Genomic DNA, 115343 nt, shown 5'->3' with positions numbered 1-115343 from the left:
TTCCAAAAATGATAAAAAGCTATATGTCCTCACGAGGATATATAGCTTTTTTAATAGAATTTGAATGGAGTTCAATCAATAATGACCAGATAAACGACAATTTCAAAATGACGTTTCAAAAGGAATCAAACAGATAAACTTTTAATGAAGTAATTGAGAATGGGATAAACATTTGCCGTTATTTAGATTCGGTAAAAAAAGAAATTGAACGAGGAATCCTGTATACCGAGCACATGAATACTAGCAAAACTGCATTGGAATCCGTTGATGGACTATTATTGCATCTCTTGTCGGTGAACGAAAAAGATGATATACCCGCTGATGTTCGAAGGGAAACTTGAGTTAACGCGTCTTGAGGTGGCTGAAGTACTTATAAGAGGCATGAAGATACAAGGATCCGAGTAAGCTATTGTAAACGCGTTTAAAGAGATTATTCAAAATCGATTATAGGAGGGGATGCGGAATAATTAAAGAGTGCAATACTTAAATTCAAGCTAAACTCCTTAATATTCCATTTTCTGCTTACTTTCTGACGACACCCTCGGAGATCTTACTCACCCATGTCTCAACGGTTCATATTTATATGTATGCTGTTCGTAAGTTTCCTCCTTAAGATGAGTTTTGGCTTGTGTACTCTCATCATACTGAGGGGCTCTATTTTTTTAAAGCCGATATATAATCCTCTACAGGAATGCTAACGGAGCAAGATAGTTCAAGAACAGTTATTGAAGATTCGTAGATATTAAGTGGATTTAACGAATTGGAGGAGGATTAATGAAAGCAATTGTGTACACAAGGTACGGTCCCCCTGACGTTCTTCAACTGAAAGAGGTAGAAAAGCCTACTCCTAAGGAAAATGAAATACTGGTGAAAGTGAAAGCGACAACGGTAACAATGGGGGATATTCGGTCACGGAGCTTTACAGTTCCCCTCTCTGTTTGGCTGCCTGCTCGAATAATAATGGGATTAAGACGTCCCAAGAAATCCATTTTGGGCTTGGAGTTATCTGGGGAAGTTGAGTCAGTAGGTAAAGATGTCAAGTTGTTTAAAGCAGGTGACCAGGTTTTTGCAGCTTCCCAAGTGGGGTATGGTGCTTATGCCGAGTATAAGTGCCTGCCTGAAGACGGACCAATTTCGATTAAACCCAATAATTTATCTGTTGAGGAAGCCGCAGCCATTCCAATTGGGGCACGTACAGCATTGTTTTATCTTAGAAAAGCTAACATTCAGAGTGGTCAAAAGGTTCTTGTCTATGGTGCTTCAGGAAGTGTAGGAAGTTATGCAGTACAAATTGCCAAGTATTTCGGAGCAAAAGTTACCGGGGTTTGCAGTACTACGAATTTAGAATTGGTAAAATCTCTTGGAGCCGATAAGGTCATCGATTACACATCAGAGGATTTTTCCAGAGATGGTGAGACCTATGATGCTATCTTTGAAGCTGTAAACAAGAGTCCGTTTTCAGCTTGTATGAAATCGCTAAAGAAGGACGGAACCTATCTAAATGTCACCGTACCGTTACCTGGTGTTCGAATGCTATGGACTAAATTGACAACCAGCAAGAAGCTGATATTGAGTCAAAATTCACCTGAAACCCCCGAAGCTCTGAACTTCCTCAAAGAACTTGTTGAAGCGGGGAAGTTAAAAGTGGTCATTGACAGATATTATTCGTTTGAAGAAATAGTTCAAGCCCATAGATATGTCGAGAAAGGACACAAGAAGGGTAATGTCGTAATAAGTATGGAACCTAACAGCAAATCCTAATAAATGAAGCTCTATCCAATCACATCAGGGCAAGTAATTTGGAATCCATACATCATGAAATGTGTTTATAGGTTGGAAACCACGGAAAAACAAAAGTGAGTTTACAATCGAGCTCTCAAAAAGCTAAAGGTGCGTTCTTATTAAAAGGTTAGCCGGTTCATACTGGTTGACCTTTCTTAAAATTGGAAATCTAATACATCAGTAGCCAGGGTAGTATGTACGGGTGTTATTGAGGAGTGCCTCTGATCGAAATAGGCCATGAATTTTTTAGAGGAATCTAGTTTTAAGCAAAGGGAGTGGAAAAATGTTTCCTATACTAGAAACAAACAGGTTGGTCTTAAGAGAATTGGTCGAAGGTGATGCATTAGATATATTAAAATGTTTTTCCAATCCAGATGTATTACGATATTATGGGCAAACTCCGTTGACAAATACAGATCAAGTGAAGCAAATAATTAGAAATTTTTCTAAGAATTTCGATGAAAAACGTGGTATTAAATGGGGAATTGAATTGAAAGGGAAGGAAGGCATCATTGGAACAATAGGATTTCAAGAATGGTCTCATGAACATAAGAGAGCAGAACTGAGCTATGCACTTTTCCCAAATTATTGGGGTAACGGTTATGCAACAGAAGCTGTCAGCAAGGTGATTTCTTATGGTTTTGAAGAGCTTGACTTAACGCGTATTGGAGCGATTGTTTTTATTGAAAATAAAGCATCCGATAAGTTGTTGACAAATTTAGGTTTCATTAAAGAAGGGATATTGAAAAATTATATGTACCAAAATGATGTTTCATTTGATACTAATCTATATTCTTTATTAAAGTAAAAATCCTAATGCTATTAAACTAACGCATCCTTAGTTGTAGATCTGAGCTGTCTATAAGGCAGCTTTTTCTTTATGCATCGATCTGGGCTGGTTAGTTTAACAAGGATAATTCACGATTTGTATAGAAGGTAGAGTGAAGGCACATTTGCTGGAAATGAGGTGACGTCGACTATCATAAGGAAAATTCTTATTTTATTGTTTTTGTTTGTATTGTTTCTTGGTTTAGTTGCTTGCAACATAGATGTGGTCAATGAAAATGGTAAGGAAAAAGAAGAGAAACCAGATAAAGAAGAAAATGTGGTCAATGTAAAAGACGCAGAAAAATTATTTATAGATTATAGTACAGAACTTTATACCATTAAAGATCCATCCAATCCCCCAACTTTTGATGAAATCGCAGAAAGTATTAAAGTATATTTAACAGAAGAACAATATGATGCAGAAATCGCAAACCGTAAATTTCAAATACCAGAATTGGTATCCAAACAAATTAAAAAAAGTATTGAAGTGCAAGATATAAAACTTGAAGAACAAAGCAAAAATGATGATGGCACAATAGATTACTTATATATAATGAAATTTAAAGTTTATGACGAGAACTCATCTAAAATTTATGAGAAAGAAGGAGAACTAACCCTTTCCACCACAAAAAATAAATTAAAAATCGATCGTGATTGGAGTAGAGGAGTGAAGATTGACGGTTTAGATGGTGGACTTTAATACAATTTGATTTAGGGGTTTTAGAGCTTTGCGTTTGTTCTGTAATTATAGAAAGGCATATATTAGTTATGTCTAAATAGAGGTTCTTTTTGTTTTCAATTATTTTATTACCTAACCTATAATCTTTCAAATTGGAAATAGGAAGAATGACCCAGTGACATTAATTGCTTAACGATATATCTTAAAGCTGAGGTGTTCTAAATGACAAAACTAAATAAAATAACGAGATTGCTAGCTACCGGTTTTGCCTTCATTATTTTATGTTCAGGTTTAATCGGTTTTAACCATGCAATTATTAAGGGGTTAGAACCAAATGTAGCTAATGCAGCAACTGTAACCTATACAGCAACTGCTAACCTGAATGTCCGTACAGGTCCTTCTACAGCCAATAAAATTATAGCAACCGTTAAACCGGGCACAAAGCTAACGGTATCTGGAAAAGACGTGAATGGTTGGCTAAAGGTTAGCTTAAACGGTCAAACAGGTTATGTTAGTAGTAAATATGTAAAAATATCAAACTCTGGCTCTAGTACAGTTACTGTAATCTATACAGCAACTGCTAACCTGAATGTCCGTACAGGTCCTTCTACAACTAATAAAATTATAACAACCGTTAAACCGGGCACAAAGCTAATGGTAACTGGAAAAAATGCGAATGGTTGGCTAAAGGTTAGCATAAACGGTCAAACAGGATATGTTAGTAGCCAATATGTAAAGGTATCCCCTCCGTCTTCTGGCGCCATACAGGTTGTTGCAAAGCCTGAAAGTATTCCAGTTCTAGTCAATAAAAAAAATAAGCTACCAGAAAATTATGTACCAAAAGACTTAGTATATACGTCGATACCGTTTACTTTTAAAGAAAAGACAGAAAAGAGAAAAATGCGAAGTGAAGCAGCTGCTGCCATTAACAAATTATTTGCGGAATCCAAGAAGCAGGGAGTAAGTCTCCTCGGTGTATCTGCGTACAGATCACATGCTACACAAGTTGCTCTATTTGATTATTATGTAAAAAGGGATGGTTATGCAAAAGCTACCACATACAGTGCGATACCTGGAACAAGTGAACATGAAACAGGCCTCGCTATTGATGTGACAGGGGGAAATGGTAAATGCGCGGCACAGGATTGCTTTGGAGGTACTAAAGAAGCAAAATGGCTACAGGCACATGCAGATGATTATGGCTTTATTATCCGATACCCTAAAGGAAAAGAATCAGTTACTGGTTATAAATATGAACCATGGCACCTTCGATATGTAGGCAAATCTACAGCTCAAACTATTATGAGCCACGGAATTACTCTTGAAGAATATTATAATACTAGAGCCGTTCAAAACTAAAGGAATTACCCTGAAGATATATCGATTTTAGTGCTAAAACTTTAATGCCTATACGTAATGGCCAGCCTCATCAAAAACTTGATGAGGCTATTTATTATTAGGTAAACTACCAAGAATTATGTAAAAGAGATAGAGTTTATACACTTAAAAATCAAACTATTTCTATATATAAATCACAAGAAAAGAATCCATTTTGATTAATATCTCAGAAAAAGACCAGAATTTTAAACATGGTCTTTTTCAATCCTCTGAAATTTTGATAAGCTATCGGACGTTCGTTAGATATTTTGCATGTACATATTTTGTTTCCTTACGTTCTGAATTTTGAACCAAGGAACTGCTCTTGGAATTTTATTTTACTTTCGATACCATTTGATACATTCCATGATGTACTTTGAAAACCGGCATTTTTTGTTTACTTGAACGGTAACCTTGTATATATCATATTTTTAATAAACTTTACTCGTTTTTTGGGTATTTATATTCATAATGGAAGGTGCCTGTATCTAGTTTTGTTGAAGGAAATGGAAACGTTGCTGAGTTTTTATTTTGACAGCTGCCAATCGTGGCAAAATGCAAGAAATACATCGGTTAGTAAGCATCTTGAAAAACAGGCGGTAACCTTTTCTTACGGAACTATAGGGGAGTTATAGTTATTAAGAAATATTGGATGATTTATGAACTATACGATGATTATAATAGGAAGTATAAAAAAAAAATTTTTACCAAATAAATTTTGCTGGATACCACAGATCTTCTTTATTCTAAGGGCATTCTGTTTGAATCGATTAGGGTGAAAATCTTAAGGGTTTTTTCTATGTATTTTAGAAAGTTTTAAGATTTGTGTGATATGGTTCTTTTAGTTCTGGAAAATTATCGTGGGAAACAGCATATTGCCGACAAGAACATTAGATAAACGATGAACAATCTAAAAAGAGTAAACGTGAGATCGACACGGGGTGAATATATTTGTCAATTAAAATGAGGTTTCTGTTGTCCTACGTTGGAGTAATCCTTATTTCCATCACTTTATTTTTAGCAGCCGGATTTTTACTTATTTTTGCAATAACAGGTGATGTGAAATCGATAGAGCATTTATACAAAAAATCTTATCTCCAAAAACCTTTGACTGCAGTAGAGGAAAGTGTGTTTCTCGATTTAAAGCTTTTGGCAAAAAATAACCCTGAGCAGCTTCTAAACGAAAATCAGCTGAAGAAGATTGAACATAAGGATATTAAGATTGTCGTTAGAAAAGATAAAAACATTGAGTATGCTTCCCAAACACTAGATAAGCTAGGATTGGTTCCATCACTTCCCAAGTTCGAAGAAACGAACATCAATACGCGGGACACAATCAAAATGAAAGACTCTTTTTTCACATATGTGAAGTTTGATTTTTATTTTTCGGATAAAAGTGAAGGAAGTATTTTTGTATTGAGAAAGGCAAGTTCCTATGCCGAGTTGACCCGGGAATTGTTTCCCATTTTATTCGCTCTATTGCTATTATTGTTTGTAATGATTATAGGACTTCTAAATTATTTAGTTTCACGAAGCATCATTAAACCCATCTCAATACTAAAAGAAGGCGCAGAGCGGATAAAATCAGGAGATTTAAACTTTGAAATAAAAGCGTCTTCGAATGATGAAATCGGACAATTGAATAGAGCGTTTGAGGAAATGAGAAAAAAGTTAAAAGAGTCCGTAAACCTTCAGCTTCAGTATGAGGAAAATCGCAAAGAACTCCTTTCCAATATTTCTCATGATTTGAAGACACCGATCACTTCGATTATGGGATATGTTGAGGGGATAAAAGACGGGGTAGCAAACACCCCGCAGAAAATGGACAAGTATTTATCAACTGTATACCTTAAAGCAAGAGATATGGATACATTGATAGATGAATTGTTTTTATTTTCCAAGCTGGATTTAAAAAAAGAACCATTCACTTTTGAAACGGTCAGACTAGATAAATATTTGAAAGACTACGTAGAAGAACTTCAACTGGATTTACTTCAACAAGGAATTCATATTGAACTTCATTTGATGAATAAACCGATATATGTGACAGCGGATAGAGAGAAATTAAAACGCGTATTGGCCAACCTAATCAGCAATTGTATAAAGTATATGAATAAAGATGAAAAACACATTTCCATTTCTCTTCATGAAGGTCTATATGATGTAGTTGTACAAGTAACAGATAATGGCTATGGTATAGAATCTTCTGCTTTGCCTTATATTTTTAACCGCTTTTATCGTGCTGAGCAATCTAGAAATTCTCGGACAGGTGGAAGTGGTTTAGGACTTGCGATCGCAAAAAAAATTATCGGCGAGCATGGAGGAGATATTTGGGCTACTAGTGAAATAGGAAAGGGTACAAGTGTCTTCTTTTCCATAAAGAAAGGTGAGGAAATGTGAAAAAGATATTACTTATTGAAGACGAAGTCAGTATTGCAGAATTGCAAAGGGATTACTTGGAAATTAATGATTTCAGTGTCGATATTCAATATACAGGTGATGCAGGTCTCCAACAGGCCCTTCAGGGAAATTATCATTTAATCATTTTGGACATCATGCTTCCAGGGTTGAATGGATTTGAGATTTGCAAACAAATACGTGCTGTCAAAAATATCCCGATATTGCTTGTTTCCGCCAAAAAGGAAGATATCGATAAAATTCGGGGGCTTGGTCTAGGGGCAGATGATTATATTACAAAGCCCTTTAGTCCAAGTGAACTAGTTGCAAGAGTAAAGGCGCATTTAGCGCGTTATGAACGTTTATCAGGAAGTCACCCCAAATCCAATTCCATCTATGTTCATGGAATTTCTATAGATAAGTCAGCACGCAGAGTTCATATAAACGGAGAGGTGATCCCGTTTACAACAAAGGAATTCGATACGTTAGTGTTTTTTGTCATGCATCCGAATCAAGTATTAAGCAAAGAGCAGCTTTATGAAAATATTTGGGGATTGGAATCGGCTGCAGATGTTTCGACTGTCACCGTCCATATCAGGAAACTACGTGAAAAAATTGAAAGAGATCCTGCACATCCTAAATTTTTGGAAACTGTTTGGGGAGCAGGATATCGCTTTAATGTTTAAATAGTATGTTATATGACCCGTCACGAAGGTGGCGGGATTTTTTTATAAACATTAAGAAATTTTATTAATAAGTTAATCTTTTTTTAAGGAATTGTTTAGAGGGAGTTTAAGAATAAGCACTATCATAATGTAGACGGAATAACAAAGCGACTAAAAATTAAAAGGGAGAAAAAATCCTCATGGATAGAACAAACCATTTTATTGGCACATCAGTATAACTGAAAAAGGAGGAAGCGGCTAATTCATTGCTACCGATTCTATTGATTAATGGAACCAAATGACCCGAAAAAACACGTGGAATGACAGTAATTCAAGAAGTGTACCGTAAAATGGGAAGCCATTTCTCTGAGACAGTTAGACTTTAATCCAGGGGCGAACCTTGTCCTATGTGGCAAGGGCCATACGATGGCCGCCCGCAGTTTGCTGCTTCCCAAAAGAAAAGCTGCTTAATCCCAAATCGCATGTCATAGCAAAAGGCGATCAAAGCCTTTTGCTTTATGGTTCAAGCGCAAAAATAATAACAAATAATTACAGGATGGTGTGCTTCATGTGGAGACGGCTATCAATTTTCATTGGATGCTTTTTCATCCTTCAAGGATGTGTCTTAGATAATGAAAGAGAGCTAAATAAACAAGAAAAGGAGACAGGCAAAGGTATGAATGAAGAACTGATCCAAGCTGCAGAACGTAAAGACACGGAAACGGTAAGAAGGTTGATCGAGCAAGGTGCAGATATTAATACACAGGACACAGAAGGGCGAACTGCCACTATGATTGCGACTTATATCAATGATGTAGAGACTGCAAAAATACTAATTGAAGCGGGTGCCGACGTCAACATCCAGGATAACATGGAAAATAACCCTTTCTTGTATGCCGGTGCAGAAGGTTTTAAAGATATTCTAAAACTTACGATTGAAGCAGGTGCCGACCCGACAATTACTAACAGGTATGGTGGAACGGCTTTAATCCCAGCTTCGGAACATGGATACGTGGATATTATTAAAGAACTTGTTACTACTGATATGGATATCAATCATGTAAATGATCTCGGTTGGACAGCTTTGCTAGAAGCCATCATTTTGAATAATGGTGATGGGAGACAGCAACAAACAGTGCAATTGTTGATTGATCATGGGGCTGATGTCAACAATCCTGATAAAAATAATGTGACCCCTTTACAACATGCACGCAAGAAAGGATTTAAAGAGATTGAACAAATTTTACTAAAAGCAGGAGCAAAATAACCAGATCATAGATGAATCTATAAAGTCAATATTTGCACTACTAAATAATAAATACAACAATATACAATGAGGAGACAAAAAAATGAATAAAAAATCAAAAATTTCATCTTCTATACTACTGGGGTTAACATTGACCATAACGGGATGTAACACAAACGCACAAGACAATCAAAGTGCACAGAAACATGAACAAACTGCTAAAGAGAGTAAACAAGAAAATAAGTTAACCGAAGGACAGGAATTGACTAAAATCCTTAGTAGCACGAATTGGCAAGGTACAAAAGTTTATGATAAGAATAATAATGACTTAACAATGGAGAATGCTAACTTTATTGGTCTTGCGAAATATGACGATGAAGCATCCAGATATGAATTTTTTGATAAAAATACCAAAAAAAGTCGTGGTGATAAAGGAACATTCTTTATCACCAACGGGAAGATGCGAGTGTTAATTTCAGAATCAATGGGTTACCAAGCTGTTGTTGAAATAACAGAACTGAATAAGGATATGTTTACCTATAAAAGAATGGGTAAAGATGCTAATGGTAACGACGTAGAGGTGTTTGTTGATCATATTCCTTATAATGAAACAGAACTTACATTTACTGATCCAGATAAAACTTTGGAAACTTACACAGGGGAAGTAGATACAGACGTTGATGGAGACAAAATTTTATCTAGCACCCCATGGCAAGGAACAGTGGCCTTGGATGAAAAGGGAAATGATGTATCTAGCTATAATTCGAATTATTTAGGTCTAGCAAAATTTGATGATAAAACAAATAAGTATGAATTTTTTGATGCTAAAACCGGTGAAAGCCGAGGTGATTACGGCTATTACGATGTTGTACATGGAAATAAGATAAGAGCCCATGTTTCACAAGGGAAAAATAAGTATGGCGCAGTTCTTGAACTTACAGAACTTAATGAAAATAAATTCACTTATAAAAGAATCGGTAAAGATAAAGATGGAAAAGAAATAACGATAACAGTTGAACATATCCCTTATGAAGGTGATTTGAAACTAAAATCAACTAGGTAATATAAAAAAGGGATTTTGCATTAATAGCAAAATCCCTTTTTTTAGATAGTAATAGAATAGTGGTTCAAGTTTTTTACGCGTTAAACTGTTCAACAGATGTTTCTAGGTCATTAGCGAGTTTTACCATTGATGAGGTCGAGGAAGAGATGTCCTCCATGGATTTTGCTTGTTGATCGGTTGAATGTGCCACGTGCTTTGAAGCCTTGGCTGTTTCCTTCGTTAACCCAGCAAATTCTTCTATCGAAGCATTGATTTCCTGTGAACTTGCGGCCATTTGCTCGGTAATGGCGGATATTTCTTGAATTTGCTCACTAACATGCTCAAAAGATTTTATGGTCTGTTTAAAAGTTTTTTTTGTATTCAGGACAAATTTTGTCCCTTCCTCTACCTCTTTCGTTCCAGCTTCCATCATTTTCACTGATTTATTTATGATGGATTTAAAATTAAGCAGGGACTCTTGTATATTGATCGCAGATTCCTTGGTGCCCACTGCCAATTTCCGTACCTCGTTAGATACCACCGCAAAACCTTTACCCTGTTCACCGGCTCTAGCAGCTTCAATAGCAGCATTTAATGATAGCAGGTTTGTTTGCTCTGCAATTCCTGTAATTAAATGTACAATATTCACAATCTCATTTGCTTGTTCGTCCAATTTTTTTATTTCTGAACTTGTTTGCAGCATAACATCTTTTACTTGTAAAATTTGATTTGAGAGTTCATTAATATCTTTATTTCCAATGGACATTCTTGTTGAAACATGATTTGTTTGTTCACTGACTTCTGACGAAGCTTCGGCAATTCTTTGTATCCCTATGGTCATTTCCTCGATGACCCTAGATGATTCTTCACTTCTGTACAATTGCACTTCTGTAGCTCCTGCAACTTGTTGAATGCCTTTAACGATATATTGAGTGGAGATATCCATTTCTTTGATTTTGTGTTCGATATCACTTGATGAATCCAAAAGCAGTAAGGATGATTGTTTCATGGAGTTGACGATCATCATTGTGTTGGCAATCATTTCTTCAAAGGATTTCACTAAAACGTTGATTTCGTCGTTTCCGTTTACCCTCGTTTGGCCAATCAGCTCATTGGCTGTTAATAAATTTCCATTGGAGATTTCCTTTGCAGCCATGCTGACCTTGTGAAGGGGGCTTAACTTTCTAGTCAAGAACCATATTAGAGCACCCACTATGATTGCCATTAAGATTACATTGATTATTATTGTTAGGGGAAGGATCCCATTAAGAACCTTGCTGGCAGTAGCATCGACTTTGCTGGCATCAATATCTACCCCTAATATTCCAATGACCTCTTCGCCTTTCATTATTGGAACAAAAACGGATAAATAGTCACCATAATCAGGGTCATGAACAATGGAAGTGGTAGAAACCTTTCCCTTCATAACGCTTTCAACATCCTGATATGCAGTTACGGTTGTAGGGGTTAAAATTGGCGATGCTTTTTTATCTCCCTTACTCATTCCATCTATAAGAATATGAACTTTTTCGCTTTTTTCATTAATCCCCAATGTATATACATATAGTGCTCCAGTTTTTTGTTTAAAATCGTTTAACTGTTCGCGTATTTCCCAATAGGTTGGGGTTTCAGATTGATTACTTAAAAAATCAGCATAAGACGTTGGATTAATGCCTTGAGCAATGTTGCTTGCTAAGTCTAAGCTACTCGTGGCTATTGTTTTCTCTACCGTATCATTTGTACTCTTATACATTAAAAGTAAACTTCCGATTAATGCAACGATCATGCCTACTAAAAGAACAAAACCTATTTTCGTACTAAGTCTATTCATCTTTGTCTTTTCCTTCCCGTTTTATATATTAACCAGCATGTTCTATATATCGGTAATAAATAGATATCTTTAATGAGCCCCTGTTAAAAGCCTGGGGTAGAGTTTTTTAACCGGATGTAAGAGAGGTTCATAATGAATGGTCTCAATAAAAAAAATTTTATCAATGGCAAGGATGAAAAAGATGTATCTATTAAAATGAACTTTTGAAGGAAAAGGGCAGGTCAATATACTTAATAACAAGGGGAAAATTAAACAAGCGAATACCACTCTAATGAAGCGGAAGATCAAATATGAAAATCAAATATTGGCCGAAAGCATCATATCATTTGATATCCCGAAAAAATTTTAACAAGTAAAAAATTTATCTTATTTTCATTTAAAGGGTCTAACTTTTTCTAATAGGATAGAGTGGATTAAAAAAATAAACTTTAGCCGTGGTAATGATTGTTTAAATAATGTCGCCTTAACCAAATGGAAAGTAAAGTAATTCTTAAAGGGAAGGCTGATTATTCAGCTGGCAAAACGAAATTCCGACTCAAAGCTCTGTAAAAAGAAGTAGAAGAATGTACTTTAAATAGAACCTTTGGTTTTGTTTGGTTCCCTATCTTAGAAATATCTTAGTATAGAAAAAATCAACTTTCATCTTGCCTGTTTTGATTCTGCAATTGCCTGACTGGAAAGGGCGTTGGTTAAAAAGTTTTAATGATTGACATATTGATATGTGACAAAAGGAGTATTTTTTTAATTGTTATAAAATTCAAAAAATGGTTTGACTTTAGTAAAAATGGAAGCTTATAATCAACGTAAGATCCTGAATTTGAAAACAGGGTTTTACATTATAGAACAAATTCTTCGCCTTATAGAAAAGTAATAAATGCATATGTAAAACGTCATAAGCGGTAAAGTGTTTTCCTTACTCCGAGTAAAACAAAAACGGGGTTTTACATTATAAAACGATTTCACCTTTGGCTTATACAAGAGTATGGAGAAGTAATTAATTTCAGCTCGTTATGATAACGCTTACAAAAAACTTTGGGGAGGGTTTTATTTGAAAAAAAGAAAGCTTTTTGTATTCTCCACAGGCTTTACTTTTGCAGTGGCATTGCTTTTATCAGGATGTGGTGGTGGTGAAGGAGAAAAAACCAGCGGATCTGGAATTGAAAAGAAAACGATTAAAGTGGCACATTATTTTGCCGAAAATCATCCTCAGAACATTGCCTTAAAAGAAAAATTTAAAAAAATGGTTGAAAAAGAGAGTAATGGTGAACTTAAGGTTCAGATTTATGCAAACAGTACATTAGGTGCAGAGAAAGAATTCTATGACGGTGTCAGAAACGGAACAATCGAAATGGGTGTTCCCGGGCTAATCATGCAGTCGGACATTCCGAAAATGGGTGTTCCGGAATGGCCATTCCTATTTAGGGATTACGACCATGTAAAGAAGGTATTGAATGGACCTATTGGAGAGGAATTGACAGAAGAGCTTGATCCAAAACATGGAGTGACACCTCTTTCATGGAGTGCAAATGGATTTAGGATGTTTTCGAGCAATCGTCCAATCAAGAGTATGAAAGATTTTGATGGACTTCGACTTAGAATGCCGAACATCCCTAATTACATAAAATTAGGTGAATCATTAGGGGCAAACGTAAGCCCATTACCTATTTCAGAAGTTTTTACCGCACTTGAGCAAAAGGTGGTGGATGCTCAAGATAATCCCATTGCCACGCTGAGATCCTCGGGGTGGAATGAAGTTCAAAGTGATGTTCTAGAATCCAAGCATATGTTCAGCCCCAATATTTACATTATTAATAGCAAATTCTTTAACGGTCTTACAAAGGAACAACAAAAAATCATTCAAAAAGCAGCAAAAGAGTCGGCAGCATATGAGTTTGATTTGATGGAAAAAAGTTACGAAGATGACAAAGCATTTCTTAAGGATAATGGTATCAAGTTCACTAAGCCTGACGAAGATTTTTCACAAAAAATGTTAAAAGCATCTCAACCTGTTTATGATGAAGTCTTTGAGGAAAATGACTGGGCAGAAGAGCTTGTTGGAAAAATAAAAGCAGAATAATGCAGGCGCTCTAGATAGGAAGGGGGAGATGTATAGGTGAATAAAATTTCCAGAATCTTAGAAAATTCGTTGAACATTATTATGGCTGCTGCGTTAGCAATAATGGTCGTACTCGTGTTTGGTAATGTAGTTCTTCGTTATTTCTTTAATTCAGGGATTACTTGGTCAGAAGAAATGTCAAGATATCTCTTTATTTGGTTGACGTTCCTCGGCGCCATCGGAGCTTTCAAAAACAAAGAACACTTGGGTGTCGACATGGTCATCAAACGGCTCCCAATTAAGATGAAAAAAGTGGTACTCGTTATTAGTGATTTGTTGATGCTTTTCGTTCTTCTCCTGATCCTGGATGGCAGCTGGAAAATGACGTTGATAAACATTGACAGTACAGCACCAGCCACTGGCATGCCACTGGCATTTGTATATGGGACAGGTATTCTTGTGAGTGTTTCAATGGGCAGTATGATCATTTTCAACTTGTATCGGATTTTCTTCAATAAAATTAAAGACGAAGAATTAGTGATGATAAGTGAGTCAGAAGAGTTAATTTCTCTCCATGCTGATGAATTTGCTTCAGATATTAGGGTAGCTAAGGAGGAGAAACAGGGATGATAGGTGTATTTGTCGGATCTTTACTGGGAGCCATGGGACTTGGAATACCTATTGCCTTTGCCTTACTTGTGAGTAGCGTAGTGCTAATGTACTTCCTTGGTATTTTTGATAGTCAAATTATCGCGCAAAACCTTATCAGTGGTGCGGATAACTTTCCTCTAATGGCCATACCGTTTTTTATGCTGGCTGGAGAAGCGATGAATCGGGGCGGATTATCACGGCGTATCGTTGAGATGGCAATGAAGATGGTTGGCCATATCAAAGGAGGTCTTGGTTATGTAGCGATCATTGCAAGTGTGTTGTTTGCAAGTTTATCCGGATCTGCTGTTGCAGATACAGCAGCGCTTGGAGCTATATTGATTCCAATGATGGTGAAATCTGGTTATGATGTGAACCGGTCAAGTGGGTTAATTGCATCAGGTGGTATCATTGCTCCGATCATTCCACCAAGTATTGGCTTTATCATTTTTGGTGTCGCGAGTGGTGTGTCCATTACAAAGCTGTTTATGGCAGGAATCGTACCAGGTATTTTACTTGCGGTTGGACTTACGGTTACCTGGGCCATTGTTGCACGAAAAGATAAAGTCGCGATTAATCCTCGAGCATCAGCAAAAGAAATACTTATCTCACTCCGACAAGGCATTTGGGCTCTATTCCTGCCAGTCATTATCATTGGGGGGTTGAAATTCGGACTATTTACCCCGACTGAGGCTGCAGTGGTGGCTGCAGTTTACGCAATATTTGTCGGTCTTGTAATCTATCGTGAAATGAAAGTGAAAGATTTGTACGATGTCTTTGTTCATGCAGGAAAAATGACAAGTGTGGTCATGTTTCTGGTCGCCGCAGCACTAGTGTCATCCTGGCTGATAACTGTAGCCGATTTACCTGGCCAGGTAATTGGATTACTGGAACCATTCATGGATCATCCATTCCTTCTATTAATAATGATTAACTTACTGGTTATCGTAGTTGGAACTGCAATGGATATGACGCCGACAATCCTTATTCTTACACCTGTCTTGATGCCATTGGTGGTCGCTGCAGGAATCGACCCAGTTTACTTTGGTGTCCTGTTTATCCTGAATAATGCCATTGGTTTACTTACACCACCGGTCGGAACCGTATTAAATGTCATGTGTGGCATAAGTAAAATCAGTATGGAAGATATCATGAAGGGAATTTGGCCTTTCTTGCTCGTGGAAGTAATTGTATTGATCTTGTTAATTTTGTTTCCTTCCTTAGTAATGGTTCCTCTAGAATGGTTTACCTCCTAACGGAATTAAACAAGTAATTGGGTCTGTATGCTGATATTCATCTTATTTTATAGGAGGAAAAAGAAAATGAATATTTTGTTCAAACGTTTGGCGGTTGGAGTTTTACTGCCTTCAGTACTACTATTAGGTGCTTGCGGAAGCGGACAAAATGAAAGCGCTACAGCTGACGGAATAAAGGAAAGAACAATCAAAGCAGGAATTGGCAATAGTAAAATGCACCCACAAGGGCAGGGGATGGAAAAATTCAAAGAACTGGTTGAAGAAAAAAGCGGCGGGAAGATGAAAGTCCAAAACTTTTTTGATGCCACTCTTGGAGATGATCAGAAAATGACAGAAGCACTTCAAGGCGGTTTACAGGAAGTAACAGTTCCTTCAACCTCTCCGCTTGTGGGGATGATTAAGGAATTTGGAATATATGACTTCCCATTTGTCTTTAATAATGAAGAAGAGGCTTATACAGTACTTGATGGTGCAGTAGGCAAAAAGCTTTTGGATAAACTTCCGGAACATGATTTAGTAGGTCTGGGATATTGGGAAAATGGTTTCCGAAACGTAACCAACAGCAAACACCCTGTTAAAACGGCTGAAGATTTCAAAGGCCTTAAACTTCGTACGATGCAAAATGAAGTGCATTTAGATGCATTTTCCAAGTTGGGTGTTAATCCATCGCCGATGGCTTTCTCTGAAGTATTTACTGCGTTGGAAACAGGCACTGTGGATGGTCAAGAAAATCCGCTCGCAACAATTCAAACGCAAAAATATAATGAAGTGCAAGACTACTTAAGTTTAACAAATCATGTTTATACACCATTTGTATTCCTTGTAAGTAAAAAGTTTTGGGATGACCTATCAGAACAAGAGCAAAAAATCATGAGTGAGGCCGCACAAGAGGCTGGAAAGTATCAACGGGAAGTTAACCAAAAAGAAAATGAAAAAGCACTTAAGTATCTAAAAGAAGAAGGAATGAAAATCAATGAAGTAGAGCCGGAAGAAATGGAAAAAATGAAGAAAGTCATCCAACCAGTGACGGACGAATATGCTCAGAAATTTGGTCAGGATCTAGTAAAAGAAATGATGAGCGAAGTTGAAAAAGTACGCGGTAAATAATCCAGACTGTTTGGAGGATGGAAAATGAATATTATCACTGACCTTTTACGTGAAATCCCATTACCGAAAATGGTCAAAGTGAGGCAGAAATTTTGTACACCTCAAATCGCTGATGTAGCTGGTGAGGTGAAGAAGGCATTAAAAGAAGCAGGTGTCTTATCAAGAATAACTGAAGATGACAGGGTGGCAATTGCAGTAGGAAGCAGAGGGGTGGCGGACCTCCCTATACTAGTAAGGGAAACGGTAGCGGCTGTTTTGGATGCTGGCGGAAATCCTTTTATCGTACCAGCAATGGGAAGTCATGGGGGGGCTACAGCGGAAGGGCAAATAGATGTGTTGCTTCAGCTGGGTGTTACAGAAGAAGCGGTTGGAGCGCCAATCATGTCATCGATGGAAGTTGTTAAATTGGATGAATTGCCAAATGGGCTCCCTGTATATATAGATAAACTAGCATATGAATCGGATAAAATCATAGTCATTAATCGGATAAAACCGCACACGGCATTTCGTGGACCGGTTGAAAGCGGACTTATGAAAATGATTACAATCGGTTTGGGCAAGCAAAAGGGGGCCGAAGCTGCACATGCGTACAGCTTTAAGTATATGGCGGAACATGTCCCTGAGATGGCTAAGGTTTCCTTGAGAAAAGCCCCTATCATATTTGGGCTAGCGACTATTGAAAATGCCTATGATAAACCAGCGAAAATCGTCGCAGTCCCAGCAGAGGATCTGGAAGAAACGGAGCCGGGACTTTTGCTTGAAGCCAAATCATTGATGCCGAAAATACATTTCGATTCGATGGACGTACTAATTGTAAATGAACTCGGAAAGGACATCTCGGGGGATGGAATGGATCCGAACATAACGGGTAATTTCGCCACTCCATATGCTACCGGGGGGCCAGATGTTAGACGGACCGTTGTTCTTGGACTTACTGAAAAAACTCACGGTAATGCAAACGGCATCGGCATGGCTGATATGACGACGAAGGCGGTCATGAATGAAATCGAATGGGAAAAAGGGTATGCCAATGCACTCACCAGCACAGTGACAGATGTAGTAAAGCTCCCGATGTTTTTAGATACGAACGAATTGGCTGTTAAAGCCGCTATCAAAACGTGCAATGCCTTCGATTTGAATAAGGTAAGAGTCGTAAGAATAAAAAACACGCTTGATATCGGTGAAATTTGGATTTCTGAAAGCATGTTGGAAGAAGCTTTAAAAAACAAAAATATAGAGATCCTGTCAGAACCAGAAGAATTGGCACTAGACTAAAAACCTTTTTTAATATTTTTAGAGAATGGAAGAATTAATTTGAAATCTGAAAAGGAGTGCTGAAATGACACACCTATATCCACTAATTGATAACGAAATAAACCCTTACCGCGATAATGTACAAGGAAAAGCAAATGAACCCATTACGGTTGCGGGTCTGTTGGACCGTTCGAAGCTGACGCTTGGCACCACATATGAAGGGGGCAAGCCTGATTGGACGCTTGAAGAAATTTATATGCGGCTAGAGAGGAATGCCCCGCGTATTGCAATTATCGGTGGTTCGTCCGATCACCCGGCCCATATAATGGATTATCAAACGTCGGCACGGGCGGCAATCCGCATCTGGCAAAACGGCGGCGTGCCGTTTCATTTCTCGACACCGGTAATGTGTGATGGAACTGCGCAAAACAATCAAGGAATGAGTTACTCTCTTCAGAGCCGGAATGCGGTTGCACAAATGGTTGTCAACCAGCTGGAGGCACACAGTTATCATGGTGCATTCGTCATTCAAGGGTGTGATAAGCAGCCTCTTGGAGTGGTAAGTGCACTAGCACATGTTGATCGTGTGCGCCGCAACCGTGGTGAAGCACCCTTTTTCGCAACATTTGCACCTGCTCACGTATTAGAAGGAGGTTCGATTCCAGCTGACGTGATAGAAGAACTGGAAACACTTGCAAAAAAAGCGGAAAGTAAAGGCGCAGCCGATGTAGCCGTTGATTTACGAGATACGATGGCATATATATTGCAATGTTCTTCGAATACTGCATTCCAGGGCGTGTTTGAACGGGCATATGAACGAGGAATATTGACGAAGGAACAGCATAAGTATTTTGAAATGAGACTTGCTGTCGCAACATGTGACGGGCAGGGAGGTGTATGTGCCTTTAATGGAACGGGCAATAGTTCACGTCATTTAGTGGCAGGCATGGGTCTCGTTCATCCAGCCGTTGAGCTATTAACCGATCCACCAACACAACGCCAAATTAACTCGGTACTTGATAGCTTTGCCGGCATGATAAATGACGAGCGCTACGGCGTGGCCAACATTGTCGCTACGAACATAAAAAATGCAATACGTATTCACAGCGCTTCGGGTGGTTCTACAAACTTAATGATGCATATTGTCGCAGGCATGCTTTATGCAGGATACAAATTCAGTTTATGGGACATTGATCGCATCCAGCATTTACATCCAATTCCAGATTTATTTGACTACAGTTTGACAGAAGGAAGGGACATTTATTCACTTGCCATGCAGTGTTGCAGCGGGAAAAGCAGGGGTATGGAAACACTTTTTTATGAACTTATTGAGAATGGCGTACCAATGGACCAGGATGCGCCGACTGTCGCAGCAAAAACTTGGAAAGAACGTCTTTCGATTACAAGTAGCCTAAAAGCGGTTAACGTAAAGAAAGATCAGGTCATTTTGTCCAGTCCACGCCGTGGATTCAGCGGTGTTGATGTATTAAAAGGAAACTTCTTTGAAAGCGCGGTTGTAAAGATCAGCGGAATGCCGACACCACAGCTTGACCAATTCGATGATAAGCTGGCATTTGTCCTTTATTACGAAAATGAAGATGATGCAAATAAAAGCCTACTCGATTCAAATCTGCTTTCAAAAATAAAGGAGCAAAAGCTTTTCGAACATAATCTATTGCTCGAATCTCTTAAATACAACAAGGAGTCGGAATGGTCTATTTTTAAATCTGCTACCTATGAGGAGCTATTTGACAGGATGGTTGAAGAGGGCACTTTGAAAATTGCAATCATTATTTCAGGGCAGGGGCCAGTAGCATTTGGCATGCCGGAAATGTTTACACCAATGCAGCATATCAATGCAAACCGTATTATGAAAAAAATCGCAACGATCATTAGCGACGGCCGCTATTCAGGTGTCACGTATGGTGCTGCCATAGGACATATGACACCAGAATCGTATGAAGGTGGCGGCATTGGTTTACTTAAATCAGGTGATGTAATTCACCTTCAGCTTCGTGACCGACGCATCGATTTTGTCGATTCTACTCAACTTAGTTCGGGGAAGGTTGTTCATGAATTTGCGGAACTTTTAAAAGAAGAAAGACAATCATTGGTAGCGGAACGCAAGCTGCGGATGAAAGTTCGACAAAAAATGGTTGCGGCCAGCAACAGGATGTTTGGACATACAGATGCAGCTAATGGTGTGGTCCCGATCGCTGTCATTGAAGATGCAGTACTGGATTATGAACAGGATATTTTACTCCAGGAAAAAAAAGTAGTAATAAAGTGAGGAATGCTCGTCATAAATCCGATAAGATAAAGGTAGACAGAATAGAAGGAGTGAGGAACGATGCCTATCATCCAATCGGTGGAGCGTGCCTTGAAAATATTGGATTTATTTGATGAGCGTGAGCGGGAACTAACTATCACAGAGATAAGTAAACGAATGAATCTGCATAAAAGTACGGTTCATTCACTATTAAAAACCTTACAGGTGCATCACTATATTTCACAAGGCGAAGAAAATGGGAAATACTCGCTCGGATTAAAGTTATTGGAGAGGGGAAGCGTTGTTGTGACCCATCTCGATTTGCGAAAGGTAGCTAGAAAACATCTTGAATGGCTTTCAGCAACAACGAATTTAACACTTCACCTTGTCATATTAGACGGGCAGGAAGGTGTTTATATCGATAAAGTGGAGGGCACTGGAGTAACCGTTTTATATTCCCGTATTGGCCGGCGTGTTCCAATCCATACGAGTGCAGTTGGCAAATCTCTTGTGGCAACCAAAACGGATAGTGAACTGGATTTGCTCTTAGACGGTTATGATTACACGGGACCGACAGAAAGATCAATTAGAACCAAGGAGCAGTTTTTAACGGAAATAGAAAAAGCGCGAATTGATGGCTATTCAATGGATAATGAAGAAAACGAACCGGGAATTTACTGTCTGGCTGTACCGATAAAAGATTATTCAGGAAAGGTTATCGCTGCAATGAGTGTATCGATGCCTGCATCTAAAGTAAACGAAGAAACACATGAGTATTACGTACGTCTCTTAAAGGAATGCAGCAGTAAAATTTCGCAGGAACTCGGTTATGAATATCAAAAAATTTAAATAGAGGTCTGCCATTTAGGAGGAACTAGCAAATGAGAATTATTCGCTATGTAAAAGAAAACAAGAAACAACTTGCTGCAGTTACAAATGAAAACAATGTGGTGGACCTTCCATTTACAGATTTTATGTCGTTGATTACAACGGCACGGCACGAAAACAGAACAGCGTTTGATATTGTAAAACAACTTGCCGACAAAGGAGAAACACAGCCATTGGAAGGTCTTCAATTAACAACTCCCATCGACGCACCGGAAGTATGGGCATCCGGCGTTACGTATAAAAAAAGCAAGGAAGCACGTAACTACGAAGCGACGCAAGGAAAACTTGACCGCCAAACGTTCTATGACAAAGTTTATGATGCAGTGCGTCCTGAGATTTTCTTTAAATCGACTGCAGCAAGAACTGTGGGCCCGAATGATCCAGTTTACTTGCGTTCTGATTCCAATTGGCAAATTCCGGAGCCGGAGCTTGGTCTTGTCATCGATAAAGAGGGAACGGTACTCGGGTATATCGCAGGGAACGACATGAGCTGCCGTGACATTGAAGGTGAAAATCCGCTTTATCTTCCACAGGCAAAGGTATGGAAAAACTCTTGTTCCATTGGACCTGCCATCTTGTTAAAAGAGGCTGTCCCGGATCCATATGAGCTTAAAATCATGTGCCGTATTTATCGAAATGAAGAAAAAGTATTTGAAGGTGAAGCGAAAGTAAACCAACTGAAACGAAAATTGGAAGAGCTTGTCGACTATTTAGTCTTAGATAACACTGTTTTTGACGGATCCGTTTTACTAACAGGTACATGCGTGGTTCCGCCAAATGAATTTACATTGAAAGGCGATGACCGAATCGAAATTGAAATACCAGGGATTGGAGTGTTAAACAACCCGGTTATCCAAAGTAAAGCCGTTCAAACAATTTAAGGGGTGACAAAATGAGCGAGTATAAAACACTTTACTTAAGTACGAAAGATAGTGTAGCTGTCGCTTTATCCGAAATCCCCGCAAACACATCAGTAGTTGTGAAGGCAGACCTTGAAGAACTTGTCGTACCCATTCTTGAACCGATTCGTTTTGGACATAAGTTCGCAGTCAAAGCCATCGAACAAGGAGCAGACATAATTAAATATGGGGAAGTCATTGGTGCAGCCTCAGCTTTTATTCCCGCTGGTGCACATGTTCATGTCCACAATTTAGAAGGTAAAAGAGGAAGGGGTGACAAAATTGCTAAATGATAAAATGCAGTTTTGGGGCTACCGCCGTCCGGATGGCCGCGTCGGTATACGGAATCATGTACTGATTTTGCCAACGATAACATGCGCAACTCAAACAGCTCAGCGCGTCACAGAATTGGTGAGCGGAACAGTAACATTCATTCATCAGCATGGCTGTGCGCAAGTGGGCACTGATTATGATCAAACGGCCAGAACCTATGCGGGGATGGGCATGAATCCCAATGTATATGGTGTCATAGTACTCGGACTTGGCTGTGAAACACATCAGGCGCACCGTATTGGAGATGAAATTGCCAAATGCGGTAAACCAGTGGAAACTGTATCGATTCAGGATCATGGCGGCACTCTTCAAACCATTGCCGAAGTAGCTAAAATTGCGGTCAAAATGGTCCAGGATGCCTCGATGGTGCAACGGGAATTATGTGATTTTAGCGAGCTGATTGTCGGCACAGAATGCGGTGGGTCGGATGCATGCTCCGGCTTATCGGCGAATCCGGCAGTTGGGCGTACAAGCGATTTGGTCGTTCAGCAGGGGGGAACCGCAATATTAGCGGAAACGACTGAACTCATCGGTGCAGAGCATTTGATCGCTAACCGGGCGGCAAACGACCAGGTAGCCAAAAAAGCTTATGCCGTTATTAAAATGATGGAAGACCGCTCGATTCAAATGGGCGTAGACATCCGCACCGGAAATCCGAGTCCGGGAAACATTGAGGGAGGTCTTAGCTCACTCGAAGAAAAATCATTGGGGGCGGCTACAAAATCAGGCACAACCAGACTGGAAGAAGTCATTGATTATGCCCAGGTGCCCACAAAAAAAGGGCTGGTATGGATGGATACGCCTGGCCACGACATTGAGCAATTGACGGGAATGGTCGCAGGCGGTGCCCAAATTGTTCTCTTTACAAGTGGTAGAGGCACGCCAACGGGTTCTCCTATTTCACCCGTCATAAAAATCTCAACTAATACACCAATGTTTGACAGGATGAATGAAAATATGGATTTAAATGCTGGTACGATTGTAGATGGTTTAGAAACCGTTGATGAAGTGGGCAAGCGCATAATGGAAGAAATTCAACATGTTTCAAACGGAAAACTAACAAAAGCGGAGATATTAAAGCAGCATGACTTTGGTATTTGGAGAATTGGACCGACATTCTAAAACGAAAAAGGAGCTAAGGATTATGATATCAACTACATTTGCAACGAAAACATATAAAAATTTCATTAATAATGAGTGGGTGAATGCATCTTCTGGAAATACAATCGAAAGCATTAATCCAGCGGACAAAGAACCGGTAGGCTACGTTCAAAGCTCAACGGAAGATGACTTGAACAAAGCTGTAGCTTCTGCGCATAAGGCGAAGAGGGATTGGCGGAGGCTAGGGCAGTCTGCACGTGGACAAATCCTTTTCAAAGCGGCCAATATATTGGAAGGAAATCTAGATGAAATTGCCGAAACAATGACTCGCGAAATGGGTAAAACGTTACCGGAAGCAAAAGGGGAAACGGCACGAGGTGTTGCCATCCTGCGTTACTATGCTGGGGAAGGGATGCGGAAAGACGGCGATGTTATTCCATCATCCGATAAAGATGCCCTAATGTTTACGAAACGCACCCCACTTGGTGTTGTCGGGATAATCACGCCATGGAACTTCCCGGTTGCAATTCCTATCTGGAAAATGGCTCCTGCTCTTGTATATGGCAACTCAATCGTATGGAAACCTGCTACGGAGGGAGCCGTTACAGCAGCGAAAGTGATGGAATGCTTTACAAAAGCCGGCTTCCCTGAGGGCGTTGTGAACTTCATTACCGGTAAGGGATCGATCATCGGTCAAGGACTCATCGATCATCCGCTTTTAAATGCGATTACATTTACCGGTTCTGAAAGTGTTGGGCAGAGTGTCGCAAAATCAGCTTCCGCTCGCGGGATAAAATATCAGCTTGAAATGGGTGGCAAGAATCCAGTTATCGTCACGAAAGATGCGAACATCGACCAAGCAGTCGAGGCAGTCATCAGCGGCGGATTTCGATCTTCAGGCCAAAAATGTACAGCTTCAAGTCGTGTTGTTGTTGAATCGTCCGTCTATGATGAATTTAAACAAAAACTGGTAGATGCAGCAGCGAAAATTACAGTCGGCAACGGTCTTCAAGAGGGTATTTGGATGGGCCCATGTGCAAGTGAAAGCCAGTTCAATACGGTGACAGAGTACATTGAAAAAGGCAAGCAGGAGGGCGCGAAACTCATACATGGCGGGGAGATATTAACTGGCGGAGACTACGATAGAGGCTTTTTCATAACACCAGCGATTTTTGAAGAAGTGACGTCCGATATGGAGATTGCACAAGCAGAAATTTTTGGGCCAGTTATCGCGCTTATAAAAGCAACCGATCTTGTCGAAGCCATTGACTTGGCAAATAATACGAAATACGGATTGAGTGCCTCAATCTTCACATCAAATATTAGCTCAATTCTGGAATTCATCGATGAAATTGAAGCAGGGCTTGTCCGTATCAACGCAGAAAGCGCGGGCGTAGAGTTACAAGCACCATTTGGAGGGATGAAAGCATCGAGCACGGGTTCACGAGAGCAAGGTGAAGCGGCGAAGGAATTTTATACAGCAATAAAAACTGTTTTCATTAAAGGTTCTTAACAAGTATAACGACATAGAATTTCATTATTCCAGAACAAAGCCAGGGCAATATAGTACAACGAAAGCACGGACATCCTCGTAAATAATTCGGAATAATCAGACTACAGAATTGGTTATGTGAAAATTCCGGATAAACCGGGTCTTGGAGATTGATGAGGGAAAATTGAAGCAGTCAGCAGAAACCGGACATGATTGGACAAACCAAATTTGGCGTCATGAAGTCGGGAGCATCGCTGAATAGTAATAAAAGGAGGCAAAACAATGAACTTTCATGGCATCATTCCACCGGTAGTCACCCTATTTGATGAAACGGGGAACTTAGATATACCACTGAACAGAAGTTATATCGACTTATTAATTTCAAAGAATATTGACGGTATTTTGTTGATGGGAAGTTCAGGTGAGTTCTCATCACTTACAACGGAAGAAAGAAAATTATACGTACGTGAAATGATAAATCACATTAACGGACGGGTGCCTGTGATGGTTGGCGTCGGACATACCTCATTAAAAGAGGTACTTGAATTAACTTCTTATGCTGAAGAACATGGAGCGAACGGCGTTCTCGTAGTCAACCCATATTACTGGAAGCTATCTGACGAGCAACTATACCGACATTTTTCCAGTGTCGCGAATCATACGAATCTGCAAGTTTTCATTTATAACATTCCGCTCTTAACAGGACAAAATTTATCAATCGAATTGATTAAAAAATTAGCCGAAGATCATTCAAACATTACTGGGATTAAAGAGACGGTCAGTGATTTCGGCCACCTTCGTCAAGTGCTGGAGGAAGTGAAGAATGTTCGCAGTGATTTCCGCGTCTTCTCTGCGTTTGACGAGCATTTGCTTCCGGCTCAAATGATTGGTGCAGCGGGGAGCATCAATGGAAGCGCTGTTTTTATGCCGGAAATATCCGTTGATTTATATGAATCGTATCAAAAAGGTGATCTTGCTGAAGCACAGAAATATCATCAAGTGATTTCAAAACTGATGGATGTGTACAATTACGGTCCAACATTTTTTACAGCCATGAAAGAAGCCGTTCATCAGCGCTGGTTTGACGTGCCGGCTGGACACCGTTCTCCATGTGATGTATACCCTGCTGATTTGAGTGATAAAGTAGCTGCTCTTTTAAAAATTTTAGACATGAAGGAAGGCGTCCAATAATGAAAGAATCACGCGAATTGCTCGAACAATTAGGCTACCCATCAACTGATCTTAAAGAACTTCCGACCTCAACGAAAACATTTCCAGATGGCGCTCAATACCGCATTGAACTCCCAAGTGTAGAAGGACCAGCTGCTCTAAAAGAAACACTGAAAGAAATTGACCGACTCGGATTGACCATTCACCGAATATCACAAGGAAGCGGCATCATGCTTCAAACGGATGATGAAATTAAAGAAATGTGTGAATTGACAGCAGAGCGCGGTATGGAGCTGAGTTTGTTTGTCGGCCCCAGGGGTTCATGGGATGTAAGTGCGGGACCGCTTACGCCGGGAGGAAAATCACAGGGAATCCGCCATGAAGGCTCCGACCAGCTTGTTTATGCAATGGAAGACCTGAAAAGAGGAGCGGCGCTTGGTCTTCGCGGTGCGTTAGTTGCGGATGAAGGACTTCTTCTTATAACGAAGGAGATGAAAAAACACGGACAGCTCCCGGAAGATTTTGTTGTTAAAGTATCGGTTCAAATGGGACCAGCCAATCCAGTATCCGTTAAATTAATGGAAGACATCGGTGCGGATACCTACAACGTGCCACCTGCATTAACGCTGTCTAAACTTGCAGCGATCCGACAATCAATAGACATTCCAATTGATTTATACGTAGAAGTGCCGGATACCTTCGGCGGCTTTCTTCGCTATTATGAAATACCGGAAATCATCCGTACATTGGCGCCTGTATACATCAAGTTTGGCCTTCGGAATCACCCTGACGTATACCCATCAGGGAAACAATGGGAAAGTACGAACATCTCACTCGCCCAGGAACGTGTACGCCGTGCCGCAATTGGAATTCAAATGATTGAACGATATTATCCAGAAGCTAAAACATCGAAACTTGGCGCTGAAGGACTTGGTATTGCGAAAGTCGAAAAAGCAGCAGTGAAATAATTGATTTTTCACCTGAAACGGGAGGAATCCCCCTGCCTTTAAGGGGGTTATTACCATCTATAGGAGTGGAGTCTAATGGCCTTTAAAATATTATTAACTGATTATGAATTTGAACATTTGAAATATGAAGAAGACGTGTTTCGAGAAAGCGGATTGGACTTTGATTTTATTAAAGCACAATGCAAAACAGAAGAAGAAGTTATTGAGCTGGCAAAGGATGCGGACGCAATACTAAATCAATATGCCCCTGTTTCTCGTCGCGTAATTGCATCACTCGAAAACGCGAAAATCATATCCCGCTACGGTGTCGGGGTCAATACAATTGATCTCGATGCGGCAAAAGAAAAGGGGATTACGGTTGCCAATGTTCCGGATTATGGCATGGAAGAAGTTTCGAATCATGCATTGGCACTATTGCTTTCATGGTCACGTAAAGTGACGCTGTTAAACAATGAGGTGAAAAGAGGTAACTGGGACTTTAAAGTGGCTGTACCGATTCATCGTTTTAACGAACAAACGGTTGGAGTTCTCGGTTTTGGCCGCATTCCGCGCCGTTTCATTGAAAAGGTGAAACCGCTGGGCTTTAAAACTGCTGCTTATGATCCATTTGTATCGTCGGCAGAGATGGCTGCTGTCGGCGTTCAAAAAATGGATCTCGATGAAATTATTCGTGAAGCCGATTATTTGTCGGTCCATGTACCCTTAATCGATGATACGTTCCATCTGATTAACGAGGAGCGCCTTAAACAAATGAAGAGAAATGCGGTCATCATTAACACCGCACGTGGACCGATAATCGATGAAACAGCACTTTCTGATGCACTTGAAAGAGGGGTAATTGCAGGTGCAGCACTTGATGTGACAGAAAATGAGCCAGTCCGCATCGATAGCCCACTACTCACTATGGACAATGTCATTATTACACCGCACAGCGCCTGGTATTCTGAGGAAGCGATGGTTGAACTTCGTCAAAAAGCAGCAAGAAATATCGTTCAGGTCTTAAAAGGGGAAAAAACACCATACGCTTTGACGTAAGAAAGGGAGGAATTATGAAAATAGTCACTTTTTCCGTACAAGACGAACAGCACATTGGCCTAGTTCAAGATGATCGAATTATTAGTTTAACGGCTCTAGGTTCAGATGAATTTCCTGCTTGTATGAAAAAATTCATAGAACGAGGCAGCGAGTTGCGTACACGTGCTGAACAGTTAATCGAGCAACGGGTAAATGACGATGCGATATTCAGACTGTCAGAAGTAAATGTCCTGCCGCCAATTGCACAGCCGGAAAAAATCATTTGCGTCGGGCTTAACTATATTGATCATTGCAAGGAAACCGGGATGGAGCGACCTGCTTCGCCGGTCATTTTTTCAAAATATGCGAATGCGATTGCCGGCCATAACGATGCGATTGAAATCCCAATTAATTCAACCGAGGTCGACTTTGAAGCAGAGCTTGCGGTTGTCATTGGAAGAGAAGCGAAACATGTGTCAGAAGAAGAGGCGAATGACTATGTTTTTGGCTATACAATTATGAATGATATTAGCGCCCGAGATTTGCAATTTCAGGACGGCCAGTGGTCAAGAGGCAAAACGGCGGACACATTTGCTCCATTTGGGCCTGTTGTCGTTACACATGATGAAGTGGGCGATCCCCATAATCTAGCGATTTCGCTTGAATTAAACGGTGAAATTATGCAGGATTCAAATACCAGCAACCTAATTTTTACGGTTCCGAAAATCATATCATTTTTATCACAATCCATGACACTTAAACCAGGTGATTTGATTGCAACTGGTACACCACCTGGCGTTGGAATGGGACGCAATCCGAAAATCTGGTTAAAAAACGGTGATCGGTTGAACGTCAGTATTGAAAAGATCGGCACGCTTTCCAATCACGTAATAGCCTGACAAGAGAAAGAAGATGGTGCCATGGACGTTGTAACAAAAAAAATCTTAAAGGGCCGCTTCCTCACATCACATCACGCTTATGCGAGCTGGCGGTGTCAACCTTGACAACCTCACTTTTTTTTAGACTGCTGCCAACGCGGAGGGACTTGGTGGTTCATTGATCAATCCTGCGAATTTGATTTCAGGTGATGACTACTCCAGGCTGTCAGAAACTGCAAAAAAATTCTCGGCAAACGTAAAAAAAACTATAGCTTGCCGTCGTTTATATGGGTGTCACTTTAATAGCGCTGGGAATGAAAAATAGCTGTGTATTTCATCCTTTCCGGCAAATTTGCAAAAGTATCTCGGCAATCTTTTAGTGGTCCAGCAGGGTGTTATTTCTGGTGGAACATAAAATAAATTCAGAAATCCTCAAACCAGAAAGGAGAAAAGTGCTATGTTACTAGAAAAGTACAGAAACCTGCAGGCTATTCTCCAAAAAATGGAGACGGTTGTGGTCGCTTTTTCAGGAGGCGTGGACAGCACGTTTTTGCTTAAAGTCGCTATTGATACATTGGGTTATGATAATGTGTTAGCCATTACAGCAGATTCGGAAACCTATCCTTCGAGCGAGTTGAATGAAGCACTTATGCTATCAAAATGGATTGGCGCCAACCATCGTGTCATTCAAACTTCGGAGTTAGCCATTCCTGGATATACAGCAAATAACCAAAATCGCTGCTACTTTTGTAAAAGTAGTTTATTTGAACACTTGCGTCCTATTCTTGAAGAATATGAATTTAATAATATTATTTATGGTGTTATTGCTGATGATGCTAACGAATTTCGTCCAGGTATGAAAGCTGCTAAAGAAAAAGGAATCAGGGGCCCGCTTCAGGAAGCCGACTTGTTCAAAGAAGAAATAAGAGTATTGTCCAAGGAAGCAGGTTTGCCAACCTGGAATAAACCGTCATTTGCTTGCCTATCCTCACGTATAGCCTATGGAGATATCATTACAAAGGAAAAATTGACGAAAGTGGATAAGTCAGAGGCTTACTTAAAATCAATGGATATTCACCAGGTACGAGTCCGGACGCATGGGGAGACGGCCCGAATTGAAGTCGAACCCGCTGATATGCCGCGAGTGCTACAATATCATGTCGCGATTACGAAACGGCTGAAGGAATTCGGTTATAAGTATGTATCGTTGGATCTCACTGGCTATAAGAGCGGGAGTATGAATATAACGCTTGAAAAGGAAGAGATGTTATGATTGACGACATTTTAGAGCAGGTTCAAAATGGTACATTGACTGCAGCGGAAGCAAAGGGAAAACTTGCATCCTATGAAAATTTAGGATTTGTAAAAATCGATCACCATCGTAAAAAGAGACAAGGATTTCCCGAAATTGTATTTGGAGAAGGGAAAACAGCTGAACAAATTTTAATGATCGTCCAATCGCTGCGGATAAGGAATAATTCCGTGCTTGTGACGCGTATTTCTCGGGAAAAAGCGGTATTTGTACAAAAAGAATGTAGTGATTTTGAGTATAACGAGATTGCACGGACACTTGCATGGGTTAAAGAAAAGCCGAAATCCGACGGTACATATATCGCAATAATATGCGCCGGGACTTCAGATTTGCCGGTTGCTGAAGAAGCAGCCGTGACGGCCGAAACTCTAGGTATTCCAGTCAGGCGTATTTACGATGTTGGTGTTGCTGGGCTGCACCGCCTCCTTGATCATATTGACGAGATACGAAGTGCTACCGTTTCAGTTTGTGTCGCGGGTATGGAAGGGGCACTACCAAGTGTGTTAGGAGGCCTTGTCATGAATCCAATTATTGCTGTGCCGACAAGTGTCGGGTACGGTGCGAATTTTAACGGTTTATCGGCCCTTTTATCGATGCTCAATTCATGCGCATCAGGTGTAAGTGTGGTAAACATCGATAATGGATTTGGTGCGGCCTACAATGCAGCGCTTATTTACAAACTTGTACATAAAAAGGAGATCAATGATGATGAGGACATTATATTTTGACTGCTTTTCTGGCATAAGCGGAGATATGGTAATTGGTGCGTTGATTGATGCAGGTGCAGATCCTTTACAAATGGAAGAAGAGTTAAAAAAGCTGAACATAGATGAAGAATATACTCTGTCGTGGGGGAAGGTCGTCAAAAATGGCATTAGGAGTACTAAATTTGATGTCATTCTCACCAGTGGATCAGAGGAACCACATGAACACGAACACAGTCACGAACATAGTCATGAAAACAGCCAAAGTAATCGACATGAACACAGTCATAGCCATGAGCATAACCATACCCATGAACACGAACACAATCATAGCCATGTGCTTCACAATCATCATGGCAGCCGTACGTACAAACAAATTGTGGAGGCAATAAATGAGGCTAACTTTAATGAATCGGTATCGAACATGTCACTCGCCATTTTTAGGAAGATTGGTGAAGCGGAAGGGCACATACACGGGCTTCCTCTCGAAAAAGTTCACTTTCACGAGGTAGGAGCGGTAGATTCCATAATAGATATAATCGGCGCAGCAATTTTAATCAATCAGCTAGGTATCGAATCAGTTCAGTCATCAGCCATTCCCACGGGGTCTGGACATATACATATTGATCACGGCATATATCCGGTTCCTGCACCTGCCACTCTTGAAATATTAAAAGGGGTACCAATTGCCGCAAACGATATTCGTTCTGAATTAACAACGCCGACCGGTGCTGCCATCTCTGCGGTTTTGGCTGAAACATTTGGCTCGCTTCCAGCCATGACTGTCGAATCGATTGGCTATGGAGCGGGAACAAAAACATTTGAAAATCATCCGAACGTCCTTCGCATTATCATCGGGGAGATTCAATGAACCGCCCACCTGATCATGAGCATCTTGATGGACAAATGGTAAAAATGGAAGTTAACCTGGATGATATTTCCGGTGAATGGCTTGGACATGTAATGGATTTGCTGTTTGAATCAGGAGCAAATGATGTATATTATACGCCAATCTTCATGAAAAAAAATCGACCAGGGGTGTTATTGCAACTTCTCTGTTCACAGCAGATGATTTCGAAAATGAAGAAAATATTATTTGCTGAAACGACGACGCTTGGTATACGCTACTATCCGCTTACCGTGCACCGGCTCGAACGATCTTTTTTCAATGTGCATACACAATGGGGGAAAGTGACGATAAAGAGAGGGGTCCATGAGGGTTTGCCCATGCAGCAGGCACCCGAATATGAAGATTGCCGTAAAATTGCCATGCAAAACAAAATACCGCTTAAACGGGTGTATGAAGAAGTATGGAAGTGTCTCGGGGAGGTGGTGGAAAAATGAGTTTCGTTTCGATTCTCACATTAGGCTTCCTATTGGGGATAAAACATTCGTTAGAGCCGGATCACGTTATTGCAGTTGCAACCACAGCAGGAAATACGAAAAAAATATCACGTTCCACTCTAACGGGGGTGTATTGGGGAATAGGCCATACATGTACCCTGTTTCTTACAGGGATGCTGTATATTTGGATGAAAGGGGAAATTCTGGAGTCGTTAAGCATGACGTTGGAATTCGGTGTTGGTGTTATGCTAGTTATACTTGGGGCGAAAAGTTTATTTAAGGACCGCCTTAATATCACGAACGACCATGATGGATTACGTCCTTTTTTGGTTTCTGCATTAATTGGGTTCGTCCATGGTCTCGCCGGCAGTGCCGCAATGGTCATCCTAACGATGTCTACCGTTACCGGTATAGGTGAAGGATCCATCTATATAATTATATTTGGCGCAGGGACGATTATTGGGATGCTGTGTTTTACAACTATACTGGGCATACCGTTTGCTTTGAATGGAAAGAATATCGGTTTAAACCGAACCTTCATCAAACTGGCGGGAGCTATAAGTTTTGGATTCGGTCTTTATTATATATACAAATTGGGTGTGACAGAAGGATTGTTTGCGCTTTGGGCGAATTAATATAGCATAAAGGGAATCTCAGGCTGTCTGTAACGCATAGACAGTCTCTTTTTTTATTAAGTTCACAATATGTTTCCGAGGGGTTTCTCTTGGTTGAGATAAGGGGGAAATGGTCTCGTTGGTTTCCGTTCAAGGCGAATTTGATGCAACAAAAGTTGGATGGCACAGCTAACAAAAGGCCTGTGCAAATGGGGACACTACAATGGACTTGTTCATACATTGGTTGTTTGGCCGGTATCATACGTAATACGCTATTGTACATGTATAAAAAAACTATGACACTACAATTCCTTTTTTTAATAAGGATAGTAGTGTCATAGGAAAAGATTCGGAAACAAGGTAATGCGGTTGCCGCTAGGCAGATATCCCTTTATTTTTCCTTTGAAGAATCCAAATTTCCATTGCCCCGGAGCCCAGCAATACACCTGAAACAATGAAAATCAGTCCAATGAAGTGTGCAGGCACTATGGCTTCATTAAGGAAAAATGCTGCCCCTAACAGAGAGAATAAAGTGTTTAAGTTAAGAAAAATGGATGATTCTGCTGCGCCTACCTGACCAATTGCATAATTATAGCCCATGTGCCCAAGGGCAGTGGCAAAAATAGCGGAGAAAAAGAAAGCTCCCCAGATGGAATGCGGTGCAGTTGCCAGTGAAGATAAGCCATCAGGCTCTTTCCATAAGCTGATGGCAAAAAGGATAAAAGACCCGATCAGCATCATGTAGCCGGTTAATAATCGTGGATCCATTGTTTTGGATGCTTTATTAATAAGAATGAAACTTAACGCCTGTGACAGAATTGAAAGCAAAATATCAATGTCCCCCAGATTAATAGAATGTATTCCTCCACTTCCTGCCATAACGGTAAAACTCACTCCTAAAGCACCGCATATAAAGCCAAGAAGCCGGATTAATGTGGGCTTTTTGCGAAAGAATATCATAGTCAATACGACAGTCAAAATAGGGCCCATGCCCAAAATCAGCCCAGCATTCGAAGCGGAAGTCTTCGTTAATCCCTCAGCTAAAAAATAATGATGAAAAACGACACTCAAAAGTGCTCCTCCAAAAACGTAAAAAAGTTCACTTTTTTTAGGAAGACGTATTAGACCAAGAAAGAAAAGGATAATAATGACTACAAGGGAAGCTGTAAAAATTCTCAATGATGTTATTGTTACGGGCTGTGTATTCGCAACTAAAATTTTAATAACTGAAACGTTCAATCCCCATGTGATCATAATTCCCGTAAGTAAGATGTAAATTTTCACAAAACTCATTCAAAACAACCTTTCAAACTTATTTAACAATTGATATATTATACAACTTACTCCAAATTAATAGCAAAGAGTAAAATTTTAATAAGATATCCAGGTTAAAAAATCAGAAACTGATAATCAATTAAAAATCCAATACCGATTTTACGTAATATGGATATTTACCATGGTTTAAGCTGAAATATGCATGGGAATAGGTCGAATAAAAATAAAATTACAAATTATCAAACTTTTCTATTGTTTTTGGTAGGGTTTTCATTTACAATTTCCTTATGATTTACCAAACCGGTTTAGTAATTAACTAAATCGATTTAGTGGGTATGATCACATGTTTTACTTTTTACTTGAGTGTTCGAAAGAAGGAGGTACTGTATTGTCAAAATATGGTGTTTTAACGCTCGGCGACGCCATGATTACGCTAAATCCGGAAGAAACAGGACCTTTAAGATTTGTTACCCGTTTTGAGCGAAAAGTAGGAGGCGCTGAACTCAATTTTGCGATTGGCTGTGCAAGGCTTGGCATGAGGGCAAAATGGTTAAGCCGTTTAGGCAAGGACGAGTTCGGTAGAGTCATATATAATTTCGCACGCGGGGAAGGCGTGGACATGAGTGATGTTGCCTATGTAGATGGATATCCAACATCCATTAACTTTAAAGAAATCCGGGAGGATGGTTCCGGAAAGACATTTTATTACCGTTATCAATCTCCCATTCTGACTTTAAAGCCGGAAGATATAACGGAGAAGATGTTTGAAGCGATTGATATAGTCCATCTTACTGGAGTTTTCTTGGCTATAGACCCCAAAAATGTGGATATTGCCAAAAGGGTGATGGAAATAGCGGAACAAAAAAATATCCCTGTTTCGTTTGATCCGAATATCCGATTGAAACTATGGTCCATCGAGGAAGCGAGATCGGTTTATTTCGATATTTTCCCATATGTGGATATTTTGCTTACAGGTTTAGATGAAATAAAATTGATAACTGGAAATGACACTGAAGAATCATTGGCGGAATTTGCAAAACTGAATGATATTGATCAGCTGGTCATCAAAGACGGGAAACATGGTTCAAAACTATATACAAAAAGAGAATGGCATGAAAAAGAAGCCTTCCCTGTTATACCGGTAGATACTGTTGGAGCGGGGGATGGATATGATGCCGGTTATATATACGGATATCTTCATGGCCTATCCATCGATGAAAGATTGACATTCGCTAATGGTGTAGGAGCTCTTGTCACAACTGTTTCAGGGGACAATGAAGGTTTACCATATTTAGATGAAGTAATGCCTTTCATACAGAATGAGGCTGTTATTGAAAGATAGAAGACTGAAAGCAATGAGGGGATAAAATGACAACAGTAACGATACAAGCTGAGGAAGCAAAACGATTAGTCATAAAACAACTGACCAAAGTGGGTTTAAATGAAGAAAATGCCGGAAAAATCGCGGAGGTATTGGTTCATGCCGATCTAAGAAATGTCAATTCCCATGGTGTTTTGCGAACGGAGCATTATGTAAACCGTTTACTGGCAGGAGGTATAAATCCCGATGCACAGATTTCCTACCAAAAGACAGGGCCTGTTACCGGTGTGGTTGATGGAGATGATGGATTTGGGCATGTCATTGGCGAAGTGGCCATGGACCATGCGATTGAAATGGCTCGGAATAATGGAGTGGGCATGGTGACTGTTTTTAATAGCAGCCATTGCGGAGCACTAAGCTATTTCGTTCAAAAAGCCACTGATGCAAAGTTGATAGGCATTGCGATGTCACATACCGATAAAATTGTGGTCCCTTTTGGAGGAAAAACCTCATTTCTTGGTACAAACCCAATCGCTTATGGAGTTCCTGCTAAAACAAAGAAACCCTTTATCCTTGATATGGCAACTTCCCATGTTGCATGGGGGAAAATCCTTCAGGCGCGTGAAGAAGAAAAGGAAATCCCTGAAGGATGGGGAGTGGATGAAAATGGAGCTGCGGTCACAGACCCAAATAAAGTCGTTTCCCTTTCAACTTTCGGCGGCCCGAAAGGCTATGGTCTATCCGTAATTGTAGATGTGTTTTCTGGATTATTGGCAGGCGCGGCATTTGGTCCGCACATTGGGAAAATGTATGACGATCTTGATAAGAAACGGAAGCTGGGACACTATTTTTGTGTAATTAATCCTTCGTTCTTTACGGATACCGATATATTTTTAGGACAAATGGATCATATGATTGAAGAACTGCAACAGGTTGAACCTGCTCCAGGATTCGAACGCGTATATGTACCGGGTGAGATTGAACAAATCAATGAAGAAAAAAACCTGAAACAAGGTATAACGATAGCTGCAAGTGTTTATGAATTTCTTACAAAGTAGGTGGAAGAAATGAAAGCGGTTCAAGTACGTAAAGCTCATGAGCTTATCATTCAAGAAGTGGAAAAACCCCGGATTTCGAACTCAACGGATGTACTTGTGAAAGTAAAAAGAGTCGGGATCTGTGGATCGGATATGCATATTTACCATGGTACGAATCCCCTTGCAACTCTGCCGCGGGTAGTTGGGCATGAGGTAGCGGGAGAAGTTGTGGAGATAGGTCAAGGTGTCGCGGGCATAAAAGTGGGGGACCACGTTGTTATTGAGCCAATCAGTTATTGTGGGGAGTGTTACGCTTGCCGTAAAGGTCGCCAAAATGTTTGTGAAAAACTGTCCGTTTTTGGCGTGCATGAAGATGGTGGGATGAGGGAATGGTTCGTCCTTCCCGAGAAACAATTACATGTTGTGGATTCCGCTTTAACTTGGGAAGAAATAGTATTGGCTGAGCCTTATACAATTGGCGCACAGGCCGTTTGGAGAGGCGAAGTGGAGGAAGGGGAAACAGTGCTTATCCAAGGAGCAGGCCCTATTGGGATTTGCATATTAAAGATGGCAAAGCTTCAAGGTGCATCAGTGATGATCACGGATTTAAGTGATGAGCGTTTGGAATTCGCTAAAGTAAGCGGCGCCGATATTACCGTCCATGCGGGAAAAGAAGATGTTCAAAAGCGAGTACAGGAATGGACGAAGGGCGAAGGGGCCAACGTCGTCATTGATGCAGTATGCTTGCCGATGACATTTGAATTGTCATTCGATGTCGTATCAACGGCTGGCCGGATTGTCGTACTGGGTTTTGATGAACGTCCTGCATCCGTTTCCCAGCTGCCAATCACTAAAAAGGAAGTATCGGTAAAAGGATCTAGATTGCAAACCAACCAGTTCCCAAAAGTGGTCAAGCTGTTAAATGAAGGCAGACTAAGACATGAAGGTTTAGTTACCCATACATTTTCACTCGATGATATCCAAGAGGCATTTAATTTTGTTGAAAATCATCCAGAACAAGTTCGAAAAGCGATCATCGTTTTTAATTAAGGGGGTATGAGTTATGGATAAACATTCAATTATTCATCGAATAATGGAAACGAAAGTAGTGGCTGTTATCCGTGGGCAAGATGCAGGGGAGGCAGTAAAACTTTCGAAAGCAGCTGTGGATGGCGGTGTTCGGGCAATAGAATTGACTTACACAACTCCGGGAATTGAAGAAGCTTTCAAAGAATTGCAGAATACGAATGCACTTTTAGGAGCAGGCTCGGTACTGGATTCTGAAACGGCACGACATGCGATTTTAGCTGGTGCCAATTTTATCGTCAGTCCCTATTTTGTCAATGGTGTTGCTGAGCTTTGTAATCGATATGGCATTCCCTATATGCCTGGTTGCATGACAGTTAGAGAAATGGCTATGGCATTGGAAGCAGGTTGTGATGTTATAAAATTATTTCCGGCAAACCATTTTGAACCTTCTTTCATCAAGTCGGTTAATGGTCCCCTGCCCAATGTAAGGATCATGCCAACGGGCGGAATTAATTTGGACAATATGAAGGACTGGCTGAATGCAGGCGCGGTATCAATCGGTATCGGCAGTGACTTGAACAAAGCCTATAAGAATGGCGGCTATGAGGCAGCAGTGGAGTTAAGCAGAAAATACATGCAGAAAATTGCGGAATGATGGAGGTGCATGATGAACATTACATTTAGATGGTACGGGAAAGACAATGATACTGTTTCATTGGAGCACATTAAACAGATTCCTGGAGTGAAAGGGATTGTCTGGGCACTACACCAAAAACCTGTTGGTGAGGTATGGGAAAAGGAAGAAATTAAAGAAGAAATCGAGTATATCCAATCATTTGGTTTTCACACGGATGTCGTGGAGAGTGTAAATGTCCATGAATCGATAAAATTGGGTAACGAAGATCGCATGATATATATAGAGAAATACAAAGAGACGATTCGCAATCTTTCGGAAGCTGGTGTGAAAGTCATTTGTTATAACTTCATGCCGATCTTTGATTGGACTCGGACGGAAATGTTCCATCCTTTGGAAGATGGCTCAACTGCCTTATTTTATGAAAAGGCGAAAGTGGATACGTTAGATCCGCAAGATTTAATTCGTACTGTAACCGAAGCTTCAGATTTAACTTTACCCGGTTGGGAACCCGAAAAGATGGATCAAATTTCTGAATTATTCGAAGCTTACAAGGCTGTGGACGAGGAGCAGCTATGGGCGAATCTTGAAATATTCCTTAAAGAAATATTACCTGTTGCCGAGGCTTGCGGTATAAAAATGGCAATACATCCTGATGATCCGCCATGGTCCATTTTTGGCTTGCCAAGAATCATCACCGGAGAATCGAGTTATGAAAAACTGATCTCGATTTCGGATTCGCCGTCGAATGCGTTTACCATGTGTACAGGCTCGATGGGGGCAAACCCAAAAAATGATATGGTCCAAGTAGCTAAAAAGTATGCAAACCGTGCACCTTTCTCCCATATACGCAATGTGAAGATTTATGAAAACGGTGACTTTGTGGAAACGTCCCATCATACTCAAGATGGTTCCATCAATATACAGGGTGTTGTGGAAGAATTGAATAAGCAAAATTATACGGGTTATGTCAGACCGGACCACGGCCGCCATATTTGGGGAGAAGTTTGCCGCCCAGGTTACGGTTTATATGACAGAGCACTGGGAATCATGTATTTGCTAGGTTTATGGGATGCATATGAAGCTACTAAATTAGGTGAAAAATCATGATTCCCATCCATGAAAACCTAACAAACAGGGTAGCGGTAATCACTGGAGGCAGTGGTGTATTATGTTCCAAAATGGCTGTGGAATTGGCCCGTCATGGTGTCAAGGTAGCGATATTGAATAGAACCGCTGAAAAAGGGCAAGAAGTGGTCGAACTCATTGAACAATCTGGGGGCGCTGCGATATCCATCGCGACAGACGTTTTGGATAGAACTTCATTGGAGAATGCAAGGGAGAAAATAATAGAAACATTCGGTAGAGTTGATCTATTAATAAATGGAGCGGGAGGCAATCACCCTGATGCCATTACAGCTCCAGAGAAATATGGGGAAGAAGCGGAAGGAAAATCCTTTTTTGATTTGGATGAAAATGGTTTCTCTCAAGTTTTTGCCAGCAATTTCACCGGTACATTTTTGGCCAGTCAGGTTTTTGGAAAAGAGTTATTGCAAGTGGAAGCACCAGTTATCGTAAACGTATCTTCCATGAGCTCCTACGCTCCAATGACTAAAGTACCAGCATATAGTGCTGCCAAAGCTTCGATAAATAATTTCACCATGTGGATGGCTGTCCATTTTGCCGAAGAGGGTTTACGAGTGAATGCCATTGCTCCGGGATTCTTTTTGACGAAGCAAAACCGGGATCTGTTGCTTAACGAAGATGGGAGCATGACAAAAAGGTCTAATAAAATCATTACCGCGACACCAATGAAGCGTTTTGGTCAGCCTGAAGATTTACTCGGTACTTTGCTGTGGCTCGTTGATGAATCCTATTCGGGTTTTGTCACGGGAATAACGGTACCTGTCGATGGGGGCTTCATGGCATACTCAGGCGTCTGAATTCAGTTCCAAAAAAAACAATCAAGTGACCGATTGTACATTAATTCAATTAGTTCGAGGGTAAGGGAAATTGACTTTTTTACTGCATCAGAAGGTGATTGTAAAGCTTTACTAATTATAATAAAATATTCCTTATATAAATAAGCCATATTGTTTTATGGCTTTAGGCAGAGAAATGAAAAAACACGACAGGAATGAATGAAAATGAAAACCATTACAATTACTGATGTCGCCAATCACGCGAAAGTATCAAAAAGCACGGTTTCCCAATACCTGAACAAGCGATACGAATATATGAGTGAAAAAACCAGGAAAAAAATTGAAGAAACTATAGAAGAGTTAAATTATCAGCCTAATATAATTGCGCGCAGTTTAAAACAAAAATCCACTTTTACAGTTGGGGTAGTGGTTGCCAACATCCTTCATACGTTTTCAACGCAAGTTATTAGAGCTATAGAAAACTACTTTTATGAACAAGGGTTCCATATTATCGTATGCAATGCAGATGATAATCCTGAAAAGGAAAAAAATTATATTGAAATGCTAAGAGCTAAACAAGTGGATGGGATCATCATTTTTCCCACAGGGGATAATCTGGATTTATATAAACGGATGAAGAGTGATCAATTCCCGATTGTTTTCATGGATAGGACGATCGAGGAATTAAATATTGCAACAGTCATGCTCGATAATCACCTTGCTTCCAAGTTAGCCATTGATCGGTTTGTTGAAAGGGGTTTTGAAAACATTGCAATCATGACCACTTCAATAATACGCGATATCAGTCCCCGAATCGAACGGATCCAAGGGTACAAGGATTCACTCGCGTCACATGGGATACCATTTAATTCTGAATATATTAAAACAGTGAACGTAGATGAAATCCCGAATGCACTTTCAGAATTTTTCGAATTGGAAAAGCCGCCTCAAGCCATATTGGCAGGAAATGATATCGTCCTTAATGAGGTATTGCGTTATATGAAACAGCACGAAATCAACATACCTGATGACATAGCGGTCATAGGAATCGATGATGTACCGTATGCCAGTTTCTATACACCGACCATCACAACGGTTAATCAGCCAGCCATTGAAATGGCCAACTTGGCAGCAGAGTTACTGCTTAGTCAAATCAATAAAACAGGAAATGAGGATACAAGTGTCCATCGCTTGAAACCGACTTTGCTTTCAAGGAATTCTTGTTAGAACCGGATGTAAGAATTCCCGTGAAAAAGAAAGCGCTTAATTGCGGGAATTCTAAACCGATTTAGTTATAGGTCATATAGGCTTTACTCTTGGTTATTAAATGGAAACGTTTCCAAAAATGCGTCTGCATTTATTGAAGCGTATAGGGGGGTACTTTATGTTTTCAAATGGTAGAGGAATGGTCATCGTTTTCTTGTTCTTGGCAGGGGTAATAAATTATCTGGACCGATCTGCACTGTCCATTGCGGCTCCGTTCATCCAAGATGATTTATCTTTAACTGCAACACAGATGGGAATTATCTTTAGTAGCTTTTCTGTTGGATATGCCATCTTCAACTTCCTTGGAGGAATGGCGTCCGATAGATGGGGTGCGAAGCTAACGCTTTTTGTTGCGATGATCGTTTGGTCTTTATTCAGTGGTGCACTTGTACTTGCTGTCGGTTTTGCGAGTATGATAGTCATCCGCATACTGTTTGGGATGGGCGAAGGTCCTCTTTCGGCAACAATCAATAAAATGGTTAATAACTGGTTCCCAGCGAATCAGCGGGCATCTATCGTTGGTTTAACGAATAGCGGGACACCGCTTGGTGGCGCAATTGCAGGTCCAATAGTTGGATTTATTGCGATCTCATATGGATGGAGAGTTTCTTTCATTGCCATTATGGTGATTGGTCTTATATGGGCGATTTGCTGGTGGAAATTCATTAAAGAAAAACCAGAAGAGTCAAAAGAACAGAAACTTACGGGGAAATCTTATGTAGCGGCAACATCGGAAGAAAAGGTGAAATTCACCTTTTATTTAAAACAAAAAACGGTTTTATTTACAGCTCTAGCCTTTTTTTCTTACAACTATATTCTCTTCTTTTTCTTAACTTGGTTCCCAAGCTATTTGGTGGATGCACGTGGCCTAAGTGTAGAAAATATGAGTATCATTACAGTGATTCCTTGGATTTTTGGATTCATCGGACTTGCTTTGGGTGGATTCGTGTCGGATTTCTTTTTTAAAAAATTCGCTCAAAAAGGTGTTTTATTCTCACGTAAGCTCGTACTTGTAACATGTTTGTTCTTATCGGCGGTATGTATCGGTTTTGCCGGACTTGTATCCACAACGCTCAGTGCGGTTACACTTGTCGCACTTTCCGTCTTCTTTCTATATTTGACTGGTGCCATTTACTGGGCAATCGTCAACGATGTTGTCGACCCTGGTAATGTTGGATCTGTTGGAGGCTTTATGCATTTCTTGGCAAATACAGCAGGAATTATCGGACCGACTTTAACAGGATATATTGTCGATACCTCAGGCACATACACAGTTGCATTCTTACTTGCAGGTGGATTGGCCATCGTTGCATCGCTTGCAGTCATCCGTTTTGTACAACCGATAGGAAAGCCTGCGTAATAGATTGTTAGAATGGAAGTGTCTCCCAAAGGAAATATCAAGGGAAGACACTTCCATTTTTAATTGATCGATATTTTTCCATGTTTATCAGACATGAATTTTACCATCCTAGCCCATACGATTTTCTTTGCGAAATGCAGCAGGTGTCTTATCATTGTATTTTTTAAAGGTACGATAAAATTGGGGCATGCTTTCAAAACCACACATTTCAGCAATATTGGCAATGGTGTGATTCGTTTCCAGTAATAGTTCCTTTGCCTTGATGATCCTTTTCGTATTTAAATACACGATTAGCCCAATTCCAGTCGTTTCCTTAAAAACTCTGCTGAAATGAGCGGGACTGACCAATGCTTTGTGTGCAAGTACCGTCAAAGATAATGGTTCACCCAAATGGTCATTAATATAAATTAAGATATCTTTGATCCATTCTGAACTATAGCTTTTGCCCTCAGTAAAATCTTGTTTGTCATTTATCCGGGTACGGTATAAATCAAGTATGATTTGGTGAACGACCAGTAAACAAGCATGTCTCGAACCCATTGAATGGCTAGTTGACTCTTGCAGGATGAGTTGGAGCTGTTCTTCAATCTTTACTTGTTTCTTATGCGGCAAGGATATTTTATAATTCTTACTCTTTTTTGTTAGGTCAAACAAATGTAAATATGAAAAAGAATCATCAACCATATCTTTATATATTAATGTTGGACTGAAAAAGATAATGGTGGAGGTAACAGGATTGTCCTTGTTGGGTAATGCTCTATGAATGGTATTATTCGGGATCAGGAATACATCCCCTTGCTGCATATCATAAAACACATCACCGATAAAAAAGGTCCCATTACCGTTATAAACATAAACAATTTCATAATGGTCGTGCATATGATCTGACAATTCAGTCTGAGGACTTTTAGTATCTTGATAGACAAAAGAAAATGGGAAGAGTAAATCATGTTCTAATGGATTATGGGTTTTTTTCATTTCGTTCAGCTCCTGAAAGTATAATACAACAAGAATGAGTATATTTATAGCAAAATATGCAATTTATATTTCAAATATTGATGTTAAAATGATAATAGATTCAATAGAAAGTATATTTAAACACAAAAATGAAAGGGCTTTCTAAACGTATTGACGTTTGCTCTTTGAACGTCATCACCCATGATAAGGAGGGGACAAAATGAATAAATTTGTTCAATTGCATTCAAATGATGATGTGGTTATTTCCTTGGAGGAGATTCATAAAGGACAGAGCCTCCAGATTCAAACAGAAGACAGCGGTATGATCCATATAAAGGCAAGTGATGACATTCCTAAAGGGCATAAGATGTCAGTGAAACCGGTAAAACGAGGGGGGGACGTAATCAAATTTGGCTACTCGATCGGAAAAGCTAAAGAAGATATCTCCATAGGGGATTGGGTTCACACCCATAATCTAGCATCCGGTTTGCAGGGTATATTGGATTATTCCTATAAACCTAGCATTCAAGATACAGAAGAGCCAAGTCAAAATCATACCTTCCAAGGATTTATCCGTGAAAATGGGGAAGTGGGTATCCGGAATGAAATCTGGATCATCAACACGGTCGGTTGCATCAATAAAACATGTGAAGTTCTAGCTAAAATGGGCAATGAGCAGTTTAAAGATCGCCAAATTGATGGGGTTCATAATTTTTCCCATCCCTACGGTTGTTCTCAATTAGGAGATGATTTGACCCATACCCAAAAGCTATTAGCGGCCTTGGCTCAACATCCGAATGCAGCCGGAGTTTTGGTTGTAGGATTGGGATGTGAGAACAATCAAATCGAGGCATTTAAAGAAGTAATAGGCGAATTTCCTCCAAATCGAATTAAATTTTTAAAAGCCCAAGAGGTTGATGATGAATTAGAGATCGGCTTACGTTTAATGGGAGAATTAGTGGAATATGCGGAAGGGTTCGTACGAATGCCCGTACCGGTTTCAAAGTTGAAAATAGGCTTGAAGTGCGGGGGTTCCGATGGTTTTTCAGGCATTACCGCTAATCCATTGGTTGGTGCGGTTTCCGACCTTATAGTAGAACAAGGCGGTACCACGATATTGACAGAGGTTCCTGAGATGTTTGGAGCGGAAACGATATTAATGAACAGGGCAAAGGATGAAGAAACCTTTAATAAAATCGTTGGCCTTATTAATGATTTCAAACAGTATTTCATTCGCCATGATCAGGAAATTTATGAAAACCCTTCACCTGGAAACAAGGAGGGCGGCATAAGTACACTGGAGGAAAAATCACTTGGATGCACGCAAAAAGGGGGCCATGCCACTGTAGTGGATGTAAGCCCATATGGTGAACGAGTAGTGAAGTATGGATTGAATTTGATCAATGCTCCCGGGAATGACCTGATTTCGGTGACGGCCTTGGCAGCAGCGGGCGCACATATCGTTCTATTCACCACAGGAAGGGGAACACCTTTTGGCGGTCCGGTGCCAACTGTAAAAATAGCTACGAATTCAGAATTGGCCGATCGTAAAAAGCACTGGATTGATTATAATGCAGGGCGGTTAATTGAAGGTCAAAAGATCGATGAATTAAAGGACGATTTATTCCAATACATCCTTGAACTTTCATCCGGTAAAAAGAAAACGAATAATGAAAAATTCGGTTATAAGGAGATAAGCATTTTTAAAGAAGGAGTCATTCTTTAATACATATCTCATAAAAAAGGAGTGTTAATCAGTGAAGACTATCGTTTGTGAACAACCTTTTGAATTTAAGATGATCGTGTCGGAAAAACCAGTTCCAAACCCGGGGGAAGCTTTGATTCGTGTGCGGCGCATAGGAATATGCGGTACTGATATTCATGCATATGGAGGTAATCAACCCTTTTTTAGCTATCCTCGAATACTTGGCCATGAACTATCCGGTTATATTGAATCCCTACCGGAGAACGCATCAGGATTGAATGTCGGGGATCAAGTATCAATCATTCCCTATATGGAATGTGGAAAATGCATCGCATGCAGAAATGGAAAAACGAATTGCTGTACGGATATGAAAGTGTTGGGTGTACATAAGGAAGGCGGTATGTGTGAATGGATTACGGTTCCTTATGATCATTTGGTGAAAACCGAGGGTCTTACACTTGACCAATCGGCAATGATAGAGCCTTTAAGTATAGGGGCCCACGCGGTCAGACGGGCTGCTATTCATAAAGGGGAATTTGCACTTGTAATTGGTGCTGGTCCAATTGGTTTGGGAGTCATGGCATTCGCTAAGGAACAGGGTGCGAAGGTGATCGCAATGGATGTAAATGATGAACGCCTTGCGTTTGCTGGCAAATGGGCAAATGTCGATTATTCTTTGAACGTATTGGAGAATCCAATGGAGAAATTAGCTGAATTGACAAATGGAGATATGCCCAGCGTCGTATTTGATGCGACAGGTAATGCTAAATCAATGATGGATTCATTTAAATTCCCTGCTCACGGCGGAAGATTGATATATGTAGGTTTGGTTAAAGCGGATATTTCCTTTAATGATCCTGAATTCCACAGTAAAGAGCTTACATTAATGGGAAGCCGTAATGCAACAAGGGTTGACTTTGACTATGTCGTAAATACGCTGAAAAATGATAAGTTGGATATGAGTCAGTATATTACACACCGCACACATATGGATGAAATGATCAATCAGTTTGAAGGGTGGTTAACTCCTGAAGCTAAAGTGATCAAGGCCATTGTTGAAATATAAGTTTAAGGTTTCAGGTCTTAAGGACTACCACTTGAAATTGTATTCCGAATTGGATATTCCTATGAGAAAGGAGTTTTTTGGTCATGTACATGAATAAAGGTCACCTGAAGAGTCTGAGTAAAGATACAAAAGCTGTCCAAAATCAACATATGATGGATTTTCCCATAAAGGTATTGCAGATTGGGGAGGGGAATTTTCTCCGCGGCTTCTTTGATTGGATGATATATGAATGTAATAAACAAGGCCATTTCCTGGGAAGTATTGCTGTTACCCAGCCTCGTCCCGCTGGAAAAGGGAAAATAGAGGAACTAAAGCGGCAAGATGGACTGTATACATTACTGTTAAGGGGTTTCCACCAAGGTGAGAAAGTGGAACATCCAGAGATCATTTCTGTTTTTTCAAAGGTAATTGATCCTTATGATGAATGGATGGAATTTTTAACATTATCCGAAAACCCTGCATTGGAATTTGTAGTTTCCAACACGACCGAAGCAGGAATCAAATATCAGCCGATTCCTTTGGAAGAAGGAGTGCCGATTGAATCTTTTCCAGGAAAACTGACTGCATTTTTATATCGGCGTTATCTGCATTTCAACGGTGATGCGGAAAAAGGACTCATCATGCTACCTTGTGAGCTTTTAGAGAGAAATGGTGATTCATTGAAGGAATGTGTTCTCAAGCATGGCAGTGATTGGGGTTTACCAAAGCCATTCATGGAGTGGGTGGACCAGGACAACCTATTTTTAAACTCGCTTGTAGACCGTATCGTAACAGGATTCCCGGCTAATGAGTCGGAAAAACTATTTGAGGAATGGGAATATAAGGATACTCTCCTAAATACGGCTGAACCCTATCATTTATGGGCTATTGAAGGTGACCCTTCTATTGATGAACGTCTACCTTTACAAAAAGCCGGATTAAATGTGCGTTGGGTTAAAGATTTAGTACCTTATCAAATGAGAAAAGTACGGATTCTTAATGGTTCACATACCTTGATGGCTCCTCTAGGCATTTTATCTGGATTGGTAGAAGTAAAACAGGCAATCGATCATCCGGATTTCTACAGATACTTGAGCATGGCCATCGAAGAGGAAATAATCCCTACATTACCTTTTGCTCATAATGAGATGATGCTATATGGGAAAAGCGTTCTTGAACGATTTATGAATCCCTATGTACATCACCTCCTTGCCGATATTTCGCTGAATAGCATTTCGAAATTCAGGGTTCGTCTCCTGCCAACTTTAGAGGAATATTATAAGGCGAAAGGTAGCCTGCCTGACTGCATCGTACGAGGTTTTTCGGGCCTGATCCGATTTTATAAGGTTTACGAAGTGAATGGGAATTATATAGGTAAAAGCTTTACGGGTAAAGAATATGTCGTTAAAGACGATATAAAGACAATTGAATTTTTTAGGGAACATTGGCTTCGTTATGAGAGTGGAGATATTTCACTTTTACAATTGATAGAGGCCATCTTAAGTAATCAATATCTATGGGGGAAGGATTTGGGTTATATCAAAAACCTAGGAAACGAATTATGCCTAAAACTAGCTGGGATGATTGACTGATATTATCCGTTGAAAGGTGATGGGCTAGGTAAAGTTCATGAATATTATTCCAATCTCTTATTTTTTACTTTATTTTATTTGTATTTTTGGTATACTGGATTAGTGATATTTTTTCTTGGTAGATTCCTAAGGGAAGATATCAAAAGAATTACATATTCTTTATTCCCGTGAAGGGGAGTAGCGTCAGGGATAACCTGAAATAAAGTCGTCATTACGTGGGATTCCACCGGCTTTATTGGCCTAATTCATTTAGTGCTTAGCGAGACCTTTGCCATAAATGGCAGAGGTCTCTTTATTTTTGTATAAAGGAGGAAAATGTGTTGGATTTTTTAACAGGTGAATTTATTTCAGGACTTTTAGCGATCATTATGATAGATTTGGTTCTTGCCGGTGATAATGCGATCCTTATTGGATTGGCTGCAAGAAAGCTTCCAAAAGATCAGCAAAAAAAGGTGATAATATGGGGAGCGGTCGGGGCAATAGTGATAAGGATCATCGCAACGCTGCTGGTTGTTTGGCTCTTAGAGGTGCCAGGACTGCATTTAATAGGGGGATTACTTCTTGTATGGATTGCTTATAAGCTCCTTATCGATGAAGAAGAACATGATTTGAAGCCTGCAGACTCTATGTGGGCTGCCATAAAAACTATCATTATTGCAGATGCATTGATGGGATTGGACAATGTCCTAGCGGTTGCAGGTGCTTCTCATGGTAACTTCACTTTAGTGGTGATCGGTTTACTTGTATCAATTCCAGTAGTGATGTATGGAAGCACTTTGATCCTGAAACTGATCGAACGCTTCCCATTCATCATAATAATTGGTGCGGGAATACTAGGCTGGACAGCTTCTAAAATGATCGTAGCTGAACCTTTCATGCAAGACTACTTTGCAAATCCCTTCATTAAATATGGATTTGAAGCAATAGTGGTAATTGGAATCCTGGTTGCCGGGATTTCAAGACAGAAAAATATCGAAAAAGAAAAAGCAAACAGAGAAAAAATGCAAATCGAACGTAATGGATAATTAGCCTAAAGAGACCTTTCGAAAATGAAAGGTCTCTTCTTTTTGTCTAGAATAAGTTACCAAAACAAGGAAAGGGTGTCAAAAGTCCGGACTTTGGACACCCTTTTGCGAATATTTAAAGGAAACGAAAACAGGCTCTAATGTCTTTATTAATACATGAATTGAATGAGTGACTAATTCCCAATATCCAGATGCATTTCAATTGCAATGTCTGAGCCAAATGGAGCGATCATTCTTTTTGTTAGTTTAAGTTAATCCATACACTTTTAACTTCCGTATAATTATCCAATGCATAACTGCCCATTTCCCGACCGATTCCACTTTGTTTATAACCACCAAATGGAGAAGCTGCATCAAAGGCGTTATAACAGTTTACCCAAACTGTACCTGCCTTTAATTCATTAGCCACATAATGGGCTTTTTTTACATCTTGTGTCCATAAACCAGCGGCCAATCCATATTCAGAGTTATTTGCACGGTTTATCACATCGTCCAAATCGTCAAAAGGCATGGCAGCTACAACAGGACCGAAGATTTCTTCTTTAGCGATTGTCATTTCATCTTCAACACCTGCAAATATTGTAGGTGCTACAAAATAACCCTCACCTTGTCCGTAATTGCCCCCTGTAACCACTTCAGCTCCTTCAGACTTCCCTTTTTCAATATAACTGCCCACTCTTTCCAGTTGTTCACTGGATACCAATGGCCCTATCTGGGTTGATGGATCAAGACCGGCCCCTTGTTTAATATTTTTTGCGTGGGACACTAAGTCAGCTACCACGTTATCATAGGATTTCTTCTGAATGTACAGTCGGGAACCGGCACAGCAAACTTGTCCTTGATTAAACATGATGCCCATCAAAGCACCAGGAATGGCTTTACTCATATCTGCATCCGGTAAAATGATATTAGGTGATTTCCCACCTAGTTCCAACGAGATTTTTTTCACAGTGCCCGAAGCTTGACGCATGATCATTTTCCCTACTGAGGTTGAACCGGTAAAGGCAATTTTATCGACATCAGGATGGTCTACAAGCGGTGATCCTGCTGTTTCCCCGAATCCAGGTATGACATTAAGAACACCAGGAGGAAAACCGGCTTCAAGCGCCAATTGCCCTAAATATAATGCTGAAAGCGGCGTTTGCTCCGCTGGTTTTAAAACGATCGTACATCCGGTTGCAAGGGCTGCACCTAATTTCCATGCTGCCATAAGAAGGGGGAAATTCCAAGGGATGATTTGTCCTACCACTCCAACTGCTTCATGACGGGTATAATTAAAGTAATTTCCTGCAACAGGAATTGTTTGACCCACTATCTTAGTGGTCCATCCAGCATAATAACGGAAGTGATCAATGGCGAGGGGGACGTCGGCATTAGTGGTTTCACCAATTGGCTTACCATTATCCAGGGTATCTAATTGTGCTAACGCTTCTTTATGATCCTCCATTAGGTCCGCTAACTTATAAATGAGGCGACTGCGTTCCGATGCACTCATTTTTTTCCAGGGCCCGTTGTCGAAAGCCTTGCGGGCTGCTTTGACTGCTTTATCTACATCTTCTGGTCCTGCTTCACTCACAATGGCCAGAACCTTCCCATTTGAAGGATCGAGAGTCTCAAAGGTTTTTCCTGAAGCAGCTTCCACCAATTCCCCATTGATCAATAGCTTTTTAGTGCCCTTTAAGAATTCTTGCACTCGCGGATTAAGTTTAATAGTTTGTTCCATGTATAATACCCCTTTTCATATTAAAGTTCGATCATGAAAATCTGTCCGGACAATTGCGTTCTCTAAGTAAATGGATCAGGCATATGCTTATGTCTTCAATAAGAATTTCCCATTGGCTGATCTGTTGCATAAGGAAAACACTACCCAACGGAATACAGGGCTTTCGACTTACTTGGTTCTTTCCCCCCTTATCAAAAAGGAATCAATTACTCATCATGTAATTATGCAAGACTTATGCCAATAATAAAAAACCAATAAAATCAAGGGAATTGGATCGAAGGAAGTCACCTAACTGTTCCACTTTGGAACAGTTAGGTGTTCCAGTATGGACCAAAAACGTTTAATACTTGGCAAAAAGGCAATTTTCATTTTGGTGGATATCTGAATTTTCTGTTATAATTAAATTATATGGATTACCCCTTAATACTCTTAAACTGAAGATTGTTTAGAGTTGCCTAATTGAAATTGAATCGAAAAACAGTGGCAGTTTACTGGATTTTACATACGGGAGGACTTATTCAATGTCTATTAATATTAGCGCGGATAAAGGAACCGTTCCGGCATTTATTCAAGAATCATGGAAGCGGTGCCATTCAAAAGGACTTCAGCCTAGCACGATGGATAAGGAAGATATGCTTGGCGCATTTGAGTTGGCCGAATACCACGATCAATATGCAGAACTGCTGTACCATTCTTCCCCCATTTTAGAGGAAGTTCATAGCTCGATTAATGGCTTGGAGTCCATTTTATTACTTGCTGCTCCTGAAGGTTATATCATCGAAACAGTTGGCGATCCAGCTTTCGTTCGGCATGCAGATAATGTTTCCCTCAGAAAAGGGGCCAATTGGCTAGAGGAATCAAAAGGGACAAATGCAATAGGAACAGCCATTATAGAGAAAAAACCCGTATTGATTCATGGCAATCAACACTTTCATCAGGATAACCATTTCCTTACTTGCGCCGCTTCCCCCATTTATCACCCTGATGGGCATCTGCTTGGTGTCTTGAATTTAAGCAGCCATCAACAGAATTATCATCCTTTTTCCATTAGCCTGGTTCAGAGGGTGGCTGATAGCATCAAACAAGCACTCTTATTGTCACATTCTCAAAAAAGGGAGAAAAACCTTTATTTTATATATGATCAATACCCTGATCCTCTAATCACCCTTGATAAAGAGGGAAAAGTTACAAATCTCAACATTGCGGCGTCCAAAGTTATTGGCACATTGAAAAAACCGATACCGAATATAATATCAAGATTAGACCCGCTTGTTTTAGAACAGAAGATTTCAATAAAAGACCAGGAATACACAGTTCAGACCCTTGGTAAAAATATAGAAAATCAGTCCTCCGTGATCCTACGGTTAAAAAAACAAAAATTGAATGATGGTTTAACTAATCGATATCAATTTACCGATATAATCAGTAATGATCCACAAATGAATCAAACCATATCCATTGCCAAAAGGGCAGCAACACTTGATATCAGTCTTCTAATCACTGGAGAAAGTGGAACGGGAAAAGAACTGTTCGCTCAATCCATTCATGGGGTTAGCTTAAGAAGCGATAAACCGTTCATCGCTATAAACTGCAGCGCAATACCCGAGAACTTATTGGAAAGTGAGTTATTCGGGTATGAAAAGGGTGCCTTTACTGGCGCAAAAAGCGGCGGACATAAGGGGAAGTTCGAAGCTGCTGATGGCGGAACCCTGTTTTTGGATGAAATCGGGGACATGCCGCTTCCAGCTCAAGCGACTCTGCTTCGCGTGCTTCAGGAAAGATGTGTGACCCGTGTCGGTGGACATGCTTCCATTCCAATCGATGTAAGGGTCATTGCCGCCACAAACAAAGACTTACAAAAAGAAATTGAAGCAGGGGAATTCCGTGCCGATCTATTTTTTCGCCTGTGTGGATTATCGTTAAAACTTCCAAATCTCAGGAGTCGTAAAGATTTATTACTGTTAGCAGAATACATTTTAGAAGGTTTAGCATATAAGAGCGAACATACCGAATTAACCCACGAAGCTAAAACATTCATTTTGGAATATTCGTGGCCAGGAAATTTCCGTGAATTGCAAAACGTGCTCGGACAGGCTGCATTCCTAGCTGATAATGGTCCGATTACAAGGGACTTACTCGAGGCACTTTGCCCTGTTTCTTCCATTACACTTGAAGAAAAGGCAAATGCCGATCGAGAACCAAGAAACTTTCGAGAACAAGAAACCAAACTTATCAGGAATGCCTTGGAACGAACAAATGGAAATATCAGTAACGCCGCAAAACAACTTGATATCGGCCGAAATACACTTTATAGAAAAATGAAAAAATACGGAATGAACTTTCAAAAAGTAAGAGATTCTTAGGATATAAAAAGCAGGAATGAAGAGTTTCCTTTTTATGAAAATCTCTGACCTGATTTGGTCGTTTCTTTGTTATCGCAAGCAACTATATGCGGACCAGCAAACCTTGTCTCCTTACAAGCTACTTTTCATCTTCAAAACAATAAATAATGAAGTGCAGGAAATCAAAATCTCATATAGAATGATGTTATTGATATAGTATCTAAAATTCCGCAAGGGGATGTGTGGTCAATAGTATGGAGTTGTCATCTGAACATAAGGAGTATAAAAATGTTTTGATTCGATATCTGGAAGAAAATGAATCTTTGTTTTTAAATGAATGGAACGAGACCATTAAGATCAATGAAATAGACCCCTACAAAGAAAAAGTTAAAGAAAATGGATATGGGATGTACTCACTGGTCATACAAACGTTCAAGGAGGCATTGTCGGAAGACGTGCTGATAAGGTTGGCTTACCAGGTTGCAAAAGAACGTCTTGAAGCAAATATTAACATCGGGGATTTTCTATATAATATCAATTTAGGGAGAAATATCATAATCAGAAATGTTTTTGGGACGAATATCCCCATTTATTATATGCAGAAATTCATTAATGACATTAACTTGCACTTTGATTCGTTCAGCTATCATGCAGTAACGAGATATACGAATCTAACAAATGAAGTGATTGAGGAAAAAAAGTCTTATATAAGTGAAAACCACAAAGATAAATTAGCGGTACTGGGACAGATATCTTCAAGCTTTGTACATGAGTTCCGAAACCCGCTTACAGCTATCATGGGGTTCAATAAATTATTGAAGCGGGAGAATCCAGGGTTGAAATATTTGGATATCATTGATTATGAATTAAATCAGTTGAATTTCAGGATAACCCAATTCCTCCATACCTCCAAATCTGATTTTAATGAGGAACAAAGAGAGGAAATTTCCGTATTAAAGTTAATTGAAGAAATACAAGAATTGACTTATGCGAATATTGTGGATGCCAGCGTTAATGTGGAAATAGATATTTATCCAAACTTAGTCATGACAGCGAGCAAGGATGGGTTAAAACAAGTATTCTTGAATCTTTTCATTAATTCCATTGATGCTTTAAAGGATAGGGAACACCCTAGAATTTTGAGGATAAACTCTTTAATTGAGGCGAATGAAAGAATAATTCGAATTTCTAATAATGGACCGGCCATTGCCAGTGAATTGATCGAATCTATTTTTGAGCCCTTTGTCACAACAAAAGAGTTAGGAACGGGAATTGGATTATACGTATGTAAAAAGATCATTGAAAGTAATGATGGATATATGAATTGTGACTCTAATGAAAATTTGACCACATTCAGCATCCATTTCCCAATTGTTCAGTACTAAATTTTTATAATGATTTGATACATAACCTACAGGACTTTACATACAGCTTTATTCATACATATCCTTATTTTCCGAAGCATGTAGTAGGTCTTGGATTAGTAGCGGATGCATATCCCGGACGAAGAATCAGTCTTAGTGGAAATAAATCCATTTGGAAGATGTCAAAATTCATAATTTGGATTTTGGCATCTTATTTTTATCGCCCCCCCTTAGTCATTTTTTCACATTTTATGAAAAATATCCTAGAATCCACCTTGAAATTTTTAGTCGATAATTTTTGTCGATAATTTAAAAGATATCAATTAAATTGTCATTTTTTAATTCGAATGTGAATCAAAAGGGGGGAATAATTAATTTATGAATCATATATTGTATTTTTGATTCATTATTGAATCAAATTAAATTCACAAAAGCGTTAAATCCTATTGAACTAACCATCCTTTTTTTGGCATGGATATTGCTTTAATAAATATGTATAAATTTATTTGGAGAGAGGGTGCTTTTAGAAAGATATGGCAAGGGTGTGAAATTATATTTTATACATAACAATAAGTAAAAAGAGCAAAATCCATCAAGGATCATTATACTTTTCGCGTGTTTCGTTTAGGGGCTGTAGATAGAAAAAGAGGAAGTTTAAATGGGAAAAGCGGATAAGGTAAATAGTATAAGCGTTACAGCATACATATAACTTTTTTCTTAACGACCAAATTTGGCCTCATAAAAGCATTGGTGAAACAGGGGGATAGACTGCAAACATTGTTTTGAATGAAAGATTTCTACTAGGGTACCCATGAGCAGTAGTTTTCTGCTTGCAAAACGTTAAATTGACAGTTTTAGAGGATGGTGACAATAGTGGCTTTTCAAACAAATGAACTGAAACATGGTCTCAAGACCAGGCATGTCACAATGATTTCTATTGGAGGGGTCATTGGGGCAGGACTATTTATCGGAAGCGGAACAATAATAGGTTCAGCAGGACCTGGTGCTATTATATCGTATATAATCGCAGGATTGATGATCGTGCTCATCATGCGCATGCTGGGTGAAATGGCTGTGGTGAACCCTGATAGCGGATCCTTTTCAACATATGCACATCAGGCAATGGGCCCTTGGGCCGGATATACGATTGGCTGGTTGTACTGGTTCAACTGGGTTATCATTATTGCTATAGAAACAACTTTATTGGGTACTATGGTTCATGATTGGTTTCCTGCCATACCCATGTGGGCTGCTAGTCTTTCTTTCCCTATTTTAATGATGGTTACGAATATATATTCAGTCAAAGCTTATGGTGAATTTGAATACTGGTTAGCTTTCATGAAAGTGACAGCCATTGTCATCTTCCTATTCCTGGGTGCAGCGATGATTTTTGGATTTGTTCCTGGATTTGATTCACCAGGACTTGCCAACATTACCGGAAATGGAGGGTTTTTTCCAAATGGTTTTCTTCCGGTCCTCCTTAGTGTGATATTCATTACCTTCTCTTTATCGGGTAGTGAGGTTGCTGCCATTGCTGCAGGAGAGTCTGAAAACCCTGAAAAAAATATTATTAAAGCCATAAACGCTGTTGTATGGCGTCTCCTTCTTTTCTTTGTCGGCTCAGTGGCTATTTTAGTTATCGTAATCCCACAGGGGGCTGAAGATTTACTGAAAACCCCCTATGCCAGCGTTTTTGATATGGCAGGCCTCCCGGCAGCGGGTCAAGTTATGAATATTGTAATCTTCATATCATTGCTTTCTGTTTTGAATTCAGGGCTATATACAAGCTCACGTATGTTATACTCTTTAGCAAAAAAAGGTGATGCACCGAAAATCCTATCCCGTGTGAATAAGAGGGGAATCCCGATTTGGGCGTTAATGGCATGTGTTTTCTTTGCTTATGTGTGTACGACATTTAAATTTGTTTCCCCTGATAAATTGTTTGCTTTTCTCGCAAATAGCTCGGGAGGAGTCACTATGATCATGTATATATTTATCGCTTTTTCTCATCTGTATTTGAGGAAAAAGACTGAAAAAGAAAATCCCGGAACACTTAAAGTGAAAATGTGGCTATTCCCTTACTTAACCTACGCGACTATTGCAGTATTATTTATTATATTTGTTGCTCAAGCATTTATTGATTCCATGCGGTTGCAATTCTTTCTTACAAGCCTTCTCACGATTCTTGTTATAGGGTCATACTTTCTGTTTTATCATAAGAAAAATGTAATGACTCCTGAACAAGACGGTAAACTAAAAAAAATTCAAGTTAAAGAAGGGTAAAGGATGTAGTCGTTTTTGTCCAAGGAGAAAAGATTGACTATTCTAATAAAAGTGCTGCTCTTAGTGAGCAGCCTTTTTTCTAGTTTAAAAAAGATGGTATTCATTGTATGGGGGGAATTGAAAGATGTTCGGAACTCTGAATGCCATCACTTCTGAACGATTTTTAGAGGGGACATTCAATTATGATAAACTCATTCATTTGCAACTTTGAAATCCTTTGCTAGAATATAATCTATAGAAAAGATTAGGAGTGGTGACTGTGGCTGAAACTCCAGCTGAAGATTTGATTCATTATATCGCACCAAGAGGAGAGTATATCCCTTTTTTAGATGATACGGACTATATCGCTAAAGGAATGGAGTGGAAATTATTCACTGCCCGTTCGGTTAAAAGAGAACTATTATATAAAAGCGGCAGTTTTCAAGGGAAAGTCAAATTGGCAGGTTATGAACAATATGGAAACGGTCTTGACACGGTGGTCGTTGAATTTGAGAATGGAAAGCTTAGTTGCATTAACCCTTCCTATTTAAAGGAAATGCAAAGCTCCAGTTTCGGAAAAGAGTTGTTGAGCGGACCGGTTTCCGAAACATCCGCAGTTCCAAGTGAAGAGGAACAGGTGATGGAAGCCCCAATTACGGAAACATCGGATCAGCTAAGTGAAGAACCAAAAAAAGCAAAAACCAAAAGTAAAAAGGCGACAGCAAAACCTAAGTTGGATTTACCTGGGGAAAAAGTGCATTTCACCGCAACTGTCAAGGAGTTCACGGCGAAAATGAACCATTTCACTGGTGAAGAAGATGAAGTCATACTCTTGGAGAATGTCAAGGTGACAACGGAACCTGAACTGACAATCGGTGATGCTTGGTGTGGATATAGCAAGACATTAAAAAAAGCTGAGCTCGAAGAAGGGGACGAAATCGAATTTGATGGAAAAGTGGTCGATAAAAAATACAATAAAGAAATACGATATAAAGTAAATAATCCATCTAAGTTAGTGAAAAAGGGGATGGAAGCTTAAAAAGGGAGTAAGCAACTGCTTACTCCCTTTTTTTGTAAGGATCTCAAATCGCATTAATCAGTTCCGAATAAAAAGAATGAGTTTTTTGTGACCTTATTAGAATTTATGCGTCCAACACTGGAATATAATCGTGTGTGGGAGATACAACATATAAAAAACATAGTAATGCCAGTTATTCTGAATTCGTTTAGTTTGGAGTTTTTCCCTTTAGTGGTTTCATATATTCCAGTGTTGGGGATAATACACTAAGATAATGGATTTATTTAAAGATAAGGGGGGGCATTAATATGAAAGAATTATTCCGTTTATTAAAACAAGGTAATAAATCGGCGTTCATTGCTGCATGTGTGAATAGTATCATCGCTGTGCTAAAGGGAATTGCTTATTTCATGACAGGAAATGTCGCTATGTTCGCTGAAACCTTACATACTTTGGGAGATGCTGCGAATCAGTTTTTTGTCTTCATCGGTTCTGCACTTAGTAAAAAGTCACCAACTGATCGATTCCCTGATGGCTTTGGGCGTTTGGTTAACCTCGTTTTATTAGGGGCGGTTTTGGTTGTCGGGATCATGTCTTATGAAACCATTAAAGAAGGGTTTCATCACATATTGCACCCAGTAGAATCAACTGGAATCATTATTAACTTGTCCGTTCTTTCGTTAGCTGTTGTGTTGGAATCATATGTTTTATTTAAAGCGATGAAAGAAGTGGTGCATGAGACTGGAATCGAAGCTAAAGGTACAGCCGTCATTTTTAAGAGTTTTGCTGGTTTAAAAAGAGCAAAACCAGCGACGAAATTAGTATTCATGGAAGATATGGTAGCAACTGGAGGTGGAGTGCTTGCGATAATTGCCATCTTATTAGCAAACTTCACGCCCTTCATTCAAGCGGAAGGTGTTGCTTCTGTCATGATTGGTCTCGGTATGTTCTATGTGGTTGGAAGGGTTTTCCTTGATAATGCTGCAGGCGCTCTTGGGGAAGCGGATATAGAAATGCGTCAAAAGATTGGTTCTATGGTCATGGGTGACCCAGATGTAAGGGATATACAGAAACTGGCCGTAATAAAAGAAGGGGAGGACTTTCATGTTGAACTTGAAGTGGAACTTGATCCCCATATTTCAATCGCCCAGGCTGATGACATCAAAGATCGCCTGTTTAATGAGATATTCAAGGAAAGAGGAGTCACGGATGTCATCATAGAATTTGATGAAAATGACGGTATTCCAAAATGGGAAGGTCAGATTAAAAAAGAATTGAATGAAATGGAAAAAGATGGGAAGTAGAGAATGTTTAGAGTTCTAGAATACAAAGTGTTCGGATAAGGATAAATTTATATTTAATCGAATCCGGATTGATGCTCAAGGTCACAAAAAATGATGTGACCTTGTTTCACGACATTCATTTCCATATACTAATTCATAAAAACATCAATACCTATTTTACAATTGGAAATGGAAAAATCACAACCTCCATGGTAATGCTTGTTCAATACTTCACGTTCTTTCCATGTGCATGCAAAATAAGCTATCATGGACATAGTTACATAAGAAGGATTAAGGAAGGGTGAATAAGAATGAAGAAACCTGATATTAAATTAGTTGCACTTGACATGGATGGCACTCTTCTAAATATTGCAGGAGAAATATCCGAAGAAAATAGGAGAGCGATTAAAGAAGCCGAAAATCAAGGGGTTTTTGTTGTATTGAGCACGGGAAGATCCTATGCTACATGCAGTGATTTTGCCAAGTCAATGGAACTCCAATCATACCTCATTACGGTAAACGGAAGCGAAATTTACGATAATCAAGGAAAACTGGTGGAAAGGAATATCGTCGATAGTGAGTCCATACAGTGGATGTGGGAATTAAGCCAAAAACATGGTACGCATTTTTGGGCAATTAGTTGCGATAATATTTACAGAGCTGAAATGCCTGAAAAAATCCATGATTCGCAGTGGCTTAAATTCGGTTTTGATACAAATGATGAAGGCATCCGCAAAATCATCATGGATGAACTGTTATCAAAAGGAACTTTTGAAATAAGCAATTCAAGCCCAACGAATATTGAAGTGAATGCCATGGGAGTCAATAAAGCGAAAGCGATAAAGCTTGTATGTTCATTCCTCGATATTACTATGGATAATGTTATGGCGGTAGGAGACAGCCTTAATGACCTTGCCATGATTTCTGAAGCAAAAGTGGGAGTGGCAATGGGAAATGCCCAAGAAATTGTGAAAGAAAAAGCAGATTGGATGACAGCAACCAACGAAGAAGACGGTGTGGCTAAAGCCATTCGTAAATGGGTGCTTTCAAATTGAATCGATACTGTATATGGGCCCTTTTCCATATACAGTTTTTTATGAAATGGCTTGCATGATGATGAAGTTCAGCTCCTGAATTAATTTCTTGAAAATTGTGTATTTTAGAAGTATGATTATCTTGTAGTGTTATATTTTGGTAATATATTAAAAATGGGAGGTTTCATAGATGAGAAGAAGTTTGCCTGAACATTGGTGGAATCAATTATCTTTACCAGTTATCTCAGCACCTATGTTTTTAATATCCGGTCCTGAGTTAGTGAAAGAATGCTGTTTGAATGGGGTGATTGGCTCTTTTCCAGCGCCGAACGCGCGGCCAATAGAGGTACTGGATCAATGGATGGGTGACATAAACGACACATTGAATGCAGCAGGGGAGAAAGAACCAGGCTCAAAGATTGCTCCATGGGCAATGAATATGGTTGTCCACCGTACTTATAGCCGTCTTGATGAAGAATTGGAACTGGTCAAAAAACATCAGCCTCCCATTGTCATTACATCATTAGGTTCACCAAAACATGTGGTGGATGTGGTACATAGCTATGGCGGTTTGGTCTTTTCGGATGTCAGCTCTGTGGAATTTGCAAAAAAAGCTGCCGAGTCAGGTGTGGATGGATTGATCTTAGTTGCTGCGGGAGCCGGCGGTCATGCGGGTGAGATAAATAGTTTTGCTTTCGTTGACAGCGTAAGGACATTCTGGGACGGAATCATTTTGCTTGCAGGATCAATTAGTACTGGTCACAGTATTTTGGCGGCTCAGGCTGCAGGAGCAGATCTGGCTTATATGGGAACACGTTTTATCGTGGCAAAAGAGAGCAGGGCAAATGATGAATATCGTGAAATGCTTGTCGATTCTGATCATGATGACATCATCTTGACTGATGCATTTTCAGGCGTTAATTGCAATATGCTGAAACCGAGCATCAGAAAGCAAGGCATGGACCCAAAACAATTAGCAAAAAAAGAAAAAGTCGACTTTGACAGCATGTCCAAATCATCTGACTCTAAAGCGTGGCGCGATATTTGGTCAGCAGGTCATGGTGTAGGGGCGATTAAAAAAATAGATACCGCTGCCGGCATCATAAAACAATTAGAAAAAGAGTATCAGGAATCCTTAGAGAAATTGACTGGGCAGGCGGAAAAATTAAAAGGCATCATATCAAAATGATATGAAAGCGCTTCATTTAATTATGCGAATATAGCTTATTTTCACACAAAAAAGGTGTCCATAATGGATGCCTTTTTTTGTGTGAAATATCAGGGCTAATTTTTCAGCTGATGATAAAAGAATTATTCAGCCATAAATGCAATGTGTATAGGATATATAAAGAAAAATAGTGAATTTAGGATGTAAGACAGTGAAAAAATATTGATAAAAAGATGGATAAATGTTATATTATTTTCGTGATAATGACCGAATGAACGATATAGTCATTAGTCATTTTTTGTTTTGAACGTAATATATAGATAAAGGATGATAAATATATATTGCAGAAGCAATTGACTTAATTATGTATTCTTCAATCCGTTTTTCACTGAAATAGATTAAATAAACGGCATATTCGTCGTAAAGGAGGACTTGGTAGGCGTGTTAAAATCTTTAAAGGGTGAATTTTTAGCCATTATAAAACATCCTATGATACTCATTTCCATAATCGGGATCATAATGATTCCCTTGTTATACAGCGGCACGTTCCTTTGGGCATTTTGGGATCCATACGGTAAGGTGGACCAATTGCCAGTTGCCATTGTCAATATGGATGAAGGTGCCGAGTTCAATGAATCGGAACTTACAATAGGAAAAGACTTAGTCAAGGAGTTAAAGGAGAAAAAGGATTTCGATTGGCATTTCGTCAGTCAAAAGGAAGCCAATGAAGGTCTGAAAAATCAAGATTATTACATGAAAATTGAAATCCCGAAAAACTTTTCGAAAAATGCAACGACCTTACAAGAGGACAATCCGGAAAAACTGGATTTAATTTACACGTCCAATGAAGGGTTCAACTATATATCTACTAAAATAGGTGACGCAGCTTCGGAGAGAATCAAAGGTGAAGTTTCGTCAGCCGTTACGAAAACCTATGCGGAGTCAATGTTCGACAATTTGAACGAAGTGGCTGACGGACTCAAAAGTGCCAGTGATGGAGCTGGAGAATTGAAAGACGGAACAGATACAGTGAAGAACGGATCAAGTGAACTTGGTGATGGGATTAACTCTGCTAAAGAAGGTTCTAAAAAAGTGGATGAAGGAATTGATTCCGTTCATTCAGGTTCTGTAGAAATCCATGAAAACCTTGAAAAACTAGCCGAAAAATCATTGACCTTTTCAAATGGGGTAGGTTCCGCAGCTGCAGGATCAAAAGAGCTTAATCAAGGGTTACAACAGTTTAGCTCTGGTGTTGGACAAATGAAAGATGGGCAATCCGAGCTTTTGCAAGGAGCCAAGAAATCTGAAGCGGGTACCGGTGAATTGGCATCTGGACTGCAGCAGTCATTAGAGGGCTTCAATCAAATAGAAGAAAAGCTGCCCGCTTTGACAGAGGGGGCAAATGGCGTGGCCGCTGGTGCTGATCAGCTGTCAGGTTCATTGTCTGAATGGAGTGCAGCATCGAGCGAAGCGAAAGTGGGGGCTTCTGAAGTTTCAGCAGGTTTGGAAGAAGTTATTTCCGGATTGAAACAACAATCCGAAGCTACTGATGATCCTGGCGAGAAAGCGCGTTTGGATGGAGTGATTGCTTCTCTAACCCGCATAAGCGAAGGCAGTAAAGGAGTTTCTGAAGGAGTAGGGAAACTATCAGCCAGTGCATCCGAAATTGCTAAGGGCTCAAACAGTCTTAGTGATGGCGCAAATCAGTTAGGTGAAGGCTCAAGTGCGCTAAGCGGTGGTTTTACTCAATTGAAGCAAGCTCAGGATAAACTTGCCAATGGAGCGAATGAACTGAAAAATGGTCAAGGTCAATTGGTTTCTGGATTGACGACGTTTGGCGATAGTATAGATTCAGCACAGAGTGGGCTTGGTCAGTTAACCGAAGGCAGCAACAACTTGGTAAGCGGACTTGATCAACTTGAAGATGGTTCCAAGCAATTATCAAGTGGAACCTCACAGCTTTCGGACGGTTCTAAAGGTCTAGTTACAGGAACGGATAAGTTGAAAGAAGGTTCATCCAGCCTTACTAGTGGTATGGGAGAACTGGCCAATGGAGCTATCAAGTTACAAGATGGAATTGCCAAACTTTCAGATGGATCTGAAGAATTACATGACGAATTGAAGGATGGGGCAAACGAAGCTGGTAACATAAAATCAAATGAAGAAGTATATGACATGTTCGCAAGTCCAGTTAAAGTGGATAAATTGCCAATAAATAATGTACCGAACTATGGCACTAGTTTTGCACCATATTTAATTTCATTGAGTTTATATATCGGGGCTATCGTTCTGACGATCATATTCCCGTTAAGAGATCCTGCTGTTAAGCCTGCAAGTGGATTTAGCTGGTTTATTAGTAAATACAGCGTCATGGCCCTCATAGGAATCTTTCAAGCCGTATTGGTGGACTCGATTTTAATTTTAGGACTTGGAATTGATGTTACGAGCCTGCCGCTGTTTTTTGCAGTAAGCATTCTTGCTAGCTGCACATTCATGGCTATCATCCAGTTCCTGGGTTCAGCCTTTGATAATCCTGGCCGGTTCATAGCATTATTAATTTTGATTCTTCAACTGACCAGCAGTGGCGGAACATTCCCGAATGAATTGGTTCCTGGCTTCCTGCAAGGGTTCACACCATTCTTACCGATGACTTATTCGATTAATGCTTTCCGAGCAGTCATCTCAACAGGAGATTATAGCTTCATGTGGCATAATCTTAGCATATTGGCCATATTCCTTGTTGTGGCATTATTATTATCACTCACGTACTTTATTTTCCGGTATAAAAAATTGAACGGCGTATTAAATGAAAAACAGGAAGATGCAACTGTACAATGATCAAAAAAAACAGCGACCCGTCATGGGTCGCTGTTTCAGACTGTAGACAAACTCGATGAAAATCGAGTTTGTCTACAGTTTTTTTATGGGTGTACAATTTAGACGTTGATTTCCGCTCCAGGCACTCGCTTTCCGCGGGCGGTCCGGGAGCCTCCTCGGCGCCTTTGCGCATGCGGGGTCTCCCCTGGACGCGCTTTTCCCGCAGGAGTCTCTCACCTTCCGCTCCAATCAACTTTGTTTTAACTTTTAGATAGAACCCTTTTGCCTAAAGTCTTTATTGTTTTAAAATAGAATTATAAAAATTGAGGTGATGAGGATGCTTTCTAAACATATTTCAAAGGGGGTTCGGAATTTTTTAATTCCGAACCCCCTTTGTCTACAAACTGAAACAGCGTCCCGTAATTGGTCGCTGTTTTTTATTGATAACCTGAATATATGTGCCAAGCGCTTCCTGTTCACAAGGAAAAGGGAAAGATGTCAAAAAACGATTATAGTGATAAAACTATGGCGCAACCTGTACAAGAGTGTAAAAGTATTTAAACAGATGCTATACCCTTGACTTTTGAGTGGCAGGTGCATATTTCTTCATCGGATTTTTAGCAATGACATCTTTTAAATAAGGGTGACCAGAAGGGCCAGGTTTTCTCATAAGTTCCATTAGGTAAGAAATATCGTCCAGAGCTCTGTGTGTTTGGAAATTGGTGATATTATGTGCCTGCAGTAATGTTAAGAGTTTACTATTCTCGAATCCGTATTGCTTCCAAGGTACATTCCGCATCGTACAGAACCACTTTTGATCATTGATTTCCGGATACATTTGGTAGAGAAAACTTCTATCGAAAGAAGCATTATGTGCGAAAATCGAATCAGTACGGGCTATGAAGGATTTAATTTTTTCATCGTGAAAACTTTTTCCTTCAACGGAGCTGTATGGAATTCCATGAATCCTGTATGCTTGATCATAATTACTTCTTGCTTGATAGGAGAGAGGCTCCCTTAAAAATGATTCTTGATCAATAAGATTAATAATTTCCCCTGTTTCACTGCTGTATGTAAAGAGTATAAGGGCAAGTTCGATAATTTCATCGGAAGAGGGACGTAAACCAGTTGTTTCCACGTCTAGTACTAAACCTAATCTATTAGACAATTTTTTTTCCTCCAGTAGAATTTCATTAATCTATTATAGCTGACATAGGTTAGCAATTGAAAGTGTAATGTAAGGGCGAGATTGAACAATCCTGGATTAAAGCGATTTCTGATCAGACGATGCTATAAAAAAAGATAGAGAAGTGCTTTTATCAAAGCAATCTCTACCTTTTTTTATCAAATTAAGTTCAGATGAATTGTAAAATGCTCTCCAATTCATCTTCGACAATTTGTACGAATTCTTCGTTTCTTTGAAGACTGAAAATGTTCTTGGCTTGATTTATATATTGCAGTCCTTCGTCAGGTTGTTGGAGATTAATCAGATTTTTACCAGTTAAAAGATGAAGTTCTGCATATAAATATAATGATTCTATCGAATTACAAATGTTGATCCCTTTAAGGGTATAATTTAACGATTCCTGATAGTATTGAAGCTCAGTCAATGTTTGTGCTAATCCATGAATGATCTTCACGATAATTGTACCTTCTTGATTCACATGGGGAATATTCTCGATAAATTCCAATGCTTCATTAAAGATGGTTATGGCCTCTTCATAATTCTTCGTTTTAAAATGGATGATTCCGATACTATTTAGTATTGCTATCTCCTGTTGATGTAGAATGACACGTTTACCCATTGTAATCCGAATGGCCTCATTCAATAATTCTATAGTCTTTTGTTTGTCATTGTACAAATAAAAAAAAGCTATACCTTCATGCCATTTCAAGAATTGATAAAATGATATCGATTTTTCCGGTGCCGTTGCCATTTCTTTTTGGACGATTTCATAGATTGCTTCATAATTACGAGTGCGTCTATATTTGTTTATCAAAAGTTTAATGGTTTCTATGTAATTATAAATTGGTTCATTTTTGGTAGTGAAGAAGTAGGGCAGGTCAACTTTAAGTTTATCCGCAAAAAGTGCCAATTCATCAATTGTTGGAGAAGTGATGCTTCTTTCATAATCTAACAGGATATTAGGTTCACATATATCCTTAGCCAGTTCTTCTCTTGTAAGGTTTTGTTTTATTCGTAATTCGTGGATAACAGAGCCAACCTCTATTTTCATTGCAAATGCCCCTTTATACCTATGTCTAGATTTCTATTTTAACATAATTTATTTTTATCAGGAAGATAATTGAAAGATAGTATGATATAACTACTTTAACTGTTTTCCATTTGTATCCCTCCAACAAAAAAATAAATGACGAACGTTTTATTATTGAAGGTATCATACTGTAGGTGAACAGGTTCAAAATTAATGGATGAGGGGGAAAGCCGTAGATTAGGAAGGGAGGGTAATGATAAAAAAAGAGGCGGAAATCTTCCGCCTCAAAAGATTTCAATTTCCAATGAATTGCTGGGTCCAATAGTGGGTGTACTTCCCTCCTGTCACATGTCCAATTCCAATATGGGTATAGTTCTTGTTCAGAATATTGGCCTTGTGTCCGGGGCTGTTCATCCATGATTTCATGACAGCATCCGCACTGGGCTGACCTGCTGCGATATTTTCTCCTGCGTACCTGTAGCTGATCCCAAAGGATTTCATCATATCGAAAGGCGATCCGTAGGTTGGGCTTGCATGATTGAAATAATTACTATCACGCATATCTTCAGATTTCAGATTTGCAACCTTGGAAATGGCTGTATCCATTTCAAGTGAAGGGAGGCCGGATTTTGAACGTTCTTCGTTCACTAAATTAAGAACCTGCTGTTCAACTGACTGACTATTTTCTTGATCAGCTATGTGTGTGGATGTAGGCAGATTTATGATTTGTCCAATTTGTATTTGATTTGAATCTTTTATAGCGGGGTTCGTTTTAAGTAATTCGGAAATGCTGACATCGTATTCAGAAGCAATTTTCGTTAAGGTATCTCCTTTTGCTACCTCGTAAGTATCGGCTCCCAGGGCAACTGTTGGAGATAAAAGGGATAGTGACAGTGCTGATAAAAGGATTATTTTCTTCATTTTGTTTCCTCCTAGTATAATATCTGGATTGGAAGTATAGTATCCTATAAAAATTATTTTGTGTAAAATTTGGTCAATCTCATTCTTTATTGGACTGGGAAAAAGGTATCGGATGAGAACTTGAATGATAAGGGTCCAAATAACCTGGAAGTGTCAATGGTAAACCAAAATCATAGGACTTTTTGATAGATTGGAAGAATTTTCTCGTGTAGATAAAGAATCATTTTACGTTTGGCAAGCTATGTTTGTCAGGGTAAATAATAAGGACATCAAAACGAAAGTAGCTGTATAGAACAAGTGAAATAATTAAATGGTCCTAAGAACAACCTAATTGTTATTTCTTATTAGGTTAAGGCGGGAACAGGATGGTTTACGTCATTCTTACACAAACACAGGGATTTGATGTCAAAGGACATACGGAATGGCATTGTTCCCTAAAAATACGAATTTAAAAGAATTGTCCATTAAGACAGGTATCACTTCTTCATGAATAGAATTTAATAGACAGCTGAATATACGGGGGGATTCTTCGATGTGGTTTAAGGAATTGGAAACAGAAAGGCTGTGTTTAATCGAAATAGGTCACCATCATGCCGAGAGTCTGTTTGAAATTCTCTCTAAAGATGAAGTGACCAAGTATGATGGGATAGAAAGTTTAACTCTAGTTGAAGATGCCCGCCGCTTAATTGACTCGTTTAAAAGTGCTTATATAAACAAACGTGGGATGCGGTGGGGGGTTATTTTGAAAGATTCAGGCAAATTCATCGGTACCGTTGGCCTGAATCAAATGAGCCTTGCCAATAAACGTGCCGAAATAGGATATGAAATCCATCCGGATTATTGGAGGCAACATTTCACATCCGAAGCTGTTAATGAAGTATTACGCTATTGCTTCGAAGAATTAAGACTATACAGAATTGCCGCTTTAACTTTCAAGGATAATATTGCATCTAGAAACCTATTGAAGAAATTTGGATTTAAAGAGGAAGGCAGCCTCCGAAGTTATCTATTTCTTCGTGAACAATCGCATGATGCCCTGGTATTTTCCTTGTTAAGTACAGAGTATTGCCAGTTACGGCAACAAAGGAATTCAGTGATCAAATAGATTTTAGTTTAGTATAGAACATTGCAGCTGGCCCAAAGTGCCAGTTTTTTTATTTGTAGATTATCTCTCCCTTACAGATGATTTTATATCACTAAAGGACAATATACATATTTTTCATGTTAAAATGGAATGCGAATTCATTAATCGGTCCGGGTGGACATAAAAAGGAGCAAAATCATTGTGAAGATATTATTTCCGTTGCTTGCGGTCCTAGGTGGCATTACCATTGCCATACAAGGGCAAATCAATGGTGGATTAGGGAAAAAGGTGGGGGTCATTGAAGCTTCTTTCATTTCGTTTGGAATCGGGACACTCGCTTTATTATTTATTGTTTTGTTTGCTGGAAACGGAAATATTTCTGCAATTTCGACTGTACCTAAATGGCAATTGATAGGCGGACTTCTAGGGGCCATTTATGTCATTGTTATTATATTGGTTGTCCCGCAGATTGGAGTGGCCCCTGCATTGGTTGGGGTTATCGCAGGTCAGATACTGATTGGGGCTGTCATTGACCATTTCGGTTTATTTGGAGGGGTACGCATCCCTTTGGATGCGAAAAAGGTGGCAGGCATATGCTTACTTTTCGTGTCATTATATTTATTTAATCATAAATGAGTTAGAGTTAGGTTCTTTTTTCGTGGTGGCTGAAGCGTGAATATAGTTGAGAAACTGATATAATATTTCTATTCCCCTATAGTTATTCCCCATTATTTGGGATTTAAAAAATTAAAACCCAGTATTTTTTTCAGGTAATGTATTATTCTACTAAAATGTATCATTTGTTTTAAAATGGTTTGCTAGGAAAGTGGGCTTAGCAACCTAACTGACTTAAATTATTAGAATATTTAGAAAAAAATAACAATGGTAAGACAAGCGAACATATATGAATACTGGTATTAAACAATGTGGAAAAAAGATAGATGCCGAAAGTCATTTTACAATAATTAGGTTGCTCGATTCTATTTACCTATTATCTAGATCGAATTGATTAGCAATTAATTACTATCTTGTGAAAAAGTACTCATCAGTTTATTGATTTTTTGATTTATTCGTAATATACTTAAAATTCAACATCTTTAATTCGAGGTATAGTACCCTGGCGAGGTTGGAAAGAGGGTGATTTTTAACTAGTAAACTGCATTAATTGGTTTATTTAGGTAGAAACACAGATTTATGCAAACGGTTCGCTAGTTTTTTGGTGGATTCCTGCAATGAATGCTTCTCACTTTCCTCGTTGACATTCGGAATGTACTATACGAACAATTAATAGGTGGTAGAAGGATAATCTCATAAATGGGAGTATTCGAAAAAAGATTAAAGATGAGGGGGAATATTTTTTGAAAAAGTCTAAATTTTCAGTGCTTGCTCTTCTTATGGCCATCATGCTTATTCTTGCGGCATGTAACGGCGGTTCGAAGGAAACTTCGAATGAAAAAGAAGGCGGCTCGGGTGACTCAGCCAAATCAAAAGTATTAAACGTAAACAACTCAAGTGAACCTGGTTCGCTTCACCCTGCCAATGCTCAAGGTACTCATGAATCATGGATCCTTGAACATACGTTTGAGGGATTGACTAAGAAAACAGAAGAAGGCAAAATCGTGCCTGGTTCTGCAGAATCGTGGGAAATCAGTGAAGATGGATTAACATGGACATTCAAATTGAAAGATGGTTTGAAATGGTCAAATGGAGATCCGCTTACAGCCAATGACTTCGAATATGCTTGGAAATATGCTTTGAAACCGGAAACGGCTGCTGACTATGCTTACCAACTTTATTATCTTAAAGGCGGGGAAGCTTACAACAGTAAGAAAGGGAAGGAAGAGGACGTAGGGGTTAAAGCGACAGACGAACATACATTAGTAGTTACTTTGGAACAGCCTACACCGTATTTCCTTGACTTGACTTCCTTCTATACTTTCTATCCAATCAATAAAAAGGTACAGGAAGAAAATCCAAAATGGGCTTTGGATGCAAAAACACACGTATCGAACGGTCCATTCAAATTAACCGAGTGGAAACATAAAGAAAGCCTGAAAATCGAAAAGAATGAAAATTACTACGATAAAGACAAAATTAAATTGGATGCAGTTAACTTTGCTCTGATTGAAGATGAAAATACAGCATGGCAAATGTATCAGAGTGGCGAATTGGATATCGCTTATCCGCTGCCAGTGGATGTACAAGGACAATTGGTTAATTCTGGCGACAAAGAATTCAAAAACGGCGCAGAACTTGCTGTTTACTATTACAACTTTAATACGGAAGTAAAGCCTTTCAATAATGCAAAGGTAAGGAAAGCGCTTTCAATGGCTATCGAACGTAAAAAAATTACTGAAAATGTTGCTCAAGGTGGTCAAAAACCTGCCTTTGGAGTAATCCCGCCGGGCATTCCTGATGCAACTGGAGATTTCCAGGAAAATACAGGTAACCTATTTGAGGAAAACGTTGCTGAAGCCAAGAAATTGTTAAAAGAAGGTCTTGCTGAAGAAGGCATGAAAGAATTACCTGATTTTTCAATTTTGTATAATACTTTAGATACTCATAAGAAAATTGCTGAAGCCGTTCAAGGAATGTGGCGCGATAACCTGGGTGTTGAAGTGACACTTGAAAATGCAGAATTCCAAGTTAAGCTTGATCGTGAAAAAGCTGGCGACTTTGAAATTTCCCGTGCAGGATGGGTTGGTGACTATGTTGACCCAATGACTTTCATGCTTTGGGAAACAGACGGTGCCTATAATGATGCAAATTGGTCGAACAAAGAATATGATGGTTTATTAAAAGAGGCAAAATCTACAATGGATCCAAAAGAACGCATGGCTGCTTTACATAAAGCAGAGGAAGTTCTGATCGAAGAAATGCCGATCCTTCCGGTTTACTTCTATACAAAACCATATATGGTTAAATCGAATGTTACTGGAGTTTTTGCTCCGATTAATGCTTATCCGAACTTTATTTACGCGGATAAAAAATAATAGAAGGATAAAAGTGAAATGGGAGGTATGTCCGATTTAGGACATACCCCATTTTTCAATTGCGAATTTGAATATTTCATGAATTCATTTCCGTTTTCAACTCCTTAGAAAATCGATGATTGGGGTGATTACCATGTTGAGATATACATTAAATCGTTTTAAATGGGCGATTATTACTTTATGGGCAGTTATTACATTAACGTTCATCATAATGCATACGATTCCGGGAAATCCATTTGCTAAAGAAGGAGCTATGCCTCCTGCTGTTTATGAAAACCTTCAAGTCCACTATGGATTGGACAAGCCGTTGTTGACCCAATATGGGAATTATTTATTGGAAGTCGTTCAATTTGATTTTGGTCCTTCATTAAAATCCTCTTCCATTTCCGTGAATGATTACATTTTGAAGGGTTTTCCAGTGTCCTTGCACTTAGGGGCACAAGCATTGGTGATTGCCATCTTCTTTGGGCTCATTTTGGGTGTCGTGGCATCACTGAAAAGAAATAAATGGCCCGACTATTTATCAATGGTCATTGCCATCGTAGGGATCTCTGTCCCGAACTTTATCTTGGCGACTATTTTAATCAATTATTTTGCAATAAAATGGAATATATTCCCTGTTGCTACATGGGCGACATGGCAGCATACCATTTTACCATCCATTGCCCTGTCAATGATGCCTCTTGCTTTCATCGCGAGATTGATGCGGACAAGCATGCTTGAAGTAATGGGACAGGATTACATTTTGACAGCAAAGGCCAAAGGATTGAAACGGAGCGGTGTCATTATCAAACATGCCATTCGGAATGCGTTATTGCCGATTATCACGATTCTGGGTATCCTGACTGCTAATATCGTGACAGGAAGCTTCATCATTGAACGTATTTTTGGAATACCGGGCATGGGAGATATGTTCGTAAAGGGAATATCCAACCGAGACTACCCGGTCATTCTTGGTTCCACAATTGTGTATAGTGCGGTGCTTATCCTATTGATATTCATCGTTGATATAGCCTATACGTTAATTGATCCGAGAATTAAAGTGACGGGGGAGAAGAAATAATGGCAGATAAAGTGCATTTAACCGAAGATATGTTCCAACCCGCTGAAGGGAACTTTAAGGAAGCAGAAAGAATTGCCAGACCAACAGTTTCATATTGGTCTGACGTCTGGCGTCGCTTTAAAGAAAATAAACTGGCGATGACTGGATTTGTTCTTATTATCCTCTTGGTCTTGCTGGCGATTTTTGGGCCATATATTAACGGATATACTTATTATGGACAAGATTTCGAGAAAAAGAATCTTAGCCCAAATAGCGAGCACTGGTTTGGAACGGATTCAGCAGGTAGGGATCTATTCACGCGAGCTTGGTATGGTGCAAGGATATCCTTGTTCATTGGATTGATGGCTGCGCTGATTGACTTTTTGATTGGTGTCCTTTATGGCGGGATTTCAGCCATTCGTGGTGGACGCACGGATAATATCATGATGCGGTTTGCTGAAGTGATTTATGCGATTCCATACCTATTGATGGTTATCTTAATGATGGTCGTATTAAAACCTGGTATTTTGCCGATCATCATTGCGATGTCAATTACAGGCTGGATTCCAATGGCGCGACTGGTAAGGGGACAGGTTTTACAACTAAAAGAGAATGAATATATCCATGCAGCAACCATCTCTGGAGCCAATACGAGCTGGACTTTAAGAAAACACATGATTCCGAATACAATGGGACCGATCCTTGTTAATTTAACGTTGACTGTACCCACTGCTATTTTTGCCGAAGCTACTCTAAGCTTTTTGGGATTGGGAGTGCCAGCACCTCAGGCAAGTTGGGGAACATTGACAAGTGATGCCCTGGGAAGCATTTTGGTAGGGAATTTCTATCAACTATTAATCCCGGCAATATTGATTTCCTTAACCATGTTCGCGTTCAATGTTGCTGGTGACGGACTGCAGGATGCCCTAGATCCAAAACTACGGAAATAAATGAGTCCTAACATAAAGATTTGATATTACTAGAATAGGAGGGACGATGATGGAGAACCTATTGGAAGTCAACGATTTACACATCACCTTCCATACTTATGCAGGAAAAGTGCAAGCAGTACGCGGCGTGAACTTTGAAGTGAAAAAAGGGGAAGCCGTTGCCATTGTTGGAGAGTCCGGATGCGGCAAAAGTGTTACTGCGAAATCCATCATGAGATTACTGGAAACACCTCCAGCAGAGTATGGAAAAGGGTCAATAAACTTTGGCGGCAAAGACCTTATTAAAATGAGTGAAAAGGAAATGCAGAAGATTCGCGGAAATGAAATCAGCATGATTTTCCAGGATCCAATGACTTCTCTCAATCCAACGACAAAAATCGGCAGCCAAATCATGGAAGGCATTTTAAAGCATAATAAAAATATGTCCCGAAAAGATGCATACGAACGGGCGTTGGAAACGCTTAAACTGGTAGGTATTCCTCAGCCGGAAAAAAGGATGCAGCAATATCCACATGAGTTTTCAGGTGGTATGCGCCAAAGGGCGATGATAGCAATGGCTCTAGCTTGTGAACCGAAATTATTAATCGCCGATGAACCTACAACGGCATTGGATGTAACGATACAAGCGCAAATTTTGGAACTGATGAAAGATATCCAACGCAGAATGGATACTTCCATCATTTTAATCACTCATGATTTAGGTGTGGTTGCGGAAACTTGCGAACGGGTAGTCGTCATGTATGCAGGTAAGGTTGTGGAGACTGGTACAGTAGAAGCTATATTTTCAAATCCACAGCATCCATATACAAGAGGCTTGCTTAAAACGGTGCCAAGGCTGGATATGGAAAAAACGGCACCGTTGGTTCCCATTATCGGATCACCGCCCGATTTATTGGATCCGCCAAAAGGATGCCCTTTTTATCCAAGATGTGAATCCGCAATGAAAGTGTGCAAAGACCATGATCCGGAACTTGAAGTAGTCGAAGTGGGACAGACAGCCGCATGCTGGCTACACCACCCAATGGCAAAAGCAACACAGGTACAAGCACCGACTAATGTATAAAGGAGGAGAACCAATGGTTTCACTAAAAAATAAGTCAGTAAAAGAAAAGACAGTCAACGAAAATTCTCCTCTTGTTGAAATTAAGAATTTGAAGAAATATTTTCCTGTTGGTTCTCAGTCGCTGAAAGCGGTAGATGGTTTGGATCTCAAAATCTACCCAGGGGAAACGGTCGGCCTTGTTGGGGAAAGCGGTTGTGGTAAATCGACAGCCGGTCGTACAATTACCCGACTTTATGAACCGACAGACGGAGAAGTTCTGTTTCAGGGGAAAAATATCTTCGATTACAAACCGGGGGAAATGTCACATATCCGCCGTGAAATACAGATGATTTTCCAAGATCCATACGCTTCCTTGAACCCAAGGATGAAGGTGGAGGAATTGATTGGGGAACCACTTGCCATTCATGGGATATCAAAAGGTAAAGAGAGAAAAAAACGGGTGGAAGACCTGTTGAAGCTGGTTGGTTTAAGTCCGGAACATATCACTCGTTTTCCGCATGAATTCAGCGGTGGACAACGCCAGCGTATTGGAATTGCAAGGGCGTTGGCTTTAAATCCTAAATTCATCGTATGTGATGAACCGATTTCTGCCTTGGATGTTTCGATACAAGCTCAAGTAGTGAACTTATTAAAAGAGCTACAAAAAGAAATGGGATTGACTTATTTATTCATCGCGCATGATTTATCGATGGTCAAGTATATTTCAGATCGCATTTTAGTCATGTACCTTGGAAGAATGATGGAACTTTCGGATAGTGATTCTTTAACGAAAGATCCGCTGCATCCTTACACGCAAGCTTTGCTTTCTGCAGTGCCGATTCCAGACCCCACTATTAAACGGGAAAGAATCGTACTTAAAGGCGATGTACCAAGTCCGATCAATCCGCCAAGTGGCTGTGTATTCCGCACTCGCTGCCCAAAAGCGATGGAGATATGCTCCAGTGCTGCACCTGAATGGAAAGAACAAAAACCGGGGCATTTCGTTGCTTGTCATTTATATTGGTAAATAAAAAAACCAGTTGCATTTGCGACTGGTCTTTTTTTACATATTTATGTAAAATATTTTAGATAGAAGCGATTATTTTTGCAGACTAAATTAATTATCAGTTTGTAAAAATAAATAACTAGGAATCTGAAAATAAAACAGATAAAATGTAATTATATGTAAAATTAAAAATCTGTTGAATATTTCAATTTTTGAGAGAAGGAGGAGACTGATATTGTATTCCACGATAACTAGTGAAATCGTCGATCGAGTCATGATTGTTACTCTTAATCGTCCTGAAAAAATGAATGCTTTCAATGAAAAGATGTGTGAGGAGATGATCCATGCTTTTGATGAAGCGGATGAAAATGATGACGTACGAGCCGTTATTATAACTGGCGCTGGGGATGCTTACTGTGCTGGAATGGATTTGGAAAAAGGTGCAGAAACCTTTATGGATCACACTCCTTTGGTTGAATACCGCGATGCAGGGGGGATGTTGTCATTACGAATTTTTGAGATGAAGAAACCTATGATAGCGGCCATTAATGGAGCGGCAGTTGGGATTGGTATCACAATGACTTTGCCCATGGACATTAGAATTGCGTCTACAGATTCAAAAATGGGTTTTGTATTTGCGAGGCGAGGGATAACGATGGAAGCATGCAGCGGCTGGTTCTTGCCTAGGCTTGTCGGAATGGGTAAAGCTTCCGAATGGATTTTTACCGGCAGGATGATTTCGGCCAGTGAAGCATATGAGGGAAGGTTGGTAAACAAGATCGTCGAGCCGGATGAATTGATGTCTGCTGCAATGGAGATTGCATCAGACATTGCAGAAAATACATCTTCTGTCTCCGTGACGTTATCCCGGCAGTTAATGTGGACCATGCTCGGTGCTAACCATCCTGTTGAATCACATAAAATAGAATCGAAAATGATTCATTGGACCGGAAAACAAGCGGATGCAATAGAAGGGATTGAAGCGTTCTTGAAAAAAAGGAAAGCTGATTTCAAGATGAAAAGCAGTAGTGATATGCCTCCGTTTTATCCTTGGGGAACGGATCGAACATATGAAGTGGATAAGAAATAAGAAATGAATGGTAGTCAGGGAGCCTGTGGAAGTGAGTGATAATTTTTACTTTTCGGATAAATTAGGGTTTCCTTTCTTAGTGTGTTATACTGTGTTTACCATTTACTAAACTTGTTTCATGTTCCCCTATTCCCTGCGAATAGGGTTTTTTTATTTTTGCTTTTTAATCAAAAAAAACAGACCCTACAAGTAGAGTCCGTTATATATTGTATTAAAATTATGCTTTTTGAACGTTAGTAGCTTGGGGTCCACGTTGACCTTGCTCAACTTCAAAAGTAACTTCTTGACCTTCGTCTAATGATTTGAATCCTTCGCTTTGGATAGCTGAGAAATGTACGAATACATCGTCTCCGTTTTCGCGTTCGATGAAGCCAAATCCTTTTTCTGCGTTAAACCATTTTACTTTACCTTGTTCCATTGTTGTTGCCTCCTAGTGTGAATCCACACATTGTGTTACTACCCTTGCTCAATCATTAGACGAAAAGTGTTTCACTTATCAATCTTCCCGAACAAAAATAATTCTTTTTAAATATAACAGATAATGTCGGAATCTGCAAGCAAACAAAGTAAGATTATTTATTGTGCATGGTGTTTTACAATTCTTAATACCCTTTTCTGTAATCAAGTAAATTAATTGAGGGGTGTTTACCATTTAGGTAATTCTCTAAATTCGGCATGAAAATATCCTGAATAAGCCGTTGGTCGTAATATTCCGTATTACCGGATGTGTGCGGCGTGATGATTACATTGTCCATCTCCCATAATGGGCTCTTCCCAGGAAGTGGCTCCGTTTCAAACACATCAAGTCCAGCACCAGCAATATCTTTGTCCTTGAGAGCTTGGACCAATTCGTTTTGAATAACGAGATTTCCCCTTCCTATATTAATGAAAAAAGCGGAAGGCTTCATTAGTCGGAATTCGTTTTTCCCGAACATATTCCGTGTTTCTGGGGTCAATGGTAATGTCACGACAATATAATCGCACTTAGGAAGGAGATCATTCAATTGATTTTGTGTGAACATCTCATCGACAAATTCTTCAGATTTACCGGAATGGCGCATTCCTAATACGGACATGCCAAAAGCCTTGGCAATTTTAGCTGTTTCCTTTCCGATTTTTCCAACACCGATGATCCCGATGGTCTTTTCATGAATTTCCTGCTTCATATTTGCGTGATGCCAAGTCTTCACCTGCTGTTGCTTAATATATGTATCTATTTTTCTTGTTAAAGCAAGCATTAACGCGAAAATGGTTTCTGAAATGGGATAGGCATGGACGCCATTTGCAGTTGTAATCTGCACGTTCTTTTGTTCCAAACTTTCCAGGGGTAAGGCATTCACTCCGGCACTCCATGTCTGGATCCATTTTACTTCGCTTGCATCGATGGATTCAGCCATTTCCGTTTTCCAGCCTGCGATTACTTCAACATCGGCTAGATGATCCTTCCATATTTCCGGAGATCTTCCGGTGATGACAGTCCACTCGGGAACCAATTCTTTAATCTTCTGTAATAAGAGCACATTCAAGTTTTGGCTTATTATGAGTTTTCTTTTTGGCATAATTATCCTCCGTAATCATTTTTCTGAATTATACGTAAGTTTCAATAATTTTTCAATTGAGAAAGAGATTGGTTAACAATCTTGTTATAATACTGATAATAAATGGAATGGGGTGTAATCATGAACGTGAAAGACATATATGGACAGCTGCCTATTATAGAATCAAAACGGTTGGTTATGAGGAAAGTCACCATGAGTGATGCAGAAAACATGTTCGCGTATGCATCCAACAGTGAAGTTTCCCGCTACGTAACATGGGAAGCCCATCGTTCCCTAAGTGATACAAAGGATTTTATCAGATTCATCCTACAAAATTATGAGGATAAGAAAATCGCTCCATGGGGCATACAACACAAGGAAAGTGGTAAGTTGATTGGTACTATTGACTTTGTTTCATGGCAGGTTAATCATCATAGTGCCGAAATCGGGTATGTATTGGCACCCGAATATTGGGGGAGTGGCTTAATGACTGAGGCTGCCCAAAAGATAATTGCCTTTGGCTTCGAAAATATGAACCTGGTTCGAATACAAGCACGCTGCTTCGTTGAAAATTTTGGTTCAGAGCGAGTCATGCAAAAGGCGGGTATGTCTTTTGAGGGAGTCATAAGAAAAGGAATGTTTGTTAAGGGAAAGCATCAAGACCTAAAGCTATACTCCATTATTAAATGATGGGTGTGAGGGCTTCCGGTAAAGGGAAAGTACAAAGGAGATTCTACATGGTGAATTCTTTTCATGAATATAGGAAAATCAAAAACAAACAATATGTGCAAATATTGAATTAAAAACTATACAAAACGTCTAATGTAAAAAGTCCGTTTGAAAAATATAATGAAACTATGAAATCGTGTTGAAATGGAGGGTTTCTTTAATGGCAGTTATCAATGATGTAGAAACGTTGAAAAATTATATCGGTGGCAAATGGGTGGATTCCTCAACATCGAAACATGAAGAAGTGCCAAATCCGGCAACAGGAGAAGCTTTGGCAATCGTACCCCTTTCCACAAGGGAAGATGTAAACCAAGCGGTTAAGGTTGCTAAAAATGCGTATAAAGAATGGAAAAAGGTGGCCGTGCCAAAAAGGGCGCGCTTCTTATTCCGTTACCAGCAATTATTGATAGAACACTGGGATGAACTGGCAAAGCTGGTCACGATTGAAAATGGAAAAAGCTATACAGAAGCATATGGTGAGGTTCAACGTGGGATTGAATGCGTGGAGTTCGCTGCAGGTGCGCCTACCTTAATGATGGGCAGTCAACTTCCTGACATTTCTCCAGGCATTGAATCTGGCATGTACCGTTATCCAATGGGTGTCGTTGCCGGGATTACGCCGTTTAATTTCCCGATGATGGTGCCATGTTGGATGTTCCCGCTTGCAATAGCCTGTGGCAATACGTTTATTTTAAAACCTTCAGAACGGACACCGCTCTTAGCCAACCGTCTTGTAGAATTATTGACGGAAGCCGGTGTTCCGGATGGTGTCGTCAATATTGTCCATGGTGCCCATGATGTCGTGAACGGGATTTTGGAACATGAAGACATTAAAGCGGTATCTTTTGTAGGATCCCAGCCTGTCGCAGAGTATGTTTACAAAACGGCAGCTGCCAATAAAAAACGTGTCCAGGCTTTATCAGGAGCGAAAAACCATTCAATCGTCATGCCTGATGCAGACCTGGAAAATGCGGTAACGAACATAACCAATGCCGCTTTCGGATCTGCAGGCGAGCGCTGCATGGCTGCATCGGTGGTAGTTGCAGTGGGAGAAGTGGGAGATTCGCTCGTTGAGAGATTAAAGGCTGCAGCGGATGACATCAAGATTGGAAATGGAATGGATAAGGGCGTTTTCCTTGGACCCGTGATCCGTGATACACATAAAAAGAGAACAGAACAATATATTGAAATTGGGGAAAAAGAAGGAGCTGTCCTCCTTCGTGATGGCAGGAATGAAGGCGATCAGGAAAATGGCTATTACGTTGGACCGACATTATTTGATCATGTAAATACAAACATGAAAATATGGAGTGATGAAATTTTTGCCCCTGTCTTATCCATAGTACGGGTTAATACCCTTGAAGAAGCAATCGATTTGACCAATCAATCCGAATTTGCCAATGGTGCCTGCCTCTATACGGATAGTGCAAAAGCCATCCGGGAATTTCGTGAAGAAATTGATGCAGGAATGCTTGGTATTAACCTTGGGGTACCCGCGCCAATGGCATTCTTTCCATTTTCCGGATATAAAAGTTCGTTTTATGGAGACCTTCATGCCAATGGAAAAGACGGAGTGGAATTTTACACTAGAAAGAAAATGTTAACGGCAAGATACTGATATGAAAAAGGGGTCGACGCAGTTTGTGGTCGGCCCTCCTTTATACATTATGATTGGGGGAGTGTGGCTTATGCAGGTTGAAAAACAGGGTCAGGATCTTAAGGCAATGGATGGCAAATATGTTTGGCATCATATGAAAGGGGCTGAACCCAACCCTGGGACAATGGTGGTCAAAAACGGGCAAGGAGCATGGATAACGGATGTTGATGGAAATCGCTACTTGGATGGGATGTCAGGGTTATGGTGTGTCAACGTGGGTTATGGTCGAACGGAACTGGCTGAAGCAGCTTACGAACAGTTGAAGGAACTTCCTTATGCCCCTTTAACGAACAGCCACATTCCGGCTATTAAGCTAGCAGAGAAGTTAAATGAATGGCTGGGTGGGGATTATGTGATTTTCTTCTCTAACAGCGGTTCAGAAGCAAATGAGACTGCTTTTAAAATTGCTCGGCAGTATCATCAGCAAAAAGGTGAACATGGACGTTATAAATTCATTTCCCGTTATCGCGGCTATCATGGAAATTCGATGGGAGCCCTGGCAGCTACCGGGCAGGCGCAGCGGAAGTATAAATATGAACCACTCGCCCCAGGATTTCTTCATGTATCACCGCCTGATACTTACCGAAATCCAGAGGATGAAAGCGGCGAAAAAAGTGCGGCGGAAATTGACCGTACCATTACATGGGAGTTGAGCGAAACGGTGGCTGCGGTAATAATGGAACCTATCATCACAGGAGGCGGAGTTTTGATGCCACCTGATGGATATATGAAACGTGTGAAAGAAATTTGTGAGAAAAATGGCGTCCTTCTCATTTCGGATGAGGTCATTTGCGGGTTTGGCCGTACTGGGAAGAAATTCGGATTTATGAACTATGATGTAAAACCGGACATCGTAACAATGGCTAAAGGAATCACAAGCGCTTACCTGCCGTTATCCGCCACAGCCGTCAAACGTGAAATTTATGAAGCATACATCGGTACAGATGATTATGACCGCTTTCGTCATGTAAATACTTTTGGTGGCAATCCAGCTTCCTGTGCCCTTGCTTTGAAGAATATTGAAATATATGAAAATGAAAAACTTATAGAACGTTCTAAAGAGTTAGGGTTTCGCTTGCTGCAAGAATTTGAAGAAATCAAATCTCATCCTAATGTTGGCGATGTGCGTGGGAAAGGTTTGTTGGTAGGAATTGAACTGGTGGAAGATAAAGGGATAAAACAGCCGATCGAACTTTCCAAAATCAATAAAATGATTGCGTCATGCAAAGAAAAGGGGCTGATCATAGGTAAAAATGGTGATACGGTAGCGGGCTTCAATAATGTCCTGACCCTTGCTCCTCCACTTAGCATAACTGAAGAGGACTTCTTATTCATCGTAACGACAGTAAAGCGAGCGCTAACAGAACTATAAATATTACGAACCTCGGGAAATAATAGAATGAGTGGCCACAAATCAGATTTCTGAAAATTCAGTATTAAAGTGGATTTCTATATGTACCTATTAATTTTCTCTTATACATTCGGTTTTGTTAATTAACAAAGATTGGATCCAGACTTTACTTTTTAATTGAGACTGCTGTGTTTCGTTTGAGCACCGTTCAGAACTTTGACCGGTGCTTTTATCTATTGTTAAATGATCCATATGGATGATGTGCATCCCATCAATAGTGAGAAAAACCTATCAGTGATCGCCCATCCACAAATTAGCTAATCACATAGGTTATTAATGAATATATTTTCCCCATGGAAATGAAATGAGAGATTTAGTGTAATGGAAAAAGGTTTAATTCCTCCTTTTCTTGGATGTTAAGGGCCTATATTGTATGAAAAAAACAAGAATATAGAGGTTAAGTAATCTATTATGAATTAAAGGGAACATATTGGAATCGTTTTCCTTGCTTAGTTATAGCGTATGTTTGAAAATGGAATGATAAGAGTGGTAGAAAATAAACCGATCTCATATCGTCAATATTCCGTCAGAAGAGGTGAGGGACATGAAAACTGAAGATATAACAAAAAAACTCACATTACATACCCCTGAAATTTTAGGGAGTGGGAATTTTTCAAAGTATGCCGTATTGGTACCCCTAATAGAGAAGGAGGATGGAATACACGTTCTATTTGAAGAGCGTTCACACAAACTGAGGAGGCAGCCAGGGGATATCTGTTTTCCAGGCGGTAAAATAGACAAGTTGGACCATGATGAACAGGCGGCTGCACTAAGGGAGACATACGAGGAACTTAATTTAAATAAAGAAGATATCTATAATGTCTTTCCAATTGATTATTTGGTATCTCCTTTTGGCATGATTGTTTATCCTTATGCAGGATTTGTTCGTGACCATCAACGGATAATACCTAATCCAGCTGAGGTAGAAACCATTTTTACGGTCCCGCTATCCTTTTTCATGGAAAAACCGCCAGAGATATTTCATGTGAAGTATAAAGTGGAACCACATGAAAACTTCCCCCATGATTTAATCTTTGGCGGAGAGAATTATAAATGGCAGCCAAAACAGATGGAAGAATATTTTTACTTATATAACGATCGTGTAATCTGGGGAATGACAGCAAAAATCCTTACCCATTTTATTGAAATTCTTCGTTAGACCCTTCTAAAGCACCTTTTTTTTTCGTTCGATTTCTATTAAACTTTATATATGGTAAAAGTTAGGTTTTAATAGAAGTGGGGAGATGAGTGGATGAAGAATAGTTTTGAAGTACTTGAAAAAGAACGGGCAATGGCAATGGCTGCGTTTGTGAACTTCAATGAAAACCGCGAATACTATGATGAATCCAAAGATCAGGAACTTAAGCGTGTATACTATCAAGATGATTCCTTGGACCGAGAAGGATTGAAGGACCTGCTTGTGACAACCCATAAAAACCAGCTGAACTACTCACCACATCGTCATGTTTACCCTTGGGTGGACTTACAGGAAAATGGCAAACTGAAAAGTCTGTATTCCGGTAAAGGAATGGATCCTGTGGAAGTCATTGAGGAAGATATCCGTATACTTGAAGTGTTGTCAAGAGGCATTGAATCAACAAAGATGGACAACATGCTCGTTAATTGTGAACATGTCGTACCTCAATCATGGTTCAATAAAAAAGAACCGATGAGGGGAGATTTGCACCATCTGTTTGCTTGTGAACCAACTTGTAACAGCAGCCGGAGTAACTTTCCATACTATGATTTTGAGGATTATATCCCAGAAGCATCGGCTGCCGGTATAAAGGCGGGTTGCGGGAAATCTGATGAAGGTAAATTCGAACCTGAATATGGAAAAGGTATCGTAGCGAGAGCTACCATGTATTTTTTATTAAGATATGAGGGAATCATCGATAGCGGCAAAATTAACCTGGCACTGCTTTTGGAATGGCACCGGCTTTTTCCGGTCAGCATTTATGAAAAACATAGAAACCAGGCTATACATGAAATTCAGGGTAATCGAAACCCATTTATAGATTTTCCGGAAATGGCGGAGAAATGGAATTAAAGAAGGATTTATAAAAAAAGGGATTGAAGCTGTGGTAAAAGCTTCAATCCTTTTTTAATTATAGAACTAAAGGAATTTTACACAAACAGGGAAGGGAACTTGAACATCTTTTTGCAACAATGTTAATTTTCCGTCCTGTTCATTCCGTGCAAATAGTGTCAGGTTTCCTGATTGTTCATTAGAAGCGATCAGGAATTTTCCGCTTGGGTCCAATGAAAAATCACGTGGCCAATGTCCTTCGGTAGAAACCAGTTCCACGAATGCCAGTTTGCCTGTTTCTTGATGGATTTGGTAAACGGCAATACTATCATGTCCGCGGTTTGCGGCATAAATGAATTTCCCGTCATCTGAAATATGAATGGCGCTTCCTTGGTTATTTTCCTTGAAATCTTCCGGAACGGTCCGAACAGTTTGCAATTCAGAAAAGCTTCCCGATAGACTATCGAAGCTCAAAACAATGACTTCCGGTACAAGTTCTGCCATGACATACGCAAATTTTCCGTTTGGGTGGAAGGTCAAATGCCGCGGTCCGCTGCCGGGAGCAACAGATAAACTGTTTACTTCTTCCAAAACCCCATTATGTATTTTATAGGTTATTACTTTATCTATTCCGAGGTCGACTACAGCAATGAACCTTTCATCCGGTGTGAAACCAGCGAAGTGAGTGTGTGCTTTTTCCTGACGTTCTTCATTCGGTCCTTGACCCTCATGTTGAATGGTGGATGATACTGGCAAAGGGGTCGCATTGTCATGAAGCGGATATGATTCAATCAGGCCATCTCCATAACTGGAAGTGATCAAGACCTGTTTCTTGCTGTCGACACTTATATGGCAGGAAGAGCCATTCGGTGTCAATTGTTGGCCCAAGAAGGTAAGTTCACCCGATTCTTCATTAATCGAATAGGAAGAAACCCCACCGCTGCCCGCTTCTTTTAAAATGGCGTAGAGATTCTTTTTGTCCTGGCTGATGGCGACATAAGTCGGATCAGTTAATTCTGCTGCAAGAACCGGTGTACTGAGTTTTCCTTCTGCTGTATCTAAAGTAAAGCGATAAATACCTTTGCTGTTTCCTTTTGTGTAAGTGCCAATATATCCAATGATGGTCTGTTGATCATGTTTTGCCATATTTATCTCCTCCAAGAAAGATTTGTGTTTTTTTTATTTTAACATAGATGATACCGATTATATCCTTTTCCCGATTTAAGTTGAGTTATAACATTATTCATATAGAAATTTTGGGGGTGAATGGGAGAAACCCCCGGGTAGGGGGTCAAAGTAGATTGAACTTATCGGCAGGCGTAACGGCTTCAATAGGAATATGCCTAAACTCAGTAACGGAAAATAAGCCCTGATCCGTCAGTTTAATTTCCGGGATGACAGGTAACGCCAAGAACGCAAGTGTAAGGAAAGGGTTGAAATGCCTGTTGGCACCGAGTTTCAAAAGGGCTTCATCGATTCGTTTCAATGAATGAACCACATCCATATATGTGCATTCACTCATCAATCCAGCTATTGGAAGGGGAAGGGAAGCTAGTATTTTCCCATTTTGGATTACGGCCAATCCACCCTGCATCTTTTTGATTTCCTTTGCTGCCCTTAGCATATCTTGGTCATTCGTGCCGGCAATGATTAAATTATGTGAATCATGGGCTACTGTAGTGGCAATTGCGCCTGATTTCAAACCAAGCCCTTTGACGATTCCAAGACCTAATTGTTTGGTCATATGATGCCGTTCAATAACTGCTAGTTTTATATGATCAACATGTTCAGAGAACTGGAATAGACCATCACGATTAAGTGTAACCGGTTCAATCGAATGCTTTGTAATCAAACTGTTTGGAGTAATCTCAATAATATTAGCAAGATTATTTTTAAAAGGTATCGCCAAATCATCTTCCGTTATTTCATGAAATTTAACGGAGTGCTTCAAACCGTCGTCAATAACCTGTTCCTTTTCAGGAAAGTTCAGTAATCGATTATTTTGGACCATAGGTTTTCCCTCTTTAAAGACCGAATGGATGATGATTGTATCGAGATCATCTAATAGAAGGAAGTCTGCCTTGTATCCGGGTGCTATAGCACCGTGTTCCTTTAAACCAAAACATTCTGCAGCATTGATGGTCGCCATTTGAATCGCGGTAATTGGTGGGATACCATTTTCTATGGAAAGTCGAACGTTGTGATCGATACTTCCTTCAGAAACAATATCATCGAGGTGCCGGTCATCGGTGACGAATAAACAACGGCGGGAGTTCAGCTCATTAATGGCTGGAACCAGGTTTAATAAATCTTTGGCAACAGTACCTTCCCTGATCATAAGATACATTCCTTTTCGCAGTCTTTCTTTTGCCTCTTCCGCTGTAGTGCATTCATGATCCGTTTTAATGCCGGCACTCATATAAACATTGAGCTGTTGTTCGGATAATCCAGCTGCATGGCCATCTATGCTTTTGCCTAGTCTATTTGCATCGTATAATTTTTGCAGCATATCATCCTCCGTATGTGAAACAGCCGGGAAATTCATAACTTCGGCTAAACCAAGCACTTTCGGGTTTTGATAAAATGAATTTAGATCTTCACTTCTTAAGACAGCGCCAGAATGTTCAAACTCCGTAGCAGGTACACAAGATGGCATCATGAAGTAGAAGTCAAAAGGAAGTTGGCCGGATTGTTCAATCATATAATGAATGCCCTTTTTACCGGAAACATTGGCTATTTCATGAGGATCCGCAACGATGCTGGTCACACCATGTAAAAGGAGGATTTTTGCGAGTTCAGAAGGCCTGACCATCGAAGATTCAATGTGGACATGGCCATCAATGAAAGAAGGGGATACGAATTTTCCAGCAGCATCAATTTCTGAAATACCCTCATAACTCCCAATGCCAGCAATAAAACCATCGACAATGGCAATATCGCCTGAATAGGTATCACCATTGAATACATTTATAATTTGCCCGTTTTTAATGACGCAGTCTGCAGGCGTTTTGCCTGCGGCGACGTCTATTCTCCTTTTAAGCAAGTTTTTTTTCATATTCGTAACCCCTTTGGCAAAGATATAACATATTAATATTTTACTTTTTCAATATGGGTCTCCCATGTCCGGAATGGTAAATCGTGGTCATTGAAAGACATTTGTTCCATTTTAATAGTGCGGTTTTTCATTGGCAGGGCAAGTTCTTGGTATATAAAGTGATCATCAAAACCAATAAGTGCAGCGTCTTCTTTAGTGCATGAGTAATAAATGGCTTTTGGACGTGCCCAATAAATGGCACCGATGCACATTGGACAAGGTTCGCAGCTAGTGTATATTTCACAATCTGTAAGCTGGAAGCTATTGAGATTCCTGCATGCATCACGTATCGCCTGTACTTCGGCGTGAGCTGTGGGATCGTTGGCTGTTGTCACATTATTACATCCTCTTCCTACAACTTTGCCGTCTTTTACGATTATAGCACCGAAAGGTCCACCGTTCTTTGCCAATACATTTTCATTTGCTAGCCGAACGGCCATCTCCATGAATTTTACATCCACTAAAAAAACACCCCTTCATTTATTAATAAATCAATTGTGTTGATGTTACGTTTTTTAACGTAAATATAATAAATAATATACCATATATAGACAAAAATTGAATATAATTTTCTGAAAATAAAGAAAAATCATTATATGTTAGAATATATGACGTTAGAATCAGGAACGATTTGAAAGAATTTTTACAAATAATGATAAAACTGATATTGTTAGAAGAAAATCATAGGATTATGAAGGTGAGATGTATGGGATTTTTGGGCGTTCTTTTACCGATATTCGGTATTTTTGTTTTAGGGTACGTCGGTCAGAAAAAGTTTAAACTTGATACAAAATCGATTTCCACGATGGCATTATATTTAATGTCACCTTTTCTTGTGTTCCGAACTTTTTATTCCGCAGAATTTACGATTGATTATTTTTATCTGTTCCTTTTCACGATAGTACTCTGTCTTTCTCTCATACTGGTAGTCTATATCATATCGTTTTTCCGTAATTATTCAGTTACCGAAACAAGCGGCATGATATTGGCATCGGCATTCATGAATAACGGGAATTACGGAACACCAGTCATTTTCCTGTTATTCGGTGCAGCAGGACTCGATTATGCGATCATCCTGATGGTGGGTCAGCAGTTAGTCATGTGCACCATTGGCATCTATTTCGCAGCGAAGGGCAGCCCGGAAGGTAATGGAGTCCAAACAGCGCTTAAAGCAGTATTCAGGATGCCAATCGTGTATGGAGCTATTGCAGGTGCGGTTTTTCAGTTTGTGAAAATTCCATTAAGCAATTCGGTTATGGAAGCTATTAACCTTGTTGCAAATGCAGCAATCCCAACAATTATGATTACACTCGGAATGCAGCTAGCCAACATTTCACTGAGAAAAATTGCCTATCGTAAGCTATCAGTTTCACTTCTTCTTAAACTTGCTGTTTCGCCAGCCATTGCATTCCTGTTATCACTTGCCTTACCAGTGGATGAAATGGTCAGGCATATCATGATTATCGTAGCTGCCATGCCAACGGCGGCCAACACTACGATGTATGCGCTCCAATTCAATACAGAACCTGAATTCGTCTCAAGTGCTACGTTCATTAGTACTTCATTAAGCTTGATTACGCTTCCGATTATCTTTTTCTTTGTATTATAGAAGATTATCATTCTGATTATGCGGGCAAACTTAATATATACACGAGGCGGAGAATTCCTTACAAATGCGCAGGGATCCGGATTACATGCGTTGCCCTTGATGATCAAGTTTAGGCAAATTCCACTTATAGTGAGCAGGTGGAGTAAAGGTTATCATACGCGTCTAGGTTAAGGAACGAAATGATGGCTTTGGATTCCATTTGGATTTATGGGTTAATTAGGAACGGACTTATAGCAGTTTCATTTAATATTGATCAAAGGGTGAGCTTGCTTTTTTTATTTTTCATTAAACTGGCATATACTTTTTAAATGTCATTTTATTAAATTGGAGGGATTTTGTGATCCAGACTAAAATTAAACTAACTAATCCTGAAAAGATTGAAGCCATTTTGAAGGAGATCGTTCAGAAATCCTATCAAGAAGCACTAGAAGAAAAACTCTTGCTATGCATGGAGTGTGGAGATGTGGATTTTTTTATCGCGTATTCAAATAATGAGGAACTTCAAGATGCGATTAATGAAAACTTTGTAATTGATGAATGTGGCGAAATCATGAAATTAGATGAACATCAGGAACTTATGGATGATTTATACGAGTATTTTTTGATCATACATAAGGAAAGTGATTTGTTTGATTTTTATCCAGCAGGTCCATATACTGTGGGTGGGGAAAGCCGGGAATCGGATACGGATATGCTGGCGCCTAGTGGCTTATTTTCAGCACCATTTGAAGATGCTATAAAAGAATGAATGTAAAAGACAGCTTTTGCTGTCTTTTTTTTGTTCGTTCTATAATTGCTATTTCATATCAGGCATTTTGCTTACGGGAAATAAATCCCTTTTTACAAAAATAGGAACCGTTTAGGGGAGATCGATTTAAATATGTGGGTTTTATGGAATATAGCAATAGTATCATAAAATATGTTATTGTTTTTAACAATTTAAAGTTTATATGGTAATTTTAAGTAATATTATATATAATGAATAATGTGAATATTGAATATATTTTTTATATTACTAGTCTAAAATAATAAAAAAAATAACCTTATATTGGGAAATAATAAATGGAGAAAGGATTATACATATAGAAATGATTCGATTTAAGAGAATGCTATATTATGCATTCAGAATTCTGATTATTATCAATTTTCAGACCAAAAGATTGATTATGGGCAGGGAGGCTAATTATGATTGTTTTTGACCGGGTGAATAAGTATTTTGGTGATTTCCATGTATTGAAGGATATTAATCTTACTATTAATAAAGGGGAGGTGGTAGTAGTCATCGGACCGTCAGGATCAGGGAAAAGTACCCTGCTTCGATGCATTAATCGTCTTGAGACCATTTCGGAAGGCTCCCTTTCCGTTAATGGTTTAAATGTAGCGGATAGAAAAACGGACATAAACAAACTGCGGCGGAATATCGGTATGGTTTTCCAGCATTTTCACTTATATCCTCATAAAACCGTGCTCGAGAACATCATGCTTGCACCCAGGAAGGTTTTAGGACAATCAGAAGAGGAAGCGAAAAAGATTGCGCAAAAGTATCTGGAGAAAGTAGGGATTGGAGATAAGGCGAATTCATTTCCTTCCCAGCTTTCGGGTGGACAGCAGCAAAGGGTAGCGATTGCCAGAGGTTTGGCTATGGGGCCTGAAATCATGCTATTTGATGAACCTACCTCAGCCTTGGATCCAGAAATGATTGGCGAGGTACTGGATGTTATGAAAGCACTTGCCCATGAAGGAATGACGATGGTGGTTGTCACGCACGAAATGGGATTTGCCCGTGAAGTAGCGGATCGAATCGTATTCATGGACGAAGGCAGGGTTTTAGAAGAGGCATCACCGGCTGAGTTTTACGCCAATCCTCGTGAAGAGAGGGCTCGTTTATTTCTTAGCCGTATATTAAATCATTAAATAAAAAACAGGGGTGATTAACATGTTGAAGAAAAAGAAATGGTTGAAATTATCTTTGCTATCTTTATTGGCTGTCATTTTATTGGCTGGATGCGGCGGGGGAGAAGATTCAGGCAAAGATAAAGAGGGTGGCGGTAAAGACAAAGAAACGGATGTTCTTGCACAAGTGAAGGATAAGGATAAGATTGTTTTTGGGGTAAAAAATGATACAAGGCTATTTGGATTGAAAAATCCTAGTACTGGAGATGTAGAAGGATTTGATATTGATATCGCCAAAGCTCTTGCAGCAGAAATCCTAGGTGATGAGAATAAAGTTGAATTTAAAGAAGTGACTTCTAAAACAAGGATGGCCTTATTGAATAATGGTGATATCGATGCGATTGTAGCGACCATGACTATCACGGAAGATCGTAAAAAAGAAGTTGACTTCACCGATGTTTACTTTGATGCCGGACAATCCCTGCTAGTCAAAAAAGGCAGCGATATCAAGGGTATTGATAGTTTAAAAGGGAAAAAGGTATTGGCTGTTAAGGGCTCTACTTCTTCCATAAATATCCGTGAAAAGGCTCCTGACGCACAAGTTCTTGAATTTGAAAACTATTCCGAAGCGTTCGCTGCACTTAAATCTGGGCAAGGGGATGCATTGACTACGGATGATTCAATCCTTTATGGTATGGCTGACGAGGATCCAAATTATGAGCTTGTTGGCGGAACATTTACAGACGAGCCTTATGGCATTGCTGTGAAAAAAGGAAATGCTGAGTTTGTTGACGAATTGAATAAAGCCCTTAAGTCACTTAAAGATTCAGGCAAGTACGATGAAATCCATGATAAATGGATTAAACATTAATCATTACCAAATGTAAGGGAAATGACCTTAATTAACATTTGAACATTAGTCTTGTGAGGATGAGCTTTTTGCTCATCCTTACTAGTTAAAGGAGTGTATGCCGTGCTTGATTTCTCCATTTTAACAGAGAATCTGGATATGTATTTATTAGGCTTTAAAAATACGATCATGTCGAGTTTAATCTCATTGGTAGCGAGTTTGCTCCTGGGTGTGCTTGTTGCTATCATGCGGATTGCCCCGATAAAGCCTCTAAACTGGCTTGGAACCGCCTATGTTGAGTTCATTCGGAACATACCTTTATTGATTATTACCTTTTTCTTCTTTCTGGGCCTTAAACTAAGTGGACTATACGCAGGAACATTAGCCCTGACCATTTACACTTCATCTTTCATAGCTGAGGCAATTCGGGCAGGCATTCTTTCTGTGCCAAAGGGTCAAATGGAAGCTGCCCGTTCTTCAGGACTGACATATGGGCAGGCAATGAGGCTCGTCATATTGCCACAGGCAGTTAAAATAGTCATTCCTCCTCTAGGAAACCAATTTATCAATCTAGTTAAGAATTCTTCCATTTTAGCCGTCGTTGCAGGACTGGATCTCATGTACCATGGGGATTTGATTTCTTCAAGTACATTTGTCGTGTTTGATGTATACATTTTCGTTGCAGCGTTTTACTTAATTCTTACCATTCCTTTAAGTCTTGGCGTTGGTTATTTGGAAAAACGTCTGGCAAAGAGTAATTGAGGGAGGTATAAGATATGGATTTTGCAGGTGCCTATACACCGGATAATCTTAAGTTTTTATTAGAAGGATTTTGGGTTACGCTCCAGGTAGCTTTTATATCCATTATTCTAAGTTTCATCATTGGCGGGCTTGTGGGCATAATCCGTTACGCAAAGGTACCGGTGCTATCTCAAATATTAGCCATGATTGTAGAAACGGTACGTAATTTACCGTTGTTATTAATTATATTTTTTACGTATTTTGCTTTACCTGAGGTACGCATTAAACTGGAAATCATTCCAGCGGCCATCGTTGCATTGACAATTTTCGAGTCGGCCATGCTATCTGAAGTAATTCGAAGTGGGCTAAAATCTGTAGATAAAGGGCAAATGGAAGCCGCTCGTTCATCAGGCTTGAGTTATACACAGGCATTGATACATATTATTTTGCCCCAAGCTCTCCGCCGCATGGTTCCTCCTATTGTCAGCCAATTCATATCATTATTAAAGGATACTTCATTAGCGGTTGTCATCTCGTTACCGGAGCTAACTCATCATGGTCAAATTATATATGGGCAAAGTCAAAAGTATTTAATACCTATTTTGATCCTGGTGGCGCTCATGTATTTCATTGTAAACTTTAGTCTGTCTTTGGTAGCCCAGAGGCTTGAATTGAAACGAACCTAAAAAAAACGACTCAGAAATGAGTCGTTTCAGTTTGTCTGCAATTTTTTTATGGTTTGTGCAATTTGGACCTTGATTGGAACTTAAGGCACTCGCTTTCCGCGGGCGGTCAGGGAGCCTCCTCGGCTTGCGCCTGCGGGGTTAATCCCTAAACGGGTTTTCCCGCAGGATTCTCGCCCCTTCCGTTCCAATTTTAAATTTGTTTTTCTTTTAAATTGAATGCGAATAACCCTAAAAAACTGAATACAGACAATAGGATTTGCCGGTCTCGGTTTGTAGACAACATAGGGTTCGGAATGGTCTCATCCCGAATAGCTGTCACGATTTTACCGTGGGAATGATTACAATCATTTCAAAACAAGATTTGGTTATACTTCATGATTATTTATTCATTTATATGTGATGAAACGAAGTTTTCGCCACTCCTGCCGAATAACTGGCTGGCCGAAACCCCACATGAGAGAGGCTTGGCAGACAGTCGGCGGAAAGGGAACGGATTTCTGAAAACTTTTTTTTAACTGCAGACAAACTCAATTTTTTCGAGTTTGTCTACTATCTGAAACGACTCTAAATGAGTCGTTTTTTACATGCATGGATTGGACCAAGTGTATGAAATTCACCGGCAGGAGAGCATGGAATATTAGTGATGAATGAGTAACAAATAATGAATCTTTTCCTTTTAATGACCGTATATATAAGGGGAAGAGAGAAGGTGGAAAATATGTCTGAAATTAAACAAAGCAATAGCAAAGCGATTGTATCATTAATCATGGGGGTATTATCCCTGCTTATTCCATTCATCGGCATCGTATTAGGTATACTAGGTTTAATATTTGCAGCGAAGAGTAAACAAGAAATGAAACTTACTGGTGAAACCGGTAATGGATTGGTGACAGCTGGTAAAGTGTGCAGCATTATTGGAATAATCTTGAATGTTATCGTGATTTTGATTTTCCTGGTGTTTTCTTATTTTGTAGTAAGTACGGACATAACAACTTATTGAATGTAAAAATAAGCTTGACAAACAAAGAAATGTAAATAAACCTATTTTTAATGGAATTTCATGTTATAATTAACTTAAAATCCTAAAAATTGAATGAAGGGATGATATTTTGACCATTCAAATCTTTGAGTATCCAGCTGTATTCTATTATGAAAAACACCCGTTGATTATCGACTCTTTTTCCGTTCAAGTTTGTTTCCCGGATTTTAGGCGAGAAGGAATTATTTCTTCCGTTAGCGGTAGGAATCGGGTAGATGCCTTAGCTTGTGCTCAAGAACTGTTGGAATCCATGGTCGAACATTTTATTCTCGATAAAAAAACAATACCGGATGCGAGTGAAATGGAAAAGGTAAATCTAGATAGGGGAATTAATATATGTGAGGCTGCACCCTTCAGGATTGAAATAGAAAATATCACATATGAAAAATTAAAAAACCTTGCCGGGTAGGGGACAAGGTTTTTATTTTTGGTTTCTTAAAGATTAATCAACATTTTGTTACCCTTAAAGTCAGATTTATAAGAGTAACTCAAAAACATTAATATTTTTACATAAGTATATGTTTTTTTGAGTAAGGGAAGGCGACATTAATAATTGTATTAATGCCAGAATACCCCGTCATATCATTTTTTTAACAAAAGCCATCATTGCCTGGAAAAGGAATGATGGCTTTTGTTTTGCTTAAATGTATGGGACCGAGACTTTGTCCTTAAATTTTTATTTATTTTTGGAAAAGGATATTGCGTTCTTTATAACGAATATGTATAGTATAGGTAACGTAGGTAAAAAGTATCAATAGTTATATATTTTGGAGGTGGATGTGTGAAATATTATATAGCATCAGATGAAAAAAATTTGAAGCAAGTAAGGTCATTGATAAAGAAATTAACTTCAAAAGGATTTACATGTGTGAATGGCGGGAATTTAATTGCGGATGATGAGACTAACCAAATTACGGACGGTATTGGAGAATATGAAAAAAAGGGGATTGAGGAAGCTGATTTTATGCTGATCTTCCTAACTGCAGGTAAAGGTAATCTCTATGAACTTGGATATGCTTTATCGTTAAATAAGAAAATTATTGTGTATTCACCTGAGAAAGACAATTATCATATTAATAAAAAATCAATTTTTCATAATCTGCCTGAGGTAACCATCTGTAGCGGGACATTTTATAAGCTGGTTAAATTGATACATACACTTTCACCTGAAGGATCGGAAAAAAATGATTCACTTCCCCTTAAATAAATGTCAAATGTAAATTAAAGGTACCCTCTAATAAAATATCTTTTGAACGAATTGTTTGATGTATTAAAAGTGAGGGTAAAACCATTAAAAAAGGGAGAGGACTGTTTTGGCCATTATTGATATCGACCAATTATTGTTAGCCACTGAAGCGATTGCAGAAGAATCAGTTCCATTCCATCTTGATACATTTGACATTGACCAACTTTTAGATAAAACGGATTTCTGGAATGGTAAGTAAGCATGCCCTTTGAGGATATGCTTTTTTTCTGAGTGAAATTAACCTGATTACCGGTATGAACATCATACGAGTAATCAGGCAATGAGGATATGTTAAGGAATTGGAAAAAATTAAAACTTGCGCCCTTTTACGAATCCTAAAATCACAAACATTGCGATTGTGCCGATAACAAAAATTGATTTAATAGTCATTATGAGAAGTTCATCGTACATTTTTATATACCTCCTTATATGTAGTGACAGTGCGATTATGATTAGCTGTTTATATATAAATTATAACATAAAGGCAAAAGTGATGGTGGAAAATTACAGCCGGTATGGGTATTAATGTATGGAGTGTTACAGTTTAAACATAAAAAAAGATATCCACTAATCAGTGGATATCAGTAATGATGATTATTTAAGTCCCAGCGCTTTTTTCGTTTTTGGTCCTACGATCCCATCAGAAGTAAGTTTTTTAGACTTTTGAAATTTCTTTACGGCCATTTCGGTATTTTTTCCAAATGCACCATCTATTCCTTTAGTGCTGTATCCAAGTTTAGTTAATCTTTTTTGTAGTTCAATTACTTGGGGCCCCTTACTTCCATTCTTCAGGATAGAGTTGGTAGTATTTACAGGTAAGCTCTCAGATCCGATCACCTTATATCCATTCTTAGCTGCTATGGAAGCAAAAGATTTATTCGAACTGGCAATCAAGACTACAGTGTTCATCCTCACCTTATCGTACAGCCATTGTACATCATCGTTATACATGCGAATACAACCGGCACTTATATATTTCCCAATGGTTTTAGAATCATTATTGCCGTGTATTGCGTACGTATTTCCTGGTGTATTCCGTGCATTTATCCCCATCCATCGTTTACCCAGAGGATTCCTGGGATCTCCGCCTCTAATGTTGCCTTTATAATAGGGACGATTCACTATCTTTGTCACTACCTTGAACTTTCCTTCAGGAGTATAGGAGGGTTTCTTTCCTGTCGCTACGATGAACACCTTCACCAATTTATCATTTTCATAGTAGGCCATTTGATTATTGGCTTTATTGATGATAATCAGTTGTCTCCCTGCTGCACCCGAAGTATTACTGAACCCAATAAAACAAAAGGCGAATATCAATACAAATACAATTAATTTTTTCATTTTCTTCCCCGTCCCTCATTTAAACAACCTAAATTCACGCATATACTATCCTATGCAAGAAGCGAATCTAGAGTGACAATTTTTTAACCGAAGCGTAAACTAAAAAAGGGAAAGTTAACCCAAATCACTTTTTACTTTTATGCATTCCAAAGAATGATGGGCACTATTTATGGCCATATTACATACAATTATTGAAGTGAAAGCGGAGGTGGGAAAGAATTGTCACGCCTAAAAGTGGAGGACTATCTAGAACAAGGAATCTATGGTCCAAAAGAAATCAAGCCTGGTGAACGAAAGGAGTTTCTGGGCACATTAAGGGAGCGCGTCGTCATCGTCTTAAAAAAAAGCCAAGTCTTTGAACTGAATGTATATCCGGAGATTGAGCAAAAGATGAAGCGGCATCCCCATTCAAATTTGTTTTTAAATGGTCAGATGGACTATCAATATCTAGGGAAATATATTAAATTGGCAATGAGTCATAATATTCCTTACAAAATTGTCCTAAACAAAGATCATGACTCCGATTTGGGTCTAGTACTAGCAGAAAAAAATGCAATAAACAAAGAAGAGATTTATATTGAGAAGCAAAATCATGCCATTCAAGTTATAAAAAAGAAAAGTGTCAAAGCGTTTTTCAAACGGTGGGTTAAAAAAGTACTAAACAAACGTTGATAGAACTATAAACGTTCAGTTTGTCGACAAAACGGGGTTCAGAATGGTCTCAATCCCATTCACGATTTTACCTATTGTTTTATATGGGATGAAACCCTCAGGGGCTAGATTGAAGAAATTTGCGACACTCCAGCCGAATAACTGGCTAGCGAGATACCAAAGAAGCTTGCGGCGAGGAGGCTTGGCAGACAGTCGGCGGAAAGGGAGCGGATTTCTAAAAACAACTGGAACGCACATTAAATAAAAAAACTGCAGGCAAACTCGCTTTTCTTCGAGTTTGTCTACAGTCTGAAACTTGATAGAATTATCTTTATTTTTTTTAAAAAAAGACCCCATAAGTCAACCATTCCTAGTTATGTAATCCTATTCCGTAATTTATAAAACTTCCTAAAGTTTCCTATAATCGTTTTTACTACGGAATAAGTAGGAATAGCTATTAAAATGCCAATGAAACCGTATATTGAGCCTGCAGCTAGCAGCAATAAGATAATGGTCAATGGGTGAATGTTAAGCCGTTTTCCCATAATATTCGGTGTAACCAAGTGCCCCTCGACTTGTTGAACGACGGTAAGGACAATGAGTACTTTCACTGCCAACCCAATGTCTTGCTGTAAGGCAATGAAGAGTGCAGGAATGATGCTTATTAACGGACCAAGAAATGGTACAACTGTAAAAATCATGGCGAGTAAGGCTAATGCGAGTGCATAATCGAGACCGATAATCAGGTAGCCAATATACATCAAAGTCCCGATGACGATTGATACGATGAATTGACCGATAATATAAGTTGAAAGGGCTTTATCGACGCCTTTTAAAATCGTGTTCCCCTCTGATTCAACGTCGTTCGGAATATATTTTAAAAGAAAAGGCCTTAGTTTATCTCCATCCTTCAAGAAATAAAATAAAATGAATGGTGTAATGACCAACACTGTTAATACACTAGTGATCGTGGAGAAAATAGAATTGACATTCACCAAGAGTTTCTCTGAGTAATCTTTCAAATGTGTTACCGCTTTTTCTTTCAGGTCTTCCATATTAACCATGCCAAAATCATTTTTTTCAATCATGTATTCAGATTCCTTAGAGAATTCCTTGACTTTGCCGGGGAGGTTTTCTGATAATTTTTTAAATTGGTCCACGATTACAGGACTTCCAAAGTAACTTCCCATCCCGATTGTACAAAAAATAATCAAAAAGACGATGAAAATGCTAACTGTCCTAGGGATAAATTCAGTTAAAAAGTTAACGACGGGCCGTAATAAATAGTATAAAAGCCCAGCCACTATAATAGGGAAAAACATAGCTGCAATGATTTTTTGCAGCGGGAGCAGAACATAATCAATCTTACCTAGTAAAAATATAATTAAAATGATCAAAATTATCGCACATGCATATTTGAAAAACGGTTTATTAATCCACAAGACAATCCCCCCTAAATCCATCTCTTTCTTAATTCCCTTGTTTGGCTGAATGTTAAACAATATAACTTGTTCAGTAAGCTGGTAATCGAATTTCTTTTGCTGTTGAAATTCCCATAGCTAAATAGCAGCAATCAAACGAAGTTGTTATCCATTAAAAAACGTTCCCGTTATTTTCAGAAATCCGCTCCTTTTCCGCCGACTGTCTGCCAATCCTCCTCGCCGCAAGCGTCTTTGGTGTCTCGGCTAGCCAGTTATTCGGCTGGAGGTTCGCAAATTTCTTCAATCTAGCCCCTGAGAGTTTCATCTCATATAAAACAATAAAAAATCATGGAGCAAAACCAAGTCTGGTTTTAAAATTCGGGTAATAATCCCCTAGATAAAATCGTAAACGGGATTCGGGATGAGACCATTCAGACCCCATATAGTCGACAGAATGAGACCTTCATTCGATAATGAAGGACTTGTAAAAAAATGATGTATGGATCAATCTGCCGTTTTCCTGTCCTTTCGTGCATAATCCCCATAATAAAGCCCGCCTACAAGGGTTACACCGCCAACTGCATAATCACAGTTGATGAAATATCACTTCAATTAACTTAACCAGCAAAGATAGTGCAACCACTTTCAAATGGGCTATCAATAAGCTATCAGATTCAGTCAATCCCAGTAGATGTCCGAATATATAAACTTCAAAAATAGATCTAACCTTAGTGATCGCAAACATGATCCTTGATTGATATTGTTCAATGGAAATTACCCATGTTTTTGTTGGGCACTTCGAGGTTAAAGGGATGATAGTGGAGGGACCAAGTAATGAATGGCGGGGTTCTTATCCAGAAGGCTTATGGGGGCTTGGGAGCATGTTCAAATAAAAAGGAAAAATGCATCATCAAAGTATACTCCGGTAATGGAGGTTTACTTGATGATGCCTTTTTGCAGGTGTTTAAGAACAAAGCTATTTTAATATCAGGATATTTTACTTAAAGTATTCGTTAATCCTTGTTTCTGTTCTTTTTGCATTTTTTTAATATCCAAACGCAACCAGATGGAGATGACGAATGCTATCGCAATTAAAACAGCAAAAACGTAGAACACCGGGATGTAACTGTTCGTACTTTCCCTTATTGCAGTAACCAGCATTGGCCCGCAAACTCCTCCTAGTGACCATGTAGTTAAAAGATAACCATGGATGGCCCCAATTTCCTTAGTTCCAAATAAATCCCCGGCAAATGCAGGGAGGTTTGAAAATCCGCCTCCATAACAACTAACGACCAGCAAGATGAGTCCTTGGAACAATAGAGTATTTGTAGTCGTTGGAAGTAAAAGGAACGCTCCGATTTGAATGATGAAGAAAATGACGAAAACATTTGGACGTCCAATATAATCTGATGCTGCTGCCCAGCCCAGTCTTCCTCCGCCATTAAAGATTCCCATAATGCCGACTAATGTTGCTGCACCGGCTACAGACAGCCCAACAACGTCTTGAGCCATGGGTGAAGCTACCGAAATCATCATGATCCCTGCACTTGTATTTATCAATTTCATGGACCATAACATCCAGAAGTGTTTAGTTTTAACCGCTTCTTTTGCCGTTAACTGCCTTAGGTCTTTCTTCAGTTCTTTCTTACCGGACTCAATATCTTTCTTCATTCCTTCAGGTAGCCAGTTGGCCTTTGGAGGTGCAATATAGGATGCCCCCAAGAACATCAGTATGAAATAGCCTGCGCCTAAAAGATAATATGTAGTATAAATGCCAACGGATTCCATAAGGCTTGCAGCTACTGGGGCTGTAATGAGGGCTCCGGCACCGAAACCTAATACTGCCATTCCTGTTGCCAATCCCCTGCGATCAGGGAACCATTTGACTAAAGTGGATACTGGTGAAATGTACCCGATCCCCATACCAAGTCCACTTAAAACCCCATATGTCAATAGGTAAAGCGGAAGTGAATCGACCATTACTGCCAAACCGGAACCAGCTTGTCCTAATCCGAATAATACAGCAGCGACCATAGCTGACTTCCTTGGACCATTTTTTTCTACGAATTTACCAAAGAAAGCAGCAGAAGTTCCTGCAAGCGCCATCATTATTGTGAATGCTAACGTTACTTCGGTTTCTGACCACCCCATAGTCTCAACTAATGGTTTTTTGTACACGCTATATGCGTATGCACCACCAATGGAAAGGTGAATGGCGATAGCGGATAAAGCGATTAACCACCTGTTTTTTGTCATGTTGTTACCCCTTTTCATCTAAAATAAGAAAGTTACATGCGTTTTATCTATAATATTTTAATTTGCATGCATTTTATCTATCTTGTGGGATAAGTATATAAGAATATTAATTAGTCGTAAACTGCTAAATTGAATTTTATGAAAATTTCACCTTTATAAACTGTATTATATTAAATTTGGGAATAACGCTAAATTTTATGTAATAGTATAAAAGTGTTTCATTTCTTTAGTTGAGCTTTGTTAAAATACATCTATTGCGTCCTGGCGGCTGCGATTAGTAATCGGCTGCACATTTAGCCATCTTCTTGGTTAAAGAAGTGGAAATAATTCATTTGATTTGCTTGCATTTGGTTCCATGATGGAAAATCTTCAATAATTCTCATTGGCACTATTGTAGATAATTTGTTAAAATAACCTAATATTAAGGATATCAAGAAACCTTACAGAAAAATTCGGAATTGATATTTTTGAGAAATTGGACTAATAATAGGTTCTTTTTTCAGGAATAATAGTATGGAAATAAAAAAAAGTCATTTATTTTAAAAAAATTCCGAAAATTTCGTCTTAAAGGGTTGAACTATGATTCCTGATAGGAGTAAACTAATTAAAGATAGATTTTATGGAAGTGAAATCTTGTAAATTTATTCAACAAGGGGTTTTGGTAATGAAGGAACATGACATGCAAATCACGCTTAGTACAACAAAGAAAGAAAAACCACAAGCGGACCAGCTTGAGTTCGGTAAGCAGTTTACCGATCATATGTTTATAATGGATTACACACAAGGGCAAGGGTGGCATGATCCAAGAATTGTTCCTTATCAACCGCTCGCATTAGAGCCGTCAGCTATGATTTTTCACTATGGTCAATCTGTATTTGAGGGATTAAAAGCATATGCAACACCAGAAGATGAAATTATACTATTCCGTCCGGAAAAGAACTTTCAACGCTTGAATAGTTCAAATAGCCGATTGTGCATACCGGATGTCGACGTTGATTTTGCGTTGAAGGCCTTAAAAACTTTAATTAGCGTTGATAAGGATTGGGTTCCTCAGGCAGAAGGGACCTCCTTATATATCAGGCCATTCATTATAGCTACTGAGCCTTATCTTGGAGTTTCTCCATCAGAGAAATATCAGTTCATCATCATCATGTCACCTGTAGGTTCGTATTATAAAGAAGGCATTCATCCGGTTAAAATAGCAGTGGAGTCAGCTTTCACACGTGCAGTCAATGGTGGTACTGGAGAAGCTAAAACGGGCGGTAATTATGCATCGAGCCTAAAAGCACAAGAAGTATCAGAAAAGCTGGGTTATGCCCAAGTCCTTTGGTTGGACGGAGTAGAGAAAAAGTATATTGAAGAAGTTGGAAGCATGAATGTTTTCTTCAAAATTAATGGTGAAATTATCACACCTGCCTTAAATGGAAGTATCCTTCCGGGTATTACTCGTGATTCCATTATAGAATTGCTGAAACATTGGAATCTTCCCGTTTCGGAAAGACGCATTTCCATGGAGGAAGTCCATGAAGCATATAAATCAGGTCACTTGGAAGAGGCCTTTGGAACGGGTACAGCAGCGGTAATCTCACCAATTGGTGAATTTTTGTGGAATGGTGAAGAAATGATCGTTCAAACCGGGGAAACTGGCGAACTATCTAGAAAGCTTTATGATACACTGACGGGTGTCCAAACAGGTAAAGTTGCAGACGAGTTAAACTGGACCACTAAAGTTGAAGAAAAAGTGACTCAGATATAAAAACAAAAAAACCTTCTATGAAGGTTTTTTTGTTTTTATATAATCATTTTGTTTCTTATGGCAACCGCGACTGCCTCGGTCCGGTGACTCACTCCTAATTTCCTGATTGCAGAAGAAATATGATCTCTGACGGTAAATTCACTAACGTTCATTTTTGGTGCCATTTGCTTTAGTCCTAAGCCATTGGCTAAATGTTGAAGGACCTCCACTTCACGTTTACTTAGCAGGTAAGTGGGAGGAGCGGATTCCAATGGTGAACTGACAGCCAGTTTCAAATAATGGGAAACCTTCATTAAATCATTCTTGGTAACAGGCTTGTTGGCATGAATGGGGTCAACCAAAACGAAACCGATAACCATGTCATTCAAGATTATCGGAATGATTGCCAATGAAGAGATGGAAAATCTTTTAACGTATTTTGCAGGGATGGAAGATTTCGCATGTTGGATGGTTAAGTATATGGGTTTGTTATGGATGACTGCTTGGTGGATGGGGTATATATCATGAATATTTTCTTTAACATTATGTAATGAAAAAATATCTTCTCTTGTACATGCGCATATCCCTTCACCCATTCCTGTTAAACATGAGTAACTGAATAAAGATGCCCGTTGAAATGAAAAAAAATCCACACAGCCCTTTACGATCATTTGTGATTTATTTTCCATATCTTTTTGATTGGAAATCTTTTTTACATGATTCATCAGGGTTTCCTCAAGCATTCGACTTTTTTCCTCCCTACATTTTCAGTGCTAGGATACATACTACTAATATCTTACAATATAATGAAAATCCTTACAAATTAAAACATTCTATAGGAATTCAAAAGTTTACAGTTCATAAAATCAAGGAGGCATTAACATGAAAAGAAAGAATTTAACGACCACCAGCCGGAGTTTTAGAGAAGATACCCTACCATTTAAACTTTATCAAAAGGCAAAGAAATTTGGTATATGGAATCCACGTGACATTGATTTCAGCCAGGATAAAGAAGATTGGAAGTCATTTAATGATATTGAAAGGGAAGTGTTATTACGGATTATTTCCCTTTTTCAGGGCGGAGAAGAAGCCGTGACTTTGGATTTGCTTCCGCTCATCATGACGATAGCAAAAGAGGGTAGGATCGAAGAAGAAATGTACTTAACGACATTCTTGTTCGAGGAAGCGAAGCATATGGAGTTTTTCCGTTATACATTAGATCAAATTGGTGAAACGGGTGATTTGACGGTATATCACTCAGACACATATAAATCCATTTTTTATGAGATATTGCCTGAAGCGATGGGGAAACTTTTATCCGATCAATCCCCTGAAGCATTGGCGGAAGCAGCCACTGTATATAACATGTTTACCGAGGGAGTTCTTGCAGAAACTGGATATTTCGGGTTTTATGAGACTCTCGAAGCTAGTAAAATGATGCCTGGTTTATTAAAAGGCGTTGGTCTATTGAAGAAAGATGAATCACGCCATATTGCTTATGGAACTTTCCTTCTGCAGAGAATCATCAGTGAACATCCACATATCTATAACCAAGTTGAAAAGAGGATGGAGGAACTTTCACCACTGGCCTTCAAGTTAAATACGGAGGGTTATGATCTGTTAGGCAATCCATTTGGTAATGATAAACAAGCGGTTCTAGAATTTACCATGAAACAATTATCAGTGCGTATGGAGATTTTGGGAAGGGCAAAAGGAAAGGGAATTGAAGAAATCTATCAAAGTAACGAAAAGGAATATGGGGTTTTGTGAATCGGATACAAGCTTACCACATTTCTGAATGTTGGATGTTGAAAAAGGATTTCACCTCATGGATGACATCAGGCACTTGAAAGCTGGAAATGAACAATCCTTAATCGTTAATATAGACTAATTTGACTGAGGTGAAACTTTATGAAGGTAAACACTCAATCCAATTTTTGGCTAAGGTCTTCGATTTATAGCGGCCCGAATGCTCGTTCAATCATTCCGGATCTATTCAATGGTCTTGGGGCCAAAAGGATTCTACTAGTGAGTGATGTGGGTTTGGAAAAGGCTGGTGTCGTTAAAAAAGTGGTCGAGAGTTTTGAGTTGCCGATATTAGGCACCAAAGCTGAAATAGTAGGGCAGTTTCTTGGTGTTACACAAGACGCAGCGAGTGAATGTGTAAACGGAGCATTGAAATATGCACGTAAAGTGAATGCCGATGCCATACTAGCCATTGGTGGTGGAAGTGTCATTGATACCGCAAAAGCATTGAAATATGGATTATTTCAAGGAATTACGGATATAAATGATGCGATTCCAAGAGGTTATCTATATGAGGGGTTTCCAAAAGCCCAACCTATGAATATTCCACATATTTCAGTAGCCACAACAGCAGGAACCGGTTCTGAAGTATCCCCGATCGCAGTCATTTATAATGAACATATAAAAGTCAAAATGAATATATACAATGTTTTCTTAAGTTCGGATGTAGCCATTTTAGATCCCGAGTTAACTATCGGACTGCCTCCTGAAATAACGGCGTTTACTGGGGCCGATGCATTGACACATGCAATTGAAGCGATCGTCTCACCTGCAGCGACATCAATAACTGATGCTTATGCATTTCAGGCCATACGAGTTATTGAAAAAAATTTACCGAGGGCTGTAAAGGACGGAGCCAATATTGAGGCCAGAATGGAAATGTTGCATGGAAGCATGATGGGAATCACTGCATTTTGTAGTGCACTGAATGCGATTCCGGTTCATAACTTTGCGCACGCATTTGGAGCGTTATTCCGTATTCCGCATGGATTGGCCAATGCCGTGTTATTACCGGTTGTCATGGAGTCTATTCCGGAGTTATATCTTCCAAAGGCCCATTTGATAGCCGAAGCCTTTAAAGTCAAAATACACGATGAAGATCCAAAAGGAATCTTAGCAAAAGTGGTAGAGAAGATCCGTGTTTTCCTATCTGATCTTGGTTTGCCCCTTGACTTCAGTGACTATGGAATTAGCGATTCAGACATGGAGGGAATACTTACTGCAGTATTGAAGGATCCAGCTGCCACTAATTATCCGATGTCGTCGGAATTAATCATGTCAGTGGTTTCAAGAGTTTCAACCGTGAGCATTAATTAATTTCAAAAAAAGCCAGCCAAAAGGTTGGCTTTTTTGTTAAGTCCCAAAATGTATGTTCTTTAGCAGTAGGTAATGATCGCTTCAATGATGTCGGTCTTAATGAAAAAAACGATAACAACTTGGATCGGAGAGGCACCTACTTAATGCCTTTTTCCTAAGTTTTCCTGGGCCATCTTTATAAGTTCCTTGACCATGCCTCCTCCTAACTTTCCGCCAATTTTCCCATTCTGCTTGGAAGTGAGCTCACCGTTATAGTCTTTTTTCAGCGGTACGCCAATTTCTTTTGCTACTTCAAACTTTGCCTCTTCAGGATTCTTTGTACCAGCAACTTTTGCTTTTAAATCATCGAGTCCTTTTCGCGCTTCGGGTACGAGAACTTTTCTTCTTCTTGCCATTTTAGCATCACTCCTATTTTTTTCTTAGGTTATCCTAATGGAAAGAAAATGATTATCATGCTGAACGATTGTTTTTGGCTGAATACCATAATGACGTTTTTATTAAAGGAAATTGGAATCACCCTGGAACGGGGAACTTATAAAATCTTAAATGAAGAATTATTTAGATATGATGTACCTGATTACGGTGATTTGCCAGTTCGAAGAAGTTTTAGTTTTTATAAATTCGGGTATTATATATTATCACGATTTAAGGAGAACAATGATGCTGACTGTTAATTCAAGTTTATTAACGAAAGATGATATGACAAATCCCGATCGAGTGCCGAAATGGCTAATTAAAGAATATCAAACATTCCATAATACAGTGACGGACAAAACATTTCCTTGTTATTTCGGGATGAAAGCTGAAAATAAAGGGGAACTTCGTTATGCTTATATTACACAGGAAGATTGGTCCAATCTCCCTAAAGCAGTGGAAAGTTTTCTTGATTTATTTCAGGAACCACCATATACCAGGCATGGCCTGTTTGTCTTTATGGAGCCTGAATCGATAGAAGGAGATATTGAAATGTACCGTAAAAGGTTTTGGGATATCTTGCAATACCTCCATAAAGCGGATAAAAAACCTTGGCCAATTGAAAAGCCGAAAGATCCTGAGCATTATTTATGGGACTATCATTTTGCAGGGGAACCAATCTTTGTCTTTGGTAATGCTCCTGCTTATAAACAGCGTAAAACCCGCGATTTAGGAAATAGCCTTGTTCTTGGATTCCAACCCCGGATGATCTTTGAAGGGTTGGAAGGAACGGAAAAAGGCGGGATCATGTCACGTGAAAAGGTTCGTGAACGAGTGGAGAAGTGGGATAACCTTCCTACACATCCTGATATCAGTCACTTTGGTGATGTAAATCATAATGAATGGAAACAATTTTTCATCGGCGATGATATAGAACCGATAAAGGGTAAGTGTCCATTCCATCACAAAGAGTTAACTTAACCGAGGGCAAATTGCTCTCGGTTTTTTTCTTCGCGGCATAATGGAATGCTGGTGGTTATAAAAAATCCAGGAGCAAATTCCTGAAATGTACATTTGAAAATAAAAAACATATTTCTTGCCTTATTGCATGTTCAGTCATATAATGTGAAAGTAGTGATTGCAGTTAATTCGAGATATATGGATTAAACATTTATTTTGAAACTGTACTTTTTTCTTACACATACAAAAATTAAATTCTTGGGGGAATTGAAATGTCTAAAGTATTATTTGTTAAATCAAATGACCGTCCAGCGGATCAAGCTATTAGCGTGAAAATGTATGAAACGTTTTTGAACACATACAAGGAAGCAAATAGTAACGATGAAATAACTGAATTGGATTTATTTAAACTGAACTTACCTTACTATGGAAATACAGCAATTACTGCACTATATAAACGCAGCCAAGGAATGGAATTGACTGAAGAAGAAGTTGAGATTGCTGAAATCGTGCAACAATACTTGAATCAATTCCTTGCTGCCGACAAAGTGGTATTTGCCTTCCCGCTATGGAACTCAACGGTTCCTGCGCCATTGGTAACTTATATTTCTTATCTTGCTCAAGCTGGTACAACTTTCAAATACACAGCTGAAGGCCCTGTAGGCTTGGCTGGGGGTAAGAAAGTGGCTTTGCTTAATGCTCGCGGATCGGATTATGCATTGCCTGGAATGGATGCTGGCGAAATGGCAGAGAGATACGTAACGATGAATTTAAACTTATGGGGCATAACAAACCCAGAAACGGTTGTTATCGAGGGACATAATCAATATCCAGATCGTACACAGGATATCGTTGCAGAAGGATTGGCGAAAGTTGCTGAAACTGCGGCAAAATTCTAATTGATAAAAGAAAAACCAGTATGTATTTTTAACATACTGGTTTTTCTATGCAGATTTTTCTGAAAGTCGATTATAATAAAGGGTAAGCCTATAAGCATGAAAGGAAGTGCCGATAATATGCAAACGTTTAAATCACGTGACGAAATCAAAGAGGAAGAAACATGGAACTTAAAGGATATTTACGATGATCAGGCTAAATGGGAAAAAGATTATCAAGAAGTACTTAAGATGACAGATAAATTAAAGTCATATGATGGGCATATTCAATCTTCTCAAGATTTGTTCGAGTATTTACGATTAAGTGAGGAACTTGGGTACATTTATAACAAGCTGTATGTATATGCCATGCTGCAAGCCGATTTGGATACAAGGGTTACCTCATCCCAAGCATTACTGGATCGAGCAGCTCGGTTAGGGCAGAAAATGAGTAATGCAACTGCATTTTTCATGCCGTTCCTTTTGAGCCTGGAAGAACAAACATTAAAAGGGTACATAAAAGAGATAGAGGGTTTAAAATATTTTGAAGAAGATCTCTTGGATTCCTATCGCTATAAAGCCCATGTGTTAGCGAAGGAACAAGAAGAGGTCCTTTCTCAAGTAGGCGAAGCCTTTTCAGCACCTCAAAAAACGTTCGGGATGATCAACAATGCTGATATTAAATTTGGGGAAGTTACGAATGAAGACGGCGAGAGGGTAGAGCTAACGCGAGGAATGTATTCCAAATTGATTGAAGACGATGATCGCGATAAAAGAAAAGAGGCCTATTTCGCCTATTATCAGCCATATGTTCAATTGAAGAATACAATCGCATCCACACTTTCCACAGCAATCAAGAATAATGTGAATCTTTCAAAACTAAGAAATTATCCATCTGCCTTGGAAAAATCCTTATTTGGAGATCAAGTTCCAAAAGAGGTATATGATAATTTGATTATGTCAACTAAGCAAAATATCGGCCCCATGCATAAATACATTCATCTAAGAAAAAAATTGCTGGGGGTAGAAGAATTACGTGCTTATGATTTAAGTGTACCATTGGTGGAAGGTGCTAAAGAGGAAATTTCTTATGATGATGGTTTTGCTTTGATGGTGGAAGCACTAAAACCTCTTGGCGAAGAATATATCACAACACTGAAAACCTTTAAGGAAAAAAGATATATCGATGTCAGGGAAACACCTGGAAAACGTTCAGGCGCTTATAATTTAGGACTTTATGGTGTTCATCCGTTCATCTTATTAAATCACCGTGATGATTTAGACAGTGTATTTACACTTGCCCATGAATCTGGACATGGCATGCATTCTTATTATAGCTCAAAATATCAACCGCAAATAAGTGCAGGATATTCCATTTTTGTTGCTGAGGTTGCATCCACTGTGAATGAAATCCTGCTGATCCGCCATTTGATTAAGACAACAAAAGACGTGCAAAAGAAAAAACACTTACTTAACCATTTCATAGATAGTTTTAAAGGAACGTTCTTCACACAGGTGATGTTTGCGGAATTTGAAAAGATTGTACATGAAAAAGCTGAAAATGATGAACCGCTAAATGCCGAGGTTTTTAATACAGCTTATGAATCGATATTCCGAGCTTATAATGGAGATGAAATAATTTTCGATGAAGAAGTGAAGTATGGGTGGTCACGCATCCCACACTTCTATCGTCCGTTTTACGTCTACAAATATGCAACTGGTTACGTTTCAGCTATTACGATCGCAGATAAGATCATTTCCGGGGACCAAAAAACACTTGAAAGTTATTTGACGTTCTTGAAAAGCGGGAGTTCCGATTTCCCATTGGAGTTGCTTAAGAAAACAGGCGTAGATTTAACTAAACCTGATCCAATCGAAAATGCAATGAGGATTTTCAGTGATCTGGTTGACGAATTCACGGAGTTATCAGAGGGCTAATCTAAACCATTTCTTCCAAAAGAGCCCATGGTATGATGTTATAAAAAATGCTATAGTTAAAATATTGGCGTAGGAAAGGCCCAATCTTATGATTGGGCCTTATTTTATATGTTAAAGAAACGAATACTGCGCGAAAAAGGTCATAGGGACAGATATTTTCTACATCGGAGCTTTAGGCCAGTTTCTTTAAACTTCAATGGCATATTTTGTGAGGAAAGTGAAAAATGAATTCAACAGTTAATTATATAAAAGAATGGCAGCAGGCCCTACAACTTGAAATCCTGCATTTAAAAAAATACGGCAGCACAAAATACCTGGTTTCGAACGGCCATCTGCTTACAAGTGATGGTTCTTTCAGCTATTATTTTGAAACAGGTTCATCGATAAAAATTCCTGTCGGTTCCCTCGTTCGACTGGAATGGGGAGGAATTAAACAGGATGGAAGGATCCTCTCATCGGAAGGGAAAAGTATAATTATCGTATTTGACCGCTCGTTAGGCGATATGATCGGTGAAGCCTTTTTATTCCATGATCCATGGGAATTGCTAGAACAATTGATTATCCGCTTGGATGAAATCAAGAGAAGTAAAAAGAAAAGGCTTCGGATCAAGCGCCTGATGGACCCATCCATGCCCCAAAAACATCCTGTTAACGAAAAACTAAGCAGTGTGAAAGAGCTATATGCCCGTTCGAAGTTCAATCCTGTCACTTTTGTCTGGGGACCCCCTGGAACAGGAAAAACCTATACGCTTGCACGTACAGTAGCCAATCATTATTTACAAGATAAAAAAGTGTTGGTCTTGTCTCATAGCAACCAGGCTGTAGATGTTTTGATGGCTGAGATTTCTTCATTCATTAAAAAGAAAGATCGTTTCAAAGAAGGCGATGTGCTTCGCTATGGGTCTCAAATCGGTGAATCTCTAGCCATCCATGATGATATAGTTACGGGACAATTATTAGGTAAACATGAACCGACATTGGTTAAAGAAAAAGAACAGCTTGGAGAAGAGAAACGTTTATTAAAACATGACTTGGCTGGCTCCTTCAGTAAAAGGGATACGGATCAATTAATCGAGATAGAAAAAAACCTGGCCAAAGTTTTGGAGAAAATCCGCCAAAAAGAGGTTCAATTAGTAAAAGAGGCAAAAATCATCGGTACGACCTTGGCTAAAGCCGCAAATGACGAAACGATTTATCAAAAGGAATATGATCTGGTCATTTTGGACGAAGCGAGCATGGCTTACGTACCACAGGTGGCATTTGCTGCAGCGATATCCAAACATATTATCGTTTGTGGTGATTTCAAACAATTGCCGCCTATTGCTTCCGCTCGTGATTCACTCGTGAAACTTTGGCTGAAGGAAGACATCTTCCATCGGTCCGGTGTCGCTCAATCTGTGGAAGAAAGAGAACTTCATCCTCATTTATTCCTGTTAAAAGAACAGCGCCGCATGCATCCTGATATTTCTGCATTCACTAATCGTATCGTCTATAACAATTTTGTTGGGGATCATGAAAGTGTTGCGACTAGCAGGGAGAGCATAATGCTGGCGGAACCGTTTGCCAATAAGGCAGCCGCACTAGTCGATACTAGCTTATCAGGGGAATATTGCATAACTGAACGCACTTCCCACTCGAGAATGAATCTTTGGCAATTGCTTTTATCTTTTCAACTGATTCATGAAGCGTATATGGGCGGGACAAGGTCAATTGGTTATGTGGCCCCATATCGTGCTCAGGCAGACTTGATGGAAAAACTATTGGATGACTTATATGTCAAAGAACGGCAAACAGCTGATATCATCGCAGCAACTGTACACCGTTTTCAGGGAAGTGAACGTGAAATGATGATTTTTGACACAGTTGATAGTTATCCGCAAAACAGGGCTGGAATGTTATTGACAGGGAGAGAAAGTGAAAGGCTCATTAACGTGGCAATAACAAGGACGAAAGGGAAGTTTGTACATGTATGTGACACTTCATTTGTTAACAAACACGTTTATCGCAGCAAAACACTCCGTCAGCTTGTCGATCATCAAATTCAAAATGATCAGTTTGTGTCAAAGAAAGACATTGGAAAATGGGTTAAACACCAGCACCCAAAATTGCAATGGATGCATGCCCGTAAATTGGGTGATTTTCTGGAAGATATTGAGTCGGCAAAACAAGAGATGGTTATGGCAGTGCCGGATTTAAACAGTTTGTCAGAAGAATGGAAGCTATACTTAATGAAACGAAACCCAGCAGTGAAATTGACGATTATATCAATAAAAAGAAACCCTGATATAAATTCTGATCATTTTATTTGTTCACCGGTTTCCTTTTCGTTTATCATCTTTGATAAACGAGTTACCTGGTTAGGTTTGCCCGTAGAGTCCAATAATCGGATACAGCCCCCATTTATAGCGGCTCGTTTGGATTCGCAAATAATGGCTGATGAATTACTATCTCAATTCAAAAAAAATGAATAGCTCCGGAAAAGGCCCTTTTATAGGGCTTTTTTTATTTTATAAAATGTATATTCCTTAAAATACCTCGCTAGAATATATGTTATTCTCTTGAGTCATCTACTAAAATTAATATATTAAAACAAAGACCTCGTCAGAATATATAATTCATCCATAATCCCGAATCTGGATTCAACTCCTTATAATTTCCGCTAAAGGCTGCAAACTACAATAACATAGCAAGCTTTTCATGCGACTTTCTAATAGTTATGATTTACTATTAAGTTACGAAAGACAAGAAGGGAGGGATAAAATGAAACTGGGTATATTAGATCAATCCCCAATTGCATCCGGACAATCTGCACAAGAAGCATTACAGGCCTCACTGCAACTTGCTCAAGAAGGCGATAGGCTAGGTTATAGCAGAATCTGGTTTACTGAACATCATGATCTGCCGGGATTGGCCTGTTCCGTTCCAGAGGTGTTGATAAGCTATATTGCTGCGCAAACCAAAAATATCCGAATTGGATCTGGGGCAGTGCTGCTTCCGCATTATAAGCCATATCGGATAGCGGAGACTTATAATATGCTTGCGACCCTTTTTCCAGGCAGGATTGATATGGGACTGGGACGCGCTCCTGGTGGATCTGCGGAAGCTACGATGGCCTTATCCGATAATTTTCTTCAGAATGTTTACAAAATGCCTGAACTTGTTAAGGAACTGTTGAATTTTCTTAGAGATGAATTTCCGAAAGAACATCCCTATTCAAATGTTTCTGCTGCTCCTATCCCAAAGGTATCGCCTGAACCATGGATATTGGGAACAAGCGGGAAAAGCGCAAAACTTGCCGCTGAGAATGGTACTGCATATGCATTTGGTGAATTTATGAGTGAAAATGATGGAGTGCAGAGTTTTCAGCAATACCGTGATAACTTCCTATCGAAAGGGTTACTTAAAGCTCCTAAAACAATCGTTACGGTTGCTGCCATATGTGCGGAAACCGAGGAACTTGCAAAAGAAATCGCTCTTAGCAACACCCTATGGAAAATTCAAAGTGGACAAGGGGAAAGAAGGCAGGTTCCAAGCATAGAAGAGGTAAGGAATCATGTTTGGACTGAAAAAGAAAAAGCACTGATGGAAACCATGCATGAAAAACTGATTTTTGGTACACCTTCACAAGTGAAGTATCGTCTTTTGGAGATTCAAGAGAAATATCTAGCAGATGAAATCATGCTGATGACCATCACCCATAAATTGGAGGATAGGCTTAATTCGTTTCGTTTGATTGCCAGGGAAATTCTTAACAGTTAATCCCTTCGAGCATTTTGTGTGCATTTTGTGTGCATTTTCTATATGATGGCTTTGCGTCCAATTTATCATAATTGAAAGAAAGAAGATGAAGATATGAATGCTGATCAACACGCAAAAAAACTTAGCGACATTTCTTTTTCCGTTCTGGACCTAGCTTCTATTGTTGAGGGTGGTACAGTTTCGGGAGCTTTTAAAAATACAATAGATTTAGCCAAGCATGTGGAGCAATGGAATTATAACCGTTTCTGGGTTGCTGAACACCATAGCATGCCAGGGATCGCAAGCTCTGCAACGTCAGTGCTTATAGGCTATGTGGCAGGAAAGACGGAAAGAATTCGTGTGGGTTCTGGTGGCATAATGCTGCCGAATCATGCACCACTTGTTATCGCAGAACAATTTGGAACATTGGAAGCAATGTATCCTGGTAGAATAGATTTGGGACTTGGGCGAGCTCCGGGAAGCGACCAATATACGGCCATGGCTCTCCGGGGTGATGTACGTAATAACGGTCAGGATTTTCCTGAACAATTAGCACAGCTCCGCAGCTATTTGGATGCGGATTCTAAACATAATCGTGTTCGTGCCATCCCTGGAGAAGGACAGGACATTCCGATTTGGCTGCTTGGTTCAAGTGGCTTCAGTGCAGCATTATCAGCTCAGCTGGGATTGCCATTTTCATTTGCAAGCCATTTTTCCCCTGAAAATACCCAACCAGCTTTAGCTCGTTACCGCAATAATTTCCAACCATCAGACGTTCTCGATAAACCTTATGTCATGGTTGGTGTCAATGTTTTTGCAGCAGATTCTTCGGAAGAAGCACAAAGGATTGCTACATCTTATCAACAGCAATTCTTGAATTTGATCCGTAATACACCAGGACAACTTGCTCCTCCAGTTGATACGATGGAAGGCATTTGGACAGAATATGAAAAGGCCATTGTCATGAAACAACTGAATGCCTCCATTATAGGAAATCCGGAAGAGGTAAAAGAGCAGTTGCAGACCTTTTTAGATGAAACCCAGGCGGATGAAATGATTATAAACTCTGCCATTTATGATCAGGATGCACGCCTTCGTTCTTATGAAATCATTGCAGAAGTGACTGGAATGAAATAAGTGTCATTGAATGAGCTTGCAGATCACGTATCTGCAAGCTTTTTTAAAAATACATAACGATTGACTTTATAAACAAAGTTAGGAGAAAAGAATGAAACGAGAAGATCCTTTATCCTTAGTTTTTCACTTCACAGATAAACAAGGTGACAGCAGGCCACTCTATTTTACGAACCCGAAAAAAGTGTTCACCGCCCATTCCATTGGGGATGTCCTTCCTCAATTTCAAAAAGTCCAGGAAGCGATCGAACAGGGGCATTACGCAGCGGGATATGTTTCCTATGAAGCTGCACCTGCTTTTGAAAAATCTTTTAAAGTAAAAGATGGAGCCAAAATGCCATTATTATGGTTCGGAATTTTTGATAAACCGGAAGAACAATTACCTGGAAAAATGACAGGGACCTTTAATTTGGCTGAATGGCAATCAGAAACGGATTCAAATACCTATCATTCCGGGTTTCAAAGAATAAAATCAGAAATTGAGAAAGGCAATACGTACCAAGTGAATTATACGATGCGTTTGCAATCCAAGTTCGAAGGAGATGACTTCGCTTTCTT

103 protein-coding genes and 1 pseudogene (2 of these 104 only partly in view) are annotated in these 115343 nt (G+C 39.4%); 85 read left to right on the top strand and 19 right to left on the bottom strand.

Features of this window, described 5'->3' with window-relative positions; translation table 11 throughout:
* The 10 genes and pseudogenes from QUF78_RS15055 to QUF78_RS15010 all read left to right on the top strand — a co-directional run.
* Nucleotides 1-12 carry the end of an ABC transporter ATP-binding protein gene (locus QUF78_RS15055; protein WP_289325301.1) on the top strand. Its footprint begins 1704 nt before the window's first position, so 12 of the gene's 1716 nt are visible here — the last part of the coding sequence; the start codon falls outside the window, past its left edge; the stop codon is at nt 10-12.
* Nucleotides 13-208: 196 nt separating this feature from the next.
* Nucleotides 209-338, top strand: a pseudogene (gene sat / locus QUF78_RS15050) (sulfate adenylyltransferase); the annotation flags it as partial.
* A gap of 436 nt (nt 339-774) precedes the next feature.
* Nucleotides 775-1761, top strand: a complete 987-nt coding sequence (locus QUF78_RS15045; RefSeq protein WP_289325300.1) for an NAD(P)-dependent alcohol dehydrogenase — start codon at nt 775-777, stop codon at nt 1759-1761.
* Nucleotides 1762-2065: 304 nt separating this feature from the next.
* Nucleotides 2066-2590 carry a GNAT family N-acetyltransferase gene (locus QUF78_RS15040; RefSeq protein WP_289325299.1) on the top strand — a complete coding sequence of 175 codons (525 nt, stop codon included), beginning with the start codon at nt 2066-2068 and terminating at the stop codon, nt 2588-2590.
* Between the two features lie 210 nt (nt 2591-2800).
* A complete protein-coding gene (locus QUF78_RS15035) occupies nt 2801-3310 on the top strand; it encodes a hypothetical protein (protein WP_289325298.1) in 510 nt (169 codons plus the stop codon).
* Nucleotides 3311-3511: 201 nt separating this feature from the next.
* Nucleotides 3512-4648, top strand: a complete 1137-nt coding sequence (locus QUF78_RS15030; protein ID WP_289325297.1) for a D-alanyl-D-alanine carboxypeptidase family protein — start codon at nt 3512-3514, stop codon at nt 4646-4648.
* Nucleotides 4649-5617: 969 nt separating this feature from the next.
* On the top strand, nt 5618-7066 hold the full coding sequence (locus QUF78_RS15025) for a sensor histidine kinase (protein ID WP_289325296.1): 1449 nt from the start codon (nt 5618-5620) through the stop codon (nt 7064-7066).
* On the top strand, nt 7063-7749 hold the full coding sequence (locus QUF78_RS15020) for a response regulator transcription factor (RefSeq protein WP_289325295.1): 687 nt from the start codon (nt 7063-7065) through the stop codon (nt 7747-7749). The genes QUF78_RS15025 and QUF78_RS15020 overlap by 4 nt, the downstream gene beginning before the upstream one ends.
* Before the next feature lie 547 nt (nt 7750-8296).
* Nucleotides 8297-8995, top strand: a complete 699-nt coding sequence (locus QUF78_RS15015; protein ID WP_289325294.1) for an ankyrin repeat domain-containing protein — start codon at nt 8297-8299, stop codon at nt 8993-8995.
* Between the two features lie 82 nt (nt 8996-9077).
* Nucleotides 9078-10037: a DUF4822 domain-containing protein gene (locus tag QUF78_RS15010; RefSeq protein WP_289325293.1), complete on the top strand. Its 960-nt coding sequence runs from the start codon at nt 9078-9080 to the stop codon at nt 10035-10037.
* 73 nt (nt 10038-10110) lie between these two features.
* Here QUF78_RS15010 and QUF78_RS15005 read toward each other — a convergent pair whose 3' ends face one another.
* Entirely contained in the window at nt 10111-11847 is a 1737-nt protein-coding gene (locus tag QUF78_RS15005; protein WP_289325292.1) for a methyl-accepting chemotaxis protein, read from the bottom strand.
* Between the two features lie 1048 nt (nt 11848-12895).
* On the opposite strand from QUF78_RS15005, the gene QUF78_RS15000 reads away from it, so the two are divergent.
* The 20 genes from QUF78_RS15000 to QUF78_RS14905 all read left to right on the top strand — a co-directional run bounded on the left by QUF78_RS15000 (nt 12896) and on the right by QUF78_RS14905 (nt 33175).
* Nucleotides 12896-13924, top strand: a complete 1029-nt coding sequence (locus QUF78_RS15000) for a TRAP transporter substrate-binding protein (protein WP_289325291.1) — start codon at nt 12896-12898, stop codon at nt 13922-13924.
* 36 nt (nt 13925-13960) lie between these two features.
* Nucleotides 13961-14533, top strand: a complete 573-nt coding sequence (locus tag QUF78_RS14995; RefSeq protein ID WP_289325290.1) for a TRAP transporter small permease — start codon at nt 13961-13963, stop codon at nt 14531-14533.
* Complete coding sequence (locus QUF78_RS14990; RefSeq protein WP_289325289.1) at nt 14530-15807, top strand: TRAP transporter large permease; 1278 nt, start codon at nt 14530-14532, stop codon at nt 15805-15807. The genes QUF78_RS14995 and QUF78_RS14990 overlap by 4 nt, the downstream gene beginning before the upstream one ends.
* A gap of 66 nt (nt 15808-15873) precedes the next feature.
* Nucleotides 15874-16914, top strand: coding sequence for a TRAP transporter substrate-binding protein (locus tag QUF78_RS14985; RefSeq protein WP_289325288.1), 1041 nt, complete (start codon nt 15874-15876; stop codon nt 16912-16914).
* Nucleotides 16915-16938: 24 nt separating this feature from the next.
* Nucleotides 16939-18189, top strand: coding sequence for a nickel pincer cofactor-dependent isomerase, group 22 (locus QUF78_RS14980; RefSeq protein WP_289325287.1), 1251 nt, complete (start codon nt 16939-16941; stop codon nt 18187-18189).
* Nucleotides 18190-18253: 64 nt separating this feature from the next.
* On the top strand, nt 18254-20458 hold the full coding sequence (locus QUF78_RS14975) for a dihydroxy-acid dehydratase domain-containing protein (protein ID WP_289325286.1): 2205 nt from the start codon (nt 18254-18256) through the stop codon (nt 20456-20458).
* 60 nt (nt 20459-20518) lie between these two features.
* Nucleotides 20519-21286, top strand: a complete 768-nt coding sequence (locus QUF78_RS14970; protein WP_289325285.1) for an IclR family transcriptional regulator — start codon at nt 20519-20521, stop codon at nt 21284-21286.
* Nucleotides 21287-21318: 32 nt separating this feature from the next.
* On the top strand, nt 21319-22206 hold the full coding sequence (locus QUF78_RS14965; RefSeq protein WP_289325284.1) for a fumarylacetoacetate hydrolase family protein: 888 nt from the start codon (nt 21319-21321) through the stop codon (nt 22204-22206).
* A gap of 11 nt (nt 22207-22217) precedes the next feature.
* A complete protein-coding gene (locus QUF78_RS14960) occupies nt 22218-22517 on the top strand; it encodes a UxaA family hydrolase (protein WP_289325283.1) in 300 nt (99 codons plus the stop codon).
* A 4-nt stretch (nt 22518-22521) separates the two neighbouring features.
* Entirely contained in the window at nt 22522-23679 is a 1158-nt protein-coding gene (locus QUF78_RS14955) for a UxaA family hydrolase (protein ID WP_289327326.1), read from the top strand.
* 22 nt (nt 23680-23701) lie between these two features.
* Nucleotides 23702-25171: an alpha-ketoglutaric semialdehyde dehydrogenase GucD gene (gucD, locus tag QUF78_RS14950; RefSeq protein ID WP_289325282.1), complete on the top strand. Its 1470-nt coding sequence runs from the start codon at nt 23702-23704 to the stop codon at nt 25169-25171.
* Nucleotides 25172-25432: 261 nt separating this feature from the next.
* Nucleotides 25433-26341 (top strand): dihydrodipicolinate synthase family protein, encoded by a 909-nt coding sequence (locus QUF78_RS14945; protein WP_289325281.1) that lies wholly within the window; start codon nt 25433-25435, stop codon nt 26339-26341.
* Entirely contained in the window at nt 26341-27288 is a 948-nt protein-coding gene (locus QUF78_RS14940) for a U32 family peptidase (protein ID WP_289325280.1), read from the top strand. The genes QUF78_RS14945 and QUF78_RS14940 overlap by 1 nt, the downstream gene beginning before the upstream one ends.
* Nucleotides 27289-27363: 75 nt before the next feature.
* Nucleotides 27364-28323, top strand: a complete 960-nt coding sequence (locus tag QUF78_RS14935) for a C-terminal binding protein (protein WP_289325279.1) — start codon at nt 27364-27366, stop codon at nt 28321-28323.
* 14 nt (nt 28324-28337) lie between these two features.
* Nucleotides 28338-29201 carry a fumarylacetoacetate hydrolase family protein gene (locus tag QUF78_RS14930; protein ID WP_289325278.1) on the top strand — a complete coding sequence of 288 codons (864 nt, stop codon included), beginning with the start codon at nt 28338-28340 and terminating at the stop codon, nt 29199-29201.
* 436 nt (nt 29202-29637) lie between these two features.
* On the top strand, nt 29638-30453 hold the full coding sequence (gene larE / locus QUF78_RS14925; protein WP_289325277.1) for an ATP-dependent sacrificial sulfur transferase LarE: 816 nt from the start codon (nt 29638-29640) through the stop codon (nt 30451-30453).
* Nucleotides 30450-31220: a nickel pincer cofactor biosynthesis protein LarB gene (gene larB, locus QUF78_RS14920; protein WP_289325276.1), complete on the top strand. Its 771-nt coding sequence runs from the start codon at nt 30450-30452 to the stop codon at nt 31218-31220. The genes larE and larB overlap by 4 nt, the downstream gene beginning before the upstream one ends.
* The gene (gene larC / locus QUF78_RS14915; protein ID WP_289325275.1) at nt 31201-32067 is read left to right on the top strand and encodes a nickel pincer cofactor biosynthesis protein LarC; all 867 of its coding nucleotides are present in this window, start codon (nt 31201-31203) and stop codon (nt 32065-32067) included. The genes larB and larC overlap by 20 nt, the downstream gene beginning before the upstream one ends.
* Nucleotides 32064-32540, top strand: coding sequence for a nickel pincer cofactor biosynthesis protein LarC2 (gene larC2, locus QUF78_RS14910; protein ID WP_289325274.1), 477 nt, complete (start codon nt 32064-32066; stop codon nt 32538-32540). Before larC ends, larC2 begins: the two co-directional genes overlap by 4 nt.
* Complete coding sequence (locus QUF78_RS14905; protein ID WP_289325273.1) at nt 32537-33175, top strand: urease accessory protein UreH; 639 nt, start codon at nt 32537-32539, stop codon at nt 33173-33175. Before larC2 ends, QUF78_RS14905 begins: the two co-directional genes overlap by 4 nt.
* A gap of 354 nt (nt 33176-33529) precedes the next feature.
* On the opposite strand, the gene QUF78_RS14900 is transcribed toward QUF78_RS14905, so the two are convergent.
* A complete protein-coding gene (locus QUF78_RS14900; protein ID WP_289325272.1) occupies nt 33530-34447 on the bottom strand; it encodes a DMT family transporter in 918 nt (305 codons plus the stop codon).
* A 325-nt stretch (nt 34448-34772) separates the two neighbouring features.
* On the opposite strand from QUF78_RS14900, the gene QUF78_RS14895 reads away from it, so the two are divergent.
* From QUF78_RS14895 to QUF78_RS14860, 8 genes are all read left to right on the top strand, one after another.
* The gene (locus QUF78_RS14895) at nt 34773-35771 is read left to right on the top strand and encodes a sugar kinase (RefSeq protein WP_289325271.1); all 999 of its coding nucleotides are present in this window, start codon (nt 34773-34775) and stop codon (nt 35769-35771) included.
* 26 nt (nt 35772-35797) lie between these two features.
* On the top strand, nt 35798-36808 hold the full coding sequence (gene allD / locus QUF78_RS14890) for an ureidoglycolate dehydrogenase (RefSeq protein WP_289325270.1): 1011 nt from the start codon (nt 35798-35800) through the stop codon (nt 36806-36808).
* A 9-nt stretch (nt 36809-36817) separates the two neighbouring features.
* Nucleotides 36818-37837 (top strand): zinc-binding alcohol dehydrogenase family protein, encoded by a 1020-nt coding sequence (locus QUF78_RS14885; RefSeq protein ID WP_289325269.1) that lies wholly within the window; start codon nt 36818-36820, stop codon nt 37835-37837.
* A gap of 13 nt (nt 37838-37850) precedes the next feature.
* Nucleotides 37851-38471: a bifunctional 2-keto-4-hydroxyglutarate aldolase/2-keto-3-deoxy-6-phosphogluconate aldolase gene (locus QUF78_RS14880; protein ID WP_289325268.1), complete on the top strand. Its 621-nt coding sequence runs from the start codon at nt 37851-37853 to the stop codon at nt 38469-38471.
* Nucleotides 38472-38483: 12 nt separating this feature from the next.
* Nucleotides 38484-39560 (top strand): mannonate dehydratase, encoded by a 1077-nt coding sequence (uxuA, locus tag QUF78_RS14875; protein WP_289325267.1) that lies wholly within the window; start codon nt 38484-38486, stop codon nt 39558-39560.
* Nucleotides 39557-40393, top strand: a complete 837-nt coding sequence (locus QUF78_RS14870; protein ID WP_289325266.1) for an SDR family oxidoreductase — start codon at nt 39557-39559, stop codon at nt 40391-40393. Before uxuA ends, QUF78_RS14870 begins: the two co-directional genes overlap by 4 nt.
* Nucleotides 40394-40597: 204 nt before the next feature.
* Entirely contained in the window at nt 40598-41599 is a 1002-nt protein-coding gene (locus QUF78_RS14865) for a LacI family DNA-binding transcriptional regulator (RefSeq protein WP_289316211.1), read from the top strand.
* A gap of 157 nt (nt 41600-41756) precedes the next feature.
* Entirely contained in the window at nt 41757-42998 is a 1242-nt protein-coding gene (locus QUF78_RS14860; RefSeq protein ID WP_289325265.1) for an MFS transporter, read from the top strand.
* A 108-nt stretch (nt 42999-43106) separates the two neighbouring features.
* On the opposite strand, the gene QUF78_RS14855 is transcribed toward QUF78_RS14860, so the two are convergent.
* On the bottom strand, nt 43107-43976 hold the full coding sequence (locus QUF78_RS14855) for an AraC family transcriptional regulator (protein ID WP_289325264.1): 870 nt from the start codon (nt 43974-43976) through the stop codon (nt 43107-43109).
* Between the two features lie 199 nt (nt 43977-44175).
* Here QUF78_RS14855 and QUF78_RS14850 point away from each other — a divergent pair, with 199 nt between their 5' ends.
* The 4 genes from QUF78_RS14850 (at nt 44176) to QUF78_RS14835 (ending at nt 49322) form a co-directional block, all read left to right on the top strand.
* Entirely contained in the window at nt 44176-45681 is a 1506-nt protein-coding gene (locus QUF78_RS14850; RefSeq protein ID WP_289325263.1) for a UxaA family hydrolase, read from the top strand.
* A gap of 31 nt (nt 45682-45712) precedes the next feature.
* Complete coding sequence (locus QUF78_RS14845; protein ID WP_289325262.1) at nt 45713-46726, top strand: zinc-binding alcohol dehydrogenase family protein; 1014 nt, start codon at nt 45713-45715, stop codon at nt 46724-46726.
* 83 nt (nt 46727-46809) lie between these two features.
* Nucleotides 46810-48297, top strand: a complete 1488-nt coding sequence (locus QUF78_RS14840; protein WP_289325261.1) for a tagaturonate reductase — start codon at nt 46810-46812, stop codon at nt 48295-48297.
* A gap of 320 nt (nt 48298-48617) precedes the next feature.
* On the top strand, nt 48618-49322 hold the full coding sequence (locus QUF78_RS14835) for a TerC family protein (RefSeq protein ID WP_289325260.1): 705 nt from the start codon (nt 48618-48620) through the stop codon (nt 49320-49322).
* A 241-nt stretch (nt 49323-49563) separates the two neighbouring features.
* On the opposite strand, the gene QUF78_RS14830 is transcribed toward QUF78_RS14835, so the two are convergent.
* Nucleotides 49564-51045 (bottom strand): aldehyde dehydrogenase family protein, encoded by a 1482-nt coding sequence (locus QUF78_RS14830; RefSeq protein WP_289325259.1) that lies wholly within the window; start codon nt 51043-51045, stop codon nt 49564-49566.
* 521 nt (nt 51046-51566) lie between these two features.
* Here QUF78_RS14830 and QUF78_RS14825 point away from each other — a divergent pair.
* The 8 genes from QUF78_RS14825 (at nt 51567) to QUF78_RS14790 (ending at nt 64354) form a co-directional block, all read left to right on the top strand.
* Nucleotides 51567-53408 carry a sigma-54-dependent Fis family transcriptional regulator gene (locus QUF78_RS14825; RefSeq protein WP_289325258.1) on the top strand — a complete coding sequence of 614 codons (1842 nt, stop codon included), beginning with the start codon at nt 51567-51569 and terminating at the stop codon, nt 53406-53408.
* Nucleotides 53409-53641: 233 nt separating this feature from the next.
* Nucleotides 53642-54772: a histidine kinase N-terminal domain-containing protein gene (locus tag QUF78_RS14820; RefSeq protein WP_289325257.1), complete on the top strand. Its 1131-nt coding sequence runs from the start codon at nt 53642-53644 to the stop codon at nt 54770-54772.
* 843 nt (nt 54773-55615) lie between these two features.
* Complete coding sequence (locus QUF78_RS14815) at nt 55616-57034, top strand: amino acid permease (protein WP_289327325.1); 1419 nt, start codon at nt 55616-55618, stop codon at nt 57032-57034.
* 259 nt (nt 57035-57293) lie between these two features.
* On the top strand, nt 57294-58052 hold the full coding sequence (locus tag QUF78_RS14810) for a hypothetical protein (protein ID WP_289325256.1): 759 nt from the start codon (nt 57294-57296) through the stop codon (nt 58050-58052).
* 287 nt (nt 58053-58339) lie between these two features.
* Nucleotides 58340-59335 (top strand): cation diffusion facilitator family transporter, encoded by a 996-nt coding sequence (locus tag QUF78_RS14805; protein WP_289325255.1) that lies wholly within the window; start codon nt 58340-58342, stop codon nt 59333-59335.
* Nucleotides 59336-59625: 290 nt separating this feature from the next.
* Nucleotides 59626-60369 carry a Cof-type HAD-IIB family hydrolase gene (locus tag QUF78_RS14800; RefSeq protein WP_289325254.1) on the top strand — a complete coding sequence of 248 codons (744 nt, stop codon included), beginning with the start codon at nt 59626-59628 and terminating at the stop codon, nt 60367-60369.
* 169 nt (nt 60370-60538) lie between these two features.
* On the top strand, nt 60539-61537 hold the full coding sequence (locus QUF78_RS14795) for an NAD(P)H-dependent flavin oxidoreductase (protein WP_289325253.1): 999 nt from the start codon (nt 60539-60541) through the stop codon (nt 61535-61537).
* A gap of 420 nt (nt 61538-61957) precedes the next feature.
* The gene (locus QUF78_RS14790) at nt 61958-64354 is read left to right on the top strand and encodes a YhgE/Pip domain-containing protein (RefSeq protein WP_289325252.1); all 2397 of its coding nucleotides are present in this window, start codon (nt 61958-61960) and stop codon (nt 64352-64354) included.
* Nucleotides 64355-64901: 547 nt separating this feature from the next.
* Here QUF78_RS14790 and QUF78_RS14785 read toward each other — a convergent pair.
* From QUF78_RS14785 to QUF78_RS14775, 3 genes are all read right to left on the bottom strand, one after another.
* Complete coding sequence (locus QUF78_RS14785) at nt 64902-65501, bottom strand: exonuclease domain-containing protein (RefSeq protein ID WP_289325251.1); 600 nt, start codon at nt 65499-65501, stop codon at nt 64902-64904.
* A gap of 187 nt (nt 65502-65688) precedes the next feature.
* Nucleotides 65689-66570 (bottom strand): helix-turn-helix domain-containing protein, encoded by an 882-nt coding sequence (locus QUF78_RS14780; RefSeq protein ID WP_289325250.1) that lies wholly within the window; start codon nt 66568-66570, stop codon nt 65689-65691.
* 273 nt (nt 66571-66843) lie between these two features.
* Nucleotides 66844-67470, bottom strand: a complete 627-nt coding sequence (locus tag QUF78_RS14775) for a CAP domain-containing protein (RefSeq protein ID WP_289325249.1) — start codon at nt 67468-67470, stop codon at nt 66844-66846.
* A 532-nt stretch (nt 67471-68002) separates the two neighbouring features.
* Here QUF78_RS14775 and QUF78_RS14770 point away from each other — a divergent pair.
* The 8 genes from QUF78_RS14770 (at nt 68003) to QUF78_RS14735 (ending at nt 76677) form a co-directional block, all read left to right on the top strand.
* A complete protein-coding gene (locus tag QUF78_RS14770; RefSeq protein ID WP_289325248.1) occupies nt 68003-68575 on the top strand; it encodes a GNAT family N-acetyltransferase in 573 nt (190 codons plus the stop codon).
* 180 nt (nt 68576-68755) lie between these two features.
* Nucleotides 68756-69190 (top strand): DMT family transporter, encoded by a 435-nt coding sequence (locus QUF78_RS14765; protein WP_289325247.1) that lies wholly within the window; start codon nt 68756-68758, stop codon nt 69188-69190.
* Nucleotides 69191-69912: 722 nt separating this feature from the next.
* Nucleotides 69913-71547 (top strand): peptide ABC transporter substrate-binding protein, encoded by a 1635-nt coding sequence (locus tag QUF78_RS14760; protein WP_289325246.1) that lies wholly within the window; start codon nt 69913-69915, stop codon nt 71545-71547.
* A 133-nt stretch (nt 71548-71680) separates the two neighbouring features.
* Complete coding sequence (locus QUF78_RS14755; protein ID WP_141994689.1) at nt 71681-72610, top strand: ABC transporter permease; 930 nt, start codon at nt 71681-71683, stop codon at nt 72608-72610.
* Complete coding sequence (locus QUF78_RS14750; protein WP_289325245.1) at nt 72610-73539, top strand: ABC transporter permease; 930 nt, start codon at nt 72610-72612, stop codon at nt 73537-73539. Before QUF78_RS14755 ends, QUF78_RS14750 begins: the two co-directional genes overlap by 1 nt.
* Nucleotides 73540-73588: 49 nt before the next feature.
* A complete protein-coding gene (locus QUF78_RS14745) occupies nt 73589-74602 on the top strand; it encodes an ABC transporter ATP-binding protein (RefSeq protein WP_289325244.1) in 1014 nt (337 codons plus the stop codon).
* Between the two features lie 13 nt (nt 74603-74615).
* On the top strand, nt 74616-75608 hold the full coding sequence (locus tag QUF78_RS14740) for an ABC transporter ATP-binding protein (protein ID WP_289316234.1): 993 nt from the start codon (nt 74616-74618) through the stop codon (nt 75606-75608).
* 214 nt (nt 75609-75822) lie between these two features.
* A complete protein-coding gene (locus tag QUF78_RS14735) occupies nt 75823-76677 on the top strand; it encodes a crotonase/enoyl-CoA hydratase family protein (RefSeq protein WP_289325243.1) in 855 nt (284 codons plus the stop codon).
* A gap of 217 nt (nt 76678-76894) precedes the next feature.
* Here the strand turns inward: QUF78_RS14735 and QUF78_RS14730 are convergent, their stop codons facing one another.
* The gene (locus QUF78_RS14730; RefSeq protein ID WP_029714163.1) at nt 76895-77095 is read right to left on the bottom strand and encodes a cold-shock protein; all 201 of its coding nucleotides are present in this window, start codon (nt 77093-77095) and stop codon (nt 76895-76897) included.
* Nucleotides 77096-77279: 184 nt separating this feature from the next.
* A complete protein-coding gene (locus QUF78_RS14725) occupies nt 77280-78236 on the bottom strand; it encodes a D-2-hydroxyacid dehydrogenase (RefSeq protein WP_289325242.1) in 957 nt (318 codons plus the stop codon).
* Nucleotides 78237-78356: 120 nt separating this feature from the next.
* Here QUF78_RS14725 and QUF78_RS14720 point away from each other — a divergent pair, with 120 nt between their 5' ends.
* The 5 genes from QUF78_RS14720 to QUF78_RS14700 all read left to right on the top strand — a co-directional run bounded on the left by QUF78_RS14720 (nt 78357) and on the right by QUF78_RS14700 (nt 84062).
* Nucleotides 78357-78905, top strand: a complete 549-nt coding sequence (locus tag QUF78_RS14720) for a GNAT family N-acetyltransferase (RefSeq protein WP_289325241.1) — start codon at nt 78357-78359, stop codon at nt 78903-78905.
* Nucleotides 78906-79104: 199 nt separating this feature from the next.
* Nucleotides 79105-80562, top strand: a complete 1458-nt coding sequence (locus QUF78_RS14715; protein WP_289325240.1) for a CoA-acylating methylmalonate-semialdehyde dehydrogenase — start codon at nt 79105-79107, stop codon at nt 80560-80562.
* Nucleotides 80563-80632: 70 nt separating this feature from the next.
* Nucleotides 80633-81973, top strand: coding sequence for an aspartate aminotransferase family protein (locus tag QUF78_RS14710; RefSeq protein WP_289325239.1), 1341 nt, complete (start codon nt 80633-80635; stop codon nt 81971-81973).
* 583 nt (nt 81974-82556) lie between these two features.
* Nucleotides 82557-83171 (top strand): NUDIX hydrolase, encoded by a 615-nt coding sequence (locus QUF78_RS14705; protein WP_289325238.1) that lies wholly within the window; start codon nt 82557-82559, stop codon nt 83169-83171.
* Nucleotides 83172-83264: 93 nt separating this feature from the next.
* Nucleotides 83265-84062, top strand: a complete 798-nt coding sequence (locus QUF78_RS14700; protein ID WP_289325237.1) for an endonuclease I family protein — start codon at nt 83265-83267, stop codon at nt 84060-84062.
* A gap of 66 nt (nt 84063-84128) precedes the next feature.
* On the opposite strand, the gene QUF78_RS14695 is transcribed toward QUF78_RS14700, so the two are convergent.
* The 3 genes from QUF78_RS14695 to QUF78_RS14685 all read right to left on the bottom strand — a co-directional run bounded on the left by QUF78_RS14695 (nt 84129) and on the right by QUF78_RS14685 (nt 87581).
* On the bottom strand, nt 84129-85187 hold the full coding sequence (locus QUF78_RS14695) for a lactonase family protein (RefSeq protein WP_289325236.1): 1059 nt from the start codon (nt 85185-85187) through the stop codon (nt 84129-84131).
* A gap of 145 nt (nt 85188-85332) precedes the next feature.
* Nucleotides 85333-87096, bottom strand: coding sequence for an adenine deaminase (ade, locus tag QUF78_RS14690; protein ID WP_289325235.1), 1764 nt, complete (start codon nt 87094-87096; stop codon nt 85333-85335).
* Nucleotides 87097-87128: 32 nt separating this feature from the next.
* Complete coding sequence (locus QUF78_RS14685) at nt 87129-87581, bottom strand: nucleoside deaminase (protein ID WP_289318367.1); 453 nt, start codon at nt 87579-87581, stop codon at nt 87129-87131.
* 260 nt (nt 87582-87841) lie between these two features.
* Between QUF78_RS14685 and QUF78_RS14680 the strand changes: the two genes are divergently transcribed.
* From QUF78_RS14680 to QUF78_RS14635, 10 genes are all read left to right on the top strand, one after another.
* The gene (locus tag QUF78_RS14680) at nt 87842-88744 is read left to right on the top strand and encodes an AEC family transporter (protein WP_289327324.1); all 903 of its coding nucleotides are present in this window, start codon (nt 87842-87844) and stop codon (nt 88742-88744) included.
* Between the two features lie 337 nt (nt 88745-89081).
* Nucleotides 89082-89492, top strand: a complete 411-nt coding sequence (locus QUF78_RS14675) for a hypothetical protein (RefSeq protein ID WP_289325234.1) — start codon at nt 89082-89084, stop codon at nt 89490-89492.
* Nucleotides 89493-89929: 437 nt separating this feature from the next.
* A complete protein-coding gene (locus QUF78_RS14670; RefSeq protein ID WP_289316246.1) occupies nt 89930-90658 on the top strand; it encodes an amino acid ABC transporter ATP-binding protein in 729 nt (242 codons plus the stop codon).
* 22 nt (nt 90659-90680) lie between these two features.
* The gene (locus tag QUF78_RS14665) at nt 90681-91508 is read left to right on the top strand and encodes a transporter substrate-binding domain-containing protein (RefSeq protein WP_289325233.1); all 828 of its coding nucleotides are present in this window, start codon (nt 90681-90683) and stop codon (nt 91506-91508) included.
* A 102-nt stretch (nt 91509-91610) separates the two neighbouring features.
* The gene (locus QUF78_RS14660) at nt 91611-92249 is read left to right on the top strand and encodes an amino acid ABC transporter permease (protein WP_289325232.1); all 639 of its coding nucleotides are present in this window, start codon (nt 91611-91613) and stop codon (nt 92247-92249) included.
* Between the two features lie 14 nt (nt 92250-92263).
* On the top strand, nt 92264-92914 hold the full coding sequence (locus tag QUF78_RS14655) for an amino acid ABC transporter permease (protein WP_289325231.1): 651 nt from the start codon (nt 92264-92266) through the stop codon (nt 92912-92914).
* Nucleotides 92915-93632: 718 nt separating this feature from the next.
* A complete protein-coding gene (locus QUF78_RS14650; RefSeq protein WP_289325230.1) occupies nt 93633-93914 on the top strand; it encodes a DUF4190 domain-containing protein in 282 nt (93 codons plus the stop codon).
* Nucleotides 93915-94023: 109 nt separating this feature from the next.
* Nucleotides 94024-94362, top strand: coding sequence for a type II toxin-antitoxin system HicB family antitoxin (locus tag QUF78_RS14645; RefSeq protein ID WP_289325229.1), 339 nt, complete (start codon nt 94024-94026; stop codon nt 94360-94362).
* A gap of 345 nt (nt 94363-94707) precedes the next feature.
* The gene (locus tag QUF78_RS14640; RefSeq protein ID WP_353957944.1) at nt 94708-95160 is read left to right on the top strand and encodes a nucleoside 2-deoxyribosyltransferase; all 453 of its coding nucleotides are present in this window, start codon (nt 94708-94710) and stop codon (nt 95158-95160) included.
* 106 nt (nt 95161-95266) lie between these two features.
* Complete coding sequence (locus QUF78_RS14635) at nt 95267-95398, top strand: hypothetical protein (RefSeq protein WP_289325228.1); 132 nt, start codon at nt 95267-95269, stop codon at nt 95396-95398.
* Between the two features lie 395 nt (nt 95399-95793).
* On the opposite strand, the gene QUF78_RS14630 is transcribed toward QUF78_RS14635, so the two are convergent.
* The gene (locus QUF78_RS14630; protein WP_289325227.1) at nt 95794-96540 is read right to left on the bottom strand and encodes a L,D-transpeptidase family protein; all 747 of its coding nucleotides are present in this window, start codon (nt 96538-96540) and stop codon (nt 95794-95796) included.
* 219 nt (nt 96541-96759) lie between these two features.
* Between QUF78_RS14630 and QUF78_RS14625 the strand changes: the two genes are divergently transcribed.
* Nucleotides 96760-97212 carry a YueI family protein gene (locus tag QUF78_RS14625; RefSeq protein ID WP_289325226.1) on the top strand — a complete coding sequence of 151 codons (453 nt, stop codon included), beginning with the start codon at nt 96760-96762 and terminating at the stop codon, nt 97210-97212.
* Between the two features lie 353 nt (nt 97213-97565).
* On the opposite strand, the gene QUF78_RS14620 is transcribed toward QUF78_RS14625, so the two are convergent.
* From QUF78_RS14620 to QUF78_RS14605, 4 genes are all read right to left on the bottom strand, one after another.
* Complete coding sequence (locus QUF78_RS14620; protein WP_289325225.1) at nt 97566-98633, bottom strand: AI-2E family transporter; 1068 nt, start codon at nt 98631-98633, stop codon at nt 97566-97568.
* Between the two features lie 151 nt (nt 98634-98784).
* The gene (locus tag QUF78_RS14615) at nt 98785-98937 is read right to left on the bottom strand and encodes a hypothetical protein (RefSeq protein ID WP_289325224.1); all 153 of its coding nucleotides are present in this window, start codon (nt 98935-98937) and stop codon (nt 98785-98787) included.
* Nucleotides 98938-99198: 261 nt separating this feature from the next.
* Nucleotides 99199-99357 carry a hypothetical protein gene (locus QUF78_RS14610; protein WP_289325223.1) on the bottom strand — a complete coding sequence of 53 codons (159 nt, stop codon included), beginning with the start codon at nt 99355-99357 and terminating at the stop codon, nt 99199-99201.
* Nucleotides 99358-99599: 242 nt separating this feature from the next.
* A complete protein-coding gene (locus tag QUF78_RS14605; RefSeq protein ID WP_289325222.1) occupies nt 99600-100868 on the bottom strand; it encodes an L-lactate MFS transporter in 1269 nt (422 codons plus the stop codon).
* 664 nt (nt 100869-101532) lie between these two features.
* Between QUF78_RS14605 and QUF78_RS14600 the strand changes: the two genes are divergently transcribed.
* The gene (locus QUF78_RS14600; RefSeq protein ID WP_289316259.1) at nt 101533-102624 is read left to right on the top strand and encodes a branched-chain amino acid aminotransferase; all 1092 of its coding nucleotides are present in this window, start codon (nt 101533-101535) and stop codon (nt 102622-102624) included.
* Between the two features lie 35 nt (nt 102625-102659).
* Here the strand turns inward: QUF78_RS14600 and QUF78_RS14595 are convergent, their stop codons facing one another.
* Nucleotides 102660-103346: a helix-turn-helix transcriptional regulator gene (locus tag QUF78_RS14595; RefSeq protein ID WP_289325221.1), complete on the bottom strand. Its 687-nt coding sequence runs from the start codon at nt 103344-103346 to the stop codon at nt 102660-102662.
* 139 nt (nt 103347-103485) lie between these two features.
* Between QUF78_RS14595 and QUF78_RS14590 the strand changes: the two genes are divergently transcribed.
* Nucleotides 103486-104373, top strand: coding sequence for a R2-like ligand-binding oxidase (locus QUF78_RS14590; protein WP_289325220.1), 888 nt, complete (start codon nt 103486-103488; stop codon nt 104371-104373).
* Nucleotides 104374-104514: 141 nt separating this feature from the next.
* Nucleotides 104515-105726 (top strand): iron-containing alcohol dehydrogenase, encoded by a 1212-nt coding sequence (locus QUF78_RS14585; protein WP_289325219.1) that lies wholly within the window; start codon nt 104515-104517, stop codon nt 105724-105726.
* Nucleotides 105727-105866: 140 nt separating this feature from the next.
* On the opposite strand, the gene QUF78_RS14580 is transcribed toward QUF78_RS14585, so the two are convergent.
* Nucleotides 105867-106121, bottom strand: a complete 255-nt coding sequence (locus tag QUF78_RS14580; RefSeq protein WP_289325218.1) for an alpha/beta-type small acid-soluble spore protein — start codon at nt 106119-106121, stop codon at nt 105867-105869.
* A gap of 90 nt (nt 106122-106211) precedes the next feature.
* Here QUF78_RS14580 and QUF78_RS14575 point away from each other — a divergent pair, with 90 nt between their 5' ends.
* The 8 genes from QUF78_RS14575 to pabB all read left to right on the top strand — a co-directional run.
* The gene (locus QUF78_RS14575; RefSeq protein WP_289325217.1) at nt 106212-106400 is read left to right on the top strand and encodes a hypothetical protein; all 189 of its coding nucleotides are present in this window, start codon (nt 106212-106214) and stop codon (nt 106398-106400) included.
* Nucleotides 106387-107121, top strand: a complete 735-nt coding sequence (locus QUF78_RS14570; protein ID WP_289325216.1) for a YqcI/YcgG family protein — start codon at nt 106387-106389, stop codon at nt 107119-107121. Before QUF78_RS14575 ends, QUF78_RS14570 begins: the two co-directional genes overlap by 14 nt.
* A 251-nt stretch (nt 107122-107372) precedes the next feature.
* A complete protein-coding gene (locus tag QUF78_RS14565; RefSeq protein ID WP_289325215.1) occupies nt 107373-107999 on the top strand; it encodes an FMN-dependent NADH-azoreductase in 627 nt (208 codons plus the stop codon).
* A gap of 117 nt (nt 108000-108116) precedes the next feature.
* Nucleotides 108117-109913, top strand: a complete 1797-nt coding sequence (pepF, locus tag QUF78_RS14560; RefSeq protein WP_289325214.1) for an oligoendopeptidase F — start codon at nt 108117-108119, stop codon at nt 109911-109913.
* Nucleotides 109914-110137: 224 nt separating this feature from the next.
* Nucleotides 110138-112384, top strand: a complete 2247-nt coding sequence (locus QUF78_RS14555; RefSeq protein WP_289325213.1) for an AAA domain-containing protein — start codon at nt 110138-110140, stop codon at nt 112382-112384.
* A gap of 289 nt (nt 112385-112673) precedes the next feature.
* Entirely contained in the window at nt 112674-113672 is a 999-nt protein-coding gene (locus QUF78_RS14550) for an LLM class flavin-dependent oxidoreductase (protein WP_289325212.1), read from the top strand.
* A 93-nt stretch (nt 113673-113765) separates the two neighbouring features.
* Nucleotides 113766-114788 carry an LLM class flavin-dependent oxidoreductase gene (locus QUF78_RS14545; protein WP_289325211.1) on the top strand — a complete coding sequence of 341 codons (1023 nt, stop codon included), beginning with the start codon at nt 113766-113768 and terminating at the stop codon, nt 114786-114788.
* Nucleotides 114789-114879: 91 nt separating this feature from the next.
* A protein-coding gene (gene pabB / locus QUF78_RS14540) for an aminodeoxychorismate synthase component I (protein WP_289325210.1) crosses the window boundary here: on the top strand, nt 114880-115343 show its beginning. 1285 nt of this gene lie beyond the right edge of the window; the window shows 464 of its 1749 coding nt (coding positions 1-464); it begins with the start codon at nt 114880-114882; the stop codon falls past the right edge of the window.

This window comes from Peribacillus sp. ACCC06369 (assembly GCF_030348945.1).
In the GTDB taxonomy this organism is placed as follows: Bacteria; Bacillota; Bacilli; order Bacillales; family DSM-1321; genus Peribacillus.
The sequence above is the reverse complement of the archived record's forward strand: the minus strand, read 5'-3'. Positions and strand labels throughout refer to the sequence as shown.

Excerpts from the sequence above, each read along its gene's own strand:
- QUF78_RS15045 (WP_289325300.1), top strand. The coding sequence starts at position 775 with ATGAAAGCAATTGTGTACACAAGGTACGGTCCCCCTGACGTTCTTCAA.
- QUF78_RS15040 (WP_289325299.1), top strand. The coding sequence starts at position 2,066 with ATGTTTCCTATACTAGAAACAAACAGGTTGGTCTTAAGAGAATTGGTC.
- QUF78_RS15030 (WP_289325297.1), top strand. The coding sequence starts at position 3,512 with ATGACAAAACTAAATAAAATAACGAGATTGCTAGCTACCGGTTTTGCC.
- QUF78_RS15015 (WP_289325294.1), top strand. The coding sequence starts at position 8,297 with ATGTGGAGACGGCTATCAATTTTCATTGGATGCTTTTTCATCCTTCAA.
- QUF78_RS15010 (WP_289325293.1), top strand. The coding sequence starts at position 9,078 with ATGAATAAAAAATCAAAAATTTCATCTTCTATACTACTGGGGTTAACA.
- QUF78_RS15005 (WP_289325292.1), bottom strand. The coding sequence starts at position 11,847 with ATGAATAGACTTAGTACGAAAATAGGTTTTGTTCTTTTAGTAGGCATG.
- QUF78_RS14990 (WP_289325289.1), top strand. The coding sequence starts at position 14,530 with ATGATAGGTGTATTTGTCGGATCTTTACTGGGAGCCATGGGACTTGGA.
- QUF78_RS14985 (WP_289325288.1), top strand. The coding sequence starts at position 15,874 with ATGAATATTTTGTTCAAACGTTTGGCGGTTGGAGTTTTACTGCCTTCA.
- QUF78_RS14980 (WP_289325287.1), top strand. The coding sequence starts at position 16,939 with ATGAATATTATCACTGACCTTTTACGTGAAATCCCATTACCGAAAATG.
- QUF78_RS14975 (WP_289325286.1), top strand. The coding sequence starts at position 18,254 with ATGACACACCTATATCCACTAATTGATAACGAAATAAACCCTTACCGC.
- QUF78_RS14970 (WP_289325285.1), top strand. The coding sequence starts at position 20,519 with ATGCCTATCATCCAATCGGTGGAGCGTGCCTTGAAAATATTGGATTTA.
- QUF78_RS14965 (WP_289325284.1), top strand. The coding sequence starts at position 21,319 with ATGAGAATTATTCGCTATGTAAAAGAAAACAAGAAACAACTTGCTGCA.
- QUF78_RS14960 (WP_289325283.1), top strand. The coding sequence starts at position 22,218 with ATGAGCGAGTATAAAACACTTTACTTAAGTACGAAAGATAGTGTAGCT.
- QUF78_RS14955 (WP_289327326.1), top strand. The coding sequence starts at position 22,522 with ATGCAGTTTTGGGGCTACCGCCGTCCGGATGGCCGCGTCGGTATACGG.
- gucD (WP_289325282.1), top strand. The coding sequence starts at position 23,702 with ATGATATCAACTACATTTGCAACGAAAACATATAAAAATTTCATTAAT.
- QUF78_RS14945 (WP_289325281.1), top strand. The coding sequence starts at position 25,433 with ATGAACTTTCATGGCATCATTCCACCGGTAGTCACCCTATTTGATGAA.
- QUF78_RS14940 (WP_289325280.1), top strand. The coding sequence starts at position 26,341 with ATGAAAGAATCACGCGAATTGCTCGAACAATTAGGCTACCCATCAACT.
- QUF78_RS14935 (WP_289325279.1), top strand. The coding sequence starts at position 27,364 with ATGGCCTTTAAAATATTATTAACTGATTATGAATTTGAACATTTGAAA.
- QUF78_RS14930 (WP_289325278.1), top strand. The coding sequence starts at position 28,338 with ATGAAAATAGTCACTTTTTCCGTACAAGACGAACAGCACATTGGCCTA.
- larE (WP_289325277.1), top strand. The coding sequence starts at position 29,638 with ATGTTACTAGAAAAGTACAGAAACCTGCAGGCTATTCTCCAAAAAATG.
- larB (WP_289325276.1), top strand. The coding sequence starts at position 30,450 with ATGATTGACGACATTTTAGAGCAGGTTCAAAATGGTACATTGACTGCA.
- larC (WP_289325275.1), top strand. The coding sequence starts at position 31,201 with ATGAGGACATTATATTTTGACTGCTTTTCTGGCATAAGCGGAGATATG.
- larC2 (WP_289325274.1), top strand. The coding sequence starts at position 32,064 with ATGAACCGCCCACCTGATCATGAGCATCTTGATGGACAAATGGTAAAA.
- QUF78_RS14905 (WP_289325273.1), top strand. The coding sequence starts at position 32,537 with ATGAGTTTCGTTTCGATTCTCACATTAGGCTTCCTATTGGGGATAAAA.
- QUF78_RS14900 (WP_289325272.1), bottom strand. The coding sequence starts at position 34,447 with ATGAGTTTTGTGAAAATTTACATCTTACTTACGGGAATTATGATCACA.
- QUF78_RS14895 (WP_289325271.1), top strand. The coding sequence starts at position 34,773 with ATGTTTTACTTTTTACTTGAGTGTTCGAAAGAAGGAGGTACTGTATTG.
- allD (WP_289325270.1), top strand. The coding sequence starts at position 35,798 with ATGACAACAGTAACGATACAAGCTGAGGAAGCAAAACGATTAGTCATA.
- QUF78_RS14885 (WP_289325269.1), top strand. The coding sequence starts at position 36,818 with ATGAAAGCGGTTCAAGTACGTAAAGCTCATGAGCTTATCATTCAAGAA.
- QUF78_RS14880 (WP_289325268.1), top strand. The coding sequence starts at position 37,851 with ATGGATAAACATTCAATTATTCATCGAATAATGGAAACGAAAGTAGTG.
- uxuA (WP_289325267.1), top strand. The coding sequence starts at position 38,484 with ATGAACATTACATTTAGATGGTACGGGAAAGACAATGATACTGTTTCA.
- QUF78_RS14870 (WP_289325266.1), top strand. The coding sequence starts at position 39,557 with ATGATTCCCATCCATGAAAACCTAACAAACAGGGTAGCGGTAATCACT.
- QUF78_RS14865 (WP_289316211.1), top strand. The coding sequence starts at position 40,598 with ATGAAAACCATTACAATTACTGATGTCGCCAATCACGCGAAAGTATCA.
- QUF78_RS14860 (WP_289325265.1), top strand. The coding sequence starts at position 41,757 with ATGTTTTCAAATGGTAGAGGAATGGTCATCGTTTTCTTGTTCTTGGCA.
- QUF78_RS14855 (WP_289325264.1), bottom strand. The coding sequence starts at position 43,976 with ATGAAAAAAACCCATAATCCATTAGAACATGATTTACTCTTCCCATTT.
- QUF78_RS14850 (WP_289325263.1), top strand. The coding sequence starts at position 44,176 with ATGAATAAATTTGTTCAATTGCATTCAAATGATGATGTGGTTATTTCC.
- QUF78_RS14840 (WP_289325261.1), top strand. The coding sequence starts at position 46,810 with ATGTACATGAATAAAGGTCACCTGAAGAGTCTGAGTAAAGATACAAAA.
- QUF78_RS14830 (WP_289325259.1), bottom strand. The coding sequence starts at position 51,045 with ATGGAACAAACTATTAAACTTAATCCGCGAGTGCAAGAATTCTTAAAG.
- QUF78_RS14825 (WP_289325258.1), top strand. The coding sequence starts at position 51,567 with ATGTCTATTAATATTAGCGCGGATAAAGGAACCGTTCCGGCATTTATT.
- QUF78_RS14820 (WP_289325257.1), top strand. The coding sequence starts at position 53,642 with ATGGAGTTGTCATCTGAACATAAGGAGTATAAAAATGTTTTGATTCGA.
- QUF78_RS14805 (WP_289325255.1), top strand. The coding sequence starts at position 58,340 with ATGAAAGAATTATTCCGTTTATTAAAACAAGGTAATAAATCGGCGTTC.
- QUF78_RS14800 (WP_289325254.1), top strand. The coding sequence starts at position 59,626 with ATGAAGAAACCTGATATTAAATTAGTTGCACTTGACATGGATGGCACT.
- QUF78_RS14795 (WP_289325253.1), top strand. The coding sequence starts at position 60,539 with ATGAGAAGAAGTTTGCCTGAACATTGGTGGAATCAATTATCTTTACCA.
- QUF78_RS14780 (WP_289325250.1), bottom strand. The coding sequence starts at position 66,570 with ATGAAAATAGAGGTTGGCTCTGTTATCCACGAATTACGAATAAAACAA.
- QUF78_RS14775 (WP_289325249.1), bottom strand. The coding sequence starts at position 67,470 with ATGAAGAAAATAATCCTTTTATCAGCACTGTCACTATCCCTTTTATCT.
- QUF78_RS14770 (WP_289325248.1), top strand. The coding sequence starts at position 68,003 with ATGTGGTTTAAGGAATTGGAAACAGAAAGGCTGTGTTTAATCGAAATA.
- QUF78_RS14755 (WP_141994689.1), top strand. The coding sequence starts at position 71,681 with ATGTTGAGATATACATTAAATCGTTTTAAATGGGCGATTATTACTTTA.
- QUF78_RS14750 (WP_289325245.1), top strand. The coding sequence starts at position 72,610 with ATGGCAGATAAAGTGCATTTAACCGAAGATATGTTCCAACCCGCTGAA.
- QUF78_RS14745 (WP_289325244.1), top strand. The coding sequence starts at position 73,589 with ATGGAGAACCTATTGGAAGTCAACGATTTACACATCACCTTCCATACT.
- QUF78_RS14740 (WP_289316234.1), top strand. The coding sequence starts at position 74,616 with ATGGTTTCACTAAAAAATAAGTCAGTAAAAGAAAAGACAGTCAACGAA.
- QUF78_RS14730 (WP_029714163.1), bottom strand. The coding sequence starts at position 77,095 with ATGGAACAAGGTAAAGTAAAATGGTTTAACGCAGAAAAAGGATTTGGC.
- QUF78_RS14725 (WP_289325242.1), bottom strand. The coding sequence starts at position 78,236 with ATGCCAAAAAGAAAACTCATAATAAGCCAAAACTTGAATGTGCTCTTA.
- QUF78_RS14720 (WP_289325241.1), top strand. The coding sequence starts at position 78,357 with ATGAACGTGAAAGACATATATGGACAGCTGCCTATTATAGAATCAAAA.
- QUF78_RS14715 (WP_289325240.1), top strand. The coding sequence starts at position 79,105 with ATGGCAGTTATCAATGATGTAGAAACGTTGAAAAATTATATCGGTGGC.
- QUF78_RS14710 (WP_289325239.1), top strand. The coding sequence starts at position 80,633 with ATGCAGGTTGAAAAACAGGGTCAGGATCTTAAGGCAATGGATGGCAAA.
- QUF78_RS14705 (WP_289325238.1), top strand. The coding sequence starts at position 82,557 with ATGAAAACTGAAGATATAACAAAAAAACTCACATTACATACCCCTGAA.
- QUF78_RS14700 (WP_289325237.1), top strand. The coding sequence starts at position 83,265 with ATGAAGAATAGTTTTGAAGTACTTGAAAAAGAACGGGCAATGGCAATG.
- QUF78_RS14695 (WP_289325236.1), bottom strand. The coding sequence starts at position 85,187 with ATGGCAAAACATGATCAACAGACCATCATTGGATATATTGGCACTTAC.
- ade (WP_289325235.1), bottom strand. The coding sequence starts at position 87,096 with ATGAAAAAAAACTTGCTTAAAAGGAGAATAGACGTCGCCGCAGGCAAA.
- QUF78_RS14685 (WP_289318367.1), bottom strand. The coding sequence starts at position 87,581 with ATGGAGATGGCCGTTCGGCTAGCAAATGAAAATGTATTGGCAAAGAAC.
- QUF78_RS14680 (WP_289327324.1), top strand. The coding sequence starts at position 87,842 with ATGGGATTTTTGGGCGTTCTTTTACCGATATTCGGTATTTTTGTTTTA.
- QUF78_RS14670 (WP_289316246.1), top strand. The coding sequence starts at position 89,930 with ATGATTGTTTTTGACCGGGTGAATAAGTATTTTGGTGATTTCCATGTA.
- QUF78_RS14665 (WP_289325233.1), top strand. The coding sequence starts at position 90,681 with ATGTTGAAGAAAAAGAAATGGTTGAAATTATCTTTGCTATCTTTATTG.
- QUF78_RS14655 (WP_289325231.1), top strand. The coding sequence starts at position 92,264 with ATGGATTTTGCAGGTGCCTATACACCGGATAATCTTAAGTTTTTATTA.
- QUF78_RS14650 (WP_289325230.1), top strand. The coding sequence starts at position 93,633 with ATGTCTGAAATTAAACAAAGCAATAGCAAAGCGATTGTATCATTAATC.
- QUF78_RS14630 (WP_289325227.1), bottom strand. The coding sequence starts at position 96,540 with ATGAAAAAATTAATTGTATTTGTATTGATATTCGCCTTTTGTTTTATT.
- QUF78_RS14615 (WP_289325224.1), bottom strand. The coding sequence starts at position 98,937 with ATGAAACTCTCAGGGGCTAGATTGAAGAAATTTGCGAACCTCCAGCCG.
- QUF78_RS14610 (WP_289325223.1), bottom strand. The coding sequence starts at position 99,357 with ATGTTTGCGATCACTAAGGTTAGATCTATTTTTGAAGTTTATATATTC.
- QUF78_RS14605 (WP_289325222.1), bottom strand. The coding sequence starts at position 100,868 with ATGACAAAAAACAGGTGGTTAATCGCTTTATCCGCTATCGCCATTCAC.
- QUF78_RS14600 (WP_289316259.1), top strand. The coding sequence starts at position 101,533 with ATGAAGGAACATGACATGCAAATCACGCTTAGTACAACAAAGAAAGAA.
- QUF78_RS14595 (WP_289325221.1), bottom strand. The coding sequence starts at position 103,346 with ATGCTTGAGGAAACCCTGATGAATCATGTAAAAAAGATTTCCAATCAA.
- QUF78_RS14590 (WP_289325220.1), top strand. The coding sequence starts at position 103,486 with ATGAAAAGAAAGAATTTAACGACCACCAGCCGGAGTTTTAGAGAAGAT.
- QUF78_RS14585 (WP_289325219.1), top strand. The coding sequence starts at position 104,515 with ATGAAGGTAAACACTCAATCCAATTTTTGGCTAAGGTCTTCGATTTAT.
- QUF78_RS14580 (WP_289325218.1), bottom strand. The coding sequence starts at position 106,121 with ATGGCAAGAAGAAGAAAAGTTCTCGTACCCGAAGCGCGAAAAGGACTC.
- QUF78_RS14575 (WP_289325217.1), top strand. The coding sequence starts at position 106,212 with ATGACGTTTTTATTAAAGGAAATTGGAATCACCCTGGAACGGGGAACT.
- QUF78_RS14570 (WP_289325216.1), top strand. The coding sequence starts at position 106,387 with ATGCTGACTGTTAATTCAAGTTTATTAACGAAAGATGATATGACAAAT.
- QUF78_RS14565 (WP_289325215.1), top strand. The coding sequence starts at position 107,373 with ATGTCTAAAGTATTATTTGTTAAATCAAATGACCGTCCAGCGGATCAA.
- pepF (WP_289325214.1), top strand. The coding sequence starts at position 108,117 with ATGCAAACGTTTAAATCACGTGACGAAATCAAAGAGGAAGAAACATGG.
- QUF78_RS14555 (WP_289325213.1), top strand. The coding sequence starts at position 110,138 with ATGAATTCAACAGTTAATTATATAAAAGAATGGCAGCAGGCCCTACAA.
- QUF78_RS14550 (WP_289325212.1), top strand. The coding sequence starts at position 112,674 with ATGAAACTGGGTATATTAGATCAATCCCCAATTGCATCCGGACAATCT.
- QUF78_RS14545 (WP_289325211.1), top strand. The coding sequence starts at position 113,766 with ATGAATGCTGATCAACACGCAAAAAAACTTAGCGACATTTCTTTTTCC.